The following is a 115343-nucleotide window of genomic DNA, read 5'->3' on the forward strand; positions in this document are numbered from 1 at the left end:
CGACGCGGAGGAAGTGCAGCTTGATGTCGAAGTGCTCCGTCAGGAGGTTCGTCATCCGCATGCCCGCCGCCTCGTGCGTGACGCCGAACGCGTCCCGGAAGTCCTCGACGGCCAGGTCGCGGTCCTTCTTCGCCTGGCTGAGGAACGCGACCGACGCCGTCTCGGGCATGAGGCAGCACGCCGCGTAGTAGTTGATCTCGAGCCGCTGCTGCAGGAAGTCGGCGTAGTCGGTCGGGGGCGTGTGCCCCAGCAGTCGGTGCGCCATCGCCTGCAGCGCCATCGAGCGCAGGCCGTGCCCGCCGGGGATCGATGCGGGCGGCAGGTAGATGCGCCCGTTCGCCATGTCGGTGACCGAGCGGGCCGAATGCGGCAGGTCGCTCGCGTAGATGAGCTCGAAGCCGAGCTGCTCGGCCATGATGCTGACGCTGCGGTGGGTGAGGGCGCCGGAGACGTGGCCCGCCGCCCGCAGCTGCTTCTCGGCGAGCTTCTCGATGTCGCCGAGGTAGTTGTTCCGCTCCCGCATCCGCAGCCGGAGCTCGGTGTTGGCGCGGCGCGCCTCCTCCGGCGTCGCGATGGCCTCGCGCTCCCGGCGCTGCAGTTCGCGGTGCAGGCCCAGGATCGTCTCGATCGTGTCGTCGGACATCGTCTTCGTCACGCGCACCGGCGGGATGCCGAGGCGCCGGAAGACGGGGCTGGACTGCGCGCGGTCGAGCTCGAGCTCCAGCGCTGCACGCCGGTTCGGCGGCTCTGTCGAGAGCAGGTCGGAGACCTCGGTGCCGGTCGCGCGGGCGATCGCCTGCAGCAGCGACAGCTTGGGTTCGCGCTTGCCGTTCTCGATGAGGCTCAGCTGACTCCCCGCGACGCCGACGATCGCCCCGAGCTCGTCCAGCGTGTAGCCGTGCGAGACCCGGTGATGACGGATGCGGTGGCCCAGGGTGGACAGCTCGAAGGAGGAGGGCATTCCTTGAATATATCGAAAGAATGCGGATTCTTGATCCTCGCTCGGGCGGTAAGACGCCCGGAGGCGGCGGCACAGTGGAAGAGGAACGACGATCTCGTCCCTCGAACTCGAAGGAGACCGCCATGGCCCTCGCCGATATCTTCACCCGCCCGACTCCGACCCAGCGGCCGACCGCGCCGGCCGCAGCCTTCGGGGCCCGCCCGCAGCTGGCGGGCGAGGGGATGGCGAAGCTCTATGCGTGGGTCGAGGAGATCGCCGCGTTGACCGAGCCCGCCCGCATCCACTGGGTCGACGGCTCCCGCGGCGAGAACGAAGCGCTGCTGCGCGAGATGGTCGACGAGGGCAAGCTCATCAAGCTCAACCCGGAGTGGCGGCCCGGGTCGTACCTTGCCCGCTCGCACCCGAGCGACGTCGCCCGCACCGAGGCTCGCACCTTCATCGCCTCCGAGCGCGAAGAGGACGCCGGCCCCACGAACAACTGGGTCGCCCCGGATGAGATCCGCGCGACCATCACGCCCCTCTTCAAGGGCTCGATGCGCGGCCGCACGATGTACGTCGTCCCGTTCTCGATGGGCGCCGTCGGCGGCCCGCTGTCGCACATCGGCGTGCAGGTGACCGACAGCGCGTACGCGGTCGCCTCCATCGGCATCATGACCCGTGTCCGCGCGAGCGTCGTGGAGCAGATCGCCGACGGCAAGCCGTGGGTCAAGACGGTGCACTCCGTCGGCGCCCCGCTGGCGCCCGGCCAGGAGGACGTCGCCTGGCCCTGCAACGACGAGAAGTACATCGTCCACTTCCCCGAGACGCTCGAGGTGTGGTCGTACGGCTCCGGCTACGGCGGCAACGCGATCCTCGCGAAGAAGTGCTTCGCGCTGCGCATCGCCTCGGTGATCGGCCGCGACGAGGGCTGGCTCGCCGAGCACATGCTGCTGATCCGGGTCATCGACCCGCAGGGCAAGGCCTACCACGTGGCCGCGGCCTTCCCGTCGGCGTGCGGCAAGACGAACCTCGCGATGCTCCGCCCCACGATCCCGGGCTGGCGCGTCGAGACGCTCGGCGACGACATCGCCTGGATCCGCCCCGGCGAGGACGGGCGCCTGTGGGCCATCAACCCGGAGGCCGGGTTCTTCGGCGTCGCGCCGGGCACCGGCGAATCGACGAACGTCACGGCCGTCGAGACGCTCTGGGGCAACACGATCTTCACGAATGTCGCCCTCCGCCCCGACGGCGACGTCTGGTGGGAGGGTCTCACGGATGAGGCTCCCGACGAGCTGACCGACTGGGAGGGCAAGCCCTGGACCCCGGCATCCGGACGGCCGGCGGCGCACCCGAATTCGCGGTTCACCGTGAGCGCAGGGCAGTGCCCGCAGATCGCGCAGGACTGGGAGACCCCCGAGGGTGTCCCGCTGGATGCCATCCTCTTCGGCGGCCGGCGCGCCACCAACGTGCCCCTCGTCGTCGAGGCCACCGACTGGACGCACGGCGTCTTCCTCGGCTCGAACATCTCCTCCGAGCGCACCGCCGCCGCCGAGGGCACCGTCGGCGAGCTGCGCCGCGACCCGTTCGCGATGCTGCCGTTCTGCGGCTACAACATGGCCGACTACTTCGGTCACTGGCTCAAGGTCGGCCAGTCGCTGCGCTTCGACCGCGCCCCCCGGATCTTCCAGGTCAACTGGTTCCGCAAGGGCTCGGACGGCCGGTTCCTGTGGCCGGGCTTCGGCGACAACTCGCGCGTGATCGACTGGATCATCCGTCGTGTCGACGGCACCGTCGGCGCGGTGGACAGCCCGATCGGACGTCTCCCGAAGATCGAGGACCTGAACCTCGACGGCATCCACGTGCCGCAGGAGGACCTCGACGAGCTGTTCGCCGTCGACCCGAACCTGTGGCTGCAGGAGACCGACCTCACCGAGGAGTTCTACAGCACGTTCGGCGGGAAGGTGCCCGCGCCCCTCTACGCCGAGCTCGCGGCGCTGCGGTACCGCCTGAAGCGCGCGCAGCTCGCCTGACCCGCGTCGACGATGCCCCGGCCCCGGCGGGCCGGGGCATTCGACTTGCCCCGGCTGCGTGGCATCCGCGGCCGAATCTGCGGCCGGGTTTCGCCCGCGCCGAAGTGCGGGTCGCGCCGCCTTGCACCCACCATTCGGCGCGGGCGAATCTGCGGCCCGGGTTTTGCCCGCGCCAAAGTGCGGGTCGCGCGGCCTCGCACCCACCATTCGGCGCGGATCAGCGGTGAGCGTGCGCCGCGGCGCGGCTCTCTGTGCGGCGAGTGGATGCTGCTGCCCACGCCGCGTGTTGATCCGCGCCGAAGTGCGGGTCCCGCGGCTTTGCACCCGCCATTCGGCGCGGACGAATCCGCGGCCCGGCTTTCGCCCGCGCCAAAGTGCGGGTCCCGCGGGCCAGCACCCGCCACTTGGCGCCGATCAGCGCGCCCGCCCCCCCGGAGCCCCCGGGACCCGCCCCCCCCGAGACCCCCGCCCGGAGCCCCGAAAACCCGCGCCCGGAGCCCCCGCAAGCCCGCCCGCCCGCGGGCGCAGCTCAGGCGAGCAGTTGGCGCTGCGCGAGCTCGCGGTACAGGGGCACCGTCGCGACGAGCTCGTCGTGCGTGCCCTGACCGACCACGCGACCGCGGTCCAGGACCACGATGAGGTCGCTGTCGATCACCGTCGACAGGCGGTGCGCGATGACGACGAGCGTGCGGCCGGTGGCGACCGCGTCGATGGCCTCCCGCATCCGCTGCTCGTTGAGGCCGTCCAGGGACGACGTCGACTCGTCCAGCAGCAGGATCGGGGGCGCCGCCAGCAGGGCGCGCGCGATCGCGAGGCGCTGGCGCTCGCCGCCGGAGAGCATCACGCCCGCCTCGCCGACCGGCGCCTCCAGCCCCAGCGGGCTCCGCTCCAGCACGTCGCCGAGATTGACGGCGCGGAGCACCTCTTCGCACTCCGCGTCCGATGCGTGCGGCGAGGCGAGGCGCAGGTTGTCGCCGATCGTTCCGGCGAGGGTCGGCGCATCCTGCTCGACGTACCCGAGCTGCGCGCGCAGCGCGAGGCGGTCGAGGCTCCGGACATCCGCCCCGCCGAGCAGGACGGCGCCGGAGGTCGGGTCGTAGAACCGCTCGATGAGGGCGAGGGTCGTGGACTTCCCGGCGCCGGAGGGTCCGACGAGGGCGACCCGCGCCCCCCGCGGCACCCGGAACGACACGCCCCGCAGCACGTCGCCCTCCCGCACGTCCTCGGCGAGCCCCGAGCGGTCGGCCCGCACTTCGGTCAGGGTCTTCAGCGCCTCCGACTCCGCCGACCGGCGCGCCGACACGACGGCATCCGGGTAGGAGAAGTGCACGTCGCGGAACTCGATCGCCGTCTCGGCGGCGGTGACATCGGGGGCGGATGCCGCGGCCACGACGTCGTCGGCGGTCTCGGTGGGGAGGTCGAGCACCTCCTGGATGCGTCCGAGCGCGCCGAGCGCCTGGTTCACCGACGTGATCGCGCCGAAGAACGACCCGAGCGGTGCGATGAGGAAGAAGAGGAACATGACGAAGGTCACGAGGGCGGCGATCGAGATCGCGCCGGATGCCACGCGGAAACCGCCCACGCCGAGGACGACGAGCAGCGACAGCTGCAGCGCGACGCCGGCGATCGGGACGACGAGCGCCGATGCCTTCGCGACGTTCACGCCGGCGTCGTAGGCGTCGGCCGCGGTCGCGGAGATCGACTCCTGCTCACGGTCGGCGGCACCGGCCGCGCGGATGGTCCGGATCGAGCCGATGGCGCGCTCGACGCCGGAGGCGAGCTCGCCCACCTTCTCCTGCTGCACCTGGGTGGAGCGGCGGATGCGGCCGCTCAGCACTCCCACGACCCCGACCGAGACGCCGACGACCACGAGGATCAGCAGCAGCAGGACCGGATCGATCACGAGCATCGCGATGATCGCGCCGAGGAAGATGAGGGCGTTGCCCACCGAGTCGGCGAGCCCCTGTGTGAGGACGGCGTACAGCAGGGTCGTGTCGGTGCCGACCCGGGAGACGAGGTCGCCGGTGCGGCGCGCGTCGTACTCCTGCACCGGCAGGTGCAGGAGGCGCGCGATGAGGCGGCGGCGGCTGGAGAGCACGACGGCGGTGCCGGTGCGCTGCAGGAGGTAGTGCTGGAAGCCGCTGATGAGGGAGGACACGATCACGAGTGCGACGAGCGCCCAGACGAGGATGCCGAGCGCCTCGCCGGACTGGACGCGCTCGATGAGCTGGCCGACGACGAGCGGCTGCCCGAGTGTCGTGACGGCGGCGAGGATGCTGAGCACGGTGACCAGGACGAGGACGCCCTTGTGCTCGAAGAGGAACGGCAGCAGTTGGCGAAGGCTCGCACGGGGGCCGTCGTCCTTCGCGGGGCGGCGCGGTCCGCGGGTGCGGCGGGCGGTGTCGGAAGACATGACGGGGCGTCCTCGGTTCTGGGGTGGCGATGCGTGGGGGTGGATGCCGGTGGGCGGCGCAGTCCGCGCGGCACGGGCGGTGCTTCTATCTTCGTCCGTACTTCTTGTGCACGGCCTGGCGGGTCACGCCCAGGGCGTCGGCGATCGCGACCCAGGAGTAGCCCTGCCCGCGGGCGCGGCGGACCTGCTCGGCTTCGGCGCGGGCGAGCTCGGCGTGCAGCGCGTGCAGGCGCCGCAGTTCGGGGAGCGGGTCACCGCCCTCGGCGGCGCCGATCGCGGTGCGCAGTTGGTCGCTCACAAGCCCTCCCGAGTGTCGGAGGGATGCCGCGGGTGCGGCATCCGCCGTCAACCATAGTTGACGGTCGCACGCGCTGTCAACCAGGGTTGACGCGCTCGCCGCACTGTCCGCCGCCTTCGCTACTGTGGTCCGGTGCCTGAACCCGTCATCTCCGCCCAGAACCTCGTGAAGGCCTACAAGGTCAAGGGCAAGCCCGACTTCCTCGCCGTGGACGGGCTGTCGTTCGAGGTCGCTCCGGGGGAGTCCTTCGGGCTCCTCGGCCCCAACGGCGCGGGCAAGTCCACGACGATGAAGATGATCGGCGCGGTGTCCACGCGCACGAGCGGCGACCTGTCGATCCTCGGCCTCGACCCCGACCAGTACGGTCCGGAGATCCGGTCGCGCCTGGGCGTCGTCCCCCAGCAGGACAACCTCGACGGCGAGCTCAACGCCCGCGAGAACCTGTACATCTACGGGCGCTACTTCGGCCTGCCGGGCAAGGTCTGCCAGGAGAAGGCCGACGAACTGCTCGCGTTCGCGCAGCTCGAGGACAAGGCCAAGAGCAAGGTCGACCAGCTCTCCGGCGGCATGAAGCGGCGCCTCACGATCGCGCGCGGGCTCATCAACGACCCGCGCATCCTCCTGCTCGACGAACCGACGACCGGCCTCGACCCGCAGGCCCGGCACGTCCTGTGGGATCGTCTGTTCCGTCTCAAGGAGCGCGGCACGACCCTCGTCCTGACGACGCACTACATGGACGAGGCCGAGCAGCTGTGCGACCGCCTCATCGTCGTGGACAAGGGACGCATCATGGCCGAGGGCACCCCGGCCTCCCTCATCCGCGAGCACTCCAGCCGGGAGGTGCTCGAGGTGCGCTTCGGCTCCGACCGCAACGCCCAGGTCGCCGGTCAGCTGGGGGCGGTCGGCGACCGCGTCGAGGTGCTGCCGGACCGCATCCTCATCTACACGGAGAACGGCGAGGCGGCGCTCGAACGCGTCACCGCCGCCGGCCTCACCCCGATCACGAGCCTCGTGCGCCGTTCGAGCCTGGAGGACGTGTTCCTGCGCCTCACCGGAAGGTCGCTGATCGAATGAGCGCGACCTCGACGCACCCGACGCTCGACGAGCTGCGCGCGGAAGCGCTCGAGTGGGGCCGGAAGCCGCGCCGGCGCGGCAGCTGGTACGTGACCGAGCACATGGTGCGCGCGATGCGCGCGTACGGCTGGACGATCATCGTCGGCGCCCTCGGGCAGCCGATCATGTACCTCCTGGGCCTGGCGGTGGGTCTCGCCGCGCTCATCCAGGCGCCGATCGTCGACCACGGGCAGGAGGTCAGCTATCTCGTCTTCGTCGCACCCGCGCTGCTCGTGACGGCCGCGATCGCCGTGGCATCCGAGGAGATGACCTACCCCGTCATGGCGGGCTTCAAGTGGCGCCGCTACTTCTACGGCTTCAACGCGTCACCGCTCGGCAGTCCGCAGATCGCGAACGGCGTGATCGCCGGCGCGGCGGCCCGTATGTTCGTCGCCGTCGCCGCCTACTACCTCTTCATCTGGATCTTCGGCGCGGTGCCCAGCCCCTCGACCGGCTGGATCGCCATCTTCGCCGGTGTCGCCGCAGGACTCGCCTTCGGCATTCCCCTCATGGCATACGCCGGTTCCATCGAGGACGACAAGGGGCAGTTCGCCCTCGTGCAGCGGTTCCTCTTCATGCCGATGTTCCTCTTCTCCGGCACCTTCTACCCGCTCGAGACCCTGCCGGGGTGGCTGCAGTGGATCGGGTGGATCTCGCCGCTGTGGCACGGCGCGCAGATCGGCCGGGTGGCCACGTACGGCGCCGACGTGGATGCCGGCATGCTCACGGTGCACGTCGCCTACCTGCTCGTCCTCTGCGTCGTCGGCTACCTGTGGGGCCGCCGCGTGTTCACCGAAAGGCTCGCGAAATGACCGCCGTCGCCGAGGCGCCGACCCGCCGCGGCGGGGTGCGTGCGCTGTGGGCCGGGAACCCCGGCGCCGTCGTGCAGCGCGGGATCCTCGCCGCCCGCTCGTCGAGCTGGATCGTCGTGCTGTCGGGCTTCTTCGAGCCCGTGTTCTATCTGGCATCCATGGGGATCGGGCTGGGCTCGCTCGTCGGCGACCTGCAGACCTCGCAGGGCGTGGAGGTCAGCTACGCCGCGTTCATCGCCCCGGCGCTGCTGGCGGTCTCGGCCATGAACGGCGCGATCTACGACTCGACCTGGAACGTCTTCTTCAAGCTCAACTACGGCAAGCTCTACGAGGGGATGCTGTCCACCTCGCTCGGACCGCTCGATGTCGCCTTCGGAGAGATCCTCTACGCCCTCCTGCGCGGCCTGCTGTACGCGTCGGGCTTCATGATCATCATGCAGATCCTCGGGCTGAACCTCGCCCCGACGGCGATCCTCGCGATCCCCGCCGTGCTGCTGATCGCGTTCGGCTTCGCGAGCCTCGGGATGGCGGTCACGAGCTACATGAAGACGTTCCAGCAGATGGACTGGATCAACTTCGTGCTCCTGCCGATGTTCCTCTTCTCGGCGACGTTCTACCCGATCACGGTGTACCCGGAGTTCGTGCAGGGGATCGTCATGGCCTTCCCGCTGTGGCACGGCGTGGAGCTCGTCCGGGGGCTCACGACGGGCGTCCTGTCCGGCGACATGCTGTGGCATGTCCTCTACTACGTCGTCATGATCGCGGTGGGCCTCGTCTTCACGACCAAGCGCCTGCGCGTCCTCTTCCTCGACTGACCCCGGCGCGCTCGCGGGTCGGGACGGGGCGGGGCTGCGCGTGCGCGTCGCCGCGGCCCGGGCGGGGGATCTTCGCCCGCGCCGAAGTGCGGGTCCCGAGCGGGCGCACCCACCATTCGGCGCGGGTGAAGGAGCGGCCCCGGTCTGAACCGCGCCGAAGTGCGGGTCCCGAGCGGGCGCACCCGCCATTCGGCGCGGGTGAAGGCCCGGCCCCGGTTTGGCCGCCGCCGAAGTGCGGGTCCCGGCCGGAGGAAAGACGGATGCCGCGAGGCCGGGGCCCCGCGGCATCCGCGCATCGTCACCGGGTTCAGAGCGACGCGGTCTCGCCCAGGCCGATGTTGGTGTCGTAGTCGACGTCCTTGGTCTCCTTCGACAGCACGAGCGCGATGAACGTCAGGACGCTCGCTCCCGTGAGGTAGACCCCGACGAGCCACGGCTGACCATCCGCCGCGGCCCACAGGGCGACGGCCACGATCGGGGCGAGCGCGGCACCGAGGATCGACGACACGTTGTACGCGATCGCCGAGCCGGTGTACCGCACGTTCGTCGGGAAGAGCTCCGGCAGGATGGCGCCCATCGGCCCGAACGTCGCCCCCATGAGCATGAAGCCGAGGATGAGGAACGCCTGCACGAGTGCGCCGGTGAACTTCGGGTCGAGCTGCGGCATGAGGAACACGTTGAACAGCAGACCGAACACGCCGATCCCGGCCGTGACCCACAGCAGCAGCTTGCGACGGCCGATCGCGTCGGCCACCGGGCCGGAGAGCAGCGTGAAGATGCCGAAGAACACGACGCCGATGATCTGCATGATCACGAAGTCGGTGTACCCGAACCCGAGCCCGGGGACGTAGGCCGCCGCATCGAACGGCGTCCCGGCGGCGTCCGCCGCCTCCCGGGCCGTCTCGAGGCCGGCCTTCGTGCCGTAGGAGAGCGTGAAGCTCGTCATGAGGTAGAACAGCACGTAGGTCGCGAGCATGATGAACGTGCCGAGGATCAGCTGCCACCAGTGCCGGCGGATGACCTCGCCGAGCGGGAACTTCCGGATCGCCCCGGACTTCTCCGCCTTCGAGAAGGTCTCGGACTCCACGAGCTTGAGGCGCACCCACAGGCCGATGATGACCATCACGGCCGAGAACAGGAACGGCACGCGCCAGCCCCACGTGAGGAAGGCCTCCGAGCGCTGCGCCGGCCCGTCGGGGTGGGGCAGGGCGAAGTTGATGATCAGGAAGACCGTGTTCGCGATGATGAAGCCGATGGGCGCGCCCAGCTGCGGGAACGTGCCGTACCAGGCACGTTTGCCCGCGGGGGCGTTCTCGGTCGCCACCAGCGCCGCGCCGGACCACTCGCCGCCGAGCGCGAAGCCCTGGAAGAGGCGCAGGACCAGCAGCAGGAGGGCGGCCCACCAGCCGATCTCGTTGTAGGTGGGGAGCAGGCCGATGAGGAAGGTCGCGATGCCCATCGTGAGCAGGGATGCCACGAGGGTCGCCTTGCGGCCGAATTTGTCGCCGAAGTGGCCGAAGATGACCGCACCGATGGGACGGGCGACCATGGCGGCGCCGAAGACGGCGAACGAGGACAGCAGGGCCGTCGTCTCGTCGCCGGTGGGGAAGAAGAGGACGGGGAAGACCAGGACGGCGGCGGTCGCGTAGACGTAGAAGTCGTAGAACTCGATCGTCGTGCCGACGAGGCTCGCCGTGATGACGCGGGAGCGGGGGTTGGCGGGGGCGGTTGTCGTAGCTGCAGACATGCGGGGAGGAGGACCTGTCGGTGGAAGGGGGAAGTCCTCGTGGGACGCACCGGTGGCGGGCGTCCGTGGCAGGGGTGGCGCGGCGGACGCGGCGACGTGGGGACACCGGGGCGTCGGCGTTGTCGCCGGCGCACGAGGGTCGAGTTTACCCCTCGTGCGCGGAAGCGGCCGGGCTCAGCGCCAGAGCACCGCGAGCGCGGCGTTGGTGAAGGTGAGGATGCCGATGAGCCAGAACACGACCGGCGGCACCCCGCCCGCCTTGCGTTCGCGGGCGGCGCCGACACCCAGCAGCGCGCCGATCACGAGCAGGATGACGAGCTTCGTGCCGATCTTGACGTAGTTCAGGTCGTACTCGATGCCCCACGGTGCGGCGAGGGCGAAGCCCGCGACGCCCGCGATGGCGAGACCCCAGTGCATGAGGCGCGTGATGCGATGCTGTCCGACGGCCTCGACGGCCCAGGCGCCGAAGAGCACGGCGAACCCGACGAGGTGGACGAGGACGACGGCGTGCCGCAGGATCTCCATGCCGTCAGTCTAGCTGAAGGTTCGCGCCCGGACGAGGTGCGCCCCGCGGCGGTTCAGAACCGCCGTCCCCCGGACCGCCGGCTCGAGCTGCCCGACCCGCCCGACCGGCGGGAGGAGCTCGACGAGCTGCGGGAGGATGACCGGCTCGACGACGAACTGCGCGACGATGAGCTGCGCCAGCTGCTCCGCGAGGAGCTGCTCCAGCCGCTTCGCGAACCTCCGCCGGACGAGCCCGATCCCCATCCGCTGAACAGGCCGTCCAGGATGCCGCCGGAGAACGCCGCACGTTCGCCGGCGTCGTCGTACGACGGGGGGAGGGGATCGTCGCGTCGCACGTCGTCGCGGGCGATGTCCAGCGCGCGACCGGCTTGCGCCGCCGCCTGCCGGGCGGCGGTCGTGGCCGCGAGCGGGTCGTCCACAGCCGCATGCGCGAGCGCAGCGCCGTACCGGCTCTCCGCCGCGGTGAGGCGGGTGCGGGCGCGCGGTCCGATGATGCCGCGTCTCGTGTCGATGAACCCCCGTGTACGCAGGATCGCCTCCCGCGCGGTGGCGATGGCGCGTTCCCACTCCGCGAGCGCACGGTCCCGATCCGCCGACCGGCCGAGGACCCGGCTCGATACGGCGGTCAGTTCCGCGTCGGCGGCGTCGACGGCCGTGAGGGCGTCAGGCGGCGGCAGTTGCTCCGCGTCGCCGATGGCGCGCTCCGCGGCATCCGCGGCCGCGTCGAGCTCGGCCGCGTCGGCGGTGTCGTCCAGGACGGCCTCCCGGGCCGCAGCGAGGTCGGCCCGCGTGTCGGCGACGGCGGCGGCGAGCCGTACCGCCGCGGCTGACAGCGACTCCGTCAGGCTCACGACCCCCGTGAGGAGTTCGTCGATCTGTCCGAGAGCTTGCTGCGCGCTGCGGATCCGCACGGCCGCGACCCCCGGCTGCCCGTCTCGCAGGCTCTGCTCCGCGCGGCCGAGTTCGACGGCGGCGAACGCGTCGAGGCGGGCGGCCTGTTCGACCGAACCTTCGACGGAGGCCAGGGCGGCGTCTCCGTACCGGGTGCGGATGTCCGCTTCGATGGCGCGGGCCGCCCCGATGCGAGCGGAGACGTCGGGCTGGGCGGCGGCGAGCTCTACGCGCAGCCGCGGTGCCTCCCGCTCGAGTGCGCGCAGGTCGTCGAACGCGTCCGCCTGCGCATCGAGTGCGGCATCCGCCTGCGTGCACAGCGCGATGATCGATTCCAGCAGGGCGCGACGCTCCGCGGGTGTCTCGGCCTCCTCATCGTCGACGAGGCGCATCTGCTCGAACGCCTGCGTGACGAGATCCCGGGCACCGGTCAGGGCGGACTGGAACGGCGCGGTCGCGTCGTCGCCGAACTGGGCGGCGGCGAAGCCCAGCTCCTGCGTGCTGGTGCGCACCGAGTCGTCGAGCTCGACCAGGAGGGCGTCGGCGCGGGAATCCAGCCGGTCGAGCTCCGCCTCGTCGGCACGCGCGGCGCGGCGCGCGCGGGCGGCGCGGATGCCGGCGCGCACGCCGAATCCCGCGAGACCGGCGACGACCACCGCGACGCCGATCAGGAGCAGCCACGGCGGACCCGGGTCGAGCGCCTCGTCGAGGCCGTCCGCGAACGCCACGACCCCGCCGGCCCAGTCGTCGTCGCGCAGGGCGGGGATCAGGGTGTCGTCGATCACGTCGTCGATGCGGTCGTTCGACAGCGGGAAGTCCTCGTCCACGGAGTAGGCGAGCTCGCGGTCGCCGACCGCGACGGCGAGCAGGATGTCGTCCCCGCCGAGGCCGCTGAGCTCCGCGGACCGGTTCGCCCAGGACGGGCCGTCGGAGGGGCCGGTGAACCGGTCGACCACGACCAGGAACAGAGCGGTGCCGTGCGCGTCGAAGAGGGCGTCGGCGGCGTCCTCGATGCGCGTCAGGTCGCTCGCGGACAGCGTCGCGGTGGTGTCGACGAGGTAGGCGCCGTCGAAGTCGACGGGGTCCTCCGCCGGCGCGAGCGCCTGTGCGGCGGCCGGGGCTGCGGTGGTGAGGGTCAGGGCGAGCAGCATCCGGAACCACAGTCTGCGCACGTGGCCGTCCTTCCGTCGGTCTGCTCCCGACCCTATCGAGAAAGAACCCCTGATCAGCCTCGCAGCTCGCGCAGCAGCAGCGCGGTGCGCAGCGCCGCGTCCGCCGCCTCGGCGCCCTTGTCCTCCTTCGAGCCCTCCAGGCCCGCACGGTCGAGGCCCTGCTGCTCGTCATCCAGCGTCAGCACACCGAAGCCGACGGGCTTGCCGGTGTCCAGCGCGACCCGGGTCAGGCCGTCCGTGGCGGCGGCCGAGACGAAGTCGAAGTGCGGCGTTCCGCCGCGGATGATGACGCCGAGGGCGACGACGGCGTCGGCGCCGGCGTCCAGGGCCGTCTTGCTCGCGACCGGCAGCTCGAACGATCCGGGCACGCGCACGAGCCGCCAGGACGCGCCGGACGCGTCGAGCACACGGCGCGCGCCGGCGATGAGCCCGTCGGTGATGACGTCGTGCCACTGGCCGGCCACGACGACGACGTTCACGCCCGTCGCGTCGATGGGCTGCGTCTCGGGGGCGCCGTGTCCGCTCATGCCTTCCGCTCCTCGCTGCGCGCCAGCGCGCTGTCCAGGTCGATCGAGTCGATGATGTGGCCCATCCGGTCGCGCTTGGTGGCCAGGTACTGGTGGTTGTTGGCGCCGACGCCCACGAGCAGCGGCACCTGCTCGACGATGTCCAGTCCGAGCTCGCGCAGCTGGTTGACCTTGTCGCTGTTGTTGGTCAGCAGCCGGATCTTCGAGATGCCGAGGTCGCCGAGGATGCCGGCCGCGGCGGCGTAGTCGCGCGCGTCGGCGGGGAGGCCGAGCGCGAGGTTCGCGTCGACCGTGTCGAGACCCTGCTCCTGGAGGCTGTACGCGCGCAGCTTGTTGATGAGGCCGATGCCGCGTCCCTCGTGGCCGCGCATGTAGATGACGACGCCCCCGTCCTGCTCGATCGCGTCGAGCGCGGCATCCAGCTGCGGGCCGCACTCGCACTTCAGGGAGCCGAACGCCTCGCCGGTCAGGCACTCGGAGTGCACCCGGACGAGCGGCGCGTCGTCGGTGAGTTCTCCGGAGACGATGGCGATGTGGTCGGTCCCGGTGATGCGGTCCTTGTAGGCGAGGAAGCGGAACGCGCCGTGCGAGGTCGGCACCTGGGCCTCGGCGCGCAGGCTGACCCGGCGCTTGTGACCGTGCTCGACGTGCGTGTGCTCGGCGCTCGCGCCGTCGAGGTGCGCGATGAGCTGCTCGATCGTGATGACCGGGATGCCCTCCCGCTCGCCCATCTCGATGAGGCCCGGCAGGCGCATCATGCTGCCGTCCTCGGCGACGACCTCGCCGATCGCGCCGACCGGCTGCAGTCCGGCGAGCTTCATGAGGTCGACGGCCGCTTCGGTGTGGCCCGCGCGCTCGCGCACGCCGCCGTCGACGGCGCGGAGCGGAAGGACGTGGCCGGGGCGGATCACCGAGGTCGGCGTGGACGCCGGGTCGGCGAGCACATTGAGGGTGTGCGAGCGGTCGGCGGCGCTGATGCCGGTCGAGACGCGGTCGGCCGCATCGACGCTCACGGTGTACGCGGTGCCGCGGCTGTCCTCGTTGACCGCGACCATGGGCGGCAGGTCGAGCCGGTCGGCCCAGTCCGCGGGCATCGGCGCGCACAGGAACCCGCTGGACCAGCGGATCGTCCAGGCGAGCCACTCGGGGGTGGCCAGTTCGGCGGAGAGGATGATGTCCCCTTCGTTCTCGCGGTTCTCGTCGTCTGCGACGATCACCGGCTTGCCGGCGCGCAGGGCCTCGAGGGCTTCGGGGATGGTGGAAAGGCTCATCGGGAGCCTCCTTCGGTGAGGGGGGTGAATGCGAGAAGGCGCTGCACGTGCCGCGCCAGGATGTCGGTCTCGAGATTGACGTGGTCGCCGGCGGTGCGCCCGCCGAGGGTCGTGACGTCGAGGGTCTCCGGGATGAGGGACACCTCGAACCAGTGCGCGTCGGCGTCGGCCGGCGAGGTCGCGCTGACGGTGAGGGAGACGCCGTCGACGGTGATGGAGCCCTTGTCGACGACGAGCGGGGCGAGGGATGCCGGCAGGCCGATGCGGAGGACCCGCCACTGCTCGCCGGGACGCACCTCGAGCAGTTCGCCCGTGCCGTCGACGTGGCCCTGCACGATGTGACCGCCGAGGCGACCGTGCGCGGCCATGGCGCGCTCGACGTTGACGGGCGTTCCGGTCGCGACCCCGCCGAGCGTGGACATGTCGAGTGTCTGCTTCATGACGTCGGCGGTGAACCAGTCGGAGCCCTGATCGACGACGGTGAGGCACACGCCGCTGATCGCGATCGAGTCGCCCTGGTGAGCGTCCGAGACGGCGAGCGGGGCGCGCACGGTGACGCGGACCCCGTCCCCGGAGGGCGCGACCGCCGTGACGGTGCCCTGCTCTTCGATGATGCCGGTGAACATCAGGCGGTCTCCTTCGGGTGGGCGACGATCAGCAGGTCGTCGCCGAGTCGTTCGATGGCTGTGACGGTCAGGCGCCGCTGCGCGGTGATCGTGTCGACGCCGAGCACGCGCAGCGCGGGACGGTCGGCGCCGTCCGCCCCCGCGCCGAGCAGGGTGGGGGCGAGGTAGGCGAGGATCTCGTCGGCCAGGCCCGCCCGCAGGAACGCGCTCGCGATCGTGGGTCCGCCTTCGACGAACACGCGGTGCACGCCGGCGTCGCGGAGTTCGGCCATCAGTGACGGACCGTTCTCGCTCTCGCCGCCGAGGTTCTCCCCGTCGCGGTGCAGCAGGGGGCGCGGGTGCCGGCGCACGGCGGCGTCGTCCGGCACGGACCGCGCGCCGAGGATCACGGGCTGCGGCTGGTGCGGGTACAGCGTGCCGTCGGGCCGACGCGCGGTGAGGGCAGGGTCGTCGGCGAGCAGCGTGCCGGTGCCGACGACGATGGCATCCGCCTCGGCGCGGCGCCGATGCACGTCGGCGCGGGCGTCGGGGCCGGTGATCCACTGACTCGTGCCGTCGGCGGCGGCGGCGCGGCCGTCGAGGGACTGCGCCCACTTGACGGTCACGTGCGGGCGACCGAGGCGCTGGACCGTCAGCCAGGAGTCGAGGAGCTGTCGTGACTCGTCGGCGAGGACGCCGGACACGACGTCGACTCCGGCTGCGCGCAGGCGGCCGGCGCCCCCGGCGGACGCCTCGCCCGGGTCATCGAGCGCGTAGACGACGCGCGCGACGCCCGCCTCGATGAGGGCGACCGCGCACGGGCCGGTACGGCCGGTGTGGTTGCAGGGCTCGAGGGTGACGACGGCGGTGGCGCCGCGTGCGCCCCCGGCCGGGAGCTTGGCGAGGGCGTCGACTTCGGCGTGCGCCGTCCCGGCGCCGCGGTGCCAGCCCTCCGCGAGGACCTCGCCGGAGGCCGAGAGAAGGACCGCGCCGACCTGCGGGTTGACCCCGCGGGGTCCCTGGAGGGCGAGGTCGAGCGCGCGGCGCATGGCGCCCTGTTCGCGGTCCGTCGCGCTCATCCTGGTCCTTGCGTTCAGGCTCCGGGGGCGCAGGTGTACGGCGCAGGCCGCCGGGCGTGCGCCGCGGCGTCCTCGTGCTGCCTCCCATCCGGACTAGCGACTCTCGTCGCATCACCGTCGGTCCCGGATTTCCACCGGATCAACCCCTCGCAGGACGAGAGGTTCGCGGACTGTCACCGCCGGTTCGGATTCCCACCGACCCCGGAGCACGTGTTGTTGCTCACGAGCATACTCAACGTGCTGTCCCGGCGTTCATTCCCGTCATGCCCCGTCTTGCCCGCGCGCCGCGTCTCGCCCGGCGACGAGCACGTAGCCTGGAGGAGGGAGGCGCGACTCATGGACACACTCATCTCCGGCCCGGCGCGGCTGCGCGAGCGGCCGTATGCGGACGTGCTGGTCATCGGCGGCGGCATCAACGGTCTGGCCACGTTCCGCGACCTGGCGATGCAGGGCGTCGACGTCGCGCTCGTCGAGCAGGGCGATTTCGTCTCCGGCGCGTCGGCCGCGTCGAGCCACATGATCCACGGCGGCATCCGGTACCTCGAGAACGGCGAGTTCCGGCTCGTCCACGAAGCCGTGACGGAGCGCAACGCGCTGCTGCGGATAGCGCCGCACTACGTGCAGCCGCTGCAGACGACGATCCCCATCTACTCCACGTTCTCCGGCATCCTCTCCGCGCCGCTGCGGTTCCTCCGCCACGGCGCAGGCAAGCCGCGGGAGCGCGGGGCCGCGCTCATCAAGATCGGGCTCGTCATCTACGACTCGTTCTCGCGTGGGGGCGGACGCGTGCCGCGGCACGAGTTCCACGGTCGCAAGCGCTCCCTCGCGCAGCTGCCCCAGCTGAACCCCGCCGTGAAGTACACCGCGACGTACTGGGACGCCTCCCTCCGCGATCCCGAGCGGCTCGCCCTCGACGTGCTGCGCGACGGACTCGCCGCCGGCGGCGAGCGCGCCCGTGCGGCGAACTACACCGCCGCGGTGGACGCCGACGGCGGAAAGGTCGTGCTGCGCGACGAGGCGGGCGAGGATTTCGCCTTCACGGCATCCGTCGTCGTCAACGCGTCCGGCCCGTGGACCGACCTCACCAACCGCGCGCTCGGCGACCCGACCACGTACATGGGCGGGACGAAGGGATCGCACATCGTGCTCGACCACGAGGAGCTCCTCACCGCCACGGGCGGACGAGAGCTGTTCTTCGAGCACTCCGACGGGCGCATCGTGCTGATCTACCCGCTGCACGGTCGGGTGCTCGTGGGCACGACGGACATCGAGCACGACATGGCCGAACCGATCGTGTGCACCGAGGAGGAGGTCGACTACTTCTTCGAGCTCATCGCGCAGGTGTTCCCCACCATCCCGGTGGACCGCTCGCACATCGTCCACCGCTTCGCGGGCGTCCGGCCGCTGCCGGGGCACGGCGACGTCGCACCCGGCTTCGTCTCGCGCGACTACCGCATCGAGGCCACGACGCTGCCCGGACCCGTCGGTGCGACGGTGCTGAGCCTCGTGGGGGGCAAGTGGACGACGTTCCGCGCGTCCGCCGCCCATCTGGCGGACCGGGCGCTCGAGCTGCTCGCGCAGCCGCGCCGGCGCAGCACGAAAGGCGTGCCGATCGGCGGCGGCGCCGGCTACCCGCAGTCCGAGCGCGCGCGCCGGCAGTGGCTCGCCCCGTACGCCGAGACGCTCGGGTTCGAGCGCGCCGCCGCACTCCTCGACCGGTACGGCACGGTCGCGGCCGCGGTGGCGGATGCCATCGCCGCGGACCCGGACGACGCACCGCTGAAGACCGTTCCCGAGTACACCACGGGGGAGCTCCGCCACCTCGCGCGCGCCGAGTGGGTCGTGCACCTCGACGATCTCCTGCTGCGGCGCACGGGCATCGCGTTCCGCGGTGCGGCGACGCCGGAGGCGGCCGCCGAGATCGCCGCCGCCGTGGCGGAGGTGCTCGGCTGGAATGAGGCGACGAGGGACGCCGAGGTCGCGCGGGCGCTGGCATCGGTGCGCGCGGCGGAGCCGGCGACGCTCCGGGACTGACGCGCGGTAGCGTGACAGGGCGACCTGCCCGCAGGTCAGGACTCGACCCGACTCGACGAGGAGGCCGTGTGGCAGACCATGTGATCGCGATCGACCAGGGGACGACGTCGACCCGAGCGATCGTCTTCGATGCGCACGGGTTGCCGGTTGCGACCGCGCAGCGCGAGCACGAGCAGATCTTCCCGCGCGCCGGCCGTGTCGAGCACGACCCCGTCGAGATCTGGACGAACACCCAGTGGGTGCTGGCGCGCGCGCTCAACCAGGCCGGTCTCAACGCCGCCGATGTCGCCGCGATCGGCGTGACGAACCAGCGTGAGACCGCCGTCGTCTGGGACCGCCGCACCGGACGGCCCGTGCACAACGCCATCGTCTGGCAGGACACCCGCACGCAGCCGCGCATCGACGAGCTCATCGCCGCGCACGGCGTCGACGCCTTCGCCGAGCAGACGGGGCTGCCGCTTGCCACCTACTTCTCCGCGTCCAAGGTGGGCTGGATCCTCGACAACGTCGACGGCGCCCGCGCCGCCGCGGAGGCCGGCGATCTCCTGTTCGGCACGACCGACACGTGGGTCGTCTGGAACCTCACGGGCGGCCGGGACGGCGGCATCCACGTCACCGACGTCAGCAACGCGAGCCGCACCCTCCTGATGGACCTGCGGACCCTGGCCTGGTCGGAGGAGCTGCTCGGCGTGTGGGGGATCCCGCGGGCGATGATGCCGGAGATCCGGTCGTCCTCCGAGGTGGTCGGCGAGGTGCAGCTGCCGGGCGTGCTGCGGGGCGTGCCGATCGCCGGCATCCTCGGCGACCAGCAGGCCGCGACGTTCGGGCAGGCCGCGTTCGAGGCCGGGGAGTCGAAGAACACCTACGGGACCGGCAACTTCCTGCTCGTCGGCACCGGCACCGAGATCGTCCGTTCCGGGGCGGGGCTCATCACGACCGTCGCCTACCGGCTCGGCGACGAGCCGGCGCGCTACGCGCTGGAAGGGTCGATCGCCGTCACGGGGTCGCTCGTGCAGTGGCTGCGCGACAACCTCGGGATCATCCGCCGTTCCGAGGAGGTGGAGACCCTCGCGGCGTCGGTGGCCGACAACGGCGGCGCGTACTTCGTGCCGGCGTTCTCCGGCCTGTTCGCGCCGTACTGGCGGCCCGACGCGCGCGGCGCGCTCGTGGGACTCACCCGCTACGTCACGAAGGCGCACATCGCGCGTGCGGCGCTGGAGTCGACGGCGTTCCAGACCCGGGACGTCATCGAGGCCGTCGTCGCCGACACCGGGCAGGGGCTCGCCGAGCTGCGTGTGGACGGCGGGATGACGCGCAACGACGCCCTCATGCAGTTCCAGGCCGACATCCTCGGGCTGCCGGTCGTCCGGCCGGAGATCGTCGAGACGACGGCGCTCGGCGCCGCGTACGCCGCCGGGCTCGCGGTCGGCGTCTGGCCGGGCCTCGACGCGCTGCGCGCCCAGTGGCGGGAGGACGTCCGCTTCGAGCCGCGGATGGCGGAGGAGGAGCGCGAGCGGCGCTACCGGCTGTGGAAGAAGGCGGTGTCGAAGTCGCTCGACTGGGTCGACGACGACGCGCGCATCATGATGGGCACGACCGGGCGCTGAGGCGGCGCCCCCGCGTCCCGGATCACTTCAGCAGGCGCGACAGGCGACGGTCGGCGAGGATCTTGCCGCCGGTCTGGCACGTCGCGCAGTACTCCAGGCTGTTGTCGGCGAAGAACACCGAGCGCACCGTGTCGCCGCACACCGGGCACGTCTCCCCGCGCCGGCCGTGCACCGCCATGCCGCGCCGCTTGGCGTCCTTGAGGTCGGCGGGCGGCTTGCCCGACGCCGTGGCGACGGCATCGGCGACCGTGTCGCGCAGGGCCGCGTACAGGCGGTCGATCTCGGCATCCGTCAGCGTCGCGGCCAGCGCGTACGGCGACATCTTCGCCACGTGCAGGATCTCGTCGGAGTACGCGTTGCCGATGCCGGCGATGATCGACTGGTCGCGCAGCACACCCTTGATCTGCGTGCGGCGGCCGGCCAGCAGCCCGGCGAACACGTCGCGGGTGAACGTCTCGTCGAGCGGATCCGGGCCGAGCCGCGCGATGCCGGGGACATCCTGCGGGTCGCGGGCCGCGTAGACGGCGAGCGACTTCTTCGTGCCGGCCTCGGTGAGGTCGAAGCCGGAGCCGTCGTCGAAGGCGACCCGCAGCGCGATGGGCGTCTTCCCGGGGCGGATGAGGGTGGGGGCCAGCTGGTCGTACCAGCGCAGCCATCCGGCCTTGGCGAGATGGAAGACGAGATGGATGCCGGCATCCGTGGCGAGGTCGATGAACTTGCCGTGCCGCGCGGCGCCCGTGACGGTCGCGCCCTGGAGCGCGTCGATCGGCGGATCGTAGGTCTTCAGGGCGGCGATGTTCGCGACCGAGACCTTCGTGACGGTCAGTCCCGTCACGCGTCCGCCGAGGTAGTCGACGAGACCCTGCACTTCCGGCATCTCGGGCATGCCGTCATCCTGCCACGGCCTGCCGGCCCCGGGTCAGTCCCCGAGGACCTCCCAGGGCTGCGGCTCGCGGTCGTCGCGGGGGAGGAGCCCCGCGATCCACCCGTCGTCGCGGCGCCCGCCGCCGTTTGTCATCCCGGAGCGGAGGAGGCCCTCGTACCGGAAGCCGAGGGCGCGCGCGGCGCGCGCGGACTTCTTGTTGCCGGCGACCGCGCGCCACTCGATGCGCGCGAGGCCGAGGCCCTCGGGGGAGAACCCCCAGTCGATGACGGCGCGGCACGCCTCGGTGAGGATGCCCTTCTTGCGGTAGGCCGGCACGACCCAGTACCCGATCTCGCCGGATCCGCCGCCGAGCCGGTGCAACCCCACCACGCCGGTCAGCGCGCCGTTCAGCCGGATCGCCCAGATCGTCTCCGAGCCGGACTCCCAGCCCTGCGCGCTCTTCGCGACGAACCCGACGGCATGCTCGCGCTCGTACGGCTGGGGGACCGTCGTGTACCGCTGGATGTCGCGGTCCTGGCAGGCGCCGAAGACGGCATCGATGTCCGCGTCGGTGGGCGGGGAGAGTACGAGTCGCGCCGTGGTCAGCGTCACCGGTTCCATCCCGTCACCCTATCGGCGCCGCCGGGGTTCCCCCGCGAGGCGGCGCGGATGCCGGGTGCCGGGGCTTCACTCGCGCCGAACTGCGGGTGTCGGCGGCCCCGACCCGCACGATGGCGCGGGCGAACGCGGGGCGCCGGGTCGCGGCATCCCTGTGCCGCCGGCGACATTCCCCGCGCCCGCCTCACACGCGGCGGAGGAGGCCCATCTTGTCGTACACGTCGGCGAGCGTCGCGTCGGCGACCTCGTCGGCGCGAGCGGCGTTGGCGGCGAGGACGCGGTCGAGCTCGGCGGGGTCGTCGAGCAGTTCGAGGGCCCGCTGCCGCACCGGCCCGAACTCCTCCACGACGACCTCGGCGAGACCCTTCTTGAAGTCGCCGTAGCCCCGACCCGCGTACTCGTCCTCGATCGCCGGGATCTGGCGGCCGGTGAGGGCGGCATAGATGACGAGCAGGTTCGACACGCCGGGCTTGGCCTCGCGGTCGTAGCGCACCGAGCCCTCGGAGTCGGTCACGGCCCGCATGATCTTCTTCGCCGACGCGGCCGGGTCATCCAGCAGCCACAGGACGCCGGCATCCGACTCGGCGGACTTCGACATCTTCGCCGTCGGCATCTGGAGGTCGTAGATGCGGGCGGTGTCCTGCTGGATGACGGGGATCGGCACGCGGAACGCGTCCCCGTAGCGGGCGTTGAACCGCTCCGCGAGGTCGCGGGTCAGCTCGACGTGCTGTTTCTGGTCGTCGCCGACCGGCACGATGTCGGTCTGGTAGAGCAGGATGTCTGCGGCCATGAGCACCGGGTAGGTGAACAGGCCGACGTTCGTCGCGTCGGCGCCGTAGCGCTGCGACTTGTCCTTGAACTGCGTCATCCGCGACGCCTCGCCGAAGCCGGTGATGGTGGAGAGGATCCAGGCGAGCTCGGCGTGCGCGCGCACGTGGGACTGCACGTACAGGGTCGACTTCGACGGTTCGATGCCCGCGGCGATGTACTGCGCGGCGGTGCGGCGGGTCTTCTCGCGCAGCTCCGACGGGTCGTTCGGCTGGGTGAGGGCGTGCAGGTCGACGACCGAGAAGTACGCGTCGTAGGTCTCCTGCAGGTCCCGCCACTGCATGAGCGCCCCGATGTAGTTGCCGATCTGGAGGGAATCGGCGGAGGGCTGCATTCCGGAGTACAGGCGGGGTTTGCTCACCGGACAATCCTACGGGCGCGGATGCCGGCGCCCGCGCCGTCGGGAGGCCCCAGGCCGTCCGGTGGAGGGGGTCCCGGGTTTTGCACGGCGCGAGGACGGCGCGCCCCGACGCCCCGGGAGTACGGTGAGGAGTGCGGCAAGGACTGCCGCACCGAGCGGAAGTCGGACGATGATCGACTCCAGGGCGCCTCTGGGCAGCGGCACGTCGCCGGCTGCTCCACCGCGCCGTGCGGCGTTCTTCGTCTCCGACAGCACCGGCATCACGGCCGAGACGCTCGGCAGCGCGCTGCTGGTGAACTTCCCCGGCATCGCGTTCGACCATCACACGATCCCGTTCGTGGACACCCCGTCGCGCGCCGCCGCCGTCGTCGCCGAGGTCGAGCGGGCCGCCGCGGCCGGGCAGGGCCCGATCATCTTCACGACCGTGAAGCAGGCGTCGCTGCGCGCCCTGCTGGCAGCATCCCCGGCGGTCACGATCGACCTGCTCGCCGGTCACCTCGTCGAACTCGAGCGGGCCCTCGGCACGACGGCGTCCGAACAGCTCGGCCAGTACCACGGCGTCGGCGACCTGGAGAAGTACCACGCGCGCATGCGTGCCGTGGAGTACGCGATCGAGCACGACGACGGGCAGAGCGCCCGCGCCCTCGATCTCGCCGATGTCATCGTCATCGCCCCGAGCCGGTGCGGGAAGACGCCGACGACGATGTACCTGGCGCTGCAGTACGGGCTGCTGGTCGCGAACTACCCGCTCACCGACGACGACTTCCCGACGGAGGGGCTCCCGCGCACCGTCGCGCCGTATGCGGCGCGCTGCTTCGGGCTCACCACGACGCCGCTCCGGCTGAGCCAGGTGCGGCATGAGCGCCGCCCCCGCTCGCAGTATGCGAGCCTCGCCCAGTGCACGCTCGAGCTGCGTCGCGCCGAGGACCTGTACCGGCGCCACCGCATCCCGTTCCTGAATTCCTCGACGAAGAGCGTCGAGGAGATGTCGGCCGTCATCATGCAGACGATGAAGCTGCGGGCGTGACGGTCCTGATTCGAGGAGACAGTGACATGACCAACATCCTGTGGTTCCACGAGATCGGCATGGCCGACCTGCCCCAGGTGGGCGGGAAGAACGCATCGCTCGGCGAGATGGTGTCCGAGCTCGCCGGTACCGGCGTCCGCGTGCCCGGCGGGTTCGCGACGACGGCCGACGCGTACCGCGCGTTCCTGGAGACCGATGACCTCGCCGGCCGCATCCAGGCCGCGGTCGCCACGCTCGACATCGAGGATGTCGCGGAGCTCGCCCGCGTGGGTGCGCAGGTGCGGCAGTGGATCGAGGAGCAGCCGTTCCCGCCGGCGCTGGACCGCGACATCCGGGAGGCGTACGAGCAGCTCATCGCCGCAGACCCCGATCCGGATGCCGTCACCTGGGCGGTCCGCTCCAGCGCGACGGCCGAAGACCTCCCCGACGCCTCGTTCGCCGGGCAGCAGGAGACGTTCCTCAACATCGGCGGCGTCGACAACATCGTGCAGGCGGTGCACCACGTCTTCGCCTCGCTGTACAACGACCGCGCCATCGCCTACCGCGTGCACCACGGCTTCGACCACTTCGACGTCGCCCTCTCCGCCGGCATCCAGCGGATGGTGCGCGCCGACATCGGCGCCTCCGGCGTCATGTTCACGGTCGACACCGAGTCGGGCTTCGACCGGGCCGTGTTCATCACGAGCGCGTACGGGCTCGGCGAAGCCGTGGTGCAGGGGGCCGTCAACCCCGACGAGTTCTACGTCTACAAGCCGAGCCTCCGGGAGGGCCGCCCCGCGATCCTCAAGCGGCAGGTCGGCGAGAAGGCGATCGCGATGCGCTACACCGCGGGGACGGCGGCCGGCTCGTCGACGGAGTTCGTCGACGTGCCGGAGGCGGATCGGGTGCACTTCAGCATCACGGATGCCGAGGTGCACGAGCTCGCCCGGCATGCGCTCGTGATCGAGGAGCACTACGGCCGCGCGATGGACATCGAGTGGGCCCGCGACGGCGTCGACGGCAAGCTGTACATCCTGCAGGCGCGGCCGGAGACGGTCGTGTCGCGGGACGACGGGGCGATCCTCCGCCGCTTCGTGCTGAAGGAGCGGGGCACGGTGCTCGTCACCGGGCGGGCGATCGGCCAGCGGGTCGGCGCCGGCCCCGTGCGGGTGCTGGAGAGCATCGCGCACATGGACCGCTTCCAGCCCGGGGACGTGCTCGTCGCCGACATGACCGACCCCGACTGGGAGCCCATCATGAAGCGGGCCTCCGCGATCGTCACGAACCGCGGCGGACGCACGTGCCACGCCGCGATCATCGCGCGGGAGCTCGGCATCCCTGCCGTCGTCGGCACCGGCTACGCCACCCGCACCCTCCGCGACGGCACCGATGTGACCGTCTCGTGCGCGGAGGGCGACGACGGCTTCGTCTACGACGGGCTCCTGGACGTCTCCGAGGAGGAGACGCACCTGGACGCCATGCCGGAGATCCCGGTCAAGATCATGATGAACGTCGGCACCCCCGACCAGGCGTTCAGCTTCTCGAAGCTGCCGCACCGCGGGGTGGGCCTCGCGCGCCTGGAATTCATCATCAACCGCCAGATCGGCGTGCACCCGCGGGCGCTGCTCGAACGGGACAGCCTGCCGGCGGACGTCCGTGAGGAGGTGGACCGGCTGACGGCCGCCTACGCGAGCCCGCGGGACTACTTCGTGCAGCGGATCGCCGAGGGCGTGTCGATGATCGCCGCCGCCTTCGCGCCGTGGCCCGTCATCGTGCGGATGAGCGACTTCAAGACCAACGAGTACGCGAACCTGCTGGGCGGTGACCGGTACGAGCCGCACGAGGATAACCCGATGATGGGCTGGCGCGGCGCGTCCCGCTACGTCTCGCCGGACTTCCGGGAGTGCTTCGACATGGAATGCGAGGCGCTGCGGTTCGTCCGCGACGAGATGGGCCTGACGAACCTGAAGATCATGATCCCCTTCGTGCGCACGGTCGCCGAGGGCGCCGCCGTCGTGGAGCTGCTCGCCGAGAACGGGCTGCGCCGCGGGGAGAACGGTCTCGAAGTCGTCATGATGTGCGAGGTGCCCTCCAACGCCCTCCTGGCCGACGAGTTCCTCGACGTGTTCGACGGCTTCTCGATCGGCTCCAACGACATGACCCAGCTCGTCCTCGGTCTCGACCGCGACTCCGCGCTCGTCGCGGCGACGTTCGACGAACGCGACGCCGCCGTGCTGCGGGTGCTGGAGATGGCGATCGAGGCGTGCCGGCGCCGCGGGAAGTACATCGGCATCTGCGGGCAGGGGCCGTCGGACCACCCGGACCTCGCGGAGTGGCTCGTGGACCAGCAGATCGAGTCGATGTCGCTGAACCCCGACACGGTTGTGCAGACGTGGCTGCGGATCGCGGCGAAGATCGCGGAGAAGGATGCGACGAAGGAGGTGCAGCCCGCGGGCTGACGGCCGCCCGGTTCAGTCGGCGACGGGCAGGCCGACGGCGTAGTCGGCGACGACGGGGGCGTGATCGCTCCACCGGGTGTCCCACGAGGGGGCACGGACCACGGTGTACCCGGTCACGCGCTCCGCGAGGGCCGGGGAGGCCAGCTGGTAGTCGATGCGCCACCCGGTGTCGTTGTCGAACGCCTTGCCGCGGTTCGACCACCACGTGTACGGGCCGTCGACCTCGCCGTGGAACGTGCGGCCGATGTCGACCCAGCCGAGGCCCGTGCCCTCCGACCCGTCGACCCCCGTCACGGTCTGGCCGGCAGGGCCCAGGAACCGGTCGAAGTACGCGCGCTCGCGCGGCAGGAAGCCGGCCTTCTTGACATTGCCCTTCCAATTGCGGATGTCGAGTTCCCGGTGCCCGACGTTGAGGTCGCCGGTGATGAGCGCGAGGCCGTCGCCGAGCTGCGGCATCCGCGCCTCCATCGCATCCAGGAACGCGTACTTCGCCACCTGCCGCTCGGTGTCGGCCTCGCCCGTGAAGACGTAGGCGCTGACGACGGTCACGGTCTCGCCGTCCACGTCGATGTCCGCCTCGACCCACCGGCCCTTCGAGTCGAGGGTCTCGTCGCCGAGGTCGGTCCGCCAGATCTCCAGCGGTTCGCGCGCCGCGATGGCGACGCCGGCACGTCCCTTCGCGAGCGCCTCGTCGTTGACGAAGTGCCAGCCCGGGAGGGCGGCAGCGAGGTCGGATGCCTCCGCGCGCACCTCCTGCAGCGTGAGGACATCGACGGCGGCGGCCTCCAGCCAGGGCATCATCCCCTTGCGGGCGGCGGCGCGGATGCCGTTGACGTTGACGGTGGCGATGCGGAGCGTGCGGGTCACCGGTCAAGCCTAACCAGCGCGCCCGACACGCTCACTCGAGCAGGGAGCCCCGGCGGCGGGGTGCCGGCGGCGCCGCGGCGACCACGTCGGCGAGCTCGTCGACCGCCTGGCGGACCGCCCGGTCCGCCCGCCAGCGCCGGTACCACGGGGCGGCGGCGCGCGCCTCCTCCGCCGTCCGGAGCCGCACGTGCGCGGCCAGCAGCAGCGCCTCGTGCTCCTCCCGCAGGCGGTCGGCCTCGGATCTCTCCATCAGCGGCACGTTCTCATCCTTGGCGGTGACCGCGATCCACGCCGCGGACACGAGGGTTGCCATGCCCATCACGCGGAACCACACCAGCAGCCCGACGAAGATCGCGAAGGTGGCCAGCAGCGGATTCGACGGGGTGTAGGCGAGCAGGAGGCCCGCCGCGAGCTGCAGCAGCGTGATCGCGATGCCGCCCACGAGCGCGCCGGGCCAGATCGTCCGCCACCGCCGCGACGTGCCGGTGAGGAACCAGAACAGGGCAGCCAGGGCCGCGGCGTTGATGAGGAGCGACACGAGGACCGACAGCACCTGGACGGTCCCGTTGTAGAGGAAGGACCCGGTCCCGAAGCCGAACAGCGCCAGCACGGCGCGCAGGGACCACGTGCCGAGGGCGCTGAGGACCGATCCCACGACGAGCGCGGACCCGAACGCGACGGCGGCGAGGAGGTCCCGCGCCTTCAGGAGGAGGTAGGAGCGGTCGTCGTAGGGGAGGCCGAAGATGTCGCGCACGGCCCGCCGTGCGAAGGTCACGAACCCGATGGCGGTCCAGGCCGCCGCGAGCAGCGCGATGCCACCGGTCACGGCCAGCACCCCCGAATTGCCGCTCGTGATCTGCTCGACCTGCGCGTGCGAGATGAGACCGTCGTCGGCGTCGCCGATGAGCCCCGGGATATAGGAGTTGATGACCTCGATGAGACCCTGGATCGCGGCCGGGCTGCCGCCGAGCCACAGGCCCACGGCGGCGAACGCCACGTAGATGGCGGCGAAGAACGCGAAGAGCGCCTGGTAGCTCACTCCCGCCGACAGGAGGAAGCCGTTGTTCTGCAGGAAGTGCCGCCAGACGCGGATCGGGAACCAGCCCAGGGTGCGCTGCGTGATCTCGGTCGCCCGGTTGATCGGCGCGTCGAACCGCTGCCGCAGCGCGATCTGGTGGGCCTCCCACCGGACCCGGAGACTCTCCTCCTCGGCGCGCGCGGCCTCGGCGACCCGGTGAGGGGCGTGGCGCGACACGGGGTCGCCGGATGCGGGGTCGGGCACGCTCACACCCTAGCCAGCCGGAGCCGGTGCGGGCACGGGGAACGGCTCAGCGGCGCAGGACCGCCTGCTTGACCTCGGCGATCGCCTTGGTGACCTCGATGCCGCGGGGGCACGCCTCGGTGCAGTTGAAGGTCGTGCGGCAGCGCCACACACCCTCCTTGTCGTTGAGGATGTCGAGGCGCACATCGCCGGCGTCGTCGCGCGAGTCGAAGATGAAGCGGTGTGCGTTGACGATCGCGGCGGGGCCGAAGTACTGCCCGTCGGTCCAGAACACGGGGCAGGACGAGGTGCACGCGGCGCACAGGATGCACTTCGTGGTGTCGTCGAAGATCGCGCGGTCGGCGATGGTCTGCACGCGCTCCTTGCCGGGCTCCGGCGTCGAGTTCGCGATGAGGAACGGCTGCACTTCGCGGTAGGAGGCGAAGAACGGCTCCATGTCGACGATGAGGTCCTTCTCCAGCGGCAGGCCCTTGATCGCCTCGACGTAGATCGGCTGCGAGATGTCGAGGTCCTTGATGAGCGTCTTGCACGCCAGCCGGTTGCGTCCGTTGATGCGCATCGCGTCGGAGCCGCAGATGCCGTGCGCACAGGAGCGGCGGAACGACAGCGAGCCGTCGACCTCCCACTTGATCTTGTGCAGCGCGTCCAGCACACGGTCGGTCGCGTACAGCTCGACGTCGTAGTCCACCCAGCGCGGCTCGGCGTCGATCTCCGGGTCGAACCGGCGGACGATGAACGTGACGAGGAACGACTGGATGCCGGTGTCGTTGGTCTGCTCGGCGGGCGCGGCCGTGTCGGGGGCGACGATCGTCATCAGTACTTCCTCTCCATCGGCTGGTAGCGCGTGATCACGACGGGCTTCCAGTCCAGGCGGATGTGGTCCTCCGGGTGCGAGGAGCCCGCATCCCCGGAGAGGTAGGCCATCGTGTGCTTCATGTAGTTCTCGTCGTCGCGCGTCGGGTAGTCGTCGCGCATGTGGCCGCCGCGGCTCTCCTTGCGGTTGCGCGCGGTGACGACGACGACCTCGGCGATGTCGAGCAGGAAGCCGAGCTCGACGGCTTCGAGCAGGTCGGTGTTGAAGCGCTTGCCCTTGTCGTCGACGTGGACGTTGCGGTAGCGCTCGCGGAGGTCCGCGATGACATCCATGACCTCGGACAGCGAATCGTCGGTGCGGAACACCTGGGCCTTGCGGTCCATCTCGTCCTGCAGCGTCTTGCGGAGCACGGCGATGCGCTCGGTGCCCGCGTTGTTGCGGAGGCCCTCGAGAAGATCGCGCACGTCGCGGGCCGGATCCTCGGGGAGCGGGACGAACTCGGCCGTCTTGACGTATTCGACCGCGTTGCGGCCGGCGCGCTTGCCGAAGACGTTGATGTCGAGGAGCGAGTTGGTGCCCAGGCGGTTCGAGCCGTGCACCGACACGCACGCGCACTCGCCGGCGGCGTACAGGCCGGGGACCACGGTCGTGTTGTCGCTCAGCACCTGTGCGTCGTTGTTGGTCGGGATGCCGCCCATCGCGTAATGCGCGGTCGGCATCACCGGGACCGGCTCGACGACCGGGTCGACGCCCAGGTAGGTGCGGGCGAACTCGGTGATGTCCGGGAGCTTGGTCTCCAGGACCTCGGCGCCCAGGTGCGTGCAGTCCAGGTACACGTAGTCCTTGTGGGGGCCCGCGCCGCGGCCCTCCGCGACCTCCTGCACCATGCAGCGCGAGACGATGTCGCGCGGCGCGAGGTCCTTGATGGTGGGGGCGTAGCGCTCCATGAAGCGTTCACCGGAGGCGTTGCGGAGGATCGCGCCTTCGCCGCGGGCGCCTTCGGTCAGCAGGATGCCGAGCCCGGCGAGGCCGGTCGGGTGGAACTGGAAGAACTCCATGTCCTCCAGCGGCAGGCCCTTGCGCCACACGACACCGACGCCGTCGCCGGTGAGGGTGTGCGCGTTGGAGGTCGTCTTGAAGATCTTGCCGAACCCGCCGGTGGCGAAGATGACGGCCTTCGAGTGGAAGACGTGCAGGTCGCCGGTGGACAGCTCGTAGGCGACGACGCCCGCGACCTGCGTGGCGCCGGCCTCATCCTTCACGGTGATGAGGTCGAGCACGTAGAACTCGTTGAAGAAGTTGATGCCGAGCTTGACGCAGTTCTGGAACAGCGTCTGCAGGATCATGTGACCGGTGCGGTCGGCGGCGTAGCACGCGCGACGCACGGGGGTCTTGCCGTGGTCGGCGGTGTGCCCGCCGAAGCGGCGCTGGTCGATCTTGCCCTCGGGGGTGCGGTTGAACGGCAGCCCCATGTTCTCGAGGTCGATGACGGCGTCGATGGCCTCCTTGGCGAGGATCTCCGCAGCATCCTGGTCGACGAGGTAGTCGCCGCCCTTGACGGTGTCGAAGGTGTGCCACTCCCAGGAGTCCTCTTCGACATTGGCGAGGGCCGCCGCCATGCCGCCCTGCGCCGCGCCGGTGTGCGAGCGCGTCGGGTACAGCTTGGAGATCACGGCGGTCTTGGCGCCGGGGCCGGCCTCGATCGCCGCACGCATCCCGGCGCCGCCGGCGCCGACGATGACGATGTCGAACTCGTGGTAGTGGACGCCGTCCTTGACGACGGTGTCTGCGGTCTGGGTGCTCACGTGTGGGATGCCTTCGTCTTCTGCTTCGTCGTCGTCAGTGCCGCGGCCCTCACTGGGCGGCGCACATCTCGATCAGCCAGTCGGTCGTGCTGTTCTCGATGCCGAGGCACGGGTCGAACGTGAACACCACGAGGGTGCCCAGGAGGATCAGGAAGCCGGCGGCGAGCCACAGCGCCCAGACCAGGACCGTGCGGGTGCGTGCACCATGCACGTAGTCGTTCACGATCGTCCGCATGCCGTTGGCGCCGTGGATGAGGGCGAGCCACAGCATCAGCACGTCCCACCACTGCCAGAACGGGGTGGCGAACTTGCCGGCCACGAACGCGAAGTCGATGCCGTGGATGCCGTCGTCGAGCATGAGGTTGACGAACAGGTGCCCGAAGATGAGGACGATCAGCAGCACGCCGGAGGCGCGCATGTAGATCCAGCCCCACTTCTCCAGGTTCGGTCCGCTCTTGCGCGCCTTCGGGGTGCGGGGGGCGGCCAGGGTGTCGGCGGTCATCAGTGTCCCCCTCCGAGCTGCGAGAAGACGATCGGGATGTGGCGCACGGCGAAGCCGAGCGTCGTGACGGCCCAGAGGCCCAGAACGCCCCACCACAGCTGCCGCTGGTGGCGTGTGGCCCACGGCCACAGGTCGACGGCGATGATGCGCAGCCCGTTGAACGCGTGGTAGACGATCGCGGCGACGAGGGCGACCTCGCCGAGGCCCATGATCGGGTTCTTGTAGGTCCCGATGACAGCGTCGTAGGCCTCGGGGGACAGGCGGATCAGCGCCGTGTCGAGGATGTGGACGAGCAGGAAGAAGAAGATGGCGACGCCGGTGACGCGGTGCAGTACCCACGACCACATGCCCTCCCGGCCGCGGTAGAGCGTGCCGCGCGGCGTTCGGGACGTGGTCTGGCTTACCGACGGTGTGACGCGTGCTGGTGCAGACACGGTCGTCCTCCCTTGGTGTGAACGGGCACCTCGGTCCGACGAGGGCGCCGTCCTCCACGGGGGGCTTCGGGCCTCATCGCCGCACACGGGCGCTCCGATCATCCTATTCCCGTCCTCGCGGGTGAGGCGACGAAGGTGCACCTAAGTTCTCTCGACGTCGAGAGATCTCGGCCGCCGGTCGGGGAGGGCCCGCCAGATAGGCTCAGGGGCATGGTGGACAAGATCGAAGACTTCTACGCGGTCATCCCGGCCGGCGGCGTCGGCAGCCGGCTGTGGCCGCTGTCGCGTGCCGACGCGCCGAAGTTCCTCCATGACCTCACCGGCTCCGGCCGGTCGCTCCTCCGGGACACCTGGGACCGCCTCGAGCCCCTCGCCGGCGCCGACCGGATCGCCGTCGTCACGGGTCGCGCACACCGTGCCGCCGTGGAGGACCAGCTGCCCGGCATCCCCGACGCGAACGTGTTCCTCGAGTCCGAGCCGCGCGACTCCGCGGCCGCGATCGGCCTGGCTGCGGCGATCCTGCACCGCCGGGAACCCGACGTGATCATCGGGTCGTTCGCCGCCGACCATGTCATCAGCGTGCTGCCCGTCTTCCACTGGGCCGTCCAGCAGGCCGTCGCCGTCGCCCGCGAAGGCTATATCTGCACGATCGGCATCACCCCGACGGAGCCCTCGGTCGGATTCGGGTACATCAAGAAGGCCGACATGCTCTCCGTCGAGGGGGCGCCGGAGGCGGCGCTCGTCGAGCGCTTCGTCGAGAAGCCCGACCTCGACACGGCGAAGGAGTACGTCGCGTCCCGCGACTACCTCTGGAACGCCGGCATGTTCATCTCCCGCGCCGATGTGCTGCTCGCCGAGATCGAGGCGAACAACCCGGCCCTGCACGCGGGGCTCATGGAACTCGCCGAGGCCTGGGACGACCGCGAGCGGCGCGGCCCGGTCGTGGACCGGGTGTGGCCGAAGCTCGAGAAGATCGCCATCGACTACGCCGTCGCGGAGCCCGCCGCGCTGAAGGGCCGCCTGGCGGTCGTGCCCGGGCACTTCGACTGGGACGACGTGGGCGACTTCGCGAGCCTCGCGAAGCTGAACTCGGGCGGGCGGAAGAACGACCTCGCCATCCTGGGGGAGAACGCGCGGATCCTCTCCGACGCCGCGAGCGGCATCGTCATCAGCCACACGCAGCGGGTCATCAGCCTCATCGGCGTGAAGGACATCGTCGTCGTGGACACCCCGGACGCGCTCCTGGTCACCACGAGCGAGCACGCGCAGCGTGTCAAGGGCGTCGTGGACGCGCTGAAGCTCACCGGTCGAGGCGACGTCCTCTGACCTGTGCGGGTGCGCAGGGTGCCACGCGCGTGACGGGATCATTGCGTCTTTGTAACCATTCCGCCCCGCAGGGCTGATCAGCGTGGGGAGCGGCGAAACAATCGGTAACTTCGAGTCGTTCCCCGCGAAATCCGCGGGTCCATCAATGTGGAGGCTGCATTGACCATCTCGACCACCAAGAAGCTCGCCGGCATCGCCGGCGCGGCGCTTCTGATCACGGCGCTCGCCGGCTGTGGCACCGCACCGGAGGCGAACCCGACGTCGGCTCCCAGCGGCGACGCACCCACCGTCGTGGAGGGCTTCCTGCCCTGCCTGATCTCCGACGCCGGCGGCTGGAACGACAAGTCGTTCAACGAGTCCGCCAAGAACGGCATGGACCAGGCCGCCGAGGAGCTCGGCGTCGAGCCGCTCGAGTTCGAGTCGGCCAACGACAACGACTACGCGCCGAACATGGAGACCGCGATCTCCGAGGGCTGCACGTTCATCGTCGCCGTCGGCTTCAAGCTGGCCGCCGCGACGGCCGCTGCCGCCACCGCGAACCCCGACCTGCAGTTCGCGATCATCGACGACTACGCCGACACCGACTTCAACGGTGAGACCGACGCGCCGAACATCAAGCCCCTCGTCTTCAACACGGCTGAGGCCGCGTACCTCGGCGGCTACGCCGCTGCCGCATGGTCGGCCGAGTCCGGCGTGAACAAGGTCGGCACCTTCGGCGGCATGCAGATCCCGTCGGTCGCCGTGTTCATGGACGGCTACCAGCTCGGCGTCGAGAAGTACAACGAGGACAAGGGTGCCTCGGTCGAGCTCTTCGGCTGGGACATGGCGACGCAGAAGGGCTCCTTCACGGGCGGCTTCGACGCGAACGACACGGCCAAGCAGACGGCCCAGGGCGTCCTCGACCAGGGTGTGGACGTCATCCTGCCCGTCGGCGGCCCGGTCTACCAGAGCGCTGCCGCGGCCATCGCCGACAGCGGTGAGCAGACCCTCATGCTCGGTGTCGACAGCGACCTCGCTGTCGCCGACACGAGCGTCACCGACATCACGCTGGTGTCGATCATGAAGGCGATCGACGTGGCCGTCCACGACGCCACCATCGCCGCCGCCGCGGGCGACTTCGACCCGGCTCCCTACATCGGCACGCTGGAGAACGAGGGCGTCAAGCTCTCGAGCTTCCACGATTTCGAGTCGCAGCTGCCTGACGGCCTGCTCGACGAGATCGCCGCCCTCCAGGAGTCGATCATCGCCGGTGACATCACGGTGGAGTCGCCGAACTCCCCGTGATCTGACTGATCACCACTCGGGGCGGGCCAGCGCAAGCGGCCCGCCCCGAGTGCCGTCCGGCAGACACAGCGATGGCGCCCTCTCGCGTGGGAGCGGGCGCCGGATAAGGTGCTGATATGAAGCTCGAACTCCGCGGAATCACGAAAAGATTCGGCAGTCTCGTCGCCAACGACCACATCGATCTCGTGGTCCGGCCGGGCGAGATCCACGCTCTCCTCGGTGAGAACGGCGCAGGCAAGTCCACCCTCATGAACGTGCTGTACGGCCTGTACAGCGCCGAGGAGGGGGAGATCCTTCTGGACGATGTCGTCCAGCACTTCCGCGGACCGGGTGACGCGATGGCGGCCGGCATCGGCATGGTCCATCAGCACTTCATGCTGATCCCCGTCTTCACCGTGGCCGAGAACGTCATGCTCGGTCACGAGGACACGAAGGCCCTCGGCCGCCTCGACCTCGACGGGGCACGGCAGCACGTGCGCGCCGTCGCCGACCGCTTCGGGTTCCAGATCGACCCCGACGCGCTCGTCGGCGACCTCCCGGTCGGCGTGCAGCAGCGCGTCGAGATCATCAAGGCGCTCTCGCGCGACGCGAAGGTCCTCGTCTTCGACGAGCCGACCGCCGTGCTCACCCCGCAGGAGACCGACGAGCTCATGGCGATCATGCGCCAGCTCCGCGACGACGGCACCTCCATCGTCTTCATCACCCACAAGCTCCGCGAGGTCCGCGAGGTCGCCGACCGGATCACCGTCATCCGCCTCGGGAAGGTCGTCGGCGAAGCCGCCCCCACCGCCACCAACGCCGAGCTCGCCTCGCTCATGGTCGGCCGCGCCGTCGAGCTGACGGTGCACAAGGCGCCGCCGCAGACCCGCGAGGGCGGGCTCGAGGTCCGCGACCTCCGCGTCCTCACCGCCACCGGGGCGATCGTCGTCGACGACGTGAGCTTCGACGTCCGGCCCGGCGAGGTCCTCGCCGTCGCGGGCGTCCAGGGCAACGGCCAGACCGAACTCGTCGAGGCCATCGTCGGCCTCGCAGCCCGCACCGAGGGCTCCATCCGCCTGAACGGCGAGCAGCTCGCCGGCAAGAGCGTCCGCGCCATCCTCGAGGCGGGCGTCGGATTCGTCCCCGAGGATCGCACGGAGGACGGGCTCGTCGGCGGGTTCACCGTCGCCGAGAACCTCATCCTCGACCGCTCGACCGACCCGGCCTTCTCGACCTTCGGCACCATCCGGCGGGGCGTGCTCGACGACTTCGCCCGCGACCGCATCACCGAGTACGACATCCGCACGCAGGGCCCGCAGACCCCGGCGGGAACGCTCTCCGGCGGAAACCAGCAGAAGGTCGTCATCGCCCGCGAGATGAGCCGCGATCTGAAGCTGCTCGTCGCCGCGCAGCCGACCCGCGGCGTCGACGTCGGCTCCATCGAATTCATCCACAAACGCATCATCGAGACGCGGGATGCCGGCATCCCCGTCGTCGTGGTCTCCACCGAGCTCGACGAGGTCACGGCACTCGCCGACCGCATCGCCGTCATGTACCGCGGCACGATCGTGGGGATCGTTCCCGGCGACACCCCGCGCGAGGCCCTCGGCCTCATGATGGCCGGCGCAACCGACCCGGAGGTGGCCGCATGAGCGGTTCGACGCCCAACGCCGCGGACGCGGCGCGCCCCAGTGAGCAGCTGCCGCCCGCCGGCGGTCCGCTGACCGGGGAGCAGGTTCCCGCCCCGCCGCGCGCGAACGTGTTCCTCCGCGACCTCATGCGCGGCAGCGCCGTGACGACGCTGCTCGCGATCGTGCTGGCGATGATCGTCGGCGGTGTGCTCATCGCCGTGACCAACGAGGACGTGCAGGCCGCCGCCGGCTACTTCTTCTCCCGTCCGGGCGACACCCTCGTGGCGATCTGGACCGCCGTGTACAACGGGTATGAGGCGCTCTTCCGCGGCGCCGTGTTCAACCCGCGGGGGGCGAGCTTCGAGGCGCAGATCCGCCCCATCACGAACTCGCTCGGCTTCGCGGCCCCGCTGATCGCGGCCGGTCTCGGCGTCGCCCTCGCGTTCCGCGTGGGCCTGTTCAACATCGGCGCCCGCGGCCAGATGCTGATCGGCGCCCTGTTCGCCGGGCTCTTCGCGTTCAACCTCGACCTGCCGATGTGGATCCACCTTCCGCTCACGCTCATCGCCGGCATCGTCGGCGGCGCGCTGTGGGGCGGGCTCGTCGGTCTGCTGAAGGCGAAGACGGGCGCGCACGAGGTGATCCTCACGATCATGCTCAACTACGTCGCGTTCTACCTGCTGCTGTGGATGCTGCGCAGCCCCGGGCTGCTGCAGATGACCGGCACCAACCAGCCGCAGACGCGGCCGACGCCGGCCTCCGCGCAGTTCCCCGACCTGCTCGGCCCGCTGTTCCCCGCCCTCGACTGGGGCTTCGTGGTCGTGCTGGTGGCGACCGTGGTCGTCTGGTGGCTGATCGAGCGGTCCAGCCTCGGGCTCCGCATGCGTGCCGTCGGCGAGAACCCGCACGCCGCGCGCGCCGCGGGCATCAACGTGGAACGCCTCTACGTCTACGCGATGCTGTTCGCGGGTGGCCTCGCCGGTCTTGCCGCGATGAACCAGATCCAGGGCACCGTGGTGACCGGGTTCGGGGCCACGATCGACGCCGGCATCGGGTTCGACGCCATCACCGTCGCCCTCCTCGGCCGGAGCCGGGCGTGGGGCACGTTCGCCGCCGGCATCCTGTTCGGCGCGCTCAAGGCGGGGTCGTTCTCGATGCAGGCGCAGGGTATCCCGGTCGACATCGTGCTCGTCGTGCAGTCCCTCATCGTGCTCTTCATCGCCGCGCCGCCGCTGCTGCGCGCCGTGTTCTTCCTCCCCAAGACCGATGTCGAGAAGGCGGCCAAGGCGCGAGCCAAGGCCGCGAAGAAGGCGGTGGCGGCATGAGCGCGCCCACATCCACGCGCGAGGCCGGTGACGGCACCATCCAGCTCGCCGTCGTCAAGGCACGCAAGTTCAAGGTGCCGATCGTCTTCGGCGTCGTCATCGTGCTGCTCGCCGCGCTGTTCGCCTTCGCGCCCCGCGACGGTGTCTCGACCTTCCGCCTCGGCGACCCGTCATCCGCGATCGCGCTGCCCGAGGTGGGGCTGCCGACCGCGCCGACCAGCTGGATCCTCCTGGTGGTGCTCGTCCTCCTCGCCCTCTGGGCCGCCTGGGAGGCCTGGTCGTACCGGCGCACCCCGCTGTGGCTCACCGCGGTGTTCGGCGTGCTGGGCGTCTTCGCCTTCCTCGTGTGGGCGGCCGCCGGCGGGCTGGTGCCCGTGACGAGCCTGCTGTTCGGGGCGGTGTCGCTGTCCGTGCCGCTCGTGTTCGGCGCGCTCGGCGGGGTCATCGGCGAGCGGGTCGGCGTCGTCAACGTCGCCATCGAGGGTCAGCTGCTGCTGGGCGCCTTCTCGGCCGCCCTGCTCTCCAGCATCACCGGCAACCCGTTCGTCGGCCTCATCGGCGCGATGATCGGCGGCGTGCTCGTCTCCCTCGTTCTGGCGGCGTTCGCGATCAAGTACTTCGTCGACCAGGTCATCGTCGGTGTCGTGCTCAACGTCCTCGTGACCGGTCTCACCGGCTTCCTCTACGGCGCGCTCCTCGTGCCGAACGAGACCGAGCTCAACCGGCCCGAGCGGTTCGGGCGCATCGAGATTCCGATCCTCAGCGACATCCCGATCATCGGGCCGGTGCTGTTCAACCAGACCTTCATCGTGTACCTCATGTACATCACGGTGGCGCTCGTCGCGTGGGGCCTCTACCGCACGCGTTGGGGTCTGCGGCTCCGCGCCGTGGGCGAGCACCCGCAGGCCGCCGACACGGTCGGCATCAAGGTCAACGCGACCCGGTTCTGGAACGTGACGCTCGCCGGCGCGATCGCCGGTATCGGCGGCGCGTACTTCACGCTCGTGTCTGTGCCGCAGTTCGGCAAGGAGATGACCGCCGGTCTCGGCTTCATCGCCCTCGCCGCCGTCATCTTCGGCCGCTGGGACCCGATCCGGGCGACCCTCGCGGCGCTGCTGTTCGGCTTCGCCACGAACCTGCAGAACCTGCTGACGATCCTGAAGACCCCGATCCCCAGCGAGTTCATGCTCATGCTGCCCTACGTCGTGACGATCCTCGCCGTCGCGGGATTCGCCGGGCAGATCCGCGGGCCGGCGGCATCCGGCAAGCCGTACATCAAGGGATGACATGACCGACATCGACTGGGATCAGCTGCGCCATGTGGCCACCGACGCCATGCAGCGCGCGTACGCCCCGTACTCGCGGTACAAGGTGGGCGCCGCGGCGCTCGTGAGCGACGGGCGCATCGTGTCCGGCTGCAACGTGGAGAACGCCTCGTACGGCGTCGGGCTGTGTGCGGAGTGCGCCCTCGTCGGCGACCTGCACATGTCCGGCGGCGGTGAGCTCGTCGCGTTCGTGTGCGTCAACAACGACGGCGAGACGATCATGCCGTGCGGGCGCTGCCGGCAGCTGCTGTACGAATTCGCGCTGCCCGGGATGCTGCTGGAGACGGTGTCCGGCATCCGCACGATCGACGAGGTCCTCCCGGACGCGTTCGGTCCCCGCGACCTGGAGGCCGCCCGATGAGCATCGAGCCGTTCGACGCCGTCGACGTCATCAGCATCAAGCGCGACGGGGGAGCCGTCCCCGAGGACGCCCTCCGCTGGATGGTCGACGCCTACACCCGCGGCTACGTCGCCGACGCGCAGATGGCCTCGTTCGCGATGGCCATCCTCCTCAACGGGATGCAGCGCGACGAGATCCGCGTCATGACCGAGGCGATGATCGCCTCGGGCGAGCGGATGAGCTTCGCGGGCCTCGGCAAGAAGACGGTGGACAAGCACTCCACCGGCGGCGTCGGCGACAAGATCACCCTGCCGCTGGCCCCTCTCGTCGCCTCGTTCGGCGTCGCGGTGCCGCAGCTGTCCGGCCGCGGCCTCGGCCACACCGGCGGCACGCTGGACAAGCTGGAGTCGATCCCGGGCTGGCGGGCTGCGCTCACCAACGACGAGCTCGTCGCGCAGCTGCGCGGCGTCGGCGCCGTCATCTGCGCCGCCGGCTCCGGCCTCGCCCCGGCCGACAAGAAGCTCTACGCGCTCCGGGACGTCACCGGCACGGTCGAGGCGATCCCGCTCATCGCATCCAGCATCATGAGCAAGAAGATCGCCGAAGGCACCGACTCGCTCGTGCTCGACGTGAAGTTCGGGTCCGGGGCGTTCATGAAGGACGTCGACCGTGCCCGCGAACTCGCCCGCACGATGGTCGCGCTCGGCACCGACTCCGGCGTCGCCACGACCGCCCTGCTGACCGACATGAACACGCCGCTCGGCCTCGCGATCGGCAACGCCAACGAGGTGCGCGAGTCCGTCGAGGTCCTCGCCGGCGGCGGCCCCGCCGACGTCGTGGAACTCACCGTCGCGCTCGCGCGGGAGATGCTCGCCCTCGCCGGCCAGCCCGATGCCGACGTCGAGGCCGCCCTCCGCGACGGCCGCGCCATGGACGCGTGGCGCGAGATGATCCGCGCGCAGGACGGCGACCCCGACGCGGCGCTGCCCGAGCCCCGCGAGACGCACACCGTCACGGCCGACGCCGACGGCGTCGTCACGCGCCTGGAGGCGCTGCCGTTCGGCGTCGCGGCCTGGCGGCTCGGCGCCGGACGCGCCCGCGCCCAGGACCCCGTCATCCACGCGGCCGGGATCGACCTGCACGTCAAGCCCGGCGACCGCGTCGTCGCAGGGCAGGCGCTGTTCACCCTGCTCGCCGACGACGAGACCCGCTTCGCGCGCGCCCTCGACGCCCTCGACGACGCCTGGACGATCGGCGCGGAAGCTCCGCCGTCCTCCCCGCTCGTCCTCGAGCGCATCACCGCCTGAGCACCACCGCCCGACAGCACCACCGTCGAAGAAGGAGCACCACCCCATGGCCACCGACACGCACGCCGACGCGACCCTGCAGGGCGTCCGCATCCAGAGCCTGCCGAAGGTGTCGCTCCACGACCACCTCGACGGCGCGCTGCGGCCGCAGACGATCATCGAGCTGGCGTCCGAGATCGGTCTGGACGTGCCGAGCACGGATGCCGACGATCTCGCGGACTGGTTCGAGGACCAGAGCGACTCGGGCTCGCTCGTGGAGTACCTCAAGACCTTCGACCTCACCACGGCGGTCATGCAGACGCGTGACGGGCTCCGCCGCGTCGCGCGCGAGTTCGTCGAGGACCTCGCCGCGGACGGCGTGATCTACGGCGAGGTGCGCTGGGCGCCCGAGCAGCACCTCGCGGGCGGGCTCACGCTCGATGAGGCCGTGGAAGCGGTTCAGGAGGGCATCGAGGAGGGCGAGGATGCCGTCGACGCGAACGGCAGCGCCATCCGCGTCGGGCAGCTCATCACCGCCATGCGGCACGCCGACCGGTCGCTGGAGATCGCGAAGCTCGCCGTCGCGCACCGCAGCCGCGGCGCCGTGGGATTCGACATCGCCGGCGCCGAGGACGGCTTCCCCGCCTCGAACCACCGCGCCGCGTTCGACTACCTCGCCTCGGAGTTCTTCCCCGTCACGGTGCACGCCGGCGAGGCTGCGGGCCTGGATTCCATCCGGTCGGCGCTCATCGACGGGCGCGCGCTGCGCCTGGGTCACGGCGTGCGGATCGCGGAGGACCTCGACGTCGTGCAGGAGAAGGGCGAAGAGGTCTTCGTCCAGTTCGGCGACCTCGCGCGCTGGGTGCGCGACCGGGAGATCCCGCTCGAGCTGTCGCCGTCGTCGAACCTGCAGACCGGCGCGATCGCACGCTGGGGCACGCAGCTGGAGGACCACCCGTTCGACCTGCTGTACCAGCTGGGCTTCTCGGTGACCGTGAACGTCGACAACCGCACGATGAGCCGCACGTCGCTCACACGCGAGCTGAAGCTCCTCGCCGACGCGTTCGAGTACACCCTCGACGACCTCGAGGCCTTCCAGCTGAACGCCGCGGCGGCCGCGTTCCTCTCCGTCGAAGAGCGGGAGGAGCTCATCGAGCTCATCGCGGAGGGCTTCGACCGCTGAGTCCGGCGGCCCCGCGCCGAACTCCTGCGTCCGCCCTCGCGGGCGGAACCCGCGCGCCCTATCCTGAGCGATATCCGAACGGTCTCGCAGGGCAGGGGGGAGCGGTCATGGCAGTCTTCTCGCGCGGCTTCGGCGGTCGGCGACGGGAGGCCGATCCCGCTCTGCCGCCCGGCCAGTACCTGACGAAGGACTTCCCGGTCCTCTCCGCAGGGCCGACGCCGCGCATTCCGACCGACGAGTGGACGTTCCGGATCGTCACAGAGAAGGCGACGACGACGACGTGGACGTGGGACGAGTTCCTGGCGCTGCCCATCGAGGACATCGACACCGACATCCACTGCGTCACGCGCTGGTCCAAGCTCGGCACGTCGTGGCGGGGTGTGTCGATCGACACGCTCATGGCGGAGGTCGACACCGACGCGCAGTTCGCGATGGCGCACTGCTACGGCGGGTACACGACGAACGTCCCGATGGCGGACCTCCTCGGCGGCAAGGCCTGGGTCGCGTTCGAGTTCGACGGCGCCCCGCTCGCGCCCGAGCACGGCGGACCGGCCCGGCTGCTGGTGCCGCACCTGTATTTCTGGAAGAGCGCGAAGTGGGTCAACGCGCTGGTCATGCAGGACCGCGACCGGCCCGGCTTCTGGGAGCAGAACGGCTACCACCTGCACGGCGACCCGTGGACCGAGGAGCGCTATTGGTGACGGTCGGCGGGTGGCGGCCTGCGACGGTCGCCGCCGCGCGCCCCGCGACCGCGCACGCGCACGCGCGCATCCTGACCCTGCACGTGCCGGGCTGGCCGGGGAACCTGCCGGGGCAGCACCTCGACATCCGCCTCACGGCGGAGGACGGCTACCAGGCCGAGCGGTCGTACTCGATCGCCTCCTCCGGACCGGGGGAGAGCGTCGAGCTGGGTATCGACCGCATCGACGACGGCGAGGTGTCGCCCTACCTCGTCGACGTCATCGAGCCCGGCGACATGCTCGAGGTGAAGGGGCCGCTGGGCGCCTACTTCGTGTGGGATGCCGGCGACCCCGCCCCCGTGCAGCTCATCGCCGGGGGCTCCGGGATCGTCCCGCTCCTCGCGATGGCCCGCGCCCGGTCGGCGGCGCTCGGTGGGGAGGCGCCGTTCCGGCTGCTGTACTCCGTGCGCTCACCCGCCGACGCCATGTACCGTGCCGAGGTCGACGCTCTCACGGCGGCCGGGATCGCGGTGGACTGGCGGTACACGCGCGAGGCGCCGGGGGAGTGGGACGGCGAGGTCGGCCGGCTCACCGCAGAGACGCTCGCCGCCGGCACCTGGTCGCCCGACGCGCGGCCGCTCGTGTTCGTCTGCGGCCCCACCGGGTTCGTGGAGGCGACCGCCGATCTCCTGGTCGCCGCGGGGCACCCGCCGGAGCGGGTGCGGACCGAGAGATTCGGAGGAGCCTGATGGACGACTCTCCCCACCACGGGGCCCCGCCGGACGAGCCGCACGGCCCGGTCCGCCACGTCGACGGCAACGCCCTCGCGGGCCTGCTCGCCGACGTCTTCGCGGCCGACATGACGATGGCCCTGCTCGCCTGCGGGCACTGCGGGCAGGCCGGTCCGCTCGCCGCCGCCGTCGTCGAGGACGACGGGGCCGCAGCCATCCTCCGGTGCCGTTCCTGCACGCGGACGCTCCTCACGGTCCTCCGCGCGGACGGCCGCCTCTCCCTGCGCATCGGCGCCCTCGCGCGCCTCGACGTCGCGGTGTAGCGCAGGACGGATCCGGCGCGCCGGTCACCGGCGCGCGACTCCCGGGTGGGACGCGAGATACGCCTCGAACGCCTCGGCGCTCGTCTTCTGCGGCGTGTAGCCGAAGTCGCGCTTGAGGGCGTCGTTGGCGAGCACCGGCCGGTACCGGAGGAAGCCCACCTGCTCCGGTCCGTGGACCGTCAGGCGCAGGACGCGGCCGACCCGCAGCGCGAACGCCAGCACCCCCGCCGGGACCGTCAGCAGCGGCTTGCCGAGCCGGTCGGCGATCTCCGCGACCGTGAGGCGTCCGTCGCCGGCGACGTTGTACACTCCGGGCGGGCCGTCGGTCGCGGCGCGGGCCATCGCGGCGGCCACGTCATCCACCCAGGCGAAGACGAACGGCGACGCCGACCCGCGGACGGCGAGGATGCGGCCACCGTCCCAGAGCCGCGTGATCTGGTTCCGCACGGTCGGGCCGAGGATCGTGCCGATCCGGAACACGACCTGCTCGAGTTCGGGATGCGCGGTGCGCGCGGCACCCAGCAGCTGCTCCACGAGGTGCTTGTGCTTCGCGTACGGGAACTCGTCGTTGCCGCGGGCGGGGTCGCTTTCGCGGAGCCATTCCGGATTGTCGGCGTGGTACCCGTACGCGGCGCCGGAGGAGGACACGACGATCCGGCGCACCCCGGCGTCCAGGCACGCCGCGAGCACGTTGCGCGTGCCGTCCACGTCGACGCGGTACTCGAGGTCGTGGTCGCGCCCGGGGTTCACGATGGCGGCCAGGTGAACGACGACGTCGATGCCGTGCCGGCGCAGGAGCGGGGCGAGGGTGCCCGGGCGCGTCACGTCGCACTCCTCGAACACCACCCCGTCCGCGGGGTCCGCGGGCGGGCGGACGTCGCCGGCGACGACGAGCTCGACGTCGGGGTGTGCGCGCAGGGCCGATGCGACGTGGGTGCCGAGGAAGCCGGCGCCGCCGGTGATGAGGACGCGGGTCACGACGCCGCCGCCTCCGGGACGGCGTGGCGTGTGGCATCCCCCTTGGCGGACCCGGTGCGTGCTCGCGTGTGCCGCGCCCACAGCGTTGCGACGACGAGGCCGGCGATGATGTCCCAGATGCCCCACCATCCCGCGACGATGGCCATGCCGCCGAGGCCGCCGAAGAAGGTGAAGACGAGACCGAGCCCGAGTCCGGCATTGCGGATGCCGACCTCGAAGGTCATCGCCTTGCGCTCCCGGGTGCCGAGGCCGCCGACCGCGGCGGTGGACCAGCCGATCGCGAGCGCGACGGCGTCGTGGATCGTGACGGCGAGCAGGATGACGCCGAGGAACGCGACGAAGTAGGTCCAGTTGCCGGCGAGGGCGGCCGCGATGAACCCGAGCAGCGCGAGGAGCGAGAACCACTTCACGAACGGCTGCACCTTCACGGCGAGCCCGGGCAGCCGGTGGCGGAGGGTCAGGCCGACGGCGAAGGGCAGGCCGATGATGAGGAGGATCTCCAGCAGCATCTGCCAGCCGTTGAGGGAGACGGCTGTCAGGAGCTCCCGCGTGTCGGCGCGCAGCGACCCCCAGAACGCGATCGAGAACGGCAGCGCGACGATGTACAGCAGGTTCGACACCGCCGTCATCGACACCGACAGCGCGACATTGCCTCCGGAGCGGTGCGTGAGCACCTGCGAGATGTTGCCGGGCGGGCAGCAGGCGACGAGGATCATGCCGAGCGCCATCGACGCGGTCACCGGCAGCAGGAAGGTCAGGCCGAAGGTCACGGCGGGCAGCACGAGGAGCTGCGCGATGATCGCGATGATCATGGGCTTCGGCTTGCGGGCCACGACCTTGAAGTCGTCCACCGTCGTGTCCAGGGCCACCCCCAGCATGATGAGCGCGAGCACGACGTTCAGGATGACGAGGGTGCCGGGGGTGAAGTTCAGGACGACGTCGTCCGGGTTCATGCGCGGGTTCTCCTTCGACGGGGGAGCGGGGGACGAGCCGGCGCGCGGAGGGACCGGATCATGTCGCGGACCGTGCCGCGGTAGGCGTCCTTGTTGACGTAGTAGGCCATCCGCTCCAGGCCGAGGTAGCGGTAGCCGCCGGTCAGGTCGGGCCACGGCACGTTCACGCGGCGCCGGAACAGCGACGCGCGCTCCGGCGCGTCCGCCTCGGCCCGGAGGTACGCGGCGATCAGCTCGGCCTGCTCGTAGCGGCCCTGCCAGCCGAGCCCGGACGCCTCGACCATCCCCATCACGAAGAGGCCGTTGAAGGACGGCGGGAAGATGTTGAGGAAGAGCCGCGGCGCCATCCCGGTCCAGTGGAGGTCGGCGCGGTCGACGAACGGGTAGTCCAGGCGGTAGCCGGTCGCCAGCAGCACGGTGTCGTACTCGCCCTGGGTGCCGTCGCGGAAGTGGACCGTGTCGCCGTCGAAGCGCGCCACGTCCGCGCGGATGCGGAGGTCGCCCTGACCGAGATGGTTGAGGATCAGCGTGTTCACGATCGGGTGCGACTCGTAGATCCGGTAGTCCGGCTCCGGGAAGCCGAACCGGACGGGGTCGCCCGTGAAGGCGCGCAGCACGCGGGTGTCGACGAACTGCTTGATGCGTGCGGGGAGGGGCCGGCCCTGGTTCAGCGTGTCCGCGGGGCGGCCGAACAGGTAGCGAGGCACGAAGTAATAGCCGCGGCGCACGCTCATCTCGACGGATGCCGCCGAGTGGACGGCATCCACCGCGATGTCGCAGCCGGAGTTGCCGGCCCCGACGATGAGCACCCGCCTGCCGTCCAGCTGCCGGGCGCTCTTGTACCCGCTCGTGTGCAGGATCTCGCCCGTGAACGTGCCCGGGAACTGGGGGACCTGCGGTTCGGCGAGCGTGCCGTTCGCGATGATCACGCCGGCATAGCGCGCGGTGCGCTCGCCGTCCGGACCGGAGGCCGTGACCGTCCAGGCGCCGTCGTCGTCACGGCGCACCGCCGTGACGGTCGTGTCGAACCGATAGTGCGCGGTCAGGCCGAAGTGCTCGGCGTACTCCCGGAAGTAGGCGATGAGTTCGCGGTGGCTCGGGTAGTCCGCGCTCGAGCGCATGGGGAACTCGGTGAACTCCGTCGTGGTCCGCGAGGAGATGAGGTGCGCGGAGTCGTACATCGTCGACCGCGGGTTGTCGATGTCCCACAGCCCCCCGACGCCGTGCCCGGCCTCGTAGCCGTCGAAGGCGAGGCCTTCGCGCTGCAGGGCGCGCGCCGTGGCGAGCCCGGACGGACCCGCGCCGATGATGGCGTAGCGACGCTCCCGCATTCCCCAGACACTCCCTCGTGACCTGCGTCGCGCACGCGACGTCTCGATGCTATCGGGAAGACGGGATGCCGCCGGTCGGCGGGTCGGTCAGGCGCCGAGCTCCTTCTGCCGCCGGCCGACGAGCGCCTCGACGCGCGCGAAGAGCGGGTGCTCCGGCTCCAGCCCGGTCACCGACGCCGTGAAGGCCGCCGGCGTCTCGTCGCGGAGCCGCCGCTGCAGCTCGACCGCCTGTTCGTCCTCGGGGTCGTCGAAGCGGAGCGCCGCCCCGACGGCGGCGAGCAGGCCGTCGACGGGCAGGCCGCGCTCGGCGGCCTCGGCCGCCGGTGCGATGAACCGTTCGTGCCGGGAGAGCTTCCGCAGCGGCTGTCGACCCACCCGGCCCACGGTGTCGGGGAGCGCCGGGTTGGCGAAACGGCGCAGGATCGTCGCGCGGTACTCCGCGAGCTCACCGGCGTCGAGCCCGTGCTTGGCGACGAGGAGCGCGGAGGTCTCCTCCAGGGCGGCCGCCACGCTCGCGGCGATCTCGGGGTCGGCCAGCGCGTCGGAGATCTTCTCCACGCCGGCCTGCGCCCCGAAGTACGCCGTCGTCGCGTGCCCCGTGTTGACGGTGAAGAGCTTCCGCTCGATGTACGGCGCCAGGTCGTCGACGAAGTGCGCGCCGGGGATCGTGGGCGGCTGGTCGCCGAACGGCGGCCGCTCGATCGCCCACTCGTAGAACGGCTCCACCGTCACGTCCACGCCGGAGCCGGCCGGCTGCGCCGGGACGATGCGGTCCACGGCCGTGTTGGCGAACACGGCCCGGGCGGACAGCCCGTGCCACGCGTCGCCGGCCTGCGCGCGGATCTCGTCGCGCAGCTGGTCGGTCGCGTTGATGGCGTTCTCGCACGCCATGATCTGCAGGGGCGGTGCGGCGGGGTCGCGGAGGGCAAGGGCGGCGAGGATGTGCGGGGCGACGAACTTCAGGATCGTCGGGCCGACGGCGGTCGTCACGACATTCGCCGTCGCGACCTCGTCGACGACCGCCTGCGGGTCGGCGGCGCTGTTGAGGGCGCGGAATCCGGTGACGACCTTGTCCGTGCCGCCGTCGCCCACCTCGTGCACGGTGTACTCGGACACCGCGTTGATGGCGTCGACGAGCGGCGCGGCGACATCGGAGAAGACGAGGTCGTACCCGCCCTCGTGCAGCAGCAGGCCGACGAATCCCCGGCCGATGTTGCCTGCGCCGAAGTGGACGGCCTTCATGAGTCGTTCACCGACGAGAGCATGCCGTACAGCTCTTCGGGTGTCTGCGCCCGCTTGAGCCGGGCGACCTCGTCGTCGTCGGAGAAGATGAGGGCGATCTGCGACAGGATCTCGAGGTGCTCGTCGCCCTTGCCGGCGATGCCGACCACGAAGGTCACCGGCTCGCCGCCCCAGTCGACGCCGCCGTCGTAGCGGACGAACGACAGTGCGGAGTCGAGGATCGTGTCCTTCGTCTCGTTCGTGCCGTGCGGGATCGCGAGCTCGTTGCCCATGTAGGTGGACACCGTCATCTCGCGCTGCTGCATCGCGTCGAAGTAGGCGTTCGTGACGGCGCCCGCCGCCTCGAGGATGTCGGCGGCCTCCTTCATCGCGGTCTCCTTGCTCACCGAGCCGGAGTGGATGCGGACCTGTCCGACGTTGAGAACCTCGCGTGCCATGTCTGTCTCTCTTCCTTGGGGCCGTTCGGACTCGGAAGGCCACGAGGCCGGGTGCGTCGCGCTGCCCGGCCCCGCGGCGGTCTTCCGAGATTACGCGCGGCTCTGGTGCTGATCCACGACCATCTTCACGACCTCGTCGTACTTCGGCGAGTTCATGAAGTTGTCCACCGAGACGTGCATGGCATCCGGTGTCTGCTTGCGTGCACGGTCGGTCAGCTGCTGCTGGGTGATGACCAGGTCGGCGGAGGAGTCGAGGTTCGCGATCGCCTTGTTGACGACCGTGACGTCCTCGACGCCCGCCTTCTTGATCTTGCTGCGCAGCACGCTCGCACCCATGGCGGAGGAGCCCATGCCCGCGTCGCACGCGAACACGATGTTCCGCACCTGCCGGTCGGTCGCCACCGCGGTCGCGCCGGCGCCCGCCGCGGCCGCCTCGTCGCCGCGCAGGCCGCCGAGGTACTCGGACTTCTTGCCCTTGTTGGCCTCGGTGCGGTCCACCGCGGAGGTGAAGCTGTCGGTGCCGGCCGCCTCTGCTGCGAGGTCCTTCTTGCGCGAGGCACGGAGGATCACCGACGCGACGACGAAGGTCACCGCCGCGGACAGGATGACGGAGAGGATGACCCCGACGTGGCTGTCGTTCGCGGTCTGCAGCATGACGGCGATGATGCTTCCCGGCGCCGCCGGTGCCCGCAGGCCCGTGTCGAGGAGCATGTTCGTCGTGACACCGGTCATGCCGCCGGCGATGAGCGCGACGATGAGGACCGGCTTCATGAGCGCGTACGGGAAGTACACCTCGTGGATGCCGCCGAAGAACTGGATGATCGCCGCGCCCGGAGCCGACGCGCGTGCCGCGCCGATGCCGAAGAACGTGAACGCCAGCAGCAGACCCACACCGGGACCGGGGTTGGCCTCGAGGAGGAACAGGATGGACTTGCCCTGCTCGTCCGCCTGCGCGATGCCGAGCGGGGTGAGCACGCCGTGGTTGATGGCGTTGTTCAGGAAGAACACCTTCGCGGGCTCGATGAGGATGCTCGTCAGCGGCAGCAGGTTGTTCTCCACCAGCCAGCTCACCGCGTTGCCGAGGACGGACATGATGCCGTTCACGAGCCACGCGATCGGGTAGAACCCGACGATGGCCATGATGAAGCCCCAGATGCCCGCCGAGAACATGTTCACGAGCATCTCGAAGCCGGCGCGGACCTTGCCCTCCCAGAGGCTGTCCAGCCACTTCATGGTGTACGCGGCGAGCGGGCCCATGATCATCGCGCCGATGAACATGTGGATCTGGCCCAGCTGCGGCTCGCCCTCGGCGAGCGTGGCATTGAACTGCGCGATCAGCAGGTCGGAGCCGGCGATCGCGCCCATCGTGGCGATGGTCGCCACGACGCCGCCGCGCTGCTTGTAGACCATGTAGCCCGCCGTGTAGGCGATGATCAGCGGCAGCAGGTAGTGGATGAAGGGGCCGACGATCGTCGCCAGGTCGGCATTGGGCGTCCACCCCACGTCGATGAAGAACGCGGTGAAGATGCCCCAGGCGATGAGGGCGGGGATGTTCGGCATGATCATGCCGGAGAGGAACGTGCCGAATCGCTGTACGCCGACCCGGACACCTCCACGCGTGGTGGGAGTGGACGCCGTTGTCATTGCTGGTTCTCCTTCTGGTGAGCCGTGGCTAGGCCACGGTGTCGGCTGCGGCCTGCGCCGCAGCTCGGGCTGAAGCCGCCCCGTCGGCGGCGAGGGCGGCCGCGGCGATGCGTTCGGCATCCGCGCGGGTGTACTGCAGGAGCGTCGCGCGGACATCCGCGATCGCGGTCGGCGCCATCGACAGGGTCGTGGCGCCGAGGCCGACGAGCACGACCGCGAGCAGCGGGTCCGCCGCAGCCTCGCCGCAGATGCCGACCGGCTTGCCGGTCGCCTTGCCGGCGGCGCCGGTCATGCCGATGAGCTGGAGGACGGCGGGATGCCACGGGTCCTGGAACGAGGAGACCGAGCCGAGGAGCCGGTCGGCGGCCATCGTGTACTGCGTCAGGTCGTTCGTGCCGATCGAGGCGAAGTCGGCGATGGCGAGCACCTTCTCGGCCATGAGCGCCGCCGACGGGACCTCGACCATGACGCCCGCCGTCTTGATGCCGTAGTCGCGGCAGAGGCCGGTGAAGTACTCCGTCTCCTCGACGGTGCCGACCATGGGCGCCATGACCCACAGGTCCGCCTCGGTCGCCGCCTGCGCCTGCTGCAGCGCCGTCAGCTGCTCGAGCAGGATGTCCTCGCTGGCGCGCAGCGCGCGGATGCCGCGGAGGCCCAGCGCCGGGTTCTCCTCGTGTGCGTCGTTGAGGAACGCCAGCGGCTTGTCCGCACCCGCATCCAGTGCCCGTACGACGACCTTCTTGCCGGGGAAGGCGGTGAGCAGCTCCGTGTAGGCCTTGGCCTGCTGCTCGACGGTCGGGGCGTTCGTGGAGCTCAGGAAGAGGAACTCGGTGCGGAACAGTCCGACACCCTCGGCCCCCAGTTCGACGGCTTCGGCGGCGCCGCCCGGCTTGCCGAGGTTCGCCAGCAGCGGGATGGGGGTGCCGTCCGCGAGGGCGCCGGGCGTGATCGGCGCGGAGGCGGCGGTGCGCCGCGCGTCGGCCCGGTGCTGCGCCTGGCTCAGCTCGTCCTCGGTCGGTTCGGTCGTGACGACGCCCTTGGCGGCGTCGACGATGACCGTCTCGCCGTCGGTGAGATCCTTCGCGGCGGCGGCGCCCACGACGGCGACGATGGACTTCTCCCGGGCCAGGATCGCGGTGTGCGAGGTCGGTCCGCCGCCGGTCGTGACGAGCGCGAGGACCTTGTCGAGGTCCAGCAGCGCGGTGTCGGCGGGCGCCAGGTCCTTCGCGACGAGGACGAACGGGTGCCCGGGGTCGGGGACGCCCGGGGCCGGAAGCCCGCGGAGGCGCGCGATGACCCGCTGGGCGACGTCGTCCAGGTCGGCGGCGCGCTCGCCGAGATAGCCGCCCATCGCGGCGAGGGTGTCGCGGAACGTCGCGAACGCGTCGTGGACGGCGAACTCCCCGGTCTTTCCGGCGGTCGTGCGGGTGAGGACCTCCTGGTCGAGGGTGGGGTCCTCGGCCATCATGGCCTGCGCCTCCAGCACCTCGCGGGCGAGGCCTCCGGCCTGCGAACCGCGCGTTTCGAGCTCCCGGGCGACGACGGCGACGGCCTCCCGGACGCGCGCGATCTCCTCCTCCGGCGAGAGCGTGCTGGGCACGTCCTCGGGGGCGGGCAGGGGTTCGGCCATCCGGGCCACCGGCCCCTGGGCGACACCCAGGCCGATGCCGACTCCGCGCAGTTCGCTCATGCTCTTGTCCTCGTTCCGTTCGTCGTCTTCACTCGTCGTGATCGGTCGTCAGCAGCTCGGCCAGCCGGTCGAGCACGTCGTCGGCGTTGTCGCCGTCGGCGACCAGCGTCACGTAGTCGCCCTTCTCCGCCCCCAGCGAGATGACCCCGAGGATGCTGGCGGCGTTGACCGGCCCGCCGGAACCCTTCGAGATCGTCACGGGGATGCCGGCATCCTTCACCGCCTGCGCGAACAGCTTCGCGGGGCGGGCGTGCAAGCCGTTGGAGGATCCGATGCGGATCGTGCGGGTCGCCTGCGGCGTGGACTCGTCCGTCATGGGGTGTTCCTCTCGGTGGCGTCTTCGTCCGCGGGTGCGGCCAGTGCGGTGTCGACGAGGGCCAGCGTGCGCGTGCCGTCGATGTCGGCGAACACGTCGTCCGGCAGCAGCACGACGCGGGCGCCGCGGTAGGCGGCATCCCGTCGGATGTTCTCGAGGGAGCGCCGCAGGTGGGGGCCCACGAGCACGACGTCCGCGGCGTCCAGGTCGATGGCGAGGGACTGCTCGGTGCCGGCGACGGCACTGAGGTCCCGTCCGGCCGCCTGGGCCGCATGGCGCACTCGCTGCGCGACGAACGTGCTCGACGCTCCCGCGCCGCACACCACGAGGATCCTCATCGACCCGCCTCCTTCCTCGCCATTCTTGTGAAAGCGCTGGGAGCGGACAACCAGGTTCGCTTCCGCGGGGGCGGAAACTCCGTCGCGAGGGCATGGTTGACTGTCCTGCGTGAGCAGAGCCAGGCAGGACCGCGTCGTCGCCCTGCTCACGCGTCGCGGCGAGTGGACGACGGCCGCCGAGCTCGCCGACGCGATCGGCGTGACGCCGCGCAGCATCCGGAGCTACGTCACCGCGCTGAACGCGCGCGTCCCCGACGGCGTCGTGGTGGAGTCGGGCCCGCAGGGCTACCGGCTCGGGCCGGACGCGGGAGCCGCGCTGCGCACCACGGGCCCGGATGCCTCCGCGCCGCGCGAGCGGCTGCACCGCCTCGTGCGGGCGATCCTCGCCGCCCCGGACGGCGTCGACGTGTTCGAGATCGCCGACACGTTCCACGTGAGCCCCGCGACCGTGGAGGCGGACCTCGGCCGGGTCCGGGCGCTGCTGGGCGGGACGGAGCTGACGCTCGAGCGCGCCGCCTCCCGCGCGCGCCTGCGCGGCACCGAGATGGCGCAGCGGCGACTGCTCAGCCGGCTCGCGCACGAGGAGACCGAGGACGGCGCCTTCGATCTGGAGGCGCTGCGCCGCACGCTCGGGGAGGGGTCGATCGGCGCCCGCGCGTTCGGCCCGTTCAAGGCCGAGCTCGTCGCCGGGCTCGGGAGCCTCGGCTACTTCGTCAACGAGTTCGGGATCGGCGACGTCATGATGCACATCGCGATCGCCGCCGACCGCGTCGCCGGCGACCACGCCCTCGACGACGGCGGCGAGGACTCCTCGCCCGCGCAGATCGCCGATCTCATCGACCGCCTCAGCGCGCAGCACCTCGGCGTGCGCCTCGGCAGCGGGGACCTCCGCCACCTCGCCGCCATCGTGCAGAGCCGCGTCGTCGCCCCGGGCGCGGCCGCCCCCGCGGAGGTCATCCGCGAGCGCGTCGACCCGGAGGTGGAGGCCGCCGTCCGCGACGTCGTCGCGCGCGCCGCGGCGGAGTTCCTCGTCGACATCGACCACGACGACTTCGTCATGCGGCTGTCGCTGCACGTGCAGAACCTCCGGGAGCGCGCCCGCGAGCAGGCCTGGTCACGGAACCCCTTGACCCGGTCGCTGAAGACCACGTACCCCATGATCTTCGAGGTCGCGGTGTTCATCGCCGACGGGCTGCGCGGGCTCCTCGGCATCCCGCTGCTCGACGACGAGATCGCCTACATCGCGATGCACGTCGGCGGCCGGCTGGAGCGCAGCCGCCGCGCGGGCGCCCTGCTGACGGCGACGATCGTCTGCCCGGGGTACTACGAGCTGCACGAGCTGCTGCGCTCGAGCGTCGACCGCTCCCTCGGCGGGGCCATCGAGGTCGTCGACGTCGAGACGCGGGTCGACCCCGACTGGGCATCGATCGACACCGACCTGATCCTCAGCACGATCGAGCCGCCGGTCGTCTCCGACCGGATCGTCCGCATCCAGCCGTTCCTCACCGAGGCCGATGTGGAGCGCGTGCAGGCCGCTGCCGGGCGGGTGCGGCGCGCACGCCGCCTCGCGCGGCTGCGCGCCGAGCTCGAGCGCTACTTCTCGCCGGATGCGTTCGTGCACGGGCTGGGCGCCGGCGTCGACGAGGAAGGCGTCATCCGCCGCCTCGGCGGCCTGCTCGTCGCGCAGGGGGTCATCGGCGAGGACTACGTCGAGCGGACGCTGGAGCGCGAGCGGCTGTCATCCACCGCGTTCACCGACGCGCTCGCCGTTCCGCACGCGATCGGGATGACCGCGACCCGCACCTCCATCGCCGTCGGCATCGCCGACCCGTCGATCCCGTGGGGCGATGCGCGCGTGCAGGTCATCGCGATGGTGGCGTTCTCGGAGTCGGACCGCGCCGCGTTCCAGACCGTGTTCGAGCAGCTCGTCGAGGTCTTCAGCGAACGGGAGAGCGTGCAGCGCATCCTCCGGCGCGGCACGACCTTCACGGCGTTCCTCGACGAGCTCGTGGCCGTCGTCGACGGCTGACGGGCCCGCGGCGGCGCTGAGAAACCACATCCGGCGTGAGAAACCACATCCGGCGTGAGAAACCACGCCGGAACGTGTTTCTCATGCCGATCGTGGTTTCTCGGCACCGCGACCCGACGGCGCCGCTGCTCAGGGGCGGGCGAGCCGGGTCTGCAGGCCGAGCCGGACGGCGGGCCACTCGTGCGGGAGGATCGAGTACACGACGGTGTCGCGCAGCGTTCCGTCCGGGCCGAGCCGGGCGTTGCGGAGCACGCCGTCCTGCTTCGCGCCGAGTCGTTCGATCGCGGTGCGCGACTGCCGGTTGTGCCAGTGCGTGCGGAACTCCACGGCGATCGCGTCGCACGCCTCGAACGCGTGACCGAGGAGCAGGAGCTTCGCGGCGGTGTTCACCGCCGTGCGCTGCACGCGCGGCGCGAGCCAGGTGTAGCCGATCTCCACGTGCCGGTTCGGCTGGTCGATGCTGCAGAAAGTCGTCATGCCCACCGCCCGGCCCTCGTGGATCACGGCCCACGGGTTCATCCGACCGGCATCCCGCTCGGCGAGACGGAACGTGATCTCCTCGGCCGGCGACGCCGGGACGGAGGTGTACCAGGCGTACGCCAGGCCGGTCGCGGCCTCCGCGAGGTCGTCGGCGTGCCCGAGCGCGAGCGGCTCGAGCCGCACATGGTCGTTCTCCAGGACGCGGGGCTCCGTCAGCAGCACCGGCTCAGCCTAGCGGCCCGGTTTCGCCGCCGGGGCAGGCGCTCGGCGCAACGCGCCGCCCCCAACGCGGCCCCCCAACACGCGCGCCCAACGCGACGCCGAGAAACCACATCCCGCACGAGAAACCACGCCGGAACGTGTTTCTCATGCTGATCGTGGTTTCTCGGCGGTACCAGGCTCCGCCGGGCGGGGTGAGGCCGAGGCGGCGGCGACGAGCTCGCGGGCGCCGGCGTCCAGCGCGGCGAGGCGTGCCGCGGCGTCGTCGGCGGAGGTTCCGCGCACGTCGAGGTATGCCTTGAGCTTGGGCTCGGTGCCGCTCGGGCGCACGATCACGCGTGACCCGTCGTCGAGCCAGAGCCGGAGCACGTCGCCGGCGGGCTCGTCGCCCGTCGCCTCCAGCAGGTCCTCGACGCGCTCGACCCGCACACCTCCGATGGCGGTCGGATGCTGCGCCCGCAGTGCCGCCATGATGCGGCCGATGATCGACACGTCCTCGACGCGCACCGAGACCTGGCTGCTGTCGAAGAAGCCGAACGTCTGCTGGAACTGGGCCAGGAGGTCGGCGACCGTGGCGCCCTGCTCGCGCGCCTCGGCGATCATCCCGAGCATCGCGACCGCGGCGGAGATGCCGTCCTTGTCGCGGACCGTGTCGGGGTTCACGAGGTACCCGAGCGCCTCCTCGAACCCGAAGACGATCCCGGGCGCGCGGGAGATCCACTTGAACCCGGTGAGCGTCGCGTGGAAGTCGAGCCCGTAGTGCTCGGCGACCGTCTGCAGGCCGGGGGAGGAGACCAGCGAGCAGGCGAGCGACCCCGCCGTCGCCGTGCGCGCGGCGCGCCACCCGAGGAGGAGCCCCACCTCGTTGCCGGTGAGCCGGCGCCAGCCGCCCTCGGCACGGGCGTCGGGGATCGCGACGGCGAGCCGGTCGGCGTCCGGGTCGTTCGCGAGGATGAACTCCGCGCCCGCCGCGCGGGCGGTCTCGTAGGAGAGGTCCATCGCCCCCGGCTCCTCCGGGTTGGGGAAGGCGACCGTGGGGAATGCGCCGTCCGGCGCGATCTGCGCCTGGACGACGACCGGCTGCGGGTAGCCCGCGAGCGTGAGGATCCGGGCGAGGGTCTCGTGTCCGACGCCGTGCATGGCTGTGTAGACCCACGGCATCCCGGCCGCACCGGCCGGTGCCGGCGCGACGAGGGCGGTGGCCGCGACGTACGCCTCGACGACCGCCTCGTCGGTGATCTCGTAGTCCGTCGAGCGGGGCAGGGTGCGGATGTCGCCGGCATCGGCGACCCGCTGGATCTGGGCGGCGATCTCGGCGTCGGCGGGTGCGACGATCTGCGAGCCGGCATCCTCTCCGCCGAGGTAGACCTTGTAGCCGTTGTCGTCGGGTGGGTTGTGGGATGCCGTCACCATGACGCCGGCGGCGGCGTCGAGGTGCCGCACCGCGAACGCGAGGACCGGGGTGGGCAGCAGGCGCGGCAGCAGGACGGCCCGCAGTCCCGCCCCGGCGAAGATCTCCGCGCTGTCGCGCGCGAAGACGTCGGAGTTGCGGCGCCCGTCGTACCCGATCACGACCGTCGCGCCCGCGCCCGCGCGCGCGCGCACGTAGGCGGCGAGGCCGGCGGCGGCCTGCGTCACGAGCACGCGGTTCATGCGGTTGCTGCCGGCGCCGAGCCGGCCGCGGAGACCGGCCGTGCCGAAGGCGAGCCGTCCCGCGAAGCGGTCGGCGAGGTCGGCGGCCGCGGCGGCGTCGCCGTCCTCGGCCTGCCGGATCAGCGCGTCCAGTTCGGTGCGCGTCACGTCATCCGGGTCCTGCGCGAGCCAGGCCCGGGCGGCCTCGACGGCGCTCACAGCTCGCCGATCACACGGGCCAGGAGCGCGGAGATCACGGGCTCCGCCTCCCGGCCGGCTTCGATCACCTCGTGGTGGCTGAGCGGCGTCGTCTGGATGCCGGCGGCCATGTTCGTGATGAGGGAGAAGCCGAGGATCTCCATGCCCGCCTGGCGCGCCGCGATGGCCTCCAGGGCGGTGGACATGCCGACGATGCTGCCGCCGATGGTCTTCGCCATGCGCACTTCGGCGGGCGTCTCGTACTGCGGTCCGCGGAACTGGCAGTAGACCCCCTCGTCGAGCGTCGGGTCGATGCGTCGGGCGAGGTCGCGCAGGCGCACCGAGTACAGGTCGGTGAGGTCGATGAACGTCGCGCCCTCGAGCGGGGAGTCGCCGGTCAGGTTGATGTGGTCGCTGATGAGCACGGGCTGGCCGGGCTTCCAGCCCGCCTTGATGCCGCCGGCGCCGTTGGTGAGCACCATCGTGCGGGCGCCGGTCGCGGCGGCGGTGCGCACGCTGTGCACGACACGGCGCACGCCGTGACCCTCGTAGTAGTGGGTGCGCGCACCGATGACGAGAACGCGCCGGCCGGTGGGGGTCAGGATGCTGCGCAGCGACCCGACGTGACCGGCCAGGGCCGGCTTGCTGAAGCCGGTCACCTCGGTCGCCGGGATCGTGGCGGTCGTCTCGCCGATGAGGTCGGCGGCCTTCCCCCACCCGCTCCCGAGCGTCAGGGCGATGTCGTGGCGGTCGACGCCGGTGAGCCGTGCGATGTCGGCGGCGGCGTCTGCGGCGAGCTCGAACGGGTCGCTGGTGGGATCGTCGAGCGGGTTGGAGATGTCGGACATGGGTCCACTCTAGGAACCCGGACCGGTCGGGGGCCACACGACGCGACACGGACGCACGGCGAGGACTGAGACAATGGAGGAATGACCTTGAGCTTCGAGAGCACGCAGAGCGTCATCGTCCTCGGTGGCGGTCCCGGCGGGTACGAGGCGGCGCTGGCCGCCGCGCAGCTCGGAGCAGAGGTCACCCTCGTCGAGCGCGCGGGTGTCGGCGGGTCGGCCGTCATCACGGATGTCGTGCCGTCGAAGAGCCTCATCGCGACGGCGGATGCCGCCGTCGCGATCTCGGAGGCCTCGGACCTCGGCGTGCAGCTGTTCGCGACGTCCGAGCGCGGCAAGCCGCTGAAGCCCCAGGTCGCGATCAACCTCGCCGCCGTCAACAAGCGGCTGATGTCGCTGGCGCGCCAGCAGTCCGACGACATGCGCGCGACGCTCGTGGAGGCCGGTGTCCGCCTCATCTCCGGGCACGGCCGTCTCGACGGCACGCACGCGGTCGTGGTCTCGACGAGTCAGGGCGGCACCGACTTCGACCGCATCGAGGCCGACACCATCGTCGTGTCGGTCGGGGCCTCGCCGCGCGAGCTGCCCACGGCGATGCCGGACGGGGAGCGCATCCTCACCTGGACGCAGCTGTACGACATGAAGACGCTCCCCGAGCACCTCATCGTCGTCGGCTCCGGCGTGACGGGAGCCGAGTTCGCGTCCGCGTACATGAACCTCGGCGCGAAGGTCACGCTCATCTCCAGCCGCGACCAGGTGCTCCCCGGCGAGGACACCGACGCCGCCGCGGTCATCGAGAAGGTGTTCAAGCGCGGCGGGATGACGGTGCTCGCGAAGTCGCGTGCGGAGAAGGTCGAGCGGGTCGGCGACGGCGTCGTCGTGACGCTCGGCGACGGCCGGACGGTCGAAGGCAGCCACTGCCTCATGGCCGTCGGCTCCATCCCGAACACGACGGGCATCGGCCTCGAGGACGCCGGCGTGCAGCTGGCGGAGTCCGGGCACATCCAGGTGAACCGCGTCGCGCGGACCTCGGTGCCGAACATCTACGCCGCAGGCGACTGCACGACGTTCGTGCCGCTGGCATCCGTCGCCTCCATGCAGGGGCGCATGGCCGTCTTCCACGCCCTCGGCGACGCCGTCATCCCGCTGGATCGCCGCCGCATCGCGGCGAACATCTTCACGGCCCCCGAGATCGCCACCGTCGGGTACCAGGTGAAGGACATCGAGGCGGGCCGCATCGACGGGTACGTGCACAAGCTGCCGCTGGCGGCCAACGCCCGCGCGAAGATGATGGGCGTCAAGGACGGGTTCGTGAAGCTCATCGCGCACACCGGGTCGGGGATCGTGCTCGGCGGTGTGATCGTGGCGCCCCGCGCGTCGGAGCTGATCTACCCGATCGCGATCGCCGCCGAGCGGCGCCTCACGGTGGACCAGCTCTCCCGCGTCTTCGCCGTGTACCCCTCGCTGTCCGGCAGCATCACGGATGCCGTGCGCGCGATGCACCCGATCGACCGGAGCAACACCGAGGTCAGCTGACCGCCGCCCCCGCGCACCCCCGGGGGCCCGGTCAGGAGATCGTCAGGAGCTGGTGGCCGGCGGACACCGTGGTGCCGGGGTCGGCGTTGACGGCGCCGACGACGCCGTCCTTGTGCGCCTGGATCGGCTGCTCCATCTTCATTGCCTCGAGGACCACGACGAGGTCGCCCTTGACGACCTGCTGACCCTCCTCGACGGCGACCTTGACGATCGTGGCCTGCATGGGCGACTTCACGGCGTCGCCGGAGGCGCCCGCCGTCACGGTCGCGGCGTGCGAACGGCGCGACGGCGGCACCGCTGCGGGGCGGCCGATCCGCGTCGGCGCCTGCACGATGCGGTCGGGCAGGCTCACCTCGAGGCGCTTGCCGGAGACCTCGACGACGACGCTGTGGCGCGGTTCGCCGGTCGACGGCGAGTCGAGCTCCCCGTCCCACGGCGGGATGTCATTGACGAACTCGGTCTCGATCCAGCGGGTGTACACGCCGAACCGGCCGTCCTCCGCCGTGAACGCGGGGTCGCGGACGACCTTGCGGTGGAACGGGAGGACCGTCGGCATGCCGGCGACCTCGAACTCGTCCAGGGCCCGGCGCGAGCGCTCGAGCGCCTCGGCGCGGTCGCGGCCCGTGACGATGATCTTGCCGAGCAGCGAGTCGAACGCGCCGCTCACGCTGTCGTTCGCGGTGACACCGGAGTCCAGGCGGATGCCGGGACCGCCGAACGTCTTGAACTGGTGGATGCGGCCGGGCTGGGGGAGGAAGTTCCGGCCCGGGTCCTCGCCGTTGATGCGGAACTCGATCGAGTGGCCGACCGGCTCCGGGTCGCCATAGTCCAGGACGCCGCCCTCGGCGAGCCGGAACTGCTCGCGGACGAGGTCGATGCCGGTGACCTCCTCGGAGACCGGGTGCTCGACCTGGAGGCGCGTGTTCACCTCGAGGAAGGAGATGGTCCCGTCGCCGCCGATGAGGAACTCGCACGTTCCCGCGCCGACGTAGCCGACCTCCTTGAGGATCGCCTTGGACGATTCGTACAGGATGCGGTTCTGCTCGTCGCTGAGGAACGGCGCCGGCGCCTCCTCGACGAGCTTCTGGTGGCGGCGCTGCAGCGAGCAGTCGCGGGTCGAGATCACCACGACGTTTCCGGCTGCGTCGGCGAGGCACTGCGTCTCGACGTGGCGCGGCTTGTCGAGGTACTTCTCCACGAAGCACTCGCCGCGGCCGAACGCCGTGATGGCCTCGCGGGTGGCGGACTCGAACTGCTCGGCGACCTCGCTGAGCTCACGCGCCACCTTCAGTCCCCGGCCGCCGCCGCCATAGGCGGCCTTGATCGCGATGGGGAGGCCGTACTGCTCGGCGAACGCGATGACCTCCTCCGCCCCTGCGACGGGCCCGGGGGTCCCCGGGGCGAGTGGCGCGCCGACCTTCTCCGCGACGTGGCGGGCCGTCACCTTGTCGCCGAGCGCCTCGATGGCCTCGGGGGACGGGCCGATCCACACGAGACCGGCCGCGATGACGGCGCGGGCGAACTCGGCGTTCTCGGCCAGGAAGCCGTAGCCCGGGTGCACGGCGTCGGCGCCGGACCGGCGGGCGACCGAGAGGATCTTCTCGATGGACAGGTAGGTCTCGCTGCTCGTCGCCCCCTCGAGGGCGTAGGCCTCGTCGGCGAGCTTGGCGTGCATGGCGTCGCGGTCCTGGTCCGCGTACACGGCGACCGACGCCTTCCCGCTGTCGCGGGCGGCGCGGATGACACGGACGGCGATCTCGCCGCGGTTCGCGATGAGCACCTTGGCGATGTGAGGCATGGATGCCAGCCTACCCAGCATGCAGGGGTCCTCTTTGGATCCCTCGAACAAGATCATCGCGAAAACGTGGGCGGAACCCTACGACTGGGCGGGCGTGCTCCACAGGCTCGTCCACGTCACCCCGAGATCGGCGGCGAGCCGGCGGACCGTGGACAGCGACATGCCGACGACCGTGGAGGGGTCGCCCTCGACCCGCTCGATGAACGCACCGCCGAGGCTGTCGACGGTGAAGGCGCCGGCCACCTGCAGCGGCTCCCCGGAGGCGACGTAGGCGTCGATCTCGGCATCCGAGATGTCGCCGGCGAAGGTGACGGATGCCGCGGCGACGGCGTGCGCCTCGCGGGGCTCGGCGCCGGGGGCGAGGCGGAAGACGCTGTGCCCGGAATGCAGCACACCGGTGCGTCCCCGCATCCGGTGCCAGCGCGCGGTCGCCACGTCGGCCGTGTACGGCTTGCCGAGCACTTCGCCGTCCAGCTCGAACATCGAGTCGCCGCCGATCACGAGGCCGTCGAACTCCGGGTCCTCCGCGGCGAGCGTCGCGGCGACGTCGGCGGCCTTCCGCCGAGCGAGGAGCAGGACATGCTCATCCGGCGGCAGGACACGGCCCTCGTGGGCCTCGACGGCGGCGATGACTGCCTCCTCATCGACCTGCGGCGCCTGCGTGCGGGGCTCGATCCCGGCCTGCCGCAGCAGCATGAGGCGGGCGGGGGAGGTGGAGGCCAGGCACACGCGCATTCCCCCACGGTAGCGGCGCCGTGGGATGCTCGAAGGATGGATGCCGGAGACCTCATCGACCTGGACGTGACCGATGTCGCCCATGGCGGTGTGTTCGTGGGGCGGCATGAGGGCCGTGTGGTCTTCGTGCCGGATGCCATTCCCGGCGAACGCGTCCGGGTGCGGCTGACCGACACCGGCAAGTCCGCGTTCTGGCGCGGCGAGACCCTCGAGGTGCTCGACGCGTCCGCGCACCGCCGCCCGCACGTGTGGCGCGACGCGGACGTCGACGTCGCCCCGCAGTACCGTCCCGGCGGGGCGGACTTCGGCCACATCGACCTCGCCCACCAGCGCGAGCTGAAGAGCCGCGTGCTGGGCGATGCCCTCCGCCGCATGGCCGGCCTCGACGTCCCGACGACGATGGAGGCGGCGGGGGCCGGCGGCAGCGACGGCGAGGAGTCCGCTGACGGCACCCGATGGCGCACCCGCGTCAGTCTGCACGTCGACGCGGAAGGACGCGTCGGGCCGTTCGCGGCGCGCAGCCACCGGGTCATCGAGGTGGACGAGCATCCCTTGGCGGTCCCCGCCATCGCGGAGGCGGCCCGCACCGTCCGCGACCTGCCGGCCGGCCGCATCGACCTCGTCCAGCCCGCCGACGGGCGGGTCCGCCTGCTCTCCCGCCCCGAGACGCCGCCCCGCCCGCCCCGCGCGCGGCGCGGCGCCCGCCGTCCGCCGGCGGACCCCGCGATCCGCGAGGTCGTCGTCGAAACCGTCGGCGGACGCGATTTCCGGGTGGATGCCGGCGGATTCTGGCAGGTGCACCGCCTGGCCGCGGCGACGCTGACGGACGCCGTCGCAACGGCGCTCCGCGAGGACGGGTCGCTCGATCCGGACGCCACCAACCTCGACCTGTACGGCGGCGTCGGGCTCCTCGCCGCCGCCGTCGCGGGCGTCGGGGGGCCGGGCACGCGCATCACGAGCGTCGAGTCGGATGCGCGCGCCACCGAGCACGCCGGCGAGAACCTCGCCGAGTGGGTCGGCGCCCGGGCCGAGACCGGGCGCGTGGACCGCTGGCTCGCCGAGGTCGCCCGGACCGCCTCCGCGGAGCAGCGCGCGCGGCTTGCCCGCGGTGTCGTGGTGCTCGACCCGCCCCGGGCCGGCGCCGGCCGCGAGGTCGTCGATCTCCTCGCCGACCTCGATCCGGCCCGCATCGTCTACGTCGCGTGCGATCCCGTGGCGCTGGCGCGCGACCTCGCGACCTTCCGCGCGCACGGCTACGACACCCGCAGCGTGCGGGCGTTCGATCTCTTCCCGCACTCGCATCACGTCGAGGCCGTCGCCGTCCTGTCACGGTGAATCGCTCGATAGGCTGAGCCCATGACGAGGGTCGCGCTGATCGACGACCACGAGTCCGTGCGTCTCGGACTCGAGGCCGCCTGCGCGCGCGCCGGGACGAAGGAAGTCGTCTTCTCCGGCAGCAGCGTGCGGCAGTACCTCGACTGGCGCACCTTCTCGGCGTCCGCACCGGCGGATGTCGTGGTGCTCGACCTCACCCTCGGCGACGGCACGACCGTCACCGAGAACGTCTCCCGCCTCGTGGGCGACGGCTCGTCGGTGATCATCCACAGCGTCGCCGACCGGCCCGCCGCCGTCCGCGAGGCCCTCGCGGCCGGCGCGGCGGGCATCATCAGCAAGTCGTCCCGCATCGACGACGTCATCGACGCCATCCGCACGGTCGCACGCGGCGAGCCGCTCGACAACGTCGAGTGGGCGAGCGCCGTCGAGGGCGACCGCGCATTCGCCGACGCGCAGCTGTCCGCGCGCGAGCGCGACGTGCTGCGCCTGTACGCGGCAGGGCTCCCGCTCAAGGTCGTCGCCGAGCGCCTCGGGATCGCCTACTCGACCGCGAAGGAGAACATCACGCGGGTGCGGGTGAAGTACGTCGAGGTGGGGCGCCCGGCGCCGACGAAGGTGGACCTGCTCCGCCGCGCCATGGAAGACGGACTGGTTGCCGAGGGCTCCGGTGACGGCTGACCGCATCGCGATCGACCCGGCCACCCGGCGCCCCCTGGGCGACATCTCGGTCGGCGTCGAGAAGTTCACGCAGGCACGCGTCGAGCGCATCATCGTCGTCGCGATCGGGTTCGGATCGACCCTCCTCGGAACCCAGGGGTTCCTGAACGCCCTCGCCCCGCCGCAGGAGGATCCGGCGTGGCGCACGGGCCTCGTCATCGCGATCTTCGTGCCGCTCGCGCTCATGGTCATCGCGTGCTTCACCGGCTTCGCGGTGCGCAGCCTCGCCGGCACCTTCGCCGTCGTGTTCCCGCTCGCCATGCTGACTTGGCCGATCGCGACGGCGGGGCGGCCCGCCGACCCCGCCGAGCCGTGGATCTGGTATCTGCTGAACGTCGCGACGTCGGCGGCCGTGGTCGCCTTCCGGATCCCGCTCCAGGTCGTGTGGGCGGTGCTCGTGCCGGTGCTCTTCGGCGTCGTGCGGATCGCGCAGGTCGGCACCGCCCAGGGCAGCGTCGTCGTCGTCGTGCTCGACGTCGTCTACGCGCTGATCCTCGCCGGCGTCGTCATCGCCCTCGGGTGGATGCTGCGCTCCGTCGCCGCCGGGATCGATGAGACGCGGGGAAGCGCCGTCGCGTCGTACGCGGCAGCGGCGGCAGCCGACGCCGCGGAGAAGGAACGCGTCGCCGTCGCCGCGCTCATGCACGACAGCGTCCTGGCGGCCCTGATCGCCGCAGAACGGGCGACCACCGACCGCGAGCGCACCCTCGCCGTCTCCATGGCCCGCGAGGCCCTCACGCGCCTCGCCAACGCCGACCAGAGCGCCGGCGAAGGCCCCGATGAGCCGGTGGACGGCGCGATGATCGCCGCCGAGCTGGAGGCCGCCGCCCGCGACCACGGACATCCGCTGACGGTGGCGCGGGACCTCGATCCGTCCGCACCGGCGATCCCCGGCCGCGTGGCCCGCGCCCTCGTCCTCGCCGCCGCGCAGGCCATCGCCAACGCCATCCAGCACGCGCACGGCGCCGGGCTCACGGTGGCCGTGACCGCCGACCGCGTCGGCGTCCGCATCCGGGTCGGCGACACCGGACCGGGGTTCGACCCGGCCGCCATCCCGGATGACCGCCTCGGCATCCGCGCCTCCATCATCGCCCGCGTCGCCGCGGCCGCCGGCCGCGCCACCGTCGACAGCAGCGAGGCGGGCACCGTCGTCACGCTCACCTGGGAGCACCCGCGATGACCTTCTCCGTCCGTGTCGTCCTCTCGGCGCTCGGCGCCGCCTTCACGGCGTACCTCGCCGTGGGCGGCATGCTGTGGACGACCCCGGTCGAGTTCCCGCTCATGCTCACGGCATCCGTCGTCCTCTTCCTCGCGACGACCTGGCTCTGCATCTTCTGGAACGTCCGGCCCGCCGACGCCCCGTCGGACCAGGCCATCACCGCGGGCCTCGGCGGGCGCGCCGTGCTTCCCGCCTGGGCCGGCGTCCTCGCGCTGGCGAACGTCGCCATCGTCCCGTCGGCGACCTGGTACGCGGCGGGAGAGGCCGCGCGCCTGGAATCCTTCGCCACCTGGAGTCTCGGCGGCATCGGCGCGCTCATGGCGATCGTCATGGTGCGCCGCCGGCCGTGGGTCGCATGGATCGGGGTGGCCCTCCTGGCGGTGGAGGCCACGCTCTGGATCGGGATCGTCAACGCCCTCGCGCTCGGCGTCGTCGGCGCCGTCACGTGGGTGGGCCTCGCGCAGCTGATCACGCGGCTGCTCGACAGCGCCGCGCGCGACACGGCGGATCTCACCGAGCTGCAACGGGCGTCGTCGGAGTGGCTCGCCTCGCAGGAGGGGCGCCGCCGGGAGCGCCGCGAACAGGTGCAGCGGGCGCTGTCCGTCGCCGGCCCGGTGCTCGCCCGCACGGTGGAGACCGGCGGCGTGCTCGACGACGAGGAGCGCATGGAGGCCCGGCTGGCCGAGGGACGCCTGCGCGACGACATGCGCGGTCCCCGGCTGCTGGATGACCGCGTCCGCGCCCGGCTCGAAGCCGCCCGCCGCCGCGGCGCGAGTGTCACCGTGCTCGACGAGGGCGGCCTGGAAGGGCTCGACGACGATGCCCTCGCGGCGATCCGCGGCGAGCTCGCGCAGGCACTGGACGACGCGCACTCGGACCGGCTCTACATCCGCACGTCCCCGCACGAGAAGACCGCGGTGACGGTGGTGGGCCGCTCGCGTCTGGACGACGATCCGGACGGCGAGGAGCACGTCGACCTGTGGCACGAGATCTCGCGGCCGGCCTCCGACGGGACGAGCCCCGTGCGGGACGGCGCCGACGCCTGACAGGCCGTCGCGGCACACGCCTCGATCGCGCCGGTTCGAAGACCGAGGAAGAGGAGAGGCGAGGGGCGGCGAAGCCGCCCGCCCCTCGCCATGCGAGCGGTTACCCGAAAACCGACTCGCGGGCCGGACCACTGAGGCGGTCCAGCCGAACGCAGAAGCGTTCCAGCGGTTCTATTCTGCGGGAGGGGCCCAGGTCCCGTCTGTAGGTATTTCGGGGGACATTTCGGCGAGGTTTCCCGTCAGCCCCGGAAACGACCCCAGCCGACATCGCGGCGCAGCGGCTCACGCAGCGCCCGCGCGGATATCGACCATGCCGACACGGCGACCTCGTCCTCCTCGATGACGGTCGCCGCCGCCTCCCGCTCGTACGTCTCCGTCACGACGGCCAGGACCGCCGCGAGCTCCTCCGGCGTGGGATCGCCGCGGCGCACCTCGATCGGCAGGAGGCGAGGTTCCGCCTCCGCCGCGCCGCCGGCATCCACGTCGCTCACAGCGGGATGTTCCCGTGCTTCTTCGCCGGCAGGCTCGCGCGCTTGCCGCGCAGCGCCCGCAGCGCCTTCGCGACGGCGACGCGGGTCTGGGCCGGTTCGATGATCCCGTCCAGCTCCCCGCGCTCGGCGGCGAGGAAGGGGGAGGCGACGTTGTAGGTGTACTCGTTGGCGAGGCGGGTGCGGACGGCGGCGACGTCCTCGCCGGCCTCCTCCGCCTTCTTGATCTCGCCCCGGTAGAGGATGTTCACGGCGCCCTGCCCGCCCATGACGGCGATCTCGGCGGTCGGCCAGGCGAGGTTGATGTCGGCGCCGAGCTGCTTGGAGCCCATCACGATGTAGGCGCCGCCGTAGGCCTTGCGCAGGATGACGGTCACGAGCGGCACGGTGGCCTCCGCGTAGGCGTACAGCAGCTTCGCTCCGCGGCGGATGACGCCGGTCCACTCCTGGTCGGTGCCCGGCAGGTAGCCCGGCACGTCCACGAGGGTGAGGATCGGCACCGAGAACGCGTCGCAGAACCGGACGAACCGGCTCGCCTTCTCGCCGGCTTCGATGTTCAGGGTTCCCGCCATCTGCGACGGCTGGTTCGCGATGATCCCGACCGTCCGGCCCTCGATGCGGCCGAAGCCGATGACGATGTTCGGCGCGAACAGCGGCTGGACCTCGAGGAAGTCGCCCGCGTCCACGATGTGCCCGATGACCTGGTGGATATCGTAGGGCTGGTTGGCGGAGTCGGGGATGATCGTGTTGAGCACCCGGTCGGAGTCCGTCGTCTCCCACTCGAACTCGTGCTCGTACGCGGGCTGCTCGGACATGTTGTTGTCCGGGAGGAAGCCGAGCATCGTGCGGACGTAGTCGATCGCGTCGTCCTCGTCCTCGGCGAGGTAGTGGGCCACACCGGAGCGGGTGTTGTGCGTGTACGCGCCGCCGAGCTCCTCCATGCCGACGTCCTCGCCGGTGACCGTCTTGATGACGTCCGGGCCGGTGACGAACATCTGGCTCGTCTTGTCGACCATGACGACGAAGTCGGTGAGCGCGGGGGAGTACACGGCGCCGCCGGCAGCGGGGCCCATGATGATCGAGATCTGCGGGATGACGCCGGAGGCCGCCGTGTTCAGGCGGAAGATCTCGCCGTACTTCCCGAGCGCGACCACGCCCTCCTGGATGCGGGCCCCGCCGGAGTCGAGGATGCCGACGATCGGCATGCCGCCGCGGAGCGCGAACTCCATGACCTTGATGATCTTCTCGCCGGCGACCTCGCCGAGCGAGCCGCCGAACGTCGTGAAGTCCTGCGCGTACACGGCGACCGTGCGACCGTGGATCGTGCCGGTCCCCGTCACGACGGAATCGCCGTACGGGCGGGAGCGGTCCATGCCGAACGCCGTCGTGCGGTGCCGGACGTATTCGTCGAGCTCGACGAAGGAGCCCGGGTCGACCAGCAGCTCGATGCGCTCCCGTGCGGTGAGCTTGCCCTTCGCGTGCTGCTTCTGGATCGCGACGGCTTCGGCGTCGACGACCGCCTCCTGATAGCGCGCGCGGAGGTCGGCGATCTTGCCGGCGGTCGTGGAGAGGTCGGGCTGATCGGTCACGCGTTCCACACTAGCGAGCGGGTTCGGCGCTCGGTTGGAGTGAGGCGACAACGAGGCGGCGGATCCGCTGTGGATTCCGGCAGGCCTGGGGCGTGGCGGGGTGCCGCGCGTAGGGTGGCGGCATGGCGCTCTCTCCGCATGGCTATCCGCTCGCCGCCGCCGTCAGCCCGCGCGTGCACGTCGTCGAGACGGTCGACTCGACGAACGCGAAGCTCCTCGCCGACGCCGCGGCGGACCCCGACGGCCATCCGCACCTGTCCCTCGTCGTGACTCGCGACCAGCGCGCCGGACGGGGACGGCTGGATCGCACGTGGACGACCCCGCCGGGGACGGCGCTGGCGGTCTCGGTGCTCCTGCGGGTGGGGGCGGTGCCCGCCGCGATGCGCGGCTGGATCCCCCTCGTCGCGGGGGCCGCCATGACGAAGGCCGTCGCCGCGCAGCTGAACGGCCACGACGTCGCGCTGAAATGGCCCAACGACGTGCTCGTGGACGGGCGCAAGATCTGCGGCATCCTCGCCGAAGTCCTCCCGTCGGACCCGTTCGCCGTCGTCGTCGGCGCGGGGGTCAACACCGCCATGCCGGACGCCGACCTGCCCATCACGACGGCGACGTCGTTCCTCGCGCTCGGCCGCGAGGCGGACGAGGACCGGCTCCTCGCCGACTACCTGACGGGACTCCGCGACCGGATCGCCGCGCTCGCCGTCACAGGGGCCGGCGCCGTGCACGATGACATCCAGGCCCTCTGCGCCACCGTCGGCGCGGACGTCCGCGTGTCGCTGCCGGACGGGACGACCCTCACCGGCACGGCCACCGGATTGGACGCCGAGGGGCGGCTGCTGGTGCGGACCGAGGCCGGCGAGACCGCCGTCGCGGCCGGCGACGTCGTCCACGTGCGCTGATCCGGGCGCGCCGCCCGCCGAGCGTCGGGAGCGCGCCGCACAATGGGGATGTGACCCAGCCGACCGCGTATCCCGGGCGCCCGCTCACGCCGGTGCCGGCCGCGTCGAGCCCGGAACTGCGCCTCGCCCGCGTGCGTGCGCACGGGCGGTCGCTGCTGTGGCCCGTGCTGATCCTCCTCGCCGTCGCCGGGGCCGTCGGCTACTTCCTGGGCAACCTCCCCGCCCCGTTCGAGGACTGGATGCTGTGGGCGGCGGCCGGGCTCGTCATCCTTCTCCTCGTCGTGCTGCCGTATCTGTCCTGGCTCTCCCGCACCTACACCGTGACGACGCGCCGCGTGATCGCCCAGTCCGGGCTGATCGGGCGTCGCCGCACGGAGCTCAGCCACGCCCGCGGGTACACGATCGGCGAACGGCGCGGTCCCATCCAGCGCATCTGGGGCGCGGGCACCCTGACGCTCTCCAACGGCGTCGACGCCCCGCTGCGGCTCGCGAACATCCCGTCCGTGCGTCTCGTGCACGAGGTGCTCGCCGACCAGGTCGAGGTCAGCCAGATCCTCGCCCACCGCGACTCGCACAGCATCCCCGTGGTCGCGCCCGACGCCTGAGACCCGCCGCATCCCCGCGCCGCGATGCGCGAAGATGGGGGAGAGCTAAGGAGCAGGCATGGCACTTCGGGTCGGAATCATCGGCGGCGGGCAGCTGGCGCGGATGATGATCGCGCCGGCCGTCGAGCTCGGCATCGACGTGCGCGTCCTCGCCGAGGAGCCCGGCATGGCCGCGCAGCTGGCAGCCACGGCCGTCGGCGACTATCGCGACACCGACACGGTGCTCGCCTTCGCACGCGAGGTCGACGTCGTGACCTTCGACCACGAGCACGTCCCGCAGGACGTGCTCACGGCCCTCGTCGACGCCGGTGTCGCGGTGCACCCGGGCCCGCACGCCCTGTGGTTCGCGCAGGACAAGCTCCGCATGCGCGCGCGCCTCGCCGAACTCGGCCTGCCGCAGCCGGACTGGGCCGCCTTCTCCGACGCCGCCGGGCTGCAGGACTTCCTCGACGCGCACGGCGGGCGCGCCGTCGTGAAGACGCCGCGCGGCGGCTACGACGGCAAGGGCGTGCGTGTCGTTTCGGCGCCGGACGAGGTCGCGGACTGGCTCGCGGCGCTCGCGGACGGCGGCGAGCTGCTCGTGGAGGAGCACGTCGACTTCACGCGCGAGCTCGCGCAGCAGGTCGCCCGGCGCCCCTCCGGTCAGCTCGTGGCCTACCCCGTCGTGGAGACGGTGCAGCGGGACGGCGTGTGCGCCGAGGTCCTCGCGCCCGCGCCGCACGCCTCGGCGCGGCTCAGCGACGTGGCCGCCTCGATCGGCGCGCGGATCGCCGAAGGACTCGACGTCGCCGGCATGCTCGCGGTCGAGCTCTTCGAGACCAGCGACGACCGGCTGCTCATCAACGAGCTCGCGATGCGTCCGCACAACAGCGGGCACTGGAGTCAGGACGGCGCCGTCACCGGCCAGTTCGAGCAGCACCTGCGCGCCGTCCTCGATCTGCCGCTCGGCGACCCGTCGCCCCGCCGGGCCTGGTCGGTCATGGTCAACATCCTCGGCGGCCCCGTCAGCGGCGGTCTCGACAGCCGGCTGCCCGCCGCGCTCGAAGCGCATCCGGCCGTGAAGGTGCACACCTACGGGAAGGACCCTCGGCCCGGCCGGAAGGTCGGTCATGTGACCGCGGTGGGCGACGAGCTGGACGCCGTGGCGTACGAGGCGCGCGCCGCGGCGGTGTTCTTCTCGGACTGAACAGCCGCGCCGTTGCGGGGATCTTCCAGCCGGGACGCCTACCCTGGTCGAGTGAACCGGCCGCTGCACTCGTCAGGAACCCCGCTCGTGGGCGTCGTCATGGGATCCGACTCCGACTGGCGGGTCATGAGCGACGCGTCGCAGATGCTGTCGGACTTCGCGATCCCGCACGAGGTGGAGGTCGTCTCGGCCCACCGCACCCCGGACAAGCTCCTGAGCTACGGGCGGGAAGCCCGCAGCCGCGGCTTGAAGGTCATCATCGCCGGGGCCGGCGGTGCCGCGCACCTGCCCGGGATGCTGGCATCGCTCACACCCCTGCCCGTCATCGGCGTGCCCGTCCAGCTCGCGACGCTCGAAGGGCTCGACTCCCTGCTCAGCATCGTCCAGATGCCGGCCGGCATCCCGGTGGCCACCGTGTCGATCAACGGGGCGAAGAACGCGGGCATCCTCGCCGCGCGCATCCTCGGGGCCGATGACCGCCGGCTCGGCGACCGCCTCGAGCAGTACGCCCGCTCCCTCGAGGAGCAGGTGGAGGAGAAGAACCGCCGGCTGAAGGACGCTCTGTGACCCTGCTGAGTCCGCCGCGCTCCGCACCGGCGCCCGCGGCGTCGGGCGGTGTCCTCCAGGAGCGACCGCTGCGGCATCCGGATGCCGGCTCGCCGGCCGTCATGACGCGCCGCGCCTGGTGGCTCGTGGCACTCAACTTCCTCATCCCGGGTTCGGCGCAGATCGTGGCCGGCAACCGGCGCCTCGGCCGGGTCGGCATCGTCGCGACTCTCGTGCTGTGGGTGGTCGCGGTCCTCGGCCTCCTGACGGCCCTCCTCTGGCCGTCCCTCTTCTACTCGCTGGCCAACGGCGCGGCGCTCCTCCTGGTGCAGGTCGTGCTGCTGGCATACGCCGCGCTCTGGCTCGTCCTGACGATCGACACGCTCCGGCTCGTGCGCTTCGTGAAGGTCGGCGGCTGGTCCCGCACCGGCGCCGCCGTCGTCGCCATCGTCGGCCTGCTGATCTCCAGCGGCGGCGCGGTCTCCGCAGCGCAGACCCTCATCGGGCCAGCGCGTGAGGCGCTCGCGACGATCTTCGGCAACAGCGGGCCGTCCGTTCCGCCGTCGGACGGCTACTACAACATCCTCCTCCTCGGCGCCGACAGCGGCCTCGGCCGCGACTCCATGCGCTTCGACAGCATCTCGGTCGTCTCCGTCAACGCCGACACCGGCGCGGTGACGATCACCGGCATCCCACGCGATCTGCAGAACGCACCGTTCGCGGAGGGGCCGATGCGGGAGCTCTACCCGGACGGGTTCGAAGGGCACGTGTCGCAGACCTGCGGCTGGTCGGCCGGGGTCAACCAGCTGACGAACGCCGTCGAGGTGTGCCAGAGCGACCGGGGGGAGAGCATCTATCCGGATGCCGCCGACCAGGGCTCCTCGCCGGCCATCGAGGCGACGAAGGACGTCGCCGCGGGCGTCCTCGGCATCGAGATCCCGTACTACGTCTTCGTCGACATGAAGGGCTTCGCCGACATCGTGGACGCACTCGGCGGCGTCGACATCACCGTCACGGAGCGCCTGCCGGAAGGCGGCGGGCCCGGCTACGACGGGGAGCCTGCCGAGGACTGGGCGACCGGGTGGATCGAAGCCGGTGCGCAGCACATGGACGGCGACACCGCGCAGTGGTACGCCCGCTCCCGCTACACCACGAGCGACTGGGACCGCATGCGCCGCCAGCGCGAACTGCAGCAGGCGATCCTCGCCCAGGCGACACCGGCGAATGTGCTGCTGCGGTTCCAGGAGGTCGCCGCCGCGGGGGAGGACCTCGTCCAGACCGACATCCCGGAGTCGCTGCTGCCGTTCCTCACGAGCCTGGCGGTCAAGGCGAAGGAGCAGCCGGTCACGACCATCGAGCTCACCCCGGAAGGCGCGGGGATCGATCCGGAGGCGCCGTCCGCCGAGGACTGGGCGCACATCCGCGACCTGATCCAGACCACGCTGCACCCGCCCACCCCGACTCCGTCCCCGGAGGGCTGACGCGTGACAGCGACGCTGCATGTCGTGCTCGATCAGGTCACCGCGCCGACCGAGCCGGATCTCGCGACCGCGTCTCGCGAGATCGCCCGTGAGCTCGTGCGCACCGCGCCCGCCGGCTGCGAGGTCGTCGCCGTCGTACCGGCCGGGACGGACGCCGCCGCCGTCCTGGAGCGCGAGGTGCCCGGCGTCGCCGACATCATCCGCACCGCCCTGCCCCGCCGAGAGCTCGCCGCCGCCTGGCAGCTCGGCGTCTCCTCGGGTGCTCCCGGCGGCATGGTCCATTCGCCGACGAGCATGGCGCCCCTCGTGAAGCACGACCGCGTGCACGACCACGACCAGACGGTGCTCACCCTGTGGGACCTCGCGGCGTGGGAGCAGCCCCACGAACTGCCGAAGATGACGGTCGCGTGGCACCGGGGCATGCTCCGGCGAGCCGTGAAGCACGCGGATGCCGTCGTGGTTCCGACGCATGCGCTCGGCGAGCGCCTCGCGGAGATCGCCCGACTGGGGGACCGCATCCGGGTGATCCCCGGCGCCGCCCCGGTCGGCTTCTCCGCCCCGATCGACGACGTGGGGCGACGTCGATCCCTCGGCCTGCCCGGCGGCAGCCTCGTCGTCGCAGGCGGGGCGGCCCCGTCCGCGCGCCTCGACACCGCGTTCTCGGCCATCGCGGAGGCGGGCTCCGATCTGCCGGTGGTCGTGCTGGATGTCCCCGTCGGCGACGAGCCGGCCGTCGCCGACCTGGGCGCGGCGGCAGGTCTGCAGCCGGGCCGCGTCGTGGTGCTCGGGCCGCTCGAGACGGCCGATCGCGCCGCCGTGCTCGCCGGCGCCGTCGCCCTGCTCGCACCGCGAACCGACAGTGCTTTCCCATGGCGCGTCATGGAGGCCCTCGCGCTCGGGGTGCCCCTCGTCGCCGCCGACAGCGCAGTGCACCGCGAGATCGTGCTCGACGGCGGGCTGCTCGCCGCCGCAGGCGGGCTCAGCGCGTCGCTGGCGGCCGCGCTCGCGTCGACCGATGCCGTGGAGCGCCTCGCGATCCTCTCCGGCGACCGTGGGCGCGCCTTCTCCTGGACCGGTGCGGCGGAGCGCGTCTGGCAGCTGCATGCCGATCTCTGAGGCTGCCGAGAGCGGCGTGTCTATGGCGTGTCGCGCGCTCCACGGTGGTATCAGCGCTTTACTTCAGTAACAATGGTCCCATGATCCCCCCCGTCATCGCCCGTTCGTCCGGTCGCGCCTGGCCGGCGTCCCGCCTTGCGGGGGCGGTGATCGCGATGGTCGCCCTGCTGGGTTCGCTCCTCGTCGCGAGCCCCGCGAACGCCGCGGGCGGCGTCGGCTCCGTCCCTGCCGTCGACGCGGCGGCGGAGATGGTGGGTTCCGGCATCGTGAATGCCGCCGCCGGGCCGGTGGTCGGCTTCAATGCGGAGAACATCATCTCCGACACGCTGTTCTACGACGGTGCCGCCATGAGCGCCGCCGAGATCCAGGCCTTCCTGGATGCGAAGATCGGCACCTGCAACAACGGCAAATGCCTGAACGTCCTGTCGGTGGGCATCTCCTCACGCACCGCCGTGTCGTCGCAGTCGACCGGCAACCTCATCTGCGCCGCGATCGAGGGCGGCACGATGAAGGTGTCCGAGGTGATCTACCGCGCCCAGGTCGCGTGCGGCATCTCGGCGAAGGTCATCCTCGTGACGCTGCAGAAGGAGCAGGGACTCACGACGAGCAAGGCCCCGTCCGACCGCGCCCTCTCGGCGGCCATGGGGGCCTCCTGCCCCGACACCGCCCCGTGCGACCCGGCGTTCGCCGGACTCGGCCCGCAGATCATCAAGGGTGCACAGCAGCTCAAGACGTACAAGGCGGCGAGGTTCGCCAAGCAGCCCGGCAGAAACTACATCGGATACCACCCCAACGAGTCCTGCGGAGGCACGTACCTCAACATCCAGAACTACGCGACGGCGGCGCTCTACTCCTACACGCCCTACCAGCCCAACGCCGCCGCGCTCGCGGCCGGCTACGGACTCGGCAATGCCTGCTCGTCCTACGGCAACCGGAACTTCTACAACTACTACACCGACTGGTTCGGCTCGACGCAGGGCGAGGCGCTGCAGATCCTGCAGGTGGCGGGGACGTCGGATCGCTACATCGTCAGCGGCGGCTCGAAGTGGCGACTGGCGACCGCGGAGCTCGCCGCGCAGTACACCTGGGTCGCGTCTCCCCGGCAGGCCGACGCGTCCGAGCTCGCTTCGTACACCGACAAGGGCGACGCGAAGCGCGGCGTCAAGACACGCAGCGGCATCGTCTACGTCCTGGACAGCGGGCAGCGCCTGCGCGTGCACGACATCGGTCAGCTCGGCGACCTCGGATGGGACTACAACGCGCTTCCGGTCGCGGATGACGCGCAGGTCGCGCGCTACCCGGATGCCGGCTACCTCGCACGCGTGATCACCGCAGACGGACCCACCTGGCTCGTGCAGAGCGGATCTCGTCGCGAAGTGGTCGACCTGAGTCTCCTGCCGCGGTACGGCATCCCCGCGACGACCTCACGGGTCTCGGCGGGCATGCTCGCCGACTACAAGGTGGCCGCACCCGTCACCGCGGTCGGGGTCTACCGGGACGCGACACTGCCCTACCGGCTGCAGACGGACGCCGGTGTCTACGGTGTGCCGGATGCCGCGAGCGGGACGGCGATCGCCCGCAGCGCGCGGGAACTGACGGCGGAGTCGTTCACACTGCTCCCGGCCGCATCGACGATGCCGACCCGCATCACGTCGGGGGAGCGCTCGTACATCATGGTGGACGACGGCTGGCTCGAAGTGAACGCGGCGGACTACCCGTCGACCCTGCCGTTCACGACCCTGCCCGCAGGGGCGGCGGCAGGCCTCCCGATCGTCGGTCGCGTCGCCGGGCCGCACTTCGTCCGGGAGCGTTCGGACGATCAGACCTACCTCGTGTCCTGGGGGACGCTCCAGGCCGTCTCCGCAGCGGACCAGGCATGGGTCACCGGCACCTACGGCGTGAGCTCGCGGGTGTGGCCGGTGCTCGACGGCGCCATCGGCGACACGGCTTCCGCCGAGGGCGTCGTGCGTACCGCGGACGGCGCGGCCTACCTGCTCGACGGGTCTCGGGCCTATCGTCTGCGGGACTGCACCCAGGTCGCGGATTGGGGCGGCGACTGCGCCACGGCGCGGACGGTCACCGGGACGGAGCTCGCGAAGTACGCCATCGCCGGCACGCTGTCCTACCTGGTCCGCACCCCCGCCGGCACGATCTGGCTCCCCCAGAGCGGGCAGATGCGTCAGGTGCTCGACCCGTCGATCCTCTCGGTCTACGGCATCCCGTCGACGACGAGCGCGGTGTCGGCGGCGACGGCAGCCCGTCTGCCCGTGGGGCTGCCGGTTCTGGCCGCCGGCGTCTACTCCGACGGTGGGTCCGGGCGTGTCCTCGCGATCGCGGGCGGACAGTACTCCCTGACTGCCGAGCAATCCACCGGCGTCATCGCGAGCAAGGTGCGGAAGCTGACTCCGCAGAGCTTCAAAATGCTGCCGATCACGGCACCCCTCGCCTCTCGCATGAAGAGCGACGGGCGGTCGTTCGTGCTGACGCAGGAGGGATGGCTCGAGGTGCCGTCGGCCACATACGGCGGTGATGCCGTGTTCACCACGCTGGGATCCGGCGCGTACGCCGGGATTCCGCTGGCCGGCAACGAGCCGCGTCCGCACTACGTCCGCGATGCCGGCAGCGGCCAGGAGTTCCTCGTCTCCGGAGGCTTCGCCCAGGTCGTCAGCGGGGCCGCCGAGCGGGCTGCCATCTCGGCGCGCTACGGCGTCCCCCCGAAGGTGTGGGTCGTCGTGGCAGGAGCGCTCTCCGGGGTCACGATCTCCTACGACCTCTTGATCAAGAGCGAGAGCGGTGAGGTCTTCCTCATGGATGGCGGGACGCGCTACCGGACGGCGGGCTGCGGGGTCGCGGCCGACTTCGGCAAGGACTGCGCATCGCTCCGGGTCGTCATGACGGCGCAGCTCGCGACGACACGCGACGGGGGCGCGCTCGCGGGCCTGCTCCGCTCACCCGACGGGTACGCGTGGCTGATCCAGAGCGGCACGAGGCGCGAGGTTCCCGATCCCCGCGTGCTCGCCCCGTACGGGATCGGGACGGCGACGACGTCCGTCTCCGCGAACGTGCTCGCGCAGGTGTCTCTCGCCGCACCGGTCGTCGGCGTCGGCATGTACGACGACAAGGCGGGCGACGTGCGCGTGATCACCGGGGCGGGCCGCACGTTCACGGTTCCGGCGGCGTCGCGGATCGGCACCGTGACGGCGACCGCCTGGAAGATCTCGCCGGCGTCGATCGATCTGATCGCGACGGAGGGCGACCTGCCGACCCGGATCGACACGGGAGCGGGGGCGTTCGTCCTCACCGCCGAGGGGTGGCTGTCGGTGAACAAGGCGGACTACGCGCCGCTCACCTTCGCCGCGCTGGGTGCCCGGGGTTCGGAAGGGGTCCCCTCGGCCGGCGCCGAACTGCGGGCGCACTTCGTCCGCGAGCAGCCGGGAGACCCCGTGTACCTGGCGTCGGGAGGGCTCATGAACGCCGGCGACAGTGCCGCGCGGGCGTGGATCTCCGCGACCTACGGCGTCCCTGCGAAGGTGTGGATCGTCCCGGCCGGAACGCTGAGGTGAGCCGGCCGGGCGCAGCTCACTTGAGGAGCTTGCGCTCGGCCATCTCCGCCAGCGAACGCTCGTACCCGTCCGTCTCCAGCGGCTGGGTGAGCACCCACTCCGCGAATCGACGGATCCCCGCGTCGAACGGCACGGCTGCGGTGAAGCCCAGGGTCTCCTGGATGCGCGACGTGTCGGCGACGTTGTGCCGGATGTCCCCGAGCCGGAAGTTGCCGGAGATCGTCACCGGAACCTCGATCCCGAAGGCGCGGAACAGCGCGTCCACGACATCGCGCACCGTCGTCTTCACCCCGGAACCGACGTTGAACGTGTGCCCCGCGGCACGCGGGTCCACGCACGCGCGGAAGGTCGCTTCCACGACGTCGTCGATGTAGACGAAGTCGCGGCTCTCCAACCCGTCCTCGAAGATGTTGATGCTCTTGCCCTGCCGGATGAGGGTCGAGAAGATCGACAGGATGCCGGTGTACGGATTCTTGAGGGACTGCCCGGGGCCGTACACGTTCTGGTAGCGCAGCGCGACGGATTCCACTCCGATGGAGGGAGCCGCGGTCATGATGAGCGCCTCCTGCGACTGCTTCGTGATCCCGTACACGGAGGACGGGTGCAGGAGCGCCGTCTCCGGAGTCGGGATGAGCGTGAGAGCGTCACCCCCCGTCATGTGGACGTCGAAGTCGCCCGCCTCCATCGCCGCGGAGGAGCGGTGCGGAGGGAAGACGGTGGTGCCGTCCGCGGTCAGGTAGGCGCCCTCGCCGTACACCGACCGCGACGATGCGATGACGATGCGCCGGACGGTGTGCGGCTCGTTCGCCAGCAGGTCGAGGAGCTTCCCGGTGCCTCCGACGTTCGTCTCGACGTACCGGTCGATCTCGTACATCGACTGTCCGGTGCCGGTCTCGGCAGCCAGGTGCACGACGACGGTCGCGTCGACCAGCGCGGCGCGGAGGTCGTCCGTCGACGTCACGGTGCCGACGTGGACGTCGGCGATGCCCGACACGGATTTCAGGAGCGGGGAGGTCTCACTCGGCTCGTCTCCGTGCACCTGGGCGACGAGCGAGTCCAGAATGGTCACCCGGTGCCCGGCGTCGACGAGGCGCCGCGTCAGCGACGATCCGATGAAGCCGGCGCCGCCGGTGATGAGCACGTTCTCGGGCATGCGGAACTCCTGTGGCGTGGGGTGGGGAAGAGGCGTCAGAGGGCGATCGGGGTCACCGCGTCGAGGCGCGGGTGGTTGCGATCCTTCTCCGACACCTCGGCCCGGTCGAGCGCGATCGGCCACGGGACCGCGGTGGTCTCGTCGGCGAGGTTCAAGAAGGTGTACTCCGCCTGGGGGGTCCAGTGGTCGTTGACCAGGTAGGTGTAGGCGGTGTCCGGTTCGAGCGTCTGGAACGCGTTGCCGACGCCCTTCGGGACGAAGATCGCCGTCGACGGGTCGATCGTCGCGGTGAAGAGGCGCCCGAATCCCTCGCCGGCGCGCAGGTCGACCCAGGCGCCGAAGACGCTGCCGGTGGCGACGGAGATGAACTTGTCCCACGGTTCCGCATGGATTCCGCGGGTGGTCCCGGCGTTCCGGTTGAAGGAGATGTTGTTCTGCACGGGGCCCAGATCGGGCAGCCCCAGAGCCATCATCTTCTCGCGCTGCCAGTTCTCCTTGAACCAGCCGCGGTTGTCACCGTGCACCGGGATGTCGAAGAGGGTCAGCCCGGGGATGGAGGTGTCGTGTGCGGCGAGCGTCTTGCCGTACTCCACGTCCGTCACTGCCCCACGGTCGCGTACTTGGCCTCGGCCTCGGCCTTCTGCGGCCGCCACCACTCCTCGTTCTCCTGGTACCAGGCGACCGTCGCCGCGATGCCGGCGCCGAAGTCGCGATACGTCGGCTCCCAGTCGAGTTCATCGCGCAGCTTGGACCAGTCGATCGCGTAGCGGAGGTCGTGCCCCGGACGATCGGTGACGAGATCGTAGTCGTCCGCGGGGCGTCCCATCGCCTGCAGGATGATCTCCACGACGTCGCGGTTCGACTTCTCGCCATCGGCGCCGATGAGGTACGTCTCACCGATGCGGCCGCGCTCCAGGATGCGCAGGACCGCCGAGGAGTGGTCGTCGGCATGGATCCAGTCACGGACGTTGCGGCCGTCGCCGTACAGGCGCGGACGCACTCCGTCGATGAGGTTGGTGATCTGGCGCGGGATGAACTTCTCGACGTGCTGCCGCGGCCCGTAGTTGTTGGAGCAGTTGCTGATCGTGGCGGCGACGCCGAACGACCGCACCCATGCGCGGACGAGGAGGTCGGAGCCGGCCTTCGTCGACGAGTAGGGGCTGGAGGGGTTGTACGGTGTGTGCTCCGTGAAGCGCTCCGGGTCATCCAGTTCGAGGTCGCCGTAGACCTCGTCCGTCGAGATGTGGTGGAAGCGCACACCGGTGGCGCGGGCGGCCTCGAGCAACGTGAAGGTGCCGACGAGGTTCGTCTGGACGAAGGGGGCCGGTCCGCTCAGGGAGTTGTCGTTGTGGGACTCCGCCGCGTAGTGGACGACGGCGTCGTGCTCGGCGAACAGGCCCGTGACGAGTTCCGCGTCGCAGATGTCGCCCTGCACGAACCGGAAGCGGTCGGCGGGCAGGTCCTTCAGCGAGGCGAGGGAGCCGGCGTAGGTGAGCTTGTCGAGCACGGTGACCGACTTGTCGGTGTTCTCGAGGATGTAATGAACGAAATCGGAGCCGATGAAGCCGGCGCCGCCGGTCACGAGGAGTTTATCCATGGGGCGAGTTTACCGGTCGAGGCGCCGGGCGCCCGGTCGGCGTGCGGGCGGTGGGCGGCGCCGCCCGCCGTGCCCCGCGGACAAGGTGTGAGAAACTGGACACATGCGCGGCATTGTTCTGGCAGGTGGCACGGGATCCCGGTTGCACCCGATCACTCTCGGGATCTCCAAGCAGCTGGTACCCGTCTACGACAAGCCGATGATCTACTACCCGTTGTCGACTCTGATGCTGGCCGGCATCCGCGACATCCTGGTGATCACGACGCCCCACGACGCCGAGCAGTTCGAGCGTCTCCTCGGCGACGGATCGCAGTTCGGCATCTCGCTCACGTATGCCCAGCAGCCGTCCCCGGACGGACTCGCGCAGGCGTTCGTGATCGGGGAGGAGCACATCGGCTCCGACACGGCCGCGCTCGTCCTGGGTGACAACATCTTCTACGGCCCCGGCATGGGAACGCGCCTGCGTCGTCACGAGTCGCTCAGCGGTGCGGCGGTCTTCGGATACTGGGTGGCCGACCCGAGTGCGTACGGCGTGGTCGAGTTCGATGCCACCGGTCGTGCGCTCACGCTGGAGGAGAAGCCCGCGCAGCCGCGCAGCCACTTCGCGATCCCCGGCCTCTACTTCTACGACAACAATGTCGTCGAGATCGCGAAGGACCTCAAGCCCTCCGCCCGCGGGGAGCTCGAGATCACCGACCTCAACCGCGTCTACCTCGAGCGAGGCGAGCTGCAGGTCGAGGTCCTCCCGCGCGGCACCGCCTGGCTGGACACCGGGACGTTCGATTCGCTCAGCGAGGCCACCGAGTTCATCCGCACCGTGCAGAAGCGCCAGGGCCTGTCGATCGGCAGCCCCGAAGAGGTCGCGTGGCGACTCGGTTTCCTCACCGACGACGAACTGCGCGTCCGGGCGGAGCCCCTGGTCAAGAGTGGATACGGCGCCTACCTGCTGTCGATCCTCGCCCAGGGACGCGACGCGTAGGCCAGGTAGAATCCGTATGGTCTGCGGCCCGCCGCCGCAGCGAGTCGGTCTGTGAGCGCGTGCTCAGCCGACGAACCGAGGAGTGAGTTCTTGCAGACCGATCAACGCCCCCACACCGTCGCGCCCGCGCCCTTCCCCGCCGACGGACGGCGGATCGTCTTCTACCTGCTGCATGACAGTCGCGGTGATGTGGACGACTACATCGTGTACAAGCTCGCCGCGCTGCGCCCCTTCGCCGACCACATCTTCGTCGTCGTCAACGGCGAGCTGACGGAGGAGGGTCACCGCCGCCTCGATCCCGTGGCCGACACGGTCTGGACCCGCGAGAACGTCGGCTTCGACGTCTGGGGCTACAAGACCGCCATGGAGCATTTCGGGGCGGAGCGTCTCGCGGAGTTCGACGAAGTCATCCTGATGAACTACACGTGGTTCGGACCCGTGCGCCCGTTCGAGGACCTCTTCGATCGCATGAACGCCGAGCCCGCGGACTTCTGGGGGATGACGGATCACGCCGAGATCGTCCCCAACCCGTTCACGAAGGACGGCATCCTGCGCCGGCACATCCAGTCCCACTGGATCGCCGTCCGCAAGCCGATGTTCACCAGCGCCGCGTGGCGCGAGTACTGGTCGTCGATGCCGATGATCGAGAACTACACCGATTCGATCCTGCGGCACGAGTCGAAATTCACGCATCATTTCGAGCAGCGGGGCTTCACCTCCGCCGTCGCCTTCTCCGTGGCGGACTATCCGGCGGAGCACCCCGCCCTCATCAACGCGGACATCCTGCTCGACGACGGCTGCCCCGTGCTCAAGCGCCGCGGGTTCTTCCACTACCCGCCCTACCTCGACCAGCACGCGGTCATCGGGCGCTGGACGATCGAACGCGCCGAGCATTACGGCTACCCGGTCCGGATGATCTACCAGAACATCGTCCGCAACTCCCAGCCGCGCGCGCTCTACACGGACGCGGCGATGCACGAGATCCTCCCGGACGTCGACGTCGCCTTCGACGCGGAGAATCCTCCGACGCTCGCCGCGGTCGTCCACATCTACTACGAGGAGATGACGGACGAACTGATGGACCGGCTGGTGATGCTGCCGGTGCCGATGGACCTGTTCATCACGACCACGAGCAGCGAGAAGGCCGACACGATCCGGTCGGTCCTCGAAAGGCGCGCGGACCCGAACTTCTCCCACGTCGACATCCGGATCCTCCCGTCGAATCGGGGACGCGACCTCAGTGCGTTCTTCATCGCGTGCCGGGATGTGCTCGAACCCGGCCGCTACGACCTCGTCGTCAAGATCCACTCGAAGCAGACCGTGCAGGGGTCGTTCAACTCGGGGCGGTACTTCAAGCTCCAGCAACTGGACAACGTGCTCAACTCCCCGGGCTATGCGGCCAACGCGCTCGCGCTGTTCCAGAAGGAGCCGGGCCTCGGCATGGTGTTCCCGCCGATGATCCACATCGGCTTCCCGACGATGGGGCGTGGCTGGTACGCGAACAAGGCGCCCGCCGAAGCCCTCGCCGAAGAGCTGGGGATCCGTGTGCCGTTCGACGACATCTCGCCGCTCGCGCCCTACGGGTGCATGTGGATCGCCCGCCCGGAAGCGCTGCGCCTCATGGTGGAGCGGGAGTGGAAGTACAAGGAGTACGCCGCCCCGAACAAGCACTTCGATGGCAGCCTCGCGCACGTGCAGGAGCGGATCGTCGGGTACGCGGCCGCCGAGCTCGGCTACCACGTCCGGACGATCTCCACCGCCGAGCACGCGAGCATCAGCCACACGGCGCTCGAGTTCAAGCTCGATCAGATGGGCGCCACCATGCCCGGATACGCGATCGACCAGATCCAGTTCCTCCATCGCGCCGGTTGGCTGGGGCACGGCGGCATCGTCGCGCTCACGCGGGTGTACCTGAAGCTCAACCACCCGCGGGTGGCGAAGGTCCTCCGGCCACTCGACCGCCCGGCACGCGTCGTCCACCACCAGCTCTGGAAGCTCCGCCACCCCGAGACGTGGAAGCGGAACAACCCGGAGGAGGTGGAGGGTGATATCGCTGAAGGAGAGCTTCGACCCGCGGAATAACAGCATCGGGTTCCTCCGGTGGCTGATGGCCTTCATGGTCATCTTCTCGCACGCGGGTCCGCTGGCCGGGTTCTACGGTGGCCACGATCTCGGCACGCAGATCAGCGACGAGCAGTCGCTGGGCGGCGTCGCGGTCGCGGGGTTCTTCTTCCTCTCCGGCTTCCTCATCACCAAGAGCAAGATGGGCCGTGCGTCGACGCCCAGGTTCTTCTGGCGTCGCATCATGCGCATCTTCCCGGCGTGGCTCCTCGTGCTGATCGTGACGGCCTACGCTCTGGCACCCATCGCCTACTACCGCGAGAGCGGCACGATGGACGGGTTCTGGAATGCCACGACCGACTCGCCCTTCACGTACTTCTCCAACAACATGTGGCTTCCGCTCGCGCAGCACAACATCGCCGGGATGGGGGAGAGCCTGCCCTTCTTCCAGCTCCACGGCGGCTTCGAATGGAACGGCTCCGCCTGGACTCTCGCCTTCGAGTTCGGCGCGTACATCCTCGTCGGCGTGCTGGGGGTCGCCGGAGCGCTCGCGCACCGCATGATCGGCGGGATCGTCGCGTCCGCCATCATCCTCCTGGCCATGATGCAGTGGCTGGGATTCGGCAACCTCGGCCTGTTCGGCATCGTGTTCGCGGACTTCCGACAGCTCCTGCTCCTCGCGCCGTTCGCCTTCGGCATCCTCTTCGCGCTCTTCGGCGACCGCATCCCGATCGACAACCGCCTCGCCATCCTGTGCATCTTCATCGCCGGATGGACCTATGCCAAGGGGGGATGGCTCCCCTTCGGGCAGTACGCGTTCTGCTACGCGCTGATCTGGTTCGCCATCCGTGCCCAGTTCCTCAAGAACTGGGACAAGCACGGCGACTTCTCCTACGGGATCTACATCATCGCGTGGCCGCTCATGCAGTTCGCCGCCTACTTCCAGCTGCAGGACGCCGGCTGGCTCGTCTATCACGTCGTCATCGTGGCGGGATGCCACGCGTATGCGTACCTGAGCTGGCACCTGATCGAGCGGCCTGCGCTGCAGCTGAAGGACTGGACCCCGGGGTGGCTCCAGCGCCTGCTGGACAGAACGGCGCCCACGCGCGTTCGCGTCATCTCCGCCGTCGACCCGACGTACCCGGCGCGGCTCGCCCGGCGGACGCCCCAGACGACGGGAGCCCCCACGTGAGCGCCTCCGGCGGCGGCGACATCGTCCACGGCGCGGGCGTACCCTCCCCGCCCTGGTGGCGTCCGTACCGCGATGCGCCGCTGATCATCCTGGCCATCGCCTCGCTCGTCGCCGCCATCGTCGGCTGGACCGTTCAGGCCAACCTCGATCGCGCGGCGGACGAGATCGCTCCGGTCGCACCGGCGCCCTCGGCCGCCCCGGGCGCTGCCGCGGACGCCTGCCGCCCCACTGTGCAGCGCGCGGCGGACGAGCCGTGGATCGATGACGCCGCCGCCGCACAGCAGACCTGGGCTGCCCACGCGGATGAGCTCGCCGGTCCGGTCGTGCTCGGCCAGGACGGGTGGGCCTTCTACAACGACCAGATCGAGGAGAACTTCTCCCAGTCGGTCGGTCGCCGCCTGCTGACGGTGTCCGAGGTAGCGGCCTGGCGCGACTACTTCACGCCCCTGTCGGTCGCGCTGGCCGAGCAGGGGATCGAGCTCACGATCCAGATCACCCCCTCGGCGGCGAGCGTCTACCCCGAGCAGCTCCCGGAATGGGTCGTTCCCCTGCGCGGGTCCACCCCCCTCGACCAGCTGCTGTCCGCGTCCCCTGACCTGCCGATCATCGACTTCCGCGCCGACCTGCGCGAGGCTGCCGCCGAGGACGCGGTCTTCACCCCGGTCAACAGCCACTGGACCGATTGGGGCGGCTACATCGGCTGGCAGTCCTTCGCGCGGTGTCAGGCGGCGATGTATCCGGATGCCCCCGCTGTCGCGGTGCCCGCCGTCGATCGGGTGACCCGCGAAGGCGTCTTCAACGAGTACGCCGCGTACGGTGTGGCCGATGCCACTCCGGAGTGGACCGCGCCCGTGTTCGCCGAGGAGATGGCGCCCGTCGAGGTGACCGACGGGGCATCGAACACCCTCACCAGCGACGGGGGACAGGTGATCGATCTGTCCCGTCTCCCCGCGTCGACCGTGACCGACGGAGCGTGGAGCGGACAGAGCGCGCTCATCCTTCGCGACTCGATGGGCAACGCCCTCTCCGGACTCTGGGCGCAGCAGTACGCGCAGACCTGGCAGATCCAGCACCGGTACGACGACTGGTCCGACCCGCCGAACTACCGGTCGCTCGTCGAGCAGTACGAACCGGATGTCGTGATCATCCAGCTCGCCGAGCGGCACCTGGTCAACGCGCCCGCGAAGGGTGTGACGACCGGTTACTGAGCCGGCGCCGCGTCGCGGGCCATCACGGACCGGATGACCGTGGCGTCCCCCCAGACGCCGGGTGAGTCGTACGCACGGTCCGGGAACGCGCCGTACTGCAGGGACAGACCGAGGTCGTTCTCGGCGATGAACTCCTCCACCTTCTGAGCGAGCGACATCGGTTCTCCGGAGCTGCAGTTCACGGTGCCGGTGACCTCGACGGCGTCGGTCAGCGCCGCGATCTGACGCCCCAGTTCTTCCACCCGGATGAAGTCGTAGAGGTTCTTGCCCGTCGTGAACGGGAACTCGGTGCGGCCCGCGTCGGCGGCATCCAGGAGCTTCCGGAAGATGGACTCGCTGCGGCGGTCATCGCCGTAGATGTAGTAGGCGCGGGCCCACGCCAGCGAGGTCGTCTCCGGCACCGCGAGGGGGAGGGCGCGACGCAGGGCGTCCTTGGCGATGCCGTACTGGGAGAGCGGCGCCGTGGGGGTGTCGGCCTCGATGGCGCCCTCCCAGTACCCGACCTCGTGCATCGTGCCGAGGGCAACGATGCGGGCCACCCCGCGTTCGGCCAGGCGGGTCAGCAGGTCGAAGTGCGCCGACAGCTGGGACATGTGCGCGGGCGAGTTGTGCCGGAACCCGTCCTTCCACGCAAGGTGCACCACCGCATCGGGCTGGGCGCCCCACACGGCCGGATCGAAGTCGGGGGCGAGGATGTCCGCCTCCACCACCACGGCGCGAGGGTCCAGACCTTCTCCGCGACCGGGCCGGACGGCGGCGACGACCTCGTGGCCCCGGTCGAGCACCGCGCGCACGACGTGGTGGCCGAGGTACCCGGCGGCTCCCGTGACGACGACTGTGGACATCGCTTCGTTCCTTTCGCACGCAGTCGTCCGACGGGCACCGTGATCGGGCGGTCTCCGACTGCAGGGGTTGCTCTCCCGAGGGTAGCGAGCCATGCCGCCCCCGCCGAAATCGCCCAGGTTCGACCCGGTATAGTGTTCCAGTTGGCTGAACGTAGGTGGAGTAATTGGACACGACTGAGCGGTTCGCCCGACTTGCTGAGACCCCATTCATCACGACGAACGCCCGAGGCCTTGATCTTCCCGTCCGGGGCGGCAAGCTCCGGGAGATCTGGGACCGGCGCGATCTCCTCGGCCTCCTCGTCCGGCGCGATCTGCAGGCGCGGTACCGCGACAGCGTCCTGGGCTTCCTGTGGACGCTCATCCGCCCGATCGTCCAGTTCCTCATGTACTTCCTCGTGCTGGGGCAGTTCCTCCGCGCCGCCGAGGGCATTCCGCAGTTCGCGATCTTCCTCTTCGCCGGGCTCACGATGTACAGCTTCTTCGCGGAGGCCGTCCAGGGCTCGACCTCCTCGATCCTCGCGAACGCCGGGCTCGTGAAGAAGATCTACCTCCCGCGCGAGATCTTCCCGCTGGCCAGCGTCGGCGCAGCAGGGTTCATGTTCCTGGTGCAGTGCCTCGTCCTGCTGGGCGGGGCGATCATCTTCCAGGCGCTGCCGGCTCCCGTCGAGATGCTGTGGTTCTTCCCCGCTGTCCTGCTGATCCTCGTCTACGGGCTGGCTTTCGGCATCCTGCTCTCTGCGCTCAACGTGTATCTGCGGGACGTCCAGTACGTGACCGACGTCGTCATGATGCTCGCCATGTGGGGGTCTCCCATCGTCTACGCCTGGACGATGGTCAGCGACGCGTTCCGCACCCTCGGCCTGCCGTCCTGGGCGCTCGAGGTGTACACGAACAACCCGATCACCCTCGGCGTCCTCGCGTTCCGGAAAGCCTTCTGGGGTGCCGGCACCGCCGCCGACTACCCCGACAACCTCCTCATGCGGATGCTGATCGCCGGTCTCGTCGGCCTCGTGCTGCTGGCCGTCTCGCACCGCGTGTTCACCCGCCTGCAGGGCAACTTCGCGCAGGAGATGTGATGGTCGTTTCACGCAAGCCCGGTCCCGTCGTCGTGCGCGCCGAAGGCGTCACGAAGCAGTTCGTCGTCCGCAAGGACAACACGCTCAAGGAACGGATCGTGCACGCCGGACGGCGTGGACGCACCCACAAGCAGGAGTACGTCGCCGTCGCCGGCGTCGACCTCGAGATCCTTGCGGGGACGACCGTCGGGCTCCTCGGCCCCAACGGCTCGGGCAAGAGCACGCTCCTCAAGCTCATCGGCGGGATCGTCTCGCCGACGGAGGGCAGCATCCTCACCCGCGGGCGCATGGCGGCGCTGCTCGAACTCGGCGCCGGCTTCCACCCCGACCTGAGCGGCCGCGAGAACGTCTACCTCAACGCCTCCATCATGGGGATGACGCGAGCCGAGACGGCCGAGCGGTTCGACGAGATCCTCGAGTTCAGCGGCATCGGCGACTTCATCGACACGCAGGTCAAGTTCTACTCGTCCGGCATGTTCGTCCGCCTCGCCTTCGCGGTGGCGGTGCACACCGACCCCGATGTCCTCCTCGTCGACGAGGTGCTGGCCGTGGGCGACGAAGCCTTCCAGCGCAAGTGCATGGAGCGCATCGCCCGCTTCCGGAAGGAGGGCCGGACGATCATCCTCGTCTCGCACTCGGCCGCCCAGGTGCAGGAGCTGTGCGACCGTGGCATCGTCCTCAAGGACGGGAAGATGGTGTTCGACGGCGAGGTGAACGAGGCCGTCTCGGCGCTGCGCGATGTGCTCGAAGGTCGCCGCGTCGGACAGAAGCCGCCGCCGGAACCGGTCAAGCCGATTGAGGTCACCCGCATCGAGGTGCTCGACGAGGACGGCAAGCGCCAGAACGTCGTGCAGGTCGGCGCGCGCATGTGCATCCGGGTGCACGTGCGGGCGAAGCAGGCGATGCCCACCTGGGCGACCGGGTTCAGCATCGACACGCCGATGGGTCAGATGGTGCTCGCCTCGAACACCGAGCGCCTCGGCATCGCCCTTCCCGCCATCCCCGCAGGGGACTCCTCGATGGACTTCGTCATCGAATCGGCCCACTTCGGCGCCGGGCAGTACTTCGTCAACGCGAACGTGTCCGAGATCATCGACATCGACACGCACGTCCTCATGCAGGGCGCGCGCTTCACGATGAAGGGCAACGACCGCAACCTCGGCACCGTCGCGGCGTCGATAGCCGCGGTCTGAAGGGCGACGTCGTGACGGTCCAGCCGTCGATGCCGACAGTGTCGATCATCGTCCCGGTCCACAACTCGGAACGGTATCTCGGTGCCTGCGTCGCGTCGATCCTCGAGCAGGAGTATCGGCATCTCGAGGTGATCCTCGTCGACGACGGCTCGACCGACGATTCCGGTCGGATCTGCGATCGCTTCGCCGCCGAGGATGACCGCGTGGTCGTCGTCCATCGCGAGAACGGCGGCATCGCCGCGGCGCAGAACAGCGGACTCGATGCGGCCACCGGCGACCTCATCACGTTCTGCGACAACGACGACCTCATGAGTCCGCGGATGATCGGGCGCCTCGTCGAGATCCTGGAGGAAGCCGGCGCCGACATGAGCTGCTGCCGGTGGTACAACGTGGGAGCCAGCGTGGCGGCATCCGTCCGCGATGCGCACGCGGGGGAGCAGCCGGGCCGGCACATCTCGTTCGACCAGCCGGGCCGGTACTACCAGGGCGTCTTCAGCATCCTCCTGCGCCAGCTCACGCGTCGCGAGCTGTACTACTTCAGCGAGGCGAACTGGGGCAAGCTGTACCGGCGGGCCCTGTTCGACGGCATCCGATTCCCGGAGGGACGCTACGCGCAGGACGTCGCCGTCGCCATGGACCTCTACCGGCGGATGGATCGGGTCGCCTCATGCGAGGACCGGCTCTACTACTGGCTCCAGCGCACCGACAGCGTTTCCCACAATCTGCGCTCGACGCGCTACTACCACGACATCGTCCGCGCGCACGGGCGCTGCTTCGAATTGGCCAGGGAAGACGGCATCCTCCCCGCCCGCGCGTACTTCGGTCTCCACGCCGTCAGGTTCGAGAAGCGCAGCGTCCGGTCTCCGGAGGATCGGGAGATGTACGAGGAGGACCGGCGCTACGTCACCGGCCTCCTTTCAACGCTGTCACCGTGGCAGCGCCTCCGATGCGCGGCGCTGCACGGCCTGCGGTTCCTCGAGGTGCAGGTCTACAACCGCACGATCCACCGTCGCACGTGAGCGGCGACCGAACACCTAGGATTCTGTGATGGCTACACGCGGAGGATGCTGATGGATCTTCTCATCGTCGGATCGGGGCTGTTCGGGCTCACGATCGCCGAACGGGCCGCGGCATCCGGACGCCGGGTGACCGTCATCGACCGGCGCTCCCACATCGGGGGCAACGCGTACAGCGAGGCGGACCCCGAGACGGGCATCGAGGTGCACCGGTACGGGGCGCACCTGTTCCACACCTCGAACCCCGCCGTGTGGGAGTACGTGAACCGCTTCACGACTTTCACCGACTACGTCCACCGCGTCTACACGACGCACCGGGGCGTCGTGTATCCGCTGCCGATCAACCTCGGGACGATCAACCAGTTCTTCCAGGCCTCCTACTCGCCGACGCAGGCCCGCGCCCTGATCCACGAGCAGGCGGGCGAGTTCGAGTCGCACGCGGCCGTGAGCCTCGAGGAGAAGGCCATCGCCCTCATCGGCCGGCCCCTCTACGAAGCCTTCATCCGCGACTACACGGCGAAGCAGTGGCAGACGGACCCGCGCGAGCTCCCCGCGGAGATCATCAGCCGCCTCCCGGTGCGGTACACCTACGACAACCGCTACTTCAACGACACGTGGGAGGGGCTGCCGACCGACGGGTACACGGCATGGCTGGAGCGGATGGCCGATCACCCGAACATCGACGTGCGGCTCGACACCGACTTCTTCGACGACTCCCAGCCGCTCCACAAGGCGGCCACGGTCGGCCAGGTGCCGATCGTCTACACCGGCCCGGTGGACCGCTACTTCGACGACGCGGAGGGCGCGCTCTCCTGGCGCACGCTCGACTTCGAGCGCGAGGTCGTGCCGGTCGGCGATTTCCAGGGGACCTCGGTCATGAACTACGCGGATGCCGACGCACCCCACACGCGCATCCTCGAGTTCCGGCACTTCCACCCGGAGCGCGCCGACCGGTATCCCACCGACAAGACCGTGATCGTGCGCGAGTACTCGCGCTTCGCGACCCCCCAGGACGAGCCGTACTATCCGGTCAACACGCCGGCGGACCGCGCAGGGCTCCTCGCCTACCGCGAGCTCGCCAAGGGCGAGAAGGACGTGCACTTCGGCGGGCGGCTGGGCACGTACCAGTACCTCGATATGCACATGGCGATCGGGTCGGCGCTGTCGATGTGGAACAACCGGCTGTCCTGAGAGCCTCTCACGGAGGCCTCGACACGGGTCGGGTAGACTTCATCGGGCGCGAGAAGACGCCCGAATCACCGAGGAGTGCTCGCTTGTCAAGACGGACCATCAGCGTCGTCATCCCCAGCTACAACGAAGAGCGCAGTGTTCAGGAGATGGTCGACCGGCTCACCGCGGTCTTCCGCAACGAGCTGCCGCAATACGACTACGAGATCATCTTCGTCGACGATTTCTCGACCGACGGCACGCGTGCCGAGATCCGTCGGATCGCCGCGGAGGACGCGCGGGTCAAAGCCGTCTTCAACGCGCGCAACTTCGGCTTCCACCGCAACGTGTTCTCCGCCCTGACCTACGGTAGCGGTGACGCGACCTTCATGCTGTTCGGCGACCTCCAGGATCCGCCGGAGAACCTCCCGGAGTTCGTCCGCGCCTGGGAGACGGGCAAGCAGGTCGTGATCGGCCAGCGTCGCAGCAGCGACGAGGGCTTCGTGATGACGGGACTCCGGCACCTCTACTACGCGGTCATCCGCTGGTTCTCCGACACGACGCAGATCCCCCGCTTCACCGGGTACGGCCTGTACGACCGCGAGTTCGTGCGCGTCCTCGAGAGCATCGACGACATCCAGCCGTTCTTCAAGGCCGTCGTCGCCGAGTACGGACTGAACGTCCACATCATCCAGTACGACCAGGGCAAGAGCGCGCGAGGAAAGTCCAACTTCAACTTCCTGCGCAACTACGACTTCGCGATGCAGGGCATCACGTCGTCGACGAAGCTCCTCATGCGTCTGGCGACGTTCATCGCCGCTGTGATCGCGTTCGTCTGTCTCGGGCTCGCCGTCTTCGTGCTCATCAACAAGCTCGTCGATTGGGACAGCTATCAGGCGGGTGAGGCCTCGACGACCGTCGGCATCTTCTTCCTCGGTGCCGTGCAGCTGTTCTTCATCGGCGTCCTCGGCGAGTACATCCTCAGCATCAACAGCAGGGTCACTGCGAAGCCCCGGGTCGTGGTCGGAGAGCGGGTCAACTTCGGCCCGCCCGCGCCGGCGGCGCCCGTCCTCACCGAGGAGCGGAACGTCGTCGCGGAGGCCGTGACGGACGACCCCCTCGAGAACGCGCAATGACGGCGCGCTCCGGCAGCAGGCTTCCGAGAGACGGACGTCTGCGCCGTCTGCTCGGGCAGTTCGCCCGGTTCCTCGTGGTGGGACTCGTCTCGTTCGCCTTCGACTACGGGCTCTTCTTCGTCCTCTTCCAGTACTTCGGGGTGCAGTACATCCTCGCCAGCACGATCTCCTTCTCGCTGTCGCTCATCCTGAACTACGTCCTCACGCTGAAGTTCGTCTTCGAAGCCCAGCCCGGCCGCAGCATCGTGAAGGAATTCGCGATCTACATCGGACTCAACATCATCGCGCTCGGTCTCAATCAGCTCATCCTGTTCGTGACGGTGGACGGGGTGGGCATCGACCCCCTGATCGGCAAGCTCATCGCGACAGCCGTCGTCCTGGTGTACAACTTCACCTCCCGCAAGCTTCTCATCGAGCGCTCGAGCGGCACACGCCCCGCCGTGGCGCAGCGCGATGGGATCGGAACCTCGGAAACAGGCGGTATCACGTCATGACGCAGCAGGAAATCGGAGCCGAGACGACCGCGCCTCAGGGCGGGCGGGTGAGCCGTGCCCTCGATCGCGGGTGGGAGCGCGTGGACGGCGCCTGGATCTCGATGAGCGACAGCGTCCGCGAGAGCACTCTCGGACGCTGGTTCAAGGGTGTGGAACAGCCCAACCTCGCCGACTGGGCACTGCTCGGCGCGATCTGCGCGCTCGCGTTCGTCACGTTCCTCTACGGTGACGTCAAGGCGACCTTCGAGCACTCGTTCAACTTCCTCGACGCCGTGCTCGCCGGGCGTCCGCAGGACTTCTACCAGATCGCCATCGAACGATCCACCTTCGGCCACCCGGCCGTGTACGACGTCCCGATCTACGCGGTGTTCGGCATCTGGAACCTGCCCGCGTACCTCCTGTACCGGTACGGCGACTTCGACTACCTGAACTCCACGCCTGCTCAGCTCTGGCTGAAACTCATGATGGTGGTCTTCACCCTGGTGGCCACGAGGCTCGTCATGGCGATCGCCAAGACGATCGGCGTGAGCGCGCAGCGCTCCAAGTGGGTGGCCTTCTACTTCCTGTCGTCGATGGCCCTGTTCGTCCCGGTCCTCGTCATCGTCCAGTACGACATCATCTCGATCACCTTCATGCTCGCCGGCCTGCTCGCCTACATGAGGGGCAGAACGCGCTCGTTCCTGCTGTGGTTCCTGCTCGCGATCACCTTCAAGCTGTTCGCGCTGTTCATCTTCATCCCGCTGGTGCTGCTGCGGGAGAAGCGGCTCCTCCGCGCGGTCGGTCAGCTCGTGGTGGGTGTCCTCGGCCTCCTGCTGTGCCGGCTGATGTACCGGGGGGACCTGGCGTTCGAGGCGTCCACCGGCGGCTTCACCGATCTCATGCTCGACCGGCTGCGCACGTCGGGATTCACCTGGCAGTCCAGCATCCCCGTTCCCCTGTTCGTCGTCTTCATCGTCGGACTCGCGATCTTCGCCTACGCCAAGCGCACCTCGAGCACGCGCGAGCTCCAGGCATTCGCGATCTACCTCTCGCTCGCGGCGTTCCTGGTGTTCTGCGCGATCGTGCCGCTGAACCCCTACTGGATCAACCTCGTCGCGCCGTTCTCGATCCTGATCATCTTCGCGAATCCGCGCTATCTCACGCTGAACTCGCTCCTCGAGATGGCGATCGGCACGACCCTGTTCCTCATCTACATGCTGGTCGGGTACTCCATGTACAACTCCGGCATCTTCAGGGATCTGCTGTTCGGCCAGTTCATCCCGCCGGCCGACCCGCAGCGCTTCGCCACACCCGGTGACATCCTGCGCGGACTCGGACTGGGCGGCAACAACGTCATCTTCATGGTCGGGTTCATGATCGCCTGCGTGCTCGCGGTCCTGATCATCAACTACCCGCGTCCCGCGTTCATCGCGGGGATGCCGAACGCGCAGACGATCAAGCGCAGTGTCGTGTGGATCCGCGTGGCCGCGCTCTTCGGGTTCTCGGCCCTGCTGTTCGGGATGTACCTGATCCCGGCCACGCCCACCGTGTACTCATCGGTCAGCTCGGTCCCGGGCCTCACCGAGGTCGACGTCCTGGCGCCGGACTCGGTCATCGCGGAGGAGCTGGACTTCGACACGACTCTCTCCGTCAGCCAGCTGCAGATCGGGATGGACGCCTCGGCGGTCACGTGGATCAACTCGGCCATCATCAACGTGAGCATCGTCGACGAGCAGGGGGAGTCCGTGTTCGCGGGATCCACCCCGGCGAACGCCGTCGGCGTGGGCCTGGCCTCCTTCCGCACGGATGACCTCGTGCTGAAGGCTGGAGAGACGTACACGATCAGCCTCACGGGGGTTCAGTCAGAGGGCGAGCCGGCCTACGTGCAGCTCAACCCGGATCAGGACCGATTCCCGACGACCGAGAACGGCAAGCCCGTCGACGGCGACCTCGTCCTGGCGCTCAAGGGCACGGAGACGGAGTAGCTCCAGCGCTCCGCCATAGACTCGTGAGTGTGACTACAGCCGCCGTCGGCGCCCCCGGATCTCCGCGCCGCCACCTGCACGCGCTGTGGCTCCTGACAGCCCGTGATCTGCGGGTCCGCTACGCCACGAGCGCGCTGGGGTATCTCTGGTCGGTGCTCGACCCGCTGGTCATGAGCCTCATCTACTGGTTCGTCTTCACGCAGGTCTTCGAGCGGACGGTCGGCGCGCAGCCATACATCGTGTTCTTGATCACGGCGCTGCTCCCGTGGGTATGGTTCAACAGTGCCGTGTCGGACTTCACGCGCGCGTTCAACAAGGACGCCCGGCTCGTGCGATCGACCGCGATCCCGCGTTCCATCTGGGTGAACCGGATCGTGCTCGGCAAAGGCATCGAGTTCCTCTTCTCGTTGCCCGTCCTGGTCCTCTTCGCCGTCTTCGCCGGCGCGCAGGTGGGCTGGGGCATCCTGTGGTTCCCGGTCGCGGTGGTTCTGCAGCTGACGCTCCTCGTCGGGCTCGGGCTGCTGGTCGCCCCGCTGTGCGTGCTGTACTCCGATCTCGAGCGGACGACCAAGCTGATCCTCCGCGCGCTGTTCTACGCGTCGCCCATCATCTACGGCGTCGTCGACCTGCCGGCGCCCTTCCCGCAGATCGCCGCCTTCAACCCGCTCTCCGGGATCTTCACGCTGTACCGGATGGGCTTCTTCCCCGATCAGTGGGACACGCTCAGCGTGCTGGTGGGCGCGGGCATGAGCGTCGCCTTCCTGCTGCTGGGTCTCCTCGTCTTCCGTCGCCTCGAGCGCCCCGTGCTGAAGGAACTGTGATGCCCGGCCCCGCCATCGAAGTCCAGGAGCTCGGCGTGCGCTTCCGTCGCAATCGGCGGGGGCGCCGGAGCTTCAAGGACCTGTTCGCCGACTCGTCCCGGCGGTCGAAGCCGGGGGAGTTCTGGGCACTGCGCGGCGTCTCGTTCACGGTGCAGCCGGGCGAGTCCATCGGGGTGGTGGGGCGGAACGGCCAGGGCAAGTCGACCCTGCTCAAGCTCGTCGCCGGCGTCCTGCTCGCGGATGAGGGACGCGTCACCGTGCACGGCGGCGTGGCTCCGCTCATCGAGATCACGGGCGGATTCGTCGGTGACCTGACGGTGCGTGAGAACGTCCGCCTGACGGCGGGACTGCACGGAATGTCACGCGCGGAGGTCGCGCGGCGATTCGACGGGATCATCGACTTCGCCGAGCTCCGCGAGTCGATCGACACGCCGTACAAGCACCTGTCGAACGGCATGAAGGTGCGGCTCGCGTTCGCGGTGGTCTCGCAGCTGGAGGAGCCCATCCTGCTCGTGGACGAGGTCCTCGCCGTGGGCGACAGGGCCTTCCGGGAGAAGTGCTACAAGCGGATCGACGAGCTGCTCGCGGAGGGGCGCACGCTCTTCTTCGTCAGTCACAACGAGAAGGACCTGCGCCGGTTCTGCACGCGCGGCCTCTATCTCGACAAGGGCGTCCTGGCGATGGATGCGCCGATCGCCGAGGTGCTGGATCGCTACAACGCCGATCACAACGCCGGCTGAGCCGGGTCACTCCAGCGCGGCCAGCAGGCGGTCGCCCAGGATCGGCGCCAGGCTGCGCGCGTACGTCCCGCTGACGTGGTTGCTGTCCGCGTAGGCGACGACCCCTCCGATGTACGACATGCAGGTGCCGTCCGTGCAGAACAGATCGGTGATGTCGATCATCGGGACGTCGACCCCGGCAGCGGCGGTGATCGGATCGTCGAGGACCGCGGTGCTCACCGGCTGCGAGCATGGCGCGGTCGCCGGAACGGTGATCTGCGACAGGCAGGTCGGGATGTCGACGTCTCCGGTCACGGGGATGTCGCGCAGCAGCAGGACCTGCTTGCCGGTGGCTTCGATCGAGGACCAGACCTCCCGCATCGCGTCCCTCTGCTGCAGCTGGAGCGCGTCATCGCCGGGGATGAAGACGCGGCTGTCGAACACGTGGTAGACGACGACGCTGATGTCGGTACGGTCGCGCAGTTCCTGCTGCACGCGGGCGCCCCAGTTCGCGCACCCGACGCGGAAGCCCTCGTCCCAGTGGGAGACCGTTGCCGGGTCGGAGTGCACGGCGGAGCAGGCGAATCTCGTGAAGGTGTCCACCCGCCAGCCGGCCTTCGCGAAGTACTCGTGGAACGCCGGGATCATCGCGGCCGCGTGCGAGTCGCCGACCAGCGCGAGCGTTCCCGCGGGTCCCTCCGGATCGCCGTACGTGCAGGTGCGCCACTCCTCGTGGAGCTGCGTGAGGCACCAGTTCGGATCGAGGTCTGTGGCAGCGAAGGCGGTGTCGATGGCCGTCTGCGCGGTGAACGGATCGATGCAGAGCTCCGGCTCGAGCATGGCCGCGACTCCGTAGCAGACCCGCGGTTCCGCCGCGGTGGCGTTCTCCGCGCTCTCCGCCGCTTCCCGTTCCGCGGCGACGCGGGCGGCTTCGGCCCGTTCGGCCGCCGCGGCGATGGAGGCCGTCATGGCGGTGACCTGAAGGGCGGCGACGAGGACGATCACCAACGGCACGACGACGGCGAATGCAAACTCGCGCCACGGGCGACGGCCCCACCTGCGTGAGCGGGCCGGGTCTTCGATGAACCGGCTGGAGAGCGCGCCGAGCAGGACGGCCAGCGCCACGATGATCCAGCGGTCGAGGTCCCCGAGGGCCCGCTGCAGTGCGAAGGGCGCGAGCACGATGATCGGCCAGTGCCACAGATAGATGGAGTACGACCATGTGCCGATGCTGGCGATGGGCCGCCAGGTGGAGATCCCGCTGAGCGTCACGGGACCGCGCTGCGCGCCGGCCATGATCGCGATGAGGGTGCCCGCCACCGGAAGGAGGGCCATGGTGCCCGGGAACGGTGACGCATCGGTGTAGGTGAAGCTCGCGACGAGGATCATCGCGACGCCCGTCCAGGTGAGGAGCGTGGCCGCGACGGCCCGCTTTCCGGAGGACGACTCCTGCATCGCGGGGAACCGGGACACGAGCAGCGCGAGGAGGGCGCCGCCGGCGAACTCCCACGCGCGGACGAAGGTGTTGAAGTAGGCCTCGCCGGGGGAGGTGGCGGTCAGGGTGGCCGAGAAGACGAGCGACGCGGCGAAGACCACGCCGAGGGCGATCGTGAGTGTCCGACGCTGCCCGCTCCACGCGAATGCTCTCCCGCGGCGCCGCAGGACCGCGCCGACGACGAGGGTGATACCGACGATCAGGATCGGCCAGATGACGTAGAGCTGCTCTTCGACGGCGAGCGACCAATAGTGCTGGACGACCGAGGGTGCGTCGTCCTGGGCGAGGTAATCGACCGATCCGCGCGCGAACACCCAGTTCACGGCATAGACGGCGCTGGCGCCGATGTCGGTGAACGCACGTATCCGTTCGCTCGCCGGCATCCACAGGGCGGTTCCGGCCAGCGTCGCGATCAGGACGAGGAGCGATGCCGGGAGGAGGCGGCGGATCCGCCGGGCCCAGAACGCCGGCACGGCGACGCGCCCGGTCTGGGACAGTTCGCGGAACAGGTGCTGCGAGATCAGGAAGCCGGAGATGACGAAGAAGACATCGACGCCGATGTACCCGCCCGGCAGTGCGTCCGGCCAGAGGTGGTAGAGCAGGACGAGTGTCACGGCGAGCGCGCGCAGCCCCTGGATGTCGGGTCGGAAGCCCGACGCGCCCCCGCCTCGGGGCGTACGGCGGCGGGTGCGGAGATCGGCCCGCGACGCTGCGGGCGCGGGGGTGTCGGTGGTCACTGCAGGGCCGGCCATGAGATCACCTTATTTCAGGGTGATGGAGTCGCATTTGAGGATCGAGTTGCGATTCGTGACCGTGGAGACGCCCACCGCGCAGACCGAATGCGTGCCTCTTCCGACCTGTGCGCCCTGGAAGAAGGCGTGGTTCCCGGGAACACCGTAGGGCCGCAGGTAGGCGCTGGGCAGGGATGCGGTGAGCCCCGCGTGCCAACGGCCGTCGATGATGATCCCCACCGGGATGGATGCGTACAGGTCGGCGTGGTCGAAGCCCCAGCCGACGATCGCCATGGTCCCGCCGCCCGCGTCGATGAGGGACATGTCTCCCTGAGGCAGGAGGGTGGGGAGCGCGACCGTCACGCAGGGCGGGTACGCGTTGGCACCGGCGCCGATGCCGACGCCGACGATGCAGATCTTGTAGGTCCTGCCGTCCGCGAGGGTCTTCGACCAGCGGAACCCGTGGCCTCCCGGTACGCCGAAGCCGGCGAGCTCCGGCGAGGGGCCGTCGGCGAAGGTCGCGAGCATCCACTGGTCGTCGACGGTGATCCCGACCGGGATGCGATCGTAGAGGTCGCTGCGGTCGAAGGCCCATCCGCGCACCGTGATCGTCGCTCCGTGGACGTCGACCTGGAACGCCGCTTCCGCGGCGAAGAGCGCTCTCTGCTGCGCGCGCGTCGTCCCGCCCTGAACGAACCGTGCGGCGAAGCGCGCGATCGCGTCCTGCCCGGCCCGGTTGAAGTGGACCCAGTCGGCCGCGGAGTGGAACGACGGCGGGTTGAGCCCCGACCTGATCCAGGAACGGTCGCTCGATGTCGGCATGATCCCCGCGTCGGTGAGCGCTCCGTTCGCGATGTATTCGTCGACGGGCATGTAGTGGTCGCCGTAGCGCTGCTCCAGCTGCGCGTTCAACGCAGTGCGCGCGACGCCGTACACGGACGTCGCATTGCCCCAGGCGGGTGTGATCGACGCGACCCAGAACGGCTGGTCGGAGATGCTGCGGTGCAGCTGCACCATCGCATCCACGTCGGCGAGGATCTGCGCGGTCGCGGTCAGGTTGTTCGTACCGGCCCAGATGATCGTCGATGCGCCGGGCATCATCGCGCCGAGCGACACGATCGGCGTTCCGGGCGCGACGGCGATCGGGTCGCCGGGCGCCGCCCGCGTGAAACGCCAGGAGATGCCGAGGTCGACGCGGTGCACGAGGACGCCCTCGACACCTGCGATGGACACCCGCATCGTCACGCCGCCCATGGCGTCGGCGGGAACCTCGAACAGGAAGGGTGTCGGCAGGGCCGTGTCCCCCGACGCGGCGATCGTGACGGGGTCGACGAGCTGCATCCGGTAGGCGCCCGCGTTCACGGCGATGGACGTCGACCAGTGACCCCCGAGAGAACGATCCACGGTGGTCCAGCCGGGCAGCGCGGAGTTCAGCGGAGTTCCGGCGTTCGATCCGCAGACACCCCCGAGGATGCTGTCGCCGTAGCACTGCACGGTCTGCGGAGCGGCAGCGTCCCCCGGCACGAAGGGGACCTCCTGAGGCTGGAACGCGCCGGGCGTGCGGTCCAGTTCGCGGACCTCGGCCTCGAGTTCCTCGATGGCGTCCTCCACCTGCTCGCCGAGATCGACGGGCGGCGGGGAGGGGTCGGGGGCGGGAGGCACGGAGGGAGCGGGATACGGCGTCGCATCGACAGGAGGGACGTCCGGCGCCGCAGGCGGCGCAGGTGTTTCGGGGGGTGCAGGGGTCGCGGAAGGCGTCGGCGCCTCGGTCGGTGCGGGGGCGGGTGTGTCGGAGGGCGTGGGTGCGGGCGACGTCACGCTGCCCGGTGAGAACGAGGAGGCCGGCAGCCAGCCGGCCGGTGCGAGGCTCGTCGCCAGCAAGACAGAAGCGAGCGCGCATTTCGCGATCATCCCGTGCAAGAGTGCTCCCCAGCTGTGACGGCGCCGTCGGCGTGCGGGTTCGTCGCCCACGGTGAAGACGTTCCGTCATCGATCGGGGTGGGTCGCGCGCCGCTCGACCCAGACGTATGCGCATCCTCTCATATCTTCGCGCCGACTCCGACCAGCGCCTGGCCGAGGCGCCGTCAGCCGAGCGGGCGGTCTGCGCTGAGGTGATAGCCGGCGACGTCCGCGATGAGGTGGACCGTGCCGGCCGAGCTGTTGGTGAGACTCACCTTGCCGCCGTCGCCCACCTTCACGGTCACGAGGTTCGGGAGCGTCTGACCCGCCGTGAAGTTGAGATTCGACGCGGTCGGGCGGGATGTGCCGGACGGATAGGCGGTGAGGAAGCCGTTGGCGGTCGGTCCTGTCACCGTGAGATTCATCACGACGGAGGAGACGTCCGACGCCGGCACGCCGCCGCGGCCCGTCACCTGCAGATCGATGGTCTGGTTCGCCCCCACTGCGACCCGGGACGCGCCGTTGCCCACCCGCGTGTCGAGCACACGCGTGGGTTCGAGTGCGGCGAAAGCGCCCTTCGTGGCGGGTTCGCCGTCGAGGTAGTACCCGGCGACGTCGGCCAGCAGGTGCACGGACCCCGCGGAGTTGTTGGTGAGCCTCACCCGTCCGCCTTCGCCGAGCTTCGCGGTCACGAGGTTGGGGACCGTCTGCCCCCGCTCGAAGTTGAGGTTGGATGCCGCAGGCTGCGCTGTTCCGGTGGGATACACCGTGAAAAAGCCGGCCGCCGTCGGGCTGACGGCGGTCACGTTGAGGACGACCGCGGAGACACCGGACCACGCGACCGCCCCGCGGCCGGTGACCTCGAGATCGACGCTCCCGTGGGCGGGGACGGGCACCCAGTCGGCGCCGATGCCTTCCCGGGTGTCGAGGATGCGCTTCGGCCGCAGCGTCTCGAACGTCCCGGGCGCCGAGGGCACGCCGCTCGGGTGGTAGCCCGCGATGTCCGCGATGACGTGGAGGGTGCCGGCCGAGTTGTTCGTCAGCGTGATCTTGCCCTCTGCGCCGACCTTCACGCTGGAGAGGTTGGCGACCGTCTGCCCGGCGCCGAAGTTCAGGTTCGATGCGTTCGGCTGGGGCTGTCCCGTCGGGCCGGCCGTCAGGAACCCGCCGGCGGTCGCGCCGGTGACCGTGAGGTTGACGACGGCGGCTCCCACGCCCGAGCCTGGCACCCCGCCGCGTCCGGTCACCTGCACATCGACGCTCTTTCCGGGCCCCACGGCGATCGCCGGGGCACCGGTGCCCACCCGCGTGTCGAGCAGTCGCGCAGGAGCGAGGCTGAGGAAGGAGCCGGCATCGCGGGGGAGCGCTTCCGGATCCGGAGGATGCACCGGGTCGTAGTAGTCGGTGGTCAAGGTCACCGCACCGATCGTCGTGGTCGACCCCGCGGTCACCGAGATGTCGGAGACGGTGGCGGTGTAGGGGACGATGACCGTCGCCCAGTCGAAGAACGCGCCGATGTAGTCGTTCGCGTACGCGGTGACGCGGTAGGTCCCCGGCGTGAACGGGCCGTACGCGGTGAGCGGGGAATCGATCGATCCGCGCCCGCCGGGGGGGTCGACGAGGGTGTAGCGCCCGGTGGTCTCGTCCAGACGCGCGAACTCGATGTGGGACGTATCGGCGTACACCGGGGGTCTGCCGGGTCGCGACGCGAGCGTGGTACGCAGTGCGATGCGCCCCCCGATGTCGAGGGTGGCGTCGATCCCGTCGACGATCTCGTTGTCGCGCACCGTCACGACCTGAGCGTCCTCCTCCGTGCGGGAACCACCGGAGTACTCCGGCAGCGTCTCGTCGGCGGAGTACGACAGGACGTACTGCCCATTCACCCCCCGGATCGCGTATTCGCCGTTCTCGTCGGTGACGATGCTGCCCCACCGGTTGTTGTAGTCGGCGAGGTTGGTCCACCCGACCCGCGCGCCGGCGGCGGGGCTCCGGGTGCCGTCGCGGTTGTCGATGTACACGGTGCCCGAGATCTGGCCGGCCGGGTCGAGTTCGATCGCCACGGAGGTCGTCGCGCCGCGCTCGACGACGATCGCCGGTTCGGTGGGCGTCGTGGTCTTGACGCCGTTGTGATCCTCGGTGAGCCAGCCGCCCGCGGCGGCGATGATGCCGTACCGTCCCGGCGGGAGCGGATCGGTCGACAGCCCGTCGGGACCCACCCAGGCCCGGCGTTCCAACCCCGGAATGATCGGCTCCAGCGGCACGAGCGTCATCGTCGCGTGGACGTTCTTGCCTGCCCCCGTCACCGTCCCGGTGATGTAGCCGCCGGCATCCAGCACGATGTCGAGCGTGTTCTGCCCCTCGGCGAGAACCGTCGGGGCGAGCTGGGTCGCACCGTGCGTGTCGTCACCCCATTCACTGATGTACGCCTTCGCGGAGCAGCAGTAAGTGGTCAGGATGTCGTACTCACCGGGGGCGAGGCCGGCGATGGTGTACGCACCCCTGTGGTCAGAGTTCGTGTTGGTGACGAATGCGCCGTCGCGGTAGACCCAGACCGTCGCGTTGGACACTCCGTACGCGGGGCTGTCGTACCCGTCCACCGTCCCCGACAGGCTCGCGGTGCCGTCTGCCGCCGACGCATGAGAGGCCGGGACGGCGATCGCCGCCGACAACAGCGACGCGATGACCGTCACCGTCGCGAGAAGGCGGCCGCGGCCCCGTGTGCGCACCATCGACATTCCGCTCCCCGGCGTCAGACCACGCCTCGGCGAACGGCCGCGACCCGCCGAATCTAACAGAGGATGAGAAGCCGCTCAGATCGCGGTGGCGCCTACCAGCGGGGGCATGGGCTTCCACGAGGCGTCGCGGGCGATCCTGCCGCCGTCGCGGAGCCCGCGGAAGAGGTTGGACGTGCCGCGGACCTTGCGCTCGACGAACAGCAGGCGGATGAGTTCCTTCACGAAGGTCAGCGCGGTCCCCGCGCCGAAGAGCACCGGGTTGTAGACGCCGAGCGCCCGGTAGTAGCGCTTGATGTGCGCGCGGTTGCGCATGATGTAGTACCGGTAGGCGTCGCTGGACGCGTTCATGTGGCGGATGCCCATGTCCCACTGCTTGATCTCGCGCGTGCGGCGCAGGACGAACTCGTCCACGATGACCGAGGTCGTCTGGCGGGAGGCGAGCCAGCCGTAGGTCTGGTCGTCCCAGTAGATGAAGAACCGGGGGTCGGGCAGGCCGATCTTCTCGACGATGTCACGGTGGATGAACATGCCCTCGAAACAGCCGGAGTTCATCTCCTTGTAGCCGGACTCGTCGAACCCGGACGGCGCGAACGGGATCGGGATGCCCATCCGCTCGGCGATGCGGTACTGCCAGTAGAACTCGCTGCCGTCGTAGTCGTACCGGCGGCCCTGGATGCTCTTGAACCGGGGGGCCCACTTGCCCATCTTCGCGAGTCCGTCCGGCATGACCTCGACGTCGTCGTCCATCAGCCAGATCCAGGTCGACCCCAGCTCGTAGGCGACGCGCATGCCTTCGCTGAAGCCGCCCGAGCCGCCCGTATTGGTGTCCAGGCGGCGGTAGACGAGATTCGTGCCGAGGCCGTCGCGGAAGGACTCCACGACGTCCGTCGTGTCGTCGGTGGAGGCGTTGTCGATGATGACCACGTTGCCGGGCTTGGGGTCCATGGCGGTGATGCTCGTCAGGAGACGCGTCAGCAGTCCCGACCGGTTGAACGTCACCACCGCGATGGTGGCGGTCGCGGGATCAAAGGCCGGGGCGGCGGCACTCACTTGCGAACCTCCCACGCGCGGGCACGGTCGGCGGGATCGGCGAACACGACGTTCTGAAGGACGTAGGTCACAAATCATCTCCGGGGCAGAGCGAGGGCGCCGCGCGTCGGGCCGAGGATCAGCTTACCCGGCCGATCCTGACGTCTCCTGTGACCGGGGGAGGTCCTGGTCCGGCTCCGGCACCCGGATGCTGCGCCGCCACGAGCGGGACTGTCCGGCCCGTACGGTGGCCAGCACGAGCAGCAGCCAGCCCGCACCGAACAGCGCGAAGCTCTCGAACAGCGACACCGTGGCGAGGGCGACCAGGAGCAGCGGCGTCCAGCCGTAGACCGGGGAGCGTCGCTGGCTCGCGTCGAGCCAGGACCGCACCAGGGCGATGCCGCCGAAGGCGATCAGGATCACGAACCCCGCCCACCCCACCTGCAGCAGGACGTCCATGTAGGCGTTCAGCGCGGTCGTGTGCCGCTGGCCGAGGAGCAGGTTGAGAGTCAGGAAAGGCTGCTCGTCGGGGGCCCACGCCCCGAACCAGCCCCATCCCTGGACCGGCCGCCGGCGCGCGTAGAACTGCAGGAGGTCCCACAGCGTCGTGCGCATCGACAGGTCGTCCGCCGCGCCGAGGGCCGCGACGATGCGGCCTCGCAGCGCGTACAGCACGATGCCGCCCGTGGCCACCAGAGCAGCGAGCCCCCATTGCAGTGCCGCGCGGCGCGCGGGATCCGCCGTGCGGACGAGCTGCAGCGCTCCGGCCGCCACGGCGACCGCCGCGGCGACGACGAACACCGTCGGCGACGCTGACAGGAGGGCCATCGCGGTCCCCAGGAGGATCGACGCGAGCGACACCTCGGGGCGCACCGAATGCGTGCGCCACTCGATGACGAACGTGATGACCGCGATGACGGCGACGAACCCGAGCATGTTGCGCGTGCCGAAGATGCCCTGGATGGGGCCGAGCTGGGCGATGTTGCCCTGGATCGCGAGGAACTCGAAGGCGGTGTCGAACAGGATGCCGGCGAGCACCTCGAGTGCCAGCGACAGCACGAGCAGCACACGCGCGACATCACCGAGGGCGCGGACGGTCTGCAGCGTGTCGCGGATATGGCCGATCGTGACGGCGAGGAACGCGATCGCGAGGGTCGAGAGCCAGCGCCAGAAGCTCATGCCGGCATCCGTACTCCACGCGACGCTCGTCAACGCCCAGACGAGGAAGATGAGCAGCGTCGTGGGCACCAGACGCAGCCAGGAGATCTCGGCGCGCCGCGAGAACAGCACGCCGGCGCCGATGCCGCAGAGCCCGACGACCGCGGTCACGAGCGGGACGTACCCGGCGACGGCCTCGATGAAGGGCGACCCGATGATGGTCGCGAAGACCGTGAGCGTGTAGACGCGGGCGAAGTCGGCAGAGCGCAGGAGCGCCCCGAGTCGGCGACGCGCGTTCTCGGACGTCGTGCTCATCGCGTGGACAGCCGCTCGCCCTGCTCGCCGGTGAGGCGGCTCTCGCTCGGCCCGCGGCCGATCAGGGGCGCCTGCTTGATCTTGAAGGCGAACGTCACGACGATGAACCAGCCCCACGCGAGCAGCGGGCCGGACTCGGCGAGCCCCCGCACGATCAGGATGGCGCCGATCAGGGTCGGGACGAGCGTCGCCGCGGAGTACGGGCGGTCCGCGACGAGGTCCCAGCGCGGACGGTCCACGGCGAAGAACCACGCCCGCCAGACGTAGGCGAGGAACGTCAGGGCGATGAGGACCAGCCCGACCACGCCGAGCTGGAAGAACACGTCGATCCACATGTTGTGCGCCTGCATGACGGTCTGTCCGTGGTCGATGATCCAGCCGTCGAAGCCGGGGTCGGTCGGCACCCACGGTGTGGAGAAGCCCCACCCGAGCACGGGGCGCTCTGCGGCGCGCTCCATGACGGCTGCCCAGATGTCCTCCCGGCCGGTCAGGTCGGCGGATCGGCCGAGGAGGGCGAAGACCGCGTCGCGGCTGAACCAGAGCGCAGTGAGGCCGCCCGCCGCGACGACGAAATAAGCCAGGTAGAAGCGGGTCCGGCCGCCGGGGCGGTCGGAGGTGCGCATGAGCAGCGCGGTCAGCAGGACGACGACGACGGCCGCCGCCGCCAAGGAGGCGGTCGCCGAGCCGGCGCGGACGAACAGGTACGCGGCGAGCAGCATCCACCCGACCAGGAGCACACGCCGCGGCGCGCCGGAGGCGAGGCGCACGCCGAACACGACGAGGGCGAGGAGGGCGACGTAGGCGAGATCGTTCGCGTTGCCGAACAGACCCTGGATGCGTCCGCCGTCGAACAGGTTGTCGCGCGACCACAGGACGATCGGATCGTCCACCGGGCCGTCGGGACGCACGAAGCCGGGGAGGATCGGACCCTGCCAGACGAGCGAGACCCACAGCTCGAACAGGAGCGACAGCCCCAGCATCCACTTCAGTGCCGACGCGAGCGCGCGGATGAGCTCGCGCCACGTGAGCACGGCCCCCACGAACATCGCCTGCACCGAGGTCGTGAGCAGCAGCAGGAGGGTCATCGCGGTGGCGGTGGGCCACGCGGTCCACAGCAGCGAGGACACCGCGCACGTGATGTAGCCGACGGCGAACCAGGGGAGCCGGCGCCACTGCACGGCGGGCCGGAGGCTCACCCACAGGGCGATGGAGATGAGGCCCGAGCCGACGGCGACGATCCCGGAGCCCAGGGTGCCGACGGCGAGCAGCCAGCTGGTGCCGGCGATGGCGCCGGCGAGCACGAAGATGCACCACCCGCGCAGCAGCAGGTGGCCGGTCTTCTCCCGCGCCGGCGCCTGCGGCGGCGCCGCGATCGGGTGCATCGTGTGAACAGACATCTGCGCTCAGGCTACCGCGCGGCGCCTTTAGGCTGAGGGTGTGCTCATCGGCCTGACGAACGAGCCCCGCGGTTACTCGTGGGGGTCCGAGACCCTGATCCCCGCGCTCGTCGGCCGGCCGCCGGGCGGGCGTCCGGAAGCCGAGATCTGGTACGGCGACCACCCGGGCTGCCCCGCACGGGTCGCGGATGGGTCCGGTCGCACGCTGGACGAGCTGGTCGCGGACCGGGGCGAGGCTCCGCTGCCGTACCTCCTGAAGCTCCTCGCCGCGGGCAGCTCGCTGTCCATCCAGGCCCATCCCTCCCTGGCGGAGGCCGTGGCGGGCTTCGCGCGCGAGAACGCCGCGGGGATCCCCCTCGACGCGCCGGAGCGCACGTATCGCGACGCGAACCACAAGCCGGAGATCATCGTCGCCGTGAGCGAGGTGTTCCGCGCCCTCGTCGGGCTGCGCCCGCTCGAGGAGACCCGCCGGCTGCTGGCCGCGCTGGGCGATGCCCCCGGGGTCGCCGGGCTCGCCGCGCGCCTCTCCGCGCCGGGCGGGGACGCCGACGTCCTGCGCGCCACGATCGAGTGGGCGCTGAGCGGGCAGGCGCAGGCGGAGATCGACGACCTGGTGGTGGCGCTGCGGCGCGCCTCGAGCGCCGACTTCGCCGCCGAACTGGACGTGCTGCGGGCCGCCGCCGAGGACTTCCCGGGTGACCCCGGGATCGTCGTCGCGCTCCTGATGAACCTCGTCGATCTGCGCCGCGGCGAGGCGCTGTTCGCCCCCGCCGGCGTGCTGCACGCGTACCAGGCGGGTCTCGGCGTGGAACTCATGGCGGCCAGCGACAACGTGCTGCGCGGGGGTCTCACTCCCAAGCACATCGATGTGCCGGAGCTGATGCGGATCGTCGACACGACCCCGGGCCCCGCACCGCTCGTGACGCCGGTCACCGCGGACGGCGCCGAGGTCTTCGACGTGGGCATCCCGGATTTCACCCTCGTCCACGCCGCGGTGCAGCCCGACCGCCCGCAGCGCGTCGCGCTCGCCGGCGCCGCCATCGTGCTCGTCACCGGCGGCGAGGTCACCGTCACCGCGCCCGGCGGCTCGGTCGTGCTGCGGCCCGCCGAGGCCGCCTACCTCACGGCGGACGAGGCGAGCGTCGAGCTCACCGGCGAGGGGGACGTCTTCCTGGCCCAGCCCGGCCGCGGCTGAATCGGGAGGTTCCCCGGCGGAATCCGCCGCTCCCGCGCCGACCCCGTCCCGCATCACGCGCGTGGCGGCGTGCTCGACCGGCGGATGCTGCGACATCCCGCGAGCGGATGTCACAGGGGATGCCGGTGGCAGCGGCGCGACCCGCAGGTGCCGTGACGCGCCGTGGCGGGTGGGGGAGGGGCGCCGCCCGCCGCCGTCGCGGGCCCCGCGACACGCCGATGACGCGTCAAGAAGGTTCAATCTTCGCTTGAGGCTTTACGATCTGCGACTTGACCGCGGCGAATGACAAGGGTGTAATTATCCCTACACGCGGACATCGTGTGGATATACAGGTGGGAGAGCGAGATGACGGGTTACCGTTCCGGCGTTCCCGAGAATTGGTTCGTCGATCCGATCAATCTCGGTGTGCCCGGCGTGCGTCGGCCCGCCGCGACCGACGAGGACACCGCCCTCGCCTGGCAGTCCGAGGCGCTGTGCGCGCAGACCGACCCCGAGGCCTTCTTCCCGGAGAAGGGCGGATCGACCCGCGACGCGAAGCGCATCTGCGGATCGTGCGACGTTCGCGGCGAGTGCCTCGAGTACGCCCTGCACAACGACGAGCGGTTCGGCATCTGGGGCGGGCTGAGCGAACGCGAGCGGCGCAAGCTCAAGCGCCGCGCGAGCTGACCGATCCCGGCGAATCGCGCGCGGCTGCCGTGGCGCCGGCCGTGCGCCGCCTAGGCTGACCATGTCATGCCCGCTCGAGTCCACGCACTGCTGGTCGTGCGCCCCGATGGGCGCATCCCGGCCGACCTCCACCTGCGCCGGACGCTGACCGCCCTCGCGGCGCAGTCGCGTCCGGTGGACGCGCTGACCCTCGTCCTGTGCGGGCCGGATGACGCGCTCCGCGAGGCGGCCGGCGCCTCCGGCGCCGAGGGCGTCATCACCGCGGACCGGTCCACGAGCTACGCCCAGGCGCTGCGCATGGCCACGCACCGCTTCGACGGCGACGCCGTCTGGCTCCTCGCCCAGGACACCGCGCCCGCACCGGACGCCCTCGCACGGCTGGCGGGCGCCCTCGAGACGGCGCCCTCCGTCGCCCTGGCGGCGCCGAAGCTCGTCCGATGGGACGACCGCGCCCAGATCGTGTCGCTCGGGGTCTCGATGACCCGCCTCGGCCGTACCGTCGGTCTCGCCGAGGGCGAACTCGACCAGGGCCAGCACGACGCGACGGAGGACGTGCTCGGCGCCGACGTCCGGGGCCTCCTCGTGCGCGCCCCGGAATGGCGCGCGCTCGGCGGCATCGACCCCGCCCTCGCGGGCGCGGATGAGGGGCTCGATCTCGGCGTGCGCGCGCGGCTCGCGGGCAGCCGGGTCGCCCTCGCGCCGACGGCGATCGTCGCCGTCGCCGGCGATGGCGTGGCCGGCCCGCCGGGCGGCGAGGACTTCCGGGCGCATGTGCGCCGCGCCTACGCGACGCGCACCGCGCAGCTGCATCGCCGGCTGGTCTACGCGCCGGGGGCGACCCTCCCGCTGCACTGGCTGTCGCTGCTCCCGCTCGCGCTGTGGCGCACCCTGGGACACCTCCTCGGCAAGCAGCCCGACCGGATCGGACCCGAGTGGGCCGCCGCGGTCGTCGCGATGATGCGTCTCCCGTCCGTCGCGGCCGCGCGCGGGCGCCTCCGCCGCGCCCGCACCGCCGGGTGGGCGCAGCTGGCGCCGCTGCGCGTCACGACCGCCCAGCTGCGGCACCGGCTCGACGACGCCGGCGACGCCGGCGACCGGCACGACCTGCGGTTCTTCACCGGCGGCGGGGCGTGGCTCGTCCTCGCCGCGCTCGTGCTGTCCGCCGTGGTCCTGCCGGCGCTGCTGGCGTGGCCGGTGCTGGGCGGGGGAGCACTCGCTCCGCTGCGGGCCACGTTCGCCCAGCTGTGGGAGGACGCCGCGTGGGGGCAGCGCCCGCTCGGCTGGGACCTCGTCGGCCCCGCGGACCCGTTCAGCGGCCTCGTCGCCCTGCTCGGCAGTCTCTCCCCGTGGGAGCCTTCACGCGCCGTCGTCGTGCTCTGGCTCCTCGCGCTGCCCCTCGCGACCCTCGGCGGCTGGTTCGCCGCGACGCGGGTCACCCGCCGGAGCACCCTCCGCGCGCTCGGCGCCATCGTGTGGGTGCTGGCGCCGACCTTCCTGACGGCGCTCGTGGACGGGCGACCCGCCGCAGTGCTGGTCCACCTGCTGCTGCCCTGGCTGCTCTACACCGGCGTCGTCGCGCACCGCTCCTGGACGAGCGCGGGCGTGGCCTCCCTGCTGCTGGCCGCCGTCATCGCCTGCGCGCCGTCGCTCGCGCCGGCCCTCGTGGCGCTGTGGCTCGTCGCCGTCATCCTGACCCTGGTCCTCCGCGGCGGGCGGGGGCTGCCGCACGTCGTGTGGCTCCTGGTCCCGACCGCGGTGATCTTCGCGCCGCTCGTCTGGCACCGGCTCCGCGCCGGCGAGGGGTGGAGCCTGCTGGCCGACCCCGGCGTCCCGCTCGACACCGCCGGCGGTGTCGACGTCTTCCGCCGGCTGCTGCTGACCGCGGGGTTCCCCGCCGCAGACCCCGGGGGCTGGTCCGCACTCCTCGGCGCCGGTGCGCCGGTGTGGTGGGTGCCGCTGCTCACGGTGCCGCTCATCGTTCTCGCGCTCCTCGCCCCGCTCACGGCCCGGCTCACGGCATCCCTCGCTACGCTGCTCATCGCCGCCGTGGGGCTCGCGACCGCGCTGGCGGCGGTGGGCGTGACGCTCACGGCCACCGGAACGGACGTCGTCGCCCTCTGGCCGGGCAGCGCCCTCAGCCTCGCGTGGGCCGGCTTCCTCGGTGCCGCACTCCTCACCCTCGACCTGCTGCCCGGCATCCGCTTGGCCCGCGTCGCCGCCGCGGCGGTCGTCGCGGTCGCGCTCGGCGTCGCCGCGTTCCCCGCGCTGACGGCCACCGTCCGCGGCGCCGCGGCGCTGACGAACGGTCCCGCCAGCACCCTTCCCGCGTACGTGGATGCGGAGGGACGCGGGGGGACCTCCACCGGGACGCTCGTCCTCGTCCCGCAGCCCGACGGCGGCATCTCGTCGACGGTCGTCTGGGGTGGCAGCGCGACGCTCGGCGGCCAGACGACACTCCTCTCCGCGCGCACCGCACCCGACGCCGCGGATGTGACGATCGCGCGCATGACGGCGGACCTCATCACGGATGCCGCCGGAGACGTCGTGGACCGGCTGGCCGACCACGGCATCGCCTTCGTCGTCCTCGGCACCGCTTCGACCGGCGAGGCCGACGGTGCGCGGGCGCTGCGCCTGTCCGCGCAGACGGCCCTCGACAAGCGGGACGGCCTGGACATCGTCGGCGAGACCGCCAAGGGCACGCTGTGGCGCCTCTCCGGCGACGTCGCCCCCCGGGTCGCGGCGGCGGAGACCGCCGCCACGGCGCAGAAGGTCGCGGGCATCCAGCTCGGCGTGATCGCCGTCGCGCTGCTCCTCGCCCTGCCGACGACCGCGAGCCGGCGCGAGGTGCGGGGCCTGCCCCGCGTCGTCGGCACGAGCAGAGCGGAGAGCCGATGAGCATCAGCCGGGTGCAGCGCGGGGCGCGGACCGCCGTGGGCATCGCCGTGACGGTCGTCTTCGTGCTGGGCGCCACCGCGGCGGCGCTCTTCCCGTGGCCGGAGGTCGCCCGCGAACCCGTAGCGGTCACCGCGATCCCGGAGCCGGAGGCATCCGTGCTCGCCTGCGCGGGGCCCGTCCTCGCGCTGGGCCGCGACGCCGGTGACGCCGGCGCACTCACCCTCGCCGCCGGCCAGAGCGTCGTCGCGGCGACCGGCGCGGGCAGCGCACCCGCGGAGGCTGCGACGCTCCTCGTCCCCGACGTCGTCGACGGCCGGGGGCCGGATGCCTTCACGGCTGCGCCGAAGGACCGCACCCGGACCGACGTGGCCGCCGCCGGCTCGGCATCCGTCGCGGACCCCGACCTCGCCGGTTTCGCCGCGTCCGCGTGCACCCCGCCGCTCATGGAGTCCTGGCTGGTCGGGGGCAGCGCGATCACCGGCGCGGCCGATCTCGTGCTGCTGACGAACCCCGGCACCGTCGCCGCCCGCGTCGACCTGACCGTCTACGGCGCCGCCGGGCCCGCGCAGCCGGCGTCCGGCACCGGGATCGTCGTCCCGGCCGGAACGCAGCGCATCCTCCCGCTCGCCGGGCTCGCGCGCGGCGAGCAGAGCCCCGTCATCCGGGTCACGTCCTCGGAGGCCCCCGTCCACGCCGCGCTGCAGGCGAGCATCACGCGGACCCTCGTCCCGGGCGGCGTCGATCAGGTCGGCGCGACCGCCGCGCCCGCCGGGACCCAGGTGATCCCCGCCTTCTCCGTCACGACCGATCCGGGCGACGAGGGCGCCTCCGACACCACGACCCTGCTGCGCCTCCTCGCCCCGTCCGCGGGGGCGGAGGCGAGCGTCACCGTCTCCCGGGTCGGCGCGCGCGGCGTCGTGGACGAGCCGCGCACCGTCACGCTGGATGCCGGCATCCCGCTGGAGCTCGAACTCGACGGCCTCGGCGTCGGCGCGTACAGCGTGCGCGTCGAGGCGAGCGGCCCCGTCGTCGCCGCCGTCTGGGAGACGACGGGGTTCGGGCAGGGCGCGGACTTCGCCTGGTACACGGCCGCCGACGCCCTGGAGGTGCCGAGCCTGTTCGCGGTGGCCGACGGGAGCGCGCCCGTGCTCACGCTCACGAACGACGGCGACCCCGACGTGGTCGCGGAGGTCGCCGCCGAGGCGGGCGCCGGCGAGGCGACCGACGTCACCGTCCCGGCCGGGGGCGGGGCGCGGCTGGCGCTGCGCTCCGGCACCGTGTACCGCCTCGTCTCCGGCGGCCCGGAGGTGCGCGCGAACGTCACGTACTCCGGCGCCGGCGCCCTCGCGGGCTATGCCGTGCTGCCCGCCGACGCCGCGGCCGCCGCCATCGTCGTCTACACGCAGTGACGGCTCAGAAGTAGCGGAACCGCTCCGGACCCAGGTCCCACGGGTCCTTGTCGAGATACTCGGCCGCGGCGCGGAACACGCAGCTCTCCACCGACATGCGGCGGTGCAGCTCGTCGTCGCGGTGCAGGTGGCTCAGCCGCTCGATGGGGAGGCGGTACAGGATGATCCGCTTCTGATCTGCGAGCACCGTCCAGCGGGGGATGCCGTCCGCGTCGGCGTCGGCCGGCATCGCTCCGATGTCGAACCGCACGTCGCGCAGCCCCGGCCAGGCGCTGCGCAGGAACTCCACCGCCGTGCCGACGGCGAGGTCGAACTTCTCCGCCCGCGTCTCCAGCGGCGGCAGCGGCGGGCGCACGACGGGGCTGCGGTCCTCGCGGCCGTGCCGGCCGTGGCGGGACGGCCGCGCACGCGTCGTCGCGGTGCGGACGCGGCGCCTGATCATGAGCCCATCCTAGGTCGCGCGGCGCGGCCTGCGCCCGCCTCGGCCACCGCTCGCTAGCGTGGACACGATGCGCGAGAGACTGTGTTCCAAGGTGGGCTGTGCCCGCGAAGCGGTGACGACCCTCACCTACGACTACGGCGACCAGATGGCCGCCGTCGGCCCGCTGGGGCGCGGCAACGACCCGCACGCGCACGACCTGTGCGCCATCCACACCGACCGGCTCTCCGTACCGAAGGGCTGGGTCGTCGTCCGGCACGAGACGCTGCGCGTCTGACCGCGCCGCACGCGGCGCGCGGAGTGGGAGAATAGGCGGATGCCGACTCCCGTGGACACCCTCGACTTCGTCGTCGCCGACCTCGCGCTCGCCGCAGCCGGCCGTCACCAGATCCGTCTCGCCGAGAACGAGATGCCCGGCCTCATGGCCCTGCGCGAGGAGTTCGGGCCGTCGCAGCCGCTCCGCGGCGCGCGGATCGCCGGCTCCCTGCACATGACGGTGCAGACGGCCGTCCTCATCGAGACGCTCGTCGCCCTCGGCGCGCAGGTGCGCTGGGCGAGCTGCAACATCTTCTCCACGCAGGACGAGGCCGCCGCGGCCGTCGCCGTGGGGCCGACCGGCACCGTCGAGGCGCCCGCCGGGGTCCCCGTGTTCGCGTTCAAGGGCGAGACGCTCGCGGAGTACTGGCAGCTGGCCGACCGCATCTTCGACTGGTCGGCGGAGGGCTTCGACGGCCCGAACCTCATCCTCGACGACGGCGGCGACGCGACGCTGCTCGTGCACAAGGGCGTCGAGTTCGAGCGCGCCGGCGCCGTCCCCGACGCCGCGGACGGCGACTCCGCCGAGTACCGCATCGTGCTCGACACGCTCCGCGCCAGCCTCGCCCGCGACCCGCAGCGGTTCACGCGGATGGCCGCCGGCATCCTCGGCGTCACGGAGGAGACCACGACCGGCGTCCACCGCCTGTACGAGCTGCACGCCGCCGGCGGGCTGCTCTTCCCCGGCATCAACGTCAACGACTCCGTCACCAAGTCGAAGTTCGACAACAAGTACGGCATCCGGCACTCGCTGCCCGACGGCATCAACCGCGCCACCGACGTCCTGATGGGCGGCAAGGTCGCCTTCGTCGCCGGGTACGGCGACGTCGGCAAGGGCGCCGCGGAGGCGCTGCGCGGCCAGGGCGCCCGCGTCATCGTCGGCGAGGTGGACCCCATCTGCGCCCTGCAGGCCGCGATGGACGGGTACCAGGTCGCCCGGCTCGAGTCCGTCGTCGGCGACGTCGACATCCTCATCACCGGGACCGGCAACACGCAGGTCGTCACGGTGGAGCACCTGCAGGGCCTCAAGCACCTCGCCATCGTCGGCAACGTCGGCCACTTCGACGACGAGATCGACATGGCGGGGCTGGAGTCGCTGCCCGGCGCGGAGCGCATCGAGATCAAGCCGCAGGTGCACGAATGGCGGATGCCGAGCGGCCGCAGCATCCTCGTGCTCAGCGAAGGGCGCCTGCTGAACCTGGGGAACGCGACGGGGCACCCGTCCTTCGTGATGAGCGCGTCGTTCACGAACCAGGTGCTCGCCCAGCTCGAGCTCTACACCCGGACCGACGCGTACCCCGTCGGCGTGTACGTGCTCCCCAAGGCGCTGGACGAGAAGGTCGCCCGCCTGCACCTGCCGGCGCTCGGCGTCGAGCTCACCGAGCTGACCCCGGCGCAGGCCGCGTACATCGGCGTTCCCGTCGAGGGGCCGTACAAGGTCGACCACTACCGCTACTGACGCGCGCCGACCGGCCCCCGTCAGTGTTCGGGGAACCCGCGCGGCGCCGCACGGGTGCCGGCCGTGAGGCGTGCCACGCGCGCCTGCTCGCCGACCAGCGCGGCGTACTCGCGGTCGCGGCGGACCGCGACGACGGCCCGCACGAGGGTCTCCGGGTCGACGGCCGGCAGCGGTGACACGTGCGGCGCGATGTCGGCGGCGATCGCCGCGGCGGTGCGCGCCCGCGCCGCCGGGTCGAGGCCCGTCGCCGTCCGGACGAAC

97 protein-coding genes, 1 pseudogene and 1 riboswitch (2 of these 99 cut by a window edge) are annotated in these 115343 nt (G+C 70.9%); of the genes and pseudogenes, 51 read left to right on the forward strand and 47 right to left on the reverse strand.

Going from position 1 to position 115343, the window contains the following annotated elements; translation table 11 throughout:
* On the reverse strand, positions 1-961 hold the 5' portion of the coding sequence (locus MSA03_RS06990) for an XRE family transcriptional regulator (RefSeq protein WP_147050160.1). The gene continues 479 nt to the left of window position 1, outside the view; only the first 961 of its 1440 coding nucleotides appear in the window; the start codon lies at positions 959-961; its stop codon lies beyond the left edge, outside the window.
* Between the two features lie 122 nt (positions 962-1083).
* Between MSA03_RS06990 and MSA03_RS06995 the strand changes: the two genes are divergently transcribed.
* Positions 1084-2970, forward strand: a complete 1887-nt coding sequence (locus MSA03_RS06995; protein WP_147050161.1) for a phosphoenolpyruvate carboxykinase (GTP) — start codon at positions 1084-1086, stop codon at positions 2968-2970.
* Between the two features lie 529 nt (positions 2971-3499).
* On the opposite strand, the gene MSA03_RS07005 is transcribed toward MSA03_RS06995, so the two are convergent.
* Positions 3500-5383, reverse strand: coding sequence for an ABC transporter ATP-binding protein (locus tag MSA03_RS07005; RefSeq protein ID WP_147050162.1), 1884 nt, complete (start codon positions 5381-5383; stop codon positions 3500-3502).
* 85 nt (positions 5384-5468) lie between these two features.
* Positions 5469-5681 (reverse strand): hypothetical protein, encoded by a 213-nt coding sequence (locus MSA03_RS07010; RefSeq protein WP_028496844.1) that lies wholly within the window; start codon positions 5679-5681, stop codon positions 5469-5471.
* Positions 5682-5813: 132 nt separating this feature from the next.
* On the opposite strand from MSA03_RS07010, the gene MSA03_RS07015 reads away from it, so the two are divergent.
* Genes MSA03_RS07015 through MSA03_RS07025 form a run of 3 tightly spaced genes read left to right on the forward strand, consistent with a single transcriptional unit; the run spans position 5814 to position 8421 of the window.
* Positions 5814-6755, forward strand: a complete 942-nt coding sequence (locus tag MSA03_RS07015) for an ABC transporter ATP-binding protein (RefSeq protein ID WP_028496843.1) — start codon at positions 5814-5816, stop codon at positions 6753-6755.
* Positions 6752-7606 carry an ABC transporter permease gene (locus MSA03_RS07020; RefSeq protein WP_147050163.1) on the forward strand — a complete coding sequence of 285 codons (855 nt, stop codon included), beginning with the start codon at positions 6752-6754 and terminating at the stop codon, positions 7604-7606. Before MSA03_RS07015 ends, MSA03_RS07020 begins: the two co-directional genes overlap by 4 nt.
* The gene (locus tag MSA03_RS07025; RefSeq protein ID WP_147050164.1) at positions 7603-8421 is read left to right on the forward strand and encodes an ABC transporter permease; all 819 of its coding nucleotides are present in this window, start codon (positions 7603-7605) and stop codon (positions 8419-8421) included. The genes MSA03_RS07020 and MSA03_RS07025 overlap by 4 nt, the downstream gene beginning before the upstream one ends.
* 307 nt (positions 8422-8728) lie before the next feature.
* On the opposite strand, the gene MSA03_RS07030 is transcribed toward MSA03_RS07025, so the two are convergent.
* The 7 genes from MSA03_RS07030 to ribD all read right to left on the reverse strand — a co-directional run bounded on the left by MSA03_RS07030 (position 8729) and on the right by ribD (position 16238).
* Positions 8729-10168, reverse strand: a complete 1440-nt coding sequence (locus MSA03_RS07030; RefSeq protein WP_028496840.1) for an MFS transporter — start codon at positions 10166-10168, stop codon at positions 8729-8731.
* Positions 10169-10342: 174 nt separating this feature from the next.
* Positions 10343-10693: a hypothetical protein gene (locus tag MSA03_RS07035; RefSeq protein WP_028496839.1), complete on the reverse strand. Its 351-nt coding sequence runs from the start codon at positions 10691-10693 to the stop codon at positions 10343-10345.
* Between the two features lie 53 nt (positions 10694-10746).
* A complete protein-coding gene (locus MSA03_RS07040; protein ID WP_147050165.1) occupies positions 10747-12756 on the reverse strand; it encodes a TPM domain-containing protein in 2010 nt (669 codons plus the stop codon).
* A 53-nt stretch (positions 12757-12809) separates the two neighbouring features.
* Complete coding sequence (gene ribH, locus MSA03_RS07045) at positions 12810-13283, reverse strand: 6,7-dimethyl-8-ribityllumazine synthase (protein ID WP_028496838.1); 474 nt, start codon at positions 13281-13283, stop codon at positions 12810-12812.
* A complete protein-coding gene (gene ribA / locus MSA03_RS07050) occupies positions 13280-14554 on the reverse strand; it encodes a GTP cyclohydrolase II (RefSeq protein ID WP_147050166.1) in 1275 nt (424 codons plus the stop codon). The genes ribH and ribA overlap by 4 nt, the downstream gene beginning before the upstream one ends.
* Positions 14551-15180, reverse strand: coding sequence for a riboflavin synthase (locus tag MSA03_RS07055; RefSeq protein WP_147050167.1), 630 nt, complete (start codon positions 15178-15180; stop codon positions 14551-14553). Before MSA03_RS07055 ends, ribA begins: the two co-directional genes overlap by 4 nt.
* Complete coding sequence (ribD, locus tag MSA03_RS07060) at positions 15180-16238, reverse strand: bifunctional diaminohydroxyphosphoribosylaminopyrimidine deaminase/5-amino-6-(5-phosphoribosylamino)uracil reductase RibD (RefSeq protein WP_147050168.1); 1059 nt, start codon at positions 16236-16238, stop codon at positions 15180-15182. Before ribD ends, MSA03_RS07055 begins: the two co-directional genes overlap by 1 nt.
* 71 nt (positions 16239-16309) lie before the next feature.
* Positions 16310-16451: riboswitch (FMN riboswitch) on the reverse strand.
* Between the two features lie 123 nt (positions 16452-16574).
* Between ribD and MSA03_RS07065 the strand changes: the two genes are divergently transcribed.
* Together MSA03_RS07065 and glpK are read left to right on the forward strand one after the other, a co-directional pair.
* Positions 16575-18272, forward strand: a complete 1698-nt coding sequence (locus MSA03_RS07065; protein ID WP_147050169.1) for a glycerol-3-phosphate dehydrogenase/oxidase — start codon at positions 16575-16577, stop codon at positions 18270-18272.
* 68 nt (positions 18273-18340) lie between these two features.
* Positions 18341-19879 carry a glycerol kinase GlpK gene (gene glpK, locus MSA03_RS07070; RefSeq protein ID WP_147050170.1) on the forward strand — a complete coding sequence of 513 codons (1539 nt, stop codon included), beginning with the start codon at positions 18341-18343 and terminating at the stop codon, positions 19877-19879.
* Positions 19880-19901: 22 nt separating this feature from the next.
* On the opposite strand, the gene MSA03_RS07075 is transcribed toward glpK, so the two are convergent.
* The 3 genes from MSA03_RS07075 to trpS all read right to left on the reverse strand — a co-directional run bounded on the left by MSA03_RS07075 (position 19902) and on the right by trpS (position 22551).
* Positions 19902-20765 (reverse strand): Fpg/Nei family DNA glycosylase, encoded by an 864-nt coding sequence (locus tag MSA03_RS07075; protein WP_147050171.1) that lies wholly within the window; start codon positions 20763-20765, stop codon positions 19902-19904.
* Positions 20766-20798: 33 nt separating this feature from the next.
* Positions 20799-21365 (reverse strand): GNAT family N-acetyltransferase, encoded by a 567-nt coding sequence (locus MSA03_RS07080; RefSeq protein ID WP_147050172.1) that lies wholly within the window; start codon positions 21363-21365, stop codon positions 20799-20801.
* Positions 21366-21546: 181 nt separating this feature from the next.
* Positions 21547-22551, reverse strand: coding sequence for a tryptophan--tRNA ligase (trpS, locus tag MSA03_RS07085; protein WP_147050173.1), 1005 nt, complete (start codon positions 22549-22551; stop codon positions 21547-21549).
* 169 nt (positions 22552-22720) lie between these two features.
* On the opposite strand from trpS, the gene MSA03_RS07090 reads away from it, so the two are divergent.
* Entirely contained in the window at positions 22721-23578 is an 858-nt protein-coding gene (locus tag MSA03_RS07090; protein ID WP_036272962.1) for a pyruvate, water dikinase regulatory protein, read from the forward strand.
* A gap of 26 nt (positions 23579-23604) precedes the next feature.
* The gene (gene ppsA / locus MSA03_RS07095) at positions 23605-26016 is read left to right on the forward strand and encodes a phosphoenolpyruvate synthase (protein WP_147050174.1); all 2412 of its coding nucleotides are present in this window, start codon (positions 23605-23607) and stop codon (positions 26014-26016) included.
* Between the two features lie 12 nt (positions 26017-26028).
* Here ppsA and MSA03_RS07100 read toward each other — a convergent pair whose 3' ends face one another.
* The 6 genes from MSA03_RS07100 to sdhC are packed head-to-tail and all read right to left on the reverse strand — an operon-like array spanning position 26029 to position 31720.
* The gene (locus MSA03_RS07100; protein ID WP_147050175.1) at positions 26029-26883 is read right to left on the reverse strand and encodes an exodeoxyribonuclease III; all 855 of its coding nucleotides are present in this window, start codon (positions 26881-26883) and stop codon (positions 26029-26031) included.
* A 31-nt stretch (positions 26884-26914) separates the two neighbouring features.
* Positions 26915-28165, reverse strand: a complete 1251-nt coding sequence (locus MSA03_RS07105) for a YihY/virulence factor BrkB family protein (RefSeq protein ID WP_244946353.1) — start codon at positions 28163-28165, stop codon at positions 26915-26917.
* 46 nt (positions 28166-28211) lie between these two features.
* A complete protein-coding gene (locus MSA03_RS07110; RefSeq protein ID WP_028496826.1) occupies positions 28212-28979 on the reverse strand; it encodes a succinate dehydrogenase iron-sulfur subunit in 768 nt (255 codons plus the stop codon).
* Positions 28979-30784: a succinate dehydrogenase flavoprotein subunit gene (sdhA, locus tag MSA03_RS07115; RefSeq protein ID WP_147050176.1), complete on the reverse strand. Its 1806-nt coding sequence runs from the start codon at positions 30782-30784 to the stop codon at positions 28979-28981. Before sdhA ends, MSA03_RS07110 begins: the two co-directional genes overlap by 1 nt.
* Before the next feature lie 49 nt (positions 30785-30833).
* Entirely contained in the window at positions 30834-31286 is a 453-nt protein-coding gene (locus tag MSA03_RS07120; RefSeq protein WP_147050177.1) for a succinate dehydrogenase hydrophobic membrane anchor subunit, read from the reverse strand.
* Entirely contained in the window at positions 31286-31720 is a 435-nt protein-coding gene (gene sdhC, locus MSA03_RS07125; RefSeq protein WP_081782792.1) for a succinate dehydrogenase, cytochrome b556 subunit, read from the reverse strand. Before sdhC ends, MSA03_RS07120 begins: the two co-directional genes overlap by 1 nt.
* Positions 31721-31930: 210 nt before the next feature.
* Between sdhC and MSA03_RS07130 the strand changes: the two genes are divergently transcribed.
* The 11 genes from MSA03_RS07130 to MSA03_RS07180 all read left to right on the forward strand — a co-directional run bounded on the left by MSA03_RS07130 (position 31931) and on the right by MSA03_RS07180 (position 43133).
* The gene (locus tag MSA03_RS07130) at positions 31931-33046 is read left to right on the forward strand and encodes a mannose-1-phosphate guanylyltransferase (protein ID WP_147050178.1); all 1116 of its coding nucleotides are present in this window, start codon (positions 31931-31933) and stop codon (positions 33044-33046) included.
* A gap of 159 nt (positions 33047-33205) precedes the next feature.
* On the forward strand, positions 33206-34330 hold the full coding sequence (locus tag MSA03_RS07135; RefSeq protein ID WP_028496821.1) for a BMP family lipoprotein: 1125 nt from the start codon (positions 33206-33208) through the stop codon (positions 34328-34330).
* 116 nt (positions 34331-34446) lie between these two features.
* Positions 34447-35961: an ABC transporter ATP-binding protein gene (locus MSA03_RS07140; protein ID WP_147050179.1), complete on the forward strand. Its 1515-nt coding sequence runs from the start codon at positions 34447-34449 to the stop codon at positions 35959-35961.
* Complete coding sequence (locus tag MSA03_RS07145; RefSeq protein WP_147050180.1) at positions 35958-37265, forward strand: ABC transporter permease; 1308 nt, start codon at positions 35958-35960, stop codon at positions 37263-37265. The genes MSA03_RS07140 and MSA03_RS07145 overlap by 4 nt, the downstream gene beginning before the upstream one ends.
* Positions 37262-38551 carry an ABC transporter permease gene (locus MSA03_RS07150; RefSeq protein ID WP_028496818.1) on the forward strand — a complete coding sequence of 430 codons (1290 nt, stop codon included), beginning with the start codon at positions 37262-37264 and terminating at the stop codon, positions 38549-38551. Before MSA03_RS07145 ends, MSA03_RS07150 begins: the two co-directional genes overlap by 4 nt.
* A gap of 1 nt (position 38552) precedes the next feature.
* Positions 38553-38951 (forward strand): cytidine deaminase, encoded by a 399-nt coding sequence (locus MSA03_RS07155; RefSeq protein ID WP_028496817.1) that lies wholly within the window; start codon positions 38553-38555, stop codon positions 38949-38951.
* Positions 38948-40237: a thymidine phosphorylase gene (locus MSA03_RS07160; protein ID WP_147050181.1), complete on the forward strand. Its 1290-nt coding sequence runs from the start codon at positions 38948-38950 to the stop codon at positions 40235-40237. Before MSA03_RS07155 ends, MSA03_RS07160 begins: the two co-directional genes overlap by 4 nt.
* Positions 40238-40283: 46 nt before the next feature.
* A complete protein-coding gene (locus MSA03_RS07165) occupies positions 40284-41399 on the forward strand; it encodes an adenosine deaminase (RefSeq protein ID WP_028496815.1) in 1116 nt (371 codons plus the stop codon).
* A gap of 107 nt (positions 41400-41506) precedes the next feature.
* A complete protein-coding gene (locus tag MSA03_RS07170; RefSeq protein ID WP_147050182.1) occupies positions 41507-42100 on the forward strand; it encodes a sulfite oxidase-like oxidoreductase in 594 nt (197 codons plus the stop codon).
* Positions 42097-42828 (forward strand): ferredoxin reductase, encoded by a 732-nt coding sequence (locus tag MSA03_RS07175; RefSeq protein ID WP_147050183.1) that lies wholly within the window; start codon positions 42097-42099, stop codon positions 42826-42828. The genes MSA03_RS07170 and MSA03_RS07175 overlap by 4 nt, the downstream gene beginning before the upstream one ends.
* The gene (locus MSA03_RS07180; protein ID WP_051526361.1) at positions 42828-43133 is read left to right on the forward strand and encodes a DUF6510 family protein; all 306 of its coding nucleotides are present in this window, start codon (positions 42828-42830) and stop codon (positions 43131-43133) included. The genes MSA03_RS07175 and MSA03_RS07180 overlap by 1 nt, the downstream gene beginning before the upstream one ends.
* A gap of 24 nt (positions 43134-43157) precedes the next feature.
* Here the strand turns inward: MSA03_RS07180 and MSA03_RS07185 are convergent, their stop codons facing one another.
* The 9 genes from MSA03_RS07185 to MSA03_RS07220 all read right to left on the reverse strand — a co-directional run bounded on the left by MSA03_RS07185 (position 43158) and on the right by MSA03_RS07220 (position 52062).
* Positions 43158-44111, reverse strand: coding sequence for an SDR family oxidoreductase (locus MSA03_RS07185; RefSeq protein ID WP_147050184.1), 954 nt, complete (start codon positions 44109-44111; stop codon positions 43158-43160).
* Positions 44108-45064: a bile acid:sodium symporter family protein gene (locus tag MSA03_RS07190; protein WP_036272960.1), complete on the reverse strand. Its 957-nt coding sequence runs from the start codon at positions 45062-45064 to the stop codon at positions 44108-44110. Before MSA03_RS07190 ends, MSA03_RS07185 begins: the two co-directional genes overlap by 4 nt.
* Entirely contained in the window at positions 45061-46395 is a 1335-nt protein-coding gene (locus MSA03_RS07195) for a flavin-containing monooxygenase (RefSeq protein WP_147050185.1), read from the reverse strand. Before MSA03_RS07195 ends, MSA03_RS07190 begins: the two co-directional genes overlap by 4 nt.
* 87 nt (positions 46396-46482) lie before the next feature.
* The gene (locus MSA03_RS07200; RefSeq protein ID WP_147050186.1) at positions 46483-47637 is read right to left on the reverse strand and encodes a mannitol-1-phosphate 5-dehydrogenase; all 1155 of its coding nucleotides are present in this window, start codon (positions 47635-47637) and stop codon (positions 46483-46485) included.
* The gene (locus MSA03_RS14555; protein WP_244946354.1) at positions 47634-48074 is read right to left on the reverse strand and encodes a PTS mannitol transporter subunit IIA; all 441 of its coding nucleotides are present in this window, start codon (positions 48072-48074) and stop codon (positions 47634-47636) included. Before MSA03_RS14555 ends, MSA03_RS07200 begins: the two co-directional genes overlap by 4 nt.
* A gap of 90 nt (positions 48075-48164) precedes the next feature.
* Complete coding sequence (locus tag MSA03_RS07205) at positions 48165-49718, reverse strand: PTS mannitol transporter subunit IIBC (protein WP_244946355.1); 1554 nt, start codon at positions 49716-49718, stop codon at positions 48165-48167.
* Between the two features lie 28 nt (positions 49719-49746).
* Complete coding sequence (ptsP, locus tag MSA03_RS07210) at positions 49747-51408, reverse strand: phosphoenolpyruvate--protein phosphotransferase (RefSeq protein WP_147050187.1); 1662 nt, start codon at positions 51406-51408, stop codon at positions 49747-49749.
* A gap of 28 nt (positions 51409-51436) precedes the next feature.
* Positions 51437-51724 (reverse strand): HPr family phosphocarrier protein, encoded by a 288-nt coding sequence (locus MSA03_RS07215; protein WP_028496806.1) that lies wholly within the window; start codon positions 51722-51724, stop codon positions 51437-51439.
* Positions 51721-52062, reverse strand: coding sequence for a PTS sugar transporter subunit IIB (locus tag MSA03_RS07220; RefSeq protein ID WP_028496805.1), 342 nt, complete (start codon positions 52060-52062; stop codon positions 51721-51723). Before MSA03_RS07220 ends, MSA03_RS07215 begins: the two co-directional genes overlap by 4 nt.
* Positions 52063-52171: 109 nt before the next feature.
* Between MSA03_RS07220 and MSA03_RS07225 the strand changes: the two genes are divergently transcribed.
* Positions 52172-54091, forward strand: coding sequence for a BglG family transcription antiterminator (locus MSA03_RS07225; protein ID WP_147050188.1), 1920 nt, complete (start codon positions 52172-52174; stop codon positions 54089-54091).
* A 129-nt stretch (positions 54092-54220) separates the two neighbouring features.
* Here the strand turns inward: MSA03_RS07225 and MSA03_RS07230 are convergent, their stop codons facing one another.
* The 3 genes from MSA03_RS07230 to MSA03_RS07240 form a co-directional block, all read right to left on the reverse strand.
* A complete protein-coding gene (locus MSA03_RS07230; RefSeq protein WP_147050189.1) occupies positions 54221-54793 on the reverse strand; it encodes a GNAT family N-acetyltransferase in 573 nt (190 codons plus the stop codon).
* A gap of 144 nt (positions 54794-54937) precedes the next feature.
* Entirely contained in the window at positions 54938-56641 is a 1704-nt protein-coding gene (locus MSA03_RS07235; protein ID WP_147050190.1) for a phospho-sugar mutase, read from the reverse strand.
* Complete coding sequence (locus MSA03_RS07240) at positions 56638-57468, reverse strand: purine-nucleoside phosphorylase (RefSeq protein ID WP_028496801.1); 831 nt, start codon at positions 57466-57468, stop codon at positions 56638-56640. The genes MSA03_RS07235 and MSA03_RS07240 overlap by 4 nt, the downstream gene beginning before the upstream one ends.
* An 81-nt stretch (positions 57469-57549) precedes the next feature.
* On the opposite strand from MSA03_RS07240, the gene MSA03_RS07245 reads away from it, so the two are divergent.
* Positions 57550-59001 carry an NAD(P)H-quinone dehydrogenase gene (locus MSA03_RS07245; protein WP_147050191.1) on the forward strand — a complete coding sequence of 484 codons (1452 nt, stop codon included), beginning with the start codon at positions 57550-57552 and terminating at the stop codon, positions 58999-59001.
* Positions 59002-59032: 31 nt separating this feature from the next.
* Here MSA03_RS07245 and MSA03_RS07250 read toward each other — a convergent pair whose 3' ends face one another.
* Entirely contained in the window at positions 59033-60799 is a 1767-nt protein-coding gene (locus MSA03_RS07250) for an acetyl/propionyl/methylcrotonyl-CoA carboxylase subunit alpha (protein WP_147050192.1), read from the reverse strand.
* Positions 60800-60877: 78 nt separating this feature from the next.
* Positions 60878-61534 (reverse strand): Maf family protein, encoded by a 657-nt coding sequence (locus MSA03_RS07255; protein WP_147050193.1) that lies wholly within the window; start codon positions 61532-61534, stop codon positions 60878-60880.
* Positions 61535-61570: 36 nt separating this feature from the next.
* Between MSA03_RS07255 and MSA03_RS07260 the strand changes: the two genes are divergently transcribed.
* Genes MSA03_RS07260 through MSA03_RS07275 form a run of 4 tightly spaced genes read left to right on the forward strand, consistent with a single transcriptional unit; the run spans position 61571 to position 65851 of the window.
* The gene (locus MSA03_RS07260) at positions 61571-62869 is read left to right on the forward strand and encodes a class I SAM-dependent RNA methyltransferase (RefSeq protein ID WP_147050194.1); all 1299 of its coding nucleotides are present in this window, start codon (positions 61571-61573) and stop codon (positions 62867-62869) included.
* Between the two features lie 21 nt (positions 62870-62890).
* Complete coding sequence (locus MSA03_RS07265) at positions 62891-63547, forward strand: response regulator transcription factor (RefSeq protein ID WP_028496796.1); 657 nt, start codon at positions 62891-62893, stop codon at positions 63545-63547.
* Positions 63537-64766 (forward strand): ATP-binding protein, encoded by a 1230-nt coding sequence (locus MSA03_RS07270; protein ID WP_147050195.1) that lies wholly within the window; start codon positions 63537-63539, stop codon positions 64764-64766. The genes MSA03_RS07265 and MSA03_RS07270 overlap by 11 nt, the downstream gene beginning before the upstream one ends.
* A complete protein-coding gene (locus MSA03_RS07275; RefSeq protein WP_147050196.1) occupies positions 64763-65851 on the forward strand; it encodes a hypothetical protein in 1089 nt (362 codons plus the stop codon). Before MSA03_RS07270 ends, MSA03_RS07275 begins: the two co-directional genes overlap by 4 nt.
* A gap of 239 nt (positions 65852-66090) precedes the next feature.
* Here the strand turns inward: MSA03_RS07275 and MSA03_RS07280 are convergent, their stop codons facing one another.
* Both MSA03_RS07280 and MSA03_RS07285 read right to left on the reverse strand, forming a co-directional pair.
* The gene (locus MSA03_RS07280; RefSeq protein WP_028496794.1) at positions 66091-66342 is read right to left on the reverse strand and encodes an acyl-CoA carboxylase subunit epsilon; all 252 of its coding nucleotides are present in this window, start codon (positions 66340-66342) and stop codon (positions 66091-66093) included.
* The gene (locus tag MSA03_RS07285; protein ID WP_028496793.1) at positions 66339-67928 is read right to left on the reverse strand and encodes an acyl-CoA carboxylase subunit beta; all 1590 of its coding nucleotides are present in this window, start codon (positions 67926-67928) and stop codon (positions 66339-66341) included. Before MSA03_RS07285 ends, MSA03_RS07280 begins: the two co-directional genes overlap by 4 nt.
* 122 nt (positions 67929-68050) lie before the next feature.
* Here MSA03_RS07285 and MSA03_RS07290 point away from each other — a divergent pair, with 122 nt between their 5' ends.
* From MSA03_RS07290 to MSA03_RS07320, 7 genes are all read left to right on the forward strand, one after another.
* Positions 68051-68827, forward strand: coding sequence for a biotin--[acetyl-CoA-carboxylase] ligase (locus MSA03_RS07290; RefSeq protein WP_147050197.1), 777 nt, complete (start codon positions 68051-68053; stop codon positions 68825-68827).
* A 50-nt stretch (positions 68828-68877) separates the two neighbouring features.
* Positions 68878-69432: a PH domain-containing protein gene (locus MSA03_RS07295; RefSeq protein ID WP_147050198.1), complete on the forward strand. Its 555-nt coding sequence runs from the start codon at positions 68878-68880 to the stop codon at positions 69430-69432.
* Positions 69433-69490: 58 nt separating this feature from the next.
* On the forward strand, positions 69491-70618 hold the full coding sequence (locus tag MSA03_RS07300; RefSeq protein ID WP_147050199.1) for a 5-(carboxyamino)imidazole ribonucleotide synthase: 1128 nt from the start codon (positions 69491-69493) through the stop codon (positions 70616-70618).
* Positions 70619-70717: 99 nt separating this feature from the next.
* Entirely contained in the window at positions 70718-71185 is a 468-nt protein-coding gene (gene purE, locus MSA03_RS07305; protein WP_147050239.1) for a 5-(carboxyamino)imidazole ribonucleotide mutase, read from the forward strand.
* The gene (locus MSA03_RS07310) at positions 71182-72645 is read left to right on the forward strand and encodes an LCP family protein (protein WP_147050200.1); all 1464 of its coding nucleotides are present in this window, start codon (positions 71182-71184) and stop codon (positions 72643-72645) included. Before purE ends, MSA03_RS07310 begins: the two co-directional genes overlap by 4 nt.
* A gap of 3 nt (positions 72646-72648) precedes the next feature.
* Complete coding sequence (locus MSA03_RS07315; protein ID WP_147050201.1) at positions 72649-73761, forward strand: glycosyltransferase; 1113 nt, start codon at positions 72649-72651, stop codon at positions 73759-73761.
* 80 nt (positions 73762-73841) lie between these two features.
* Complete coding sequence (locus MSA03_RS07320) at positions 73842-77324, forward strand: hypothetical protein (protein ID WP_147050202.1); 3483 nt, start codon at positions 73842-73844, stop codon at positions 77322-77324.
* A gap of 16 nt (positions 77325-77340) precedes the next feature.
* Here MSA03_RS07320 and MSA03_RS07325 read toward each other — a convergent pair whose 3' ends face one another.
* The 3 genes and pseudogenes from MSA03_RS07325 to rfbB all read right to left on the reverse strand — a co-directional run bounded on the left by MSA03_RS07325 (position 77341) and on the right by rfbB (position 80074).
* Positions 77341-78477 (reverse strand): NAD-dependent epimerase/dehydratase family protein, encoded by a 1137-nt coding sequence (locus tag MSA03_RS07325; protein WP_147050203.1) that lies wholly within the window; start codon positions 78475-78477, stop codon positions 77341-77343.
* Positions 78478-78521: 44 nt separating this feature from the next.
* Positions 78522-79070, reverse strand: a pseudogene (locus MSA03_RS07330) (dTDP-4-dehydrorhamnose 3,5-epimerase family protein); the annotation flags it as partial.
* A 5-nt stretch (positions 79071-79075) separates the two neighbouring features.
* Positions 79076-80074: a dTDP-glucose 4,6-dehydratase gene (gene rfbB / locus MSA03_RS07335; RefSeq protein WP_028496784.1), complete on the reverse strand. Its 999-nt coding sequence runs from the start codon at positions 80072-80074 to the stop codon at positions 79076-79078.
* 103 nt (positions 80075-80177) lie between these two features.
* Between rfbB and rfbA the strand changes: the two genes are divergently transcribed.
* From rfbA to MSA03_RS07355, 4 genes are all read left to right on the forward strand, one after another.
* Positions 80178-81053, forward strand: a complete 876-nt coding sequence (rfbA, locus tag MSA03_RS07340) for a glucose-1-phosphate thymidylyltransferase RfbA (RefSeq protein WP_028496783.1) — start codon at positions 80178-80180, stop codon at positions 81051-81053.
* A gap of 90 nt (positions 81054-81143) precedes the next feature.
* Positions 81144-83135: a rhamnan synthesis F family protein gene (locus tag MSA03_RS07345; RefSeq protein WP_170245466.1), complete on the forward strand. Its 1992-nt coding sequence runs from the start codon at positions 81144-81146 to the stop codon at positions 83133-83135.
* Positions 83098-84306, forward strand: a complete 1209-nt coding sequence (locus tag MSA03_RS07350) for an acyltransferase family protein (protein WP_081782790.1) — start codon at positions 83098-83100, stop codon at positions 84304-84306. The genes MSA03_RS07345 and MSA03_RS07350 overlap by 38 nt, the downstream gene beginning before the upstream one ends.
* Positions 84303-85514 (forward strand): alginate O-acetyltransferase AlgX-related protein, encoded by a 1212-nt coding sequence (locus MSA03_RS07355; protein WP_170245467.1) that lies wholly within the window; start codon positions 84303-84305, stop codon positions 85512-85514. Before MSA03_RS07350 ends, MSA03_RS07355 begins: the two co-directional genes overlap by 4 nt.
* On the opposite strand, the gene MSA03_RS07360 is transcribed toward MSA03_RS07355, so the two are convergent.
* Complete coding sequence (locus MSA03_RS07360) at positions 85508-86359, reverse strand: NAD-dependent epimerase/dehydratase family protein (RefSeq protein WP_147050206.1); 852 nt, start codon at positions 86357-86359, stop codon at positions 85508-85510. The two genes, MSA03_RS07355 and MSA03_RS07360, sit on opposite strands and share 7 nt — an antisense overlap.
* Positions 86360-86523: 164 nt before the next feature.
* Here MSA03_RS07360 and MSA03_RS07365 point away from each other — a divergent pair, with 164 nt between their 5' ends.
* From MSA03_RS07365 to MSA03_RS07405, 9 genes are all read left to right on the forward strand, one after another.
* Positions 86524-87435: an ABC transporter permease gene (locus tag MSA03_RS07365; RefSeq protein ID WP_231478704.1), complete on the forward strand. Its 912-nt coding sequence runs from the start codon at positions 86524-86526 to the stop codon at positions 87433-87435.
* A complete protein-coding gene (locus MSA03_RS07370; protein WP_147050207.1) occupies positions 87435-88628 on the forward strand; it encodes an ABC transporter ATP-binding protein in 1194 nt (397 codons plus the stop codon). Before MSA03_RS07365 ends, MSA03_RS07370 begins: the two co-directional genes overlap by 1 nt.
* 11 nt (positions 88629-88639) lie before the next feature.
* Entirely contained in the window at positions 88640-89647 is a 1008-nt protein-coding gene (locus tag MSA03_RS07375) for a glycosyltransferase family 2 protein (protein WP_147050208.1), read from the forward strand.
* Positions 89648-89698: 51 nt separating this feature from the next.
* Positions 89699-90835, forward strand: coding sequence for a UDP-galactopyranose mutase (gene glf / locus MSA03_RS07380; protein WP_147050209.1), 1137 nt, complete (start codon positions 89699-89701; stop codon positions 90833-90835).
* A gap of 83 nt (positions 90836-90918) precedes the next feature.
* Complete coding sequence (locus MSA03_RS07385) at positions 90919-91947, forward strand: glycosyltransferase family 2 protein (RefSeq protein WP_147050210.1); 1029 nt, start codon at positions 90919-90921, stop codon at positions 91945-91947.
* Positions 91944-92441 (forward strand): GtrA family protein, encoded by a 498-nt coding sequence (locus MSA03_RS07390; RefSeq protein ID WP_147050211.1) that lies wholly within the window; start codon positions 91944-91946, stop codon positions 92439-92441. The genes MSA03_RS07385 and MSA03_RS07390 overlap by 4 nt, the downstream gene beginning before the upstream one ends.
* Positions 92438-94405: a glycosyltransferase family protein gene (locus tag MSA03_RS07395; protein ID WP_218028805.1), complete on the forward strand. Its 1968-nt coding sequence runs from the start codon at positions 92438-92440 to the stop codon at positions 94403-94405. Before MSA03_RS07390 ends, MSA03_RS07395 begins: the two co-directional genes overlap by 4 nt.
* 29 nt (positions 94406-94434) lie before the next feature.
* Entirely contained in the window at positions 94435-95226 is a 792-nt protein-coding gene (locus MSA03_RS07400) for an ABC transporter permease (protein WP_028496775.1), read from the forward strand.
* Complete coding sequence (locus MSA03_RS07405) at positions 95226-95966, forward strand: ABC transporter ATP-binding protein (RefSeq protein ID WP_028496774.1); 741 nt, start codon at positions 95226-95228, stop codon at positions 95964-95966. The genes MSA03_RS07400 and MSA03_RS07405 overlap by 1 nt, the downstream gene beginning before the upstream one ends.
* 6 nt (positions 95967-95972) lie before the next feature.
* Here the strand turns inward: MSA03_RS07405 and MSA03_RS07410 are convergent, their stop codons facing one another.
* The 6 genes from MSA03_RS07410 to MSA03_RS07435 form a co-directional block, all read right to left on the reverse strand.
* Positions 95973-98192 (reverse strand): acyltransferase family protein, encoded by a 2220-nt coding sequence (locus MSA03_RS07410; protein ID WP_147050212.1) that lies wholly within the window; start codon positions 98190-98192, stop codon positions 95973-95975.
* A 9-nt stretch (positions 98193-98201) separates the two neighbouring features.
* Positions 98202-99833 carry a hypothetical protein gene (locus tag MSA03_RS07415; RefSeq protein ID WP_147050213.1) on the reverse strand — a complete coding sequence of 544 codons (1632 nt, stop codon included), beginning with the start codon at positions 99831-99833 and terminating at the stop codon, positions 98202-98204.
* A gap of 422 nt (positions 99834-100255) precedes the next feature.
* Positions 100256-102799, reverse strand: coding sequence for a peptidase associated/transthyretin-like domain-containing protein (locus MSA03_RS07420; protein WP_147050214.1), 2544 nt, complete (start codon positions 102797-102799; stop codon positions 100256-100258).
* A gap of 81 nt (positions 102800-102880) precedes the next feature.
* Complete coding sequence (locus tag MSA03_RS07425) at positions 102881-103855, reverse strand: glycosyltransferase (RefSeq protein WP_244946356.1); 975 nt, start codon at positions 103853-103855, stop codon at positions 102881-102883.
* A gap of 123 nt (positions 103856-103978) precedes the next feature.
* Positions 103979-105307: an O-antigen ligase family protein gene (locus MSA03_RS07430; RefSeq protein WP_092897024.1), complete on the reverse strand. Its 1329-nt coding sequence runs from the start codon at positions 105305-105307 to the stop codon at positions 103979-103981.
* Positions 105304-106704, reverse strand: a complete 1401-nt coding sequence (locus MSA03_RS07435) for an O-antigen ligase family protein (RefSeq protein WP_147050216.1) — start codon at positions 106702-106704, stop codon at positions 105304-105306. The genes MSA03_RS07430 and MSA03_RS07435 overlap by 4 nt, the downstream gene beginning before the upstream one ends.
* A gap of 40 nt (positions 106705-106744) precedes the next feature.
* Here MSA03_RS07435 and manA point away from each other — a divergent pair, with 40 nt between their 5' ends.
* From manA to MSA03_RS07455, 4 genes are all read left to right on the forward strand, one after another.
* Positions 106745-107899: a mannose-6-phosphate isomerase, class I gene (manA, locus tag MSA03_RS07440; RefSeq protein ID WP_147050217.1), complete on the forward strand. Its 1155-nt coding sequence runs from the start codon at positions 106745-106747 to the stop codon at positions 107897-107899.
* Positions 107900-108244: 345 nt separating this feature from the next.
* Positions 108245-108565 (forward strand): WhiB family transcriptional regulator, encoded by a 321-nt coding sequence (locus MSA03_RS07445; RefSeq protein ID WP_081782786.1) that lies wholly within the window; start codon positions 108245-108247, stop codon positions 108563-108565.
* A gap of 66 nt (positions 108566-108631) precedes the next feature.
* On the forward strand, positions 108632-111460 hold the full coding sequence (locus MSA03_RS07450; protein ID WP_147050218.1) for a glycosyltransferase: 2829 nt from the start codon (positions 108632-108634) through the stop codon (positions 111458-111460).
* Complete coding sequence (locus tag MSA03_RS07455; RefSeq protein ID WP_147050219.1) at positions 111457-112869, forward strand: DUF5719 family protein; 1413 nt, start codon at positions 111457-111459, stop codon at positions 112867-112869. Before MSA03_RS07450 ends, MSA03_RS07455 begins: the two co-directional genes overlap by 4 nt.
* Before the next feature lie 4 nt (positions 112870-112873).
* Here MSA03_RS07455 and MSA03_RS07460 read toward each other — a convergent pair whose 3' ends face one another.
* The gene (locus tag MSA03_RS07460; RefSeq protein WP_170245468.1) at positions 112874-113311 is read right to left on the reverse strand and encodes a metallopeptidase family protein; all 438 of its coding nucleotides are present in this window, start codon (positions 113309-113311) and stop codon (positions 112874-112876) included.
* Between the two features lie 67 nt (positions 113312-113378).
* Here MSA03_RS07460 and MSA03_RS07465 point away from each other — a divergent pair, with 67 nt between their 5' ends.
* Both MSA03_RS07465 and ahcY read left to right on the forward strand, forming a co-directional pair.
* On the forward strand, positions 113379-113585 hold the full coding sequence (locus MSA03_RS07465; RefSeq protein ID WP_028496764.1) for a DUF3499 family protein: 207 nt from the start codon (positions 113379-113381) through the stop codon (positions 113583-113585).
* 39 nt (positions 113586-113624) lie between these two features.
* Positions 113625-115082 carry an adenosylhomocysteinase gene (ahcY, locus tag MSA03_RS07470; protein ID WP_147050220.1) on the forward strand — a complete coding sequence of 486 codons (1458 nt, stop codon included), beginning with the start codon at positions 113625-113627 and terminating at the stop codon, positions 115080-115082.
* A 20-nt stretch (positions 115083-115102) separates the two neighbouring features.
* On the opposite strand, the gene MSA03_RS07475 is transcribed toward ahcY, so the two are convergent.
* Positions 115103-115343, reverse strand: partial view of an RDD family protein gene (locus MSA03_RS07475; RefSeq protein ID WP_147050221.1) — the 3' portion only. The gene runs 611 nt beyond the window's last position; only the last 241 of its 852 coding nucleotides appear in the window; its start codon lies beyond the right edge, outside the window; its stop codon occupies positions 115103-115105.

The sequence above is a fragment of the Microbacterium saccharophilum genome, assembly GCF_007992455.1.
GTDB classification, from domain to species: Bacteria; Actinomycetota; Actinomycetes; order Actinomycetales; family Microbacteriaceae; genus Microbacterium; species Microbacterium saccharophilum.

Coding starts and splice junctions, on each gene's coding strand:
- MSA03_RS07250 (WP_147050192.1), bottom strand. CDS start 60,799: ATGCCTCACATCGCCAAGGTGCTCATCGCGAACCGCGGCGAGATCGCC.
- MSA03_RS07370 (WP_147050207.1), top strand. CDS start 87,435: ATGGTCGTTTCACGCAAGCCCGGTCCCGTCGTCGTGCGCGCCGAAGGC.
- MSA03_RS06995 (WP_147050161.1), top strand. CDS start 1,084: ATGGCCCTCGCCGATATCTTCACCCGCCCGACTCCGACCCAGCGGCCG.
- MSA03_RS07320 (WP_147050202.1), top strand. CDS start 73,842: ATGATCCCCCCCGTCATCGCCCGTTCGTCCGGTCGCGCCTGGCCGGCG.
- MSA03_RS07150 (WP_028496818.1), top strand. CDS start 37,262: ATGAGCGCGCCCACATCCACGCGCGAGGCCGGTGACGGCACCATCCAG.
- MSA03_RS07005 (WP_147050162.1), bottom strand. CDS start 5,383: ATGTCTTCCGACACCGCCCGCCGCACCCGCGGACCGCGCCGCCCCGCG.
- MSA03_RS07410 (WP_147050212.1), bottom strand. CDS start 98,192: ATGGCCGGCCCTGCAGTGACCACCGACACCCCCGCGCCCGCAGCGTCG.
- ppsA (WP_147050174.1), top strand. CDS start 23,605: ATGACCAACATCCTGTGGTTCCACGAGATCGGCATGGCCGACCTGCCC.
- MSA03_RS07455 (WP_147050219.1), top strand. CDS start 111,457: ATGAGCATCAGCCGGGTGCAGCGCGGGGCGCGGACCGCCGTGGGCATC.
- MSA03_RS07405 (WP_028496774.1), top strand. CDS start 95,226: ATGCCCGGCCCCGCCATCGAAGTCCAGGAGCTCGGCGTGCGCTTCCGT.
- MSA03_RS07300 (WP_147050199.1), top strand. CDS start 69,491: ATGGCACTTCGGGTCGGAATCATCGGCGGCGGGCAGCTGGCGCGGATG.
- MSA03_RS07325 (WP_147050203.1), bottom strand. CDS start 78,477: ATGCCCGAGAACGTGCTCATCACCGGCGGCGCCGGCTTCATCGGATCG.
- MSA03_RS07260 (WP_147050194.1), top strand. CDS start 61,571: ATGGATGCCGGAGACCTCATCGACCTGGACGTGACCGATGTCGCCCAT.
- MSA03_RS07290 (WP_147050197.1), top strand. CDS start 68,051: ATGGCGCTCTCTCCGCATGGCTATCCGCTCGCCGCCGCCGTCAGCCCG.
- MSA03_RS07170 (WP_147050182.1), top strand. CDS start 41,507: ATGGCAGTCTTCTCGCGCGGCTTCGGCGGTCGGCGACGGGAGGCCGAT.
- rfbA (WP_028496783.1), top strand. CDS start 80,178: ATGCGCGGCATTGTTCTGGCAGGTGGCACGGGATCCCGGTTGCACCCG.
- MSA03_RS07395 (WP_218028805.1), top strand. CDS start 92,438: ATGACGCAGCAGGAAATCGGAGCCGAGACGACCGCGCCTCAGGGCGGG.
- MSA03_RS07460 (WP_170245468.1), bottom strand. CDS start 113,311: ATGATCAGGCGCCGCGTCCGCACCGCGACGACGCGTGCGCGGCCGTCC.
- MSA03_RS07030 (WP_028496840.1), bottom strand. CDS start 10,168: ATGTCTGCAGCTACGACAACCGCCCCCGCCAACCCCCGCTCCCGCGTC.
- MSA03_RS07025 (WP_147050164.1), top strand. CDS start 7,603: ATGACCGCCGTCGCCGAGGCGCCGACCCGCCGCGGCGGGGTGCGTGCG.
- MSA03_RS07190 (WP_036272960.1), bottom strand. CDS start 45,064: ATGAACCCGGACGACGTCGTCCTGAACTTCACCCCCGGCACCCTCGTC.
- ribH (WP_028496838.1), bottom strand. CDS start 13,283: ATGAGCGGACACGGCGCCCCCGAGACGCAGCCCATCGACGCGACGGGC.
- MSA03_RS07120 (WP_147050177.1), bottom strand. CDS start 31,286: ATGACCGCCGACACCCTGGCCGCCCCCCGCACCCCGAAGGCGCGCAAG.
- MSA03_RS07155 (WP_028496817.1), top strand. CDS start 38,553: ATGACCGACATCGACTGGGATCAGCTGCGCCATGTGGCCACCGACGCC.
- MSA03_RS07240 (WP_028496801.1), bottom strand. CDS start 57,468: ATGTCCGACATCTCCAACCCGCTCGACGATCCCACCAGCGACCCGTTC.
- MSA03_RS07110 (WP_028496826.1), bottom strand. CDS start 28,979: ATGACGATCGTCGCCCCCGACACGGCCGCGCCCGCCGAGCAGACCAAC.
- MSA03_RS07450 (WP_147050218.1), top strand. CDS start 108,632: ATGCCCGCTCGAGTCCACGCACTGCTGGTCGTGCGCCCCGATGGGCGC.
- MSA03_RS07220 (WP_028496805.1), bottom strand. CDS start 52,062: ATGAGGATCCTCGTGGTGTGCGGCGCGGGAGCGTCGAGCACGTTCGTC.
- MSA03_RS07245 (WP_147050191.1), top strand. CDS start 57,550: ATGACCTTGAGCTTCGAGAGCACGCAGAGCGTCATCGTCCTCGGTGGC.
- MSA03_RS07140 (WP_147050179.1), top strand. CDS start 34,447: ATGAAGCTCGAACTCCGCGGAATCACGAAAAGATTCGGCAGTCTCGTC.
- MSA03_RS07255 (WP_147050193.1), bottom strand. CDS start 61,534: ATGCGCGTGTGCCTGGCCTCCACCTCCCCCGCCCGCCTCATGCTGCTG.
- MSA03_RS07080 (WP_147050172.1), bottom strand. CDS start 21,365: ATGGAACCGGTGACGCTGACCACGGCGCGACTCGTACTCTCCCCGCCC.
- MSA03_RS07435 (WP_147050216.1), bottom strand. CDS start 106,704: ATGTCTGTTCACACGATGCACCCGATCGCGGCGCCGCCGCAGGCGCCG.
- rfbB (WP_028496784.1), bottom strand. CDS start 80,074: ATGGATAAACTCCTCGTGACCGGCGGCGCCGGCTTCATCGGCTCCGAT.
- MSA03_RS07430 (WP_092897024.1), bottom strand. CDS start 105,307: ATGAGCACGACGTCCGAGAACGCGCGTCGCCGACTCGGGGCGCTCCTG.
- MSA03_RS07020 (WP_147050163.1), top strand. CDS start 6,752: ATGAGCGCGACCTCGACGCACCCGACGCTCGACGAGCTGCGCGCGGAA.
- MSA03_RS07265 (WP_028496796.1), top strand. CDS start 62,891: ATGACGAGGGTCGCGCTGATCGACGACCACGAGTCCGTGCGTCTCGGA.
- purE (WP_147050239.1), top strand. CDS start 70,718: ATGGGATCCGACTCCGACTGGCGGGTCATGAGCGACGCGTCGCAGATG.
- ptsP (WP_147050187.1), bottom strand. CDS start 51,408: ATGAGCGAACTGCGCGGAGTCGGCATCGGCCTGGGTGTCGCCCAGGGG.
- MSA03_RS07390 (WP_147050211.1), top strand. CDS start 91,944: ATGACGGCGCGCTCCGGCAGCAGGCTTCCGAGAGACGGACGTCTGCGC.
- glf (WP_147050209.1), top strand. CDS start 89,699: ATGGATCTTCTCATCGTCGGATCGGGGCTGTTCGGGCTCACGATCGCC.
- MSA03_RS07215 (WP_028496806.1), bottom strand. CDS start 51,724: ATGACGGACGAGTCCACGCCGCAGGCGACCCGCACGATCCGCATCGGA.
- MSA03_RS07130 (WP_147050178.1), top strand. CDS start 31,931: ATGGTGGACAAGATCGAAGACTTCTACGCGGTCATCCCGGCCGGCGGC.
- ahcY (WP_147050220.1), top strand. CDS start 113,625: ATGCCGACTCCCGTGGACACCCTCGACTTCGTCGTCGCCGACCTCGCG.
- MSA03_RS07465 (WP_028496764.1), top strand. CDS start 113,379: ATGCGCGAGAGACTGTGTTCCAAGGTGGGCTGTGCCCGCGAAGCGGTG.
- MSA03_RS07200 (WP_147050186.1), bottom strand. CDS start 47,637: ATGAAGGCCGTCCACTTCGGCGCAGGCAACATCGGCCGGGGATTCGTC.
- MSA03_RS07145 (WP_147050180.1), top strand. CDS start 35,958: ATGAGCGGTTCGACGCCCAACGCCGCGGACGCGGCGCGCCCCAGTGAG.
- MSA03_RS07090 (WP_036272962.1), top strand. CDS start 22,721: ATGATCGACTCCAGGGCGCCTCTGGGCAGCGGCACGTCGCCGGCTGCT.
- MSA03_RS07445 (WP_081782786.1), top strand. CDS start 108,245: ATGACGGGTTACCGTTCCGGCGTTCCCGAGAATTGGTTCGTCGATCCG.
- MSA03_RS07195 (WP_147050185.1), bottom strand. CDS start 46,395: ATGCGGGAGCGTCGCTACGCCATCATCGGCGCGGGTCCGTCCGGGCTC.
- MSA03_RS07360 (WP_147050206.1), bottom strand. CDS start 86,359: ATGTCCACAGTCGTCGTCACGGGAGCCGCCGGGTACCTCGGCCACCAC.
- MSA03_RS07035 (WP_028496839.1), bottom strand. CDS start 10,693: ATGGAGATCCTGCGGCACGCCGTCGTCCTCGTCCACCTCGTCGGGTTC.
- MSA03_RS07205 (WP_244946355.1), bottom strand. CDS start 49,718: ATGACAACGGCGTCCACTCCCACCACGCGTGGAGGTGTCCGGGTCGGC.
- MSA03_RS07275 (WP_147050196.1), top strand. CDS start 64,763: ATGACCTTCTCCGTCCGTGTCGTCCTCTCGGCGCTCGGCGCCGCCTTC.
- MSA03_RS07165 (WP_028496815.1), top strand. CDS start 40,284: ATGGCCACCGACACGCACGCCGACGCGACCCTGCAGGGCGTCCGCATC.
- MSA03_RS07420 (WP_147050214.1), bottom strand. CDS start 102,799: ATGGTGCGCACACGGGGCCGCGGCCGCCTTCTCGCGACGGTGACGGTC.
- MSA03_RS14555 (WP_244946354.1), bottom strand. CDS start 48,074: ATGGCACGCGAGGTTCTCAACGTCGGACAGGTCCGCATCCACTCCGGC.
- MSA03_RS07075 (WP_147050171.1), bottom strand. CDS start 20,765: ATGCCCGAGATGCCGGAAGTGCAGGGTCTCGTCGACTACCTCGGCGGA.
- MSA03_RS07160 (WP_147050181.1), top strand. CDS start 38,948: ATGAGCATCGAGCCGTTCGACGCCGTCGACGTCATCAGCATCAAGCGC.
- MSA03_RS07180 (WP_051526361.1), top strand. CDS start 42,828: ATGGACGACTCTCCCCACCACGGGGCCCCGCCGGACGAGCCGCACGGC.
- ribA (WP_147050166.1), bottom strand. CDS start 14,554: ATGAGCCTTTCCACCATCCCCGAAGCCCTCGAGGCCCTGCGCGCCGGC.
- MSA03_RS07065 (WP_147050169.1), top strand. CDS start 16,575: ATGGACACACTCATCTCCGGCCCGGCGCGGCTGCGCGAGCGGCCGTAT.
- MSA03_RS07055 (WP_147050167.1), bottom strand. CDS start 15,180: ATGTTCACCGGCATCATCGAAGAGCAGGGCACCGTCACGGCGGTCGCG.
- ribD (WP_147050168.1), bottom strand. CDS start 16,238: ATGAGCGCGACGGACCGCGAACAGGGCGCCATGCGCCGCGCGCTCGAC.